Origin of the sequence: Shewanella sp. 10N.286.48.B5, from assembly GCF_002874355.2 — a bacterium.
Lineage (GTDB): Bacteria > Pseudomonadota > Gammaproteobacteria > Enterobacterales > Shewanellaceae > Shewanella.
Genome location: NZ_MCVG02000001.1, coordinates 57672 through 173014 on the forward strand (window position 1 = coordinate 57672; position 115343 = coordinate 173014).

At 41.9% G+C, this 115343-nt stretch carries 104 protein-coding genes, 2 tRNA genes and 1 riboswitch (1 of these 107 only partly in view); of the genes, 74 read left to right on the forward strand and 32 right to left on the reverse strand.

The features are described from left to right. Window positions 1–52: 52 nt before the first annotated feature. The 7 genes from BCU57_RS00270 to BCU57_RS00300 all read right to left on the reverse strand — a co-directional run bounded on the left by BCU57_RS00270 (window position 53) and on the right by BCU57_RS00300 (window position 4582). Window positions 53–397 (reverse strand): TM2 domain-containing protein, encoded by a 345-nt coding sequence (locus BCU57_RS00270; RefSeq protein ID WP_102440481.1) that lies wholly within the window; start codon window positions 395–397, stop codon window positions 53–55. 366 nt (window positions 398–763) lie between these two features. Beyond that, complete coding sequence (locus BCU57_RS00275) at window positions 764–1441, reverse strand: GNA1162 family protein (RefSeq protein ID WP_198589318.1); 678 nt, start codon at window positions 1439–1441, stop codon at window positions 764–766. A gap of 8 nt (window positions 1442–1449) precedes the next feature. After that, on the reverse strand, window positions 1450–1803 hold the full coding sequence (locus tag BCU57_RS00280) for a DUF4810 domain-containing protein (protein WP_102440483.1): 354 nt from the start codon (window positions 1801–1803) through the stop codon (window positions 1450–1452). A gap of 14 nt (window positions 1804–1817) precedes the next feature. Further along, complete coding sequence (locus tag BCU57_RS00285) at window positions 1818–2177, reverse strand: hypothetical protein (protein WP_133149399.1); 360 nt, start codon at window positions 2175–2177, stop codon at window positions 1818–1820. 12 nt (window positions 2178–2189) lie between these two features. Next, the gene (locus tag BCU57_RS00290) at window positions 2190–3122 is read right to left on the reverse strand and encodes a CsgG/HfaB family protein (RefSeq protein ID WP_102440485.1); all 933 of its coding nucleotides are present in this window, start codon (window positions 3120–3122) and stop codon (window positions 2190–2192) included. A gap of 947 nt (window positions 3123–4069) precedes the next feature. After that, the gene (locus BCU57_RS00295; protein ID WP_413211379.1) at window positions 4070–4249 is read right to left on the reverse strand and encodes a hypothetical protein; all 180 of its coding nucleotides are present in this window, start codon (window positions 4247–4249) and stop codon (window positions 4070–4072) included. 3 nt (window positions 4250–4252) lie between these two features. Then, a complete protein-coding gene (locus tag BCU57_RS00300; protein WP_102438692.1) occupies window positions 4253–4582 on the reverse strand; it encodes a hypothetical protein in 330 nt (109 codons plus the stop codon). Window positions 4583–5042: 460 nt separating this feature from the next. Between BCU57_RS00300 and BCU57_RS00305 the strand changes: the two genes are divergently transcribed. The 5 genes from BCU57_RS00305 (at window position 5043) to BCU57_RS00325 (ending at window position 10664) form a co-directional block, all read left to right on the forward strand. Continuing rightward, window positions 5043–5609, forward strand: coding sequence for a diguanylate cyclase (locus BCU57_RS00305; protein ID WP_102438690.1), 567 nt, complete (start codon window positions 5043–5045; stop codon window positions 5607–5609). A gap of 2 nt (window positions 5610–5611) precedes the next feature. Then, a complete protein-coding gene (locus BCU57_RS00310) occupies window positions 5612–6712 on the forward strand; it encodes a beta-ketoacyl-ACP synthase III (RefSeq protein ID WP_241903525.1) in 1101 nt (366 codons plus the stop codon). Window positions 6713–6715: 3 nt separating this feature from the next. Continuing rightward, a complete protein-coding gene (locus BCU57_RS00315) occupies window positions 6716–7399 on the forward strand; it encodes an iron-containing redox enzyme family protein (RefSeq protein WP_102438686.1) in 684 nt (227 codons plus the stop codon). Then, the gene (locus tag BCU57_RS00320; protein WP_102438684.1) at window positions 7392–8294 is read left to right on the forward strand and encodes a DUF6999 family protein; all 903 of its coding nucleotides are present in this window, start codon (window positions 7392–7394) and stop codon (window positions 8292–8294) included. The genes BCU57_RS00315 and BCU57_RS00320 overlap by 8 nt, the downstream gene beginning before the upstream one ends. Window positions 8295–9179: 885 nt before the next feature. Beyond that, on the forward strand, window positions 9180–10664 hold the full coding sequence (locus tag BCU57_RS00325; protein ID WP_102438682.1) for a P-loop NTPase fold protein: 1485 nt from the start codon (window positions 9180–9182) through the stop codon (window positions 10662–10664). A 443-nt stretch (window positions 10665–11107) separates the two neighbouring features. On the opposite strand, the gene metH is transcribed toward BCU57_RS00325, so the two are convergent. Then, entirely contained in the window at window positions 11108–14824 is a 3717-nt protein-coding gene (gene metH / locus BCU57_RS00330; RefSeq protein WP_102438680.1) for a methionine synthase, read from the reverse strand. 297 nt (window positions 14825–15121) lie between these two features. Here metH and BCU57_RS00335 point away from each other — a divergent pair, with 297 nt between their 5' ends. The 12 genes from BCU57_RS00335 to ybaK all read left to right on the forward strand — a co-directional run bounded on the left by BCU57_RS00335 (window position 15122) and on the right by ybaK (window position 25360). Next, window positions 15122–15823 carry a histidine phosphatase family protein gene (locus BCU57_RS00335; RefSeq protein WP_102438678.1) on the forward strand — a complete coding sequence of 234 codons (702 nt, stop codon included), beginning with the start codon at window positions 15122–15124 and terminating at the stop codon, window positions 15821–15823. A gap of 138 nt (window positions 15824–15961) precedes the next feature. Beyond that, window positions 15962–16134: riboswitch (cobalamin riboswitch) on the forward strand. A gap of 117 nt (window positions 16135–16251) precedes the next feature. Continuing rightward, a complete protein-coding gene (locus tag BCU57_RS00340) occupies window positions 16252–17139 on the forward strand; it encodes an ABC transporter ATP-binding protein (RefSeq protein ID WP_102438676.1) in 888 nt (295 codons plus the stop codon). Then, a complete protein-coding gene (locus tag BCU57_RS00345) occupies window positions 17136–18278 on the forward strand; it encodes an iron ABC transporter permease (protein ID WP_102438674.1) in 1143 nt (380 codons plus the stop codon). The genes BCU57_RS00340 and BCU57_RS00345 overlap by 4 nt, the downstream gene beginning before the upstream one ends. Before the next feature lie 24 nt (window positions 18279–18302). Then, on the forward strand, window positions 18303–19370 hold the full coding sequence (cobT, locus tag BCU57_RS00350; protein ID WP_102438672.1) for a nicotinate-nucleotide--dimethylbenzimidazole phosphoribosyltransferase: 1068 nt from the start codon (window positions 18303–18305) through the stop codon (window positions 19368–19370). 100 nt (window positions 19371–19470) lie between these two features. After that, window positions 19471–20319, forward strand: a complete 849-nt coding sequence (locus BCU57_RS00355) for an adenosylcobinamide-GDP ribazoletransferase (RefSeq protein WP_102438670.1) — start codon at window positions 19471–19473, stop codon at window positions 20317–20319. A gap of 53 nt (window positions 20320–20372) precedes the next feature. Next, entirely contained in the window at window positions 20373–20924 is a 552-nt protein-coding gene (cobU, locus tag BCU57_RS00360) for a bifunctional adenosylcobinamide kinase/adenosylcobinamide-phosphate guanylyltransferase (RefSeq protein WP_102438667.1), read from the forward strand. A 212-nt stretch (window positions 20925–21136) separates the two neighbouring features. Next, entirely contained in the window at window positions 21137–22657 is a 1521-nt protein-coding gene (locus BCU57_RS00365) for a cobyric acid synthase (RefSeq protein WP_102438700.1), read from the forward strand. After that, window positions 22654–23301 carry a cob(I)yrinic acid a,c-diamide adenosyltransferase gene (gene cobO, locus BCU57_RS00370; protein ID WP_102438666.1) on the forward strand — a complete coding sequence of 216 codons (648 nt, stop codon included), beginning with the start codon at window positions 22654–22656 and terminating at the stop codon, window positions 23299–23301. The genes BCU57_RS00365 and cobO overlap by 4 nt, the downstream gene beginning before the upstream one ends. A gap of 90 nt (window positions 23302–23391) precedes the next feature. Next, on the forward strand, window positions 23392–23631 hold the full coding sequence (locus BCU57_RS00375; protein ID WP_198589317.1) for a hypothetical protein: 240 nt from the start codon (window positions 23392–23394) through the stop codon (window positions 23629–23631). 63 nt (window positions 23632–23694) lie between these two features. Further along, window positions 23695–24420, forward strand: a complete 726-nt coding sequence (locus tag BCU57_RS00380) for a Type 1 glutamine amidotransferase-like domain-containing protein (protein ID WP_102438664.1) — start codon at window positions 23695–23697, stop codon at window positions 24418–24420. Between the two features lies 1 nt (window position 24421). Next, the gene (locus BCU57_RS00385; protein WP_102438662.1) at window positions 24422–24841 is read left to right on the forward strand and encodes a VOC family protein; all 420 of its coding nucleotides are present in this window, start codon (window positions 24422–24424) and stop codon (window positions 24839–24841) included. 48 nt (window positions 24842–24889) lie between these two features. Beyond that, window positions 24890–25360 carry a Cys-tRNA(Pro) deacylase gene (gene ybaK / locus BCU57_RS00390; RefSeq protein WP_102438660.1) on the forward strand — a complete coding sequence of 157 codons (471 nt, stop codon included), beginning with the start codon at window positions 24890–24892 and terminating at the stop codon, window positions 25358–25360. 252 nt (window positions 25361–25612) lie between these two features. On the opposite strand, the gene BCU57_RS00395 is transcribed toward ybaK, so the two are convergent. The 11 genes from BCU57_RS00395 to BCU57_RS00445 form a co-directional block, all read right to left on the reverse strand. Then, the gene (locus BCU57_RS00395; RefSeq protein ID WP_102438658.1) at window positions 25613–26635 is read right to left on the reverse strand and encodes a DUF4339 domain-containing protein; all 1023 of its coding nucleotides are present in this window, start codon (window positions 26633–26635) and stop codon (window positions 25613–25615) included. Between the two features lie 73 nt (window positions 26636–26708). Further along, entirely contained in the window at window positions 26709–27128 is a 420-nt protein-coding gene (locus tag BCU57_RS00400; RefSeq protein WP_102438656.1) for a DUF4339 domain-containing protein, read from the reverse strand. Window positions 27129–27402: 274 nt separating this feature from the next. Beyond that, on the reverse strand, window positions 27403–29166 hold the full coding sequence (locus BCU57_RS00405) for a pseudouridine synthase (RefSeq protein ID WP_102438654.1): 1764 nt from the start codon (window positions 29164–29166) through the stop codon (window positions 27403–27405). Window positions 29167–29191: 25 nt separating this feature from the next. Beyond that, complete coding sequence (gene bla, locus BCU57_RS00410) at window positions 29192–29959, reverse strand: subclass B1 metallo-beta-lactamase (RefSeq protein ID WP_102438651.1); 768 nt, start codon at window positions 29957–29959, stop codon at window positions 29192–29194. A 338-nt stretch (window positions 29960–30297) separates the two neighbouring features. After that, window positions 30298–30681: a VOC family protein gene (locus BCU57_RS00415; RefSeq protein WP_102438649.1), complete on the reverse strand. Its 384-nt coding sequence runs from the start codon at window positions 30679–30681 to the stop codon at window positions 30298–30300. 124 nt (window positions 30682–30805) lie between these two features. Beyond that, window positions 30806–32149, reverse strand: coding sequence for an ABC1 kinase family protein (locus tag BCU57_RS00420; protein WP_102438647.1), 1344 nt, complete (start codon window positions 32147–32149; stop codon window positions 30806–30808). Between the two features lie 140 nt (window positions 32150–32289). Continuing rightward, window positions 32290–33189: a cold adaptation protein AtcC gene (atcC, locus tag BCU57_RS00425; RefSeq protein ID WP_102438645.1), complete on the reverse strand. Its 900-nt coding sequence runs from the start codon at window positions 33187–33189 to the stop codon at window positions 32290–32292. A gap of 12 nt (window positions 33190–33201) precedes the next feature. Next, on the reverse strand, window positions 33202–33960 hold the full coding sequence (gene atcB / locus BCU57_RS00430) for a cold adaptation protein AtcB (protein WP_076541638.1): 759 nt from the start codon (window positions 33958–33960) through the stop codon (window positions 33202–33204). Next, a complete protein-coding gene (gene atcA, locus BCU57_RS00435; RefSeq protein WP_076541640.1) occupies window positions 33960–34493 on the reverse strand; it encodes a cold adaptation protein AtcA in 534 nt (177 codons plus the stop codon). The genes atcB and atcA overlap by 1 nt, the downstream gene beginning before the upstream one ends. A gap of 7 nt (window positions 34494–34500) precedes the next feature. Next, entirely contained in the window at window positions 34501–34785 is a 285-nt protein-coding gene (locus BCU57_RS00440; protein ID WP_076541642.1) for a J domain-containing protein, read from the reverse strand. Between the two features lie 376 nt (window positions 34786–35161). Continuing rightward, the gene (locus BCU57_RS00445; protein ID WP_102438643.1) at window positions 35162–35704 is read right to left on the reverse strand and encodes a hydrolase; all 543 of its coding nucleotides are present in this window, start codon (window positions 35702–35704) and stop codon (window positions 35162–35164) included. A gap of 153 nt (window positions 35705–35857) precedes the next feature. On the opposite strand from BCU57_RS00445, the gene BCU57_RS00450 reads away from it, so the two are divergent. From BCU57_RS00450 to BCU57_RS00465, 4 genes are all read left to right on the forward strand, one after another. Further along, window positions 35858–36895 carry a DUF2235 domain-containing protein gene (locus tag BCU57_RS00450; protein ID WP_102438640.1) on the forward strand — a complete coding sequence of 346 codons (1038 nt, stop codon included), beginning with the start codon at window positions 35858–35860 and terminating at the stop codon, window positions 36893–36895. Window positions 36896–36992: 97 nt separating this feature from the next. Continuing rightward, window positions 36993–37841, forward strand: coding sequence for a cobalamin-binding protein (locus BCU57_RS00455; RefSeq protein WP_102438638.1), 849 nt, complete (start codon window positions 36993–36995; stop codon window positions 37839–37841). Between the two features lie 869 nt (window positions 37842–38710). After that, on the forward strand, window positions 38711–40177 hold the full coding sequence (locus BCU57_RS00460; protein WP_413211442.1) for a sigma-54-dependent transcriptional regulator: 1467 nt from the start codon (window positions 38711–38713) through the stop codon (window positions 40175–40177). A 63-nt stretch (window positions 40178–40240) separates the two neighbouring features. Continuing rightward, window positions 40241–41569, forward strand: a complete 1329-nt coding sequence (locus BCU57_RS00465; RefSeq protein WP_102438636.1) for a sensor histidine kinase — start codon at window positions 40241–40243, stop codon at window positions 41567–41569. Between the two features lie 150 nt (window positions 41570–41719). Here the strand turns inward: BCU57_RS00465 and BCU57_RS00470 are convergent, their stop codons facing one another. Further along, on the reverse strand, window positions 41720–43153 hold the full coding sequence (locus tag BCU57_RS00470; protein WP_102438634.1) for a hypothetical protein: 1434 nt from the start codon (window positions 43151–43153) through the stop codon (window positions 41720–41722). A gap of 848 nt (window positions 43154–44001) precedes the next feature. Between BCU57_RS00470 and BCU57_RS00475 the strand changes: the two genes are divergently transcribed. The 9 genes from BCU57_RS00475 to BCU57_RS00515 all read left to right on the forward strand — a co-directional run bounded on the left by BCU57_RS00475 (window position 44002) and on the right by BCU57_RS00515 (window position 52181). Next, window positions 44002–44385, forward strand: coding sequence for an MAPEG family protein (locus tag BCU57_RS00475; RefSeq protein WP_102438632.1), 384 nt, complete (start codon window positions 44002–44004; stop codon window positions 44383–44385). Between the two features lie 140 nt (window positions 44386–44525). Beyond that, window positions 44526–46172, forward strand: coding sequence for a LytS/YhcK type 5TM receptor domain-containing protein (locus tag BCU57_RS00480; protein ID WP_198589937.1), 1647 nt, complete (start codon window positions 44526–44528; stop codon window positions 46170–46172). A gap of 18 nt (window positions 46173–46190) precedes the next feature. After that, window positions 46191–46961 carry a LytR/AlgR family response regulator transcription factor gene (locus BCU57_RS00485; RefSeq protein ID WP_102438631.1) on the forward strand — a complete coding sequence of 257 codons (771 nt, stop codon included), beginning with the start codon at window positions 46191–46193 and terminating at the stop codon, window positions 46959–46961. Window positions 46962–47235: 274 nt separating this feature from the next. Continuing rightward, window positions 47236–48441: an OFA family MFS transporter gene (locus BCU57_RS00490; RefSeq protein WP_102438629.1), complete on the forward strand. Its 1206-nt coding sequence runs from the start codon at window positions 47236–47238 to the stop codon at window positions 48439–48441. A gap of 240 nt (window positions 48442–48681) precedes the next feature. Continuing rightward, complete coding sequence (locus BCU57_RS00495) at window positions 48682–49068, forward strand: ribosome recycling factor family protein (RefSeq protein ID WP_102438627.1); 387 nt, start codon at window positions 48682–48684, stop codon at window positions 49066–49068. 1061 nt (window positions 49069–50129) lie between these two features. Continuing rightward, window positions 50130–50354 carry a hypothetical protein gene (locus BCU57_RS00500; protein ID WP_133149365.1) on the forward strand — a complete coding sequence of 75 codons (225 nt, stop codon included), beginning with the start codon at window positions 50130–50132 and terminating at the stop codon, window positions 50352–50354. Between the two features lie 129 nt (window positions 50355–50483). Then, window positions 50484–50840, forward strand: a complete 357-nt coding sequence (locus BCU57_RS00505; protein ID WP_133149364.1) for a hypothetical protein — start codon at window positions 50484–50486, stop codon at window positions 50838–50840. Window positions 50841–50913: 73 nt separating this feature from the next. After that, window positions 50914–51669 carry an adenylate/guanylate cyclase domain-containing protein gene (locus tag BCU57_RS00510; RefSeq protein ID WP_102437979.1) on the forward strand — a complete coding sequence of 252 codons (756 nt, stop codon included), beginning with the start codon at window positions 50914–50916 and terminating at the stop codon, window positions 51667–51669. After that, window positions 51666–52181: a Pycsar system effector family protein gene (locus tag BCU57_RS00515; RefSeq protein WP_241903505.1), complete on the forward strand. Its 516-nt coding sequence runs from the start codon at window positions 51666–51668 to the stop codon at window positions 52179–52181. The genes BCU57_RS00510 and BCU57_RS00515 overlap by 4 nt, the downstream gene beginning before the upstream one ends. Before the next feature lie 245 nt (window positions 52182–52426). Here BCU57_RS00515 and BCU57_RS00520 read toward each other — a convergent pair whose 3' ends face one another. From BCU57_RS00520 to BCU57_RS00530, 3 genes are all read right to left on the reverse strand, one after another. Continuing rightward, window positions 52427–52912, reverse strand: a complete 486-nt coding sequence (locus tag BCU57_RS00520) for a VOC family protein (RefSeq protein ID WP_102437976.1) — start codon at window positions 52910–52912, stop codon at window positions 52427–52429. 275 nt (window positions 52913–53187) lie between these two features. Beyond that, a complete protein-coding gene (locus BCU57_RS00525) occupies window positions 53188–53799 on the reverse strand; it encodes a TetR/AcrR family transcriptional regulator (protein ID WP_102437974.1) in 612 nt (203 codons plus the stop codon). Window positions 53800–54008: 209 nt separating this feature from the next. Next, window positions 54009–55433, reverse strand: a complete 1425-nt coding sequence (locus BCU57_RS00530) for a coniferyl aldehyde dehydrogenase (RefSeq protein ID WP_102437972.1) — start codon at window positions 55431–55433, stop codon at window positions 54009–54011. A 380-nt stretch (window positions 55434–55813) separates the two neighbouring features. Here BCU57_RS00530 and BCU57_RS00535 point away from each other — a divergent pair, with 380 nt between their 5' ends. Then, complete coding sequence (locus BCU57_RS00535; RefSeq protein ID WP_102437970.1) at window positions 55814–56245, forward strand: universal stress protein; 432 nt, start codon at window positions 55814–55816, stop codon at window positions 56243–56245. Window positions 56246–56348: 103 nt separating this feature from the next. Here BCU57_RS00535 and BCU57_RS00540 read toward each other — a convergent pair whose 3' ends face one another. Both BCU57_RS00540 and BCU57_RS00545 read right to left on the reverse strand, forming a co-directional pair. Beyond that, window positions 56349–58025 carry a PH domain-containing protein gene (locus BCU57_RS00540; RefSeq protein ID WP_102437969.1) on the reverse strand — a complete coding sequence of 559 codons (1677 nt, stop codon included), beginning with the start codon at window positions 58023–58025 and terminating at the stop codon, window positions 56349–56351. After that, a complete protein-coding gene (locus BCU57_RS00545; RefSeq protein WP_102437968.1) occupies window positions 58018–58770 on the reverse strand; it encodes a PH domain-containing protein in 753 nt (250 codons plus the stop codon). The genes BCU57_RS00540 and BCU57_RS00545 overlap by 8 nt, the downstream gene beginning before the upstream one ends. 160 nt (window positions 58771–58930) lie before the next feature. Between BCU57_RS00545 and BCU57_RS00550 the strand changes: the two genes are divergently transcribed. Then, window positions 58931–59287 carry a winged helix-turn-helix domain-containing protein gene (locus BCU57_RS00550; protein ID WP_102437967.1) on the forward strand — a complete coding sequence of 119 codons (357 nt, stop codon included), beginning with the start codon at window positions 58931–58933 and terminating at the stop codon, window positions 59285–59287. On the opposite strand, the gene BCU57_RS00555 is transcribed toward BCU57_RS00550, so the two are convergent. Next, window positions 59264–60955: a diguanylate cyclase gene (locus BCU57_RS00555; protein WP_198589923.1), complete on the reverse strand. Its 1692-nt coding sequence runs from the start codon at window positions 60953–60955 to the stop codon at window positions 59264–59266. The genes BCU57_RS00550 and BCU57_RS00555 overlap by 24 nt on opposite strands. 336 nt (window positions 60956–61291) lie before the next feature. Between BCU57_RS00555 and BCU57_RS00560 the strand changes: the two genes are divergently transcribed. From BCU57_RS00560 to bfr (BCU57_RS00625), 14 genes are all read left to right on the forward strand, one after another. After that, window positions 61292–61960, forward strand: a complete 669-nt coding sequence (locus tag BCU57_RS00560) for an alpha-ketoglutarate-dependent dioxygenase AlkB family protein (protein WP_241903504.1) — start codon at window positions 61292–61294, stop codon at window positions 61958–61960. Between the two features lie 148 nt (window positions 61961–62108). After that, the gene (locus BCU57_RS00565) at window positions 62109–62408 is read left to right on the forward strand and encodes a BolA family protein (RefSeq protein ID WP_102437964.1); all 300 of its coding nucleotides are present in this window, start codon (window positions 62109–62111) and stop codon (window positions 62406–62408) included. A 265-nt stretch (window positions 62409–62673) separates the two neighbouring features. Next, window positions 62674–63183 (forward strand): S-ribosylhomocysteine lyase, encoded by a 510-nt coding sequence (gene luxS, locus BCU57_RS00570; protein WP_102437963.1) that lies wholly within the window; start codon window positions 62674–62676, stop codon window positions 63181–63183. A gap of 196 nt (window positions 63184–63379) precedes the next feature. Further along, on the forward strand, window positions 63380–65455 hold the full coding sequence (locus BCU57_RS00575) for a TonB-dependent receptor (RefSeq protein WP_102437962.1): 2076 nt from the start codon (window positions 63380–63382) through the stop codon (window positions 65453–65455). Window positions 65456–65882: 427 nt separating this feature from the next. Then, on the forward strand, window positions 65883–67217 hold the full coding sequence (locus BCU57_RS00580; RefSeq protein WP_102437983.1) for a Na(+)-translocating NADH-quinone reductase subunit A: 1335 nt from the start codon (window positions 65883–65885) through the stop codon (window positions 67215–67217). Beyond that, a complete protein-coding gene (locus tag BCU57_RS00585; protein ID WP_102437961.1) occupies window positions 67217–68416 on the forward strand; it encodes an NADH:ubiquinone reductase (Na(+)-transporting) subunit B in 1200 nt (399 codons plus the stop codon). The genes BCU57_RS00580 and BCU57_RS00585 overlap by 1 nt, the downstream gene beginning before the upstream one ends. Further along, window positions 68406–69200 (forward strand): Na(+)-translocating NADH-quinone reductase subunit C, encoded by a 795-nt coding sequence (locus BCU57_RS00590; RefSeq protein WP_102437960.1) that lies wholly within the window; start codon window positions 68406–68408, stop codon window positions 69198–69200. Before BCU57_RS00585 ends, BCU57_RS00590 begins: the two co-directional genes overlap by 11 nt. Further along, window positions 69200–69832, forward strand: coding sequence for an NADH:ubiquinone reductase (Na(+)-transporting) subunit D (locus BCU57_RS00595; RefSeq protein WP_076542777.1), 633 nt, complete (start codon window positions 69200–69202; stop codon window positions 69830–69832). The genes BCU57_RS00590 and BCU57_RS00595 overlap by 1 nt, the downstream gene beginning before the upstream one ends. A 5-nt stretch (window positions 69833–69837) precedes the next feature. Continuing rightward, on the forward strand, window positions 69838–70446 hold the full coding sequence (nqrE, locus tag BCU57_RS00600) for an NADH:ubiquinone reductase (Na(+)-transporting) subunit E (protein ID WP_076542779.1): 609 nt from the start codon (window positions 69838–69840) through the stop codon (window positions 70444–70446). 44 nt (window positions 70447–70490) lie between these two features. After that, on the forward strand, window positions 70491–71738 hold the full coding sequence (gene nqrF / locus BCU57_RS00605) for an NADH:ubiquinone reductase (Na(+)-transporting) subunit F (protein ID WP_102437959.1): 1248 nt from the start codon (window positions 70491–70493) through the stop codon (window positions 71736–71738). Between the two features lie 201 nt (window positions 71739–71939). Next, entirely contained in the window at window positions 71940–72953 is a 1014-nt protein-coding gene (locus BCU57_RS00610; protein ID WP_102437957.1) for an FAD:protein FMN transferase, read from the forward strand. Between the two features lie 47 nt (window positions 72954–73000). Beyond that, window positions 73001–73222 carry a (Na+)-NQR maturation NqrM gene (nqrM, locus tag BCU57_RS00615; RefSeq protein WP_076542875.1) on the forward strand — a complete coding sequence of 74 codons (222 nt, stop codon included), beginning with the start codon at window positions 73001–73003 and terminating at the stop codon, window positions 73220–73222. Between the two features lie 324 nt (window positions 73223–73546). Beyond that, complete coding sequence (gene bfr / locus BCU57_RS00620; RefSeq protein ID WP_102437955.1) at window positions 73547–74017, forward strand: bacterioferritin; 471 nt, start codon at window positions 73547–73549, stop codon at window positions 74015–74017. Between the two features lie 12 nt (window positions 74018–74029). Further along, window positions 74030–74497 (forward strand): bacterioferritin, encoded by a 468-nt coding sequence (bfr, locus tag BCU57_RS00625; protein ID WP_102437953.1) that lies wholly within the window; start codon window positions 74030–74032, stop codon window positions 74495–74497. A 111-nt stretch (window positions 74498–74608) separates the two neighbouring features. Here the strand turns inward: bfr (BCU57_RS00625) and BCU57_RS00630 are convergent, their stop codons facing one another. Beyond that, window positions 74609–76519, reverse strand: a complete 1911-nt coding sequence (locus BCU57_RS00630) for a methyl-accepting chemotaxis protein (RefSeq protein ID WP_102437951.1) — start codon at window positions 76517–76519, stop codon at window positions 74609–74611. A 283-nt stretch (window positions 76520–76802) separates the two neighbouring features. On the opposite strand from BCU57_RS00630, the gene dinB reads away from it, so the two are divergent. Further along, window positions 76803–77879: a DNA polymerase IV gene (gene dinB, locus BCU57_RS00635; RefSeq protein WP_102437949.1), complete on the forward strand. Its 1077-nt coding sequence runs from the start codon at window positions 76803–76805 to the stop codon at window positions 77877–77879. 93 nt (window positions 77880–77972) lie between these two features. On the opposite strand, the gene BCU57_RS00640 is transcribed toward dinB, so the two are convergent. Further along, entirely contained in the window at window positions 77973–79433 is a 1461-nt protein-coding gene (locus BCU57_RS00640; RefSeq protein WP_102437947.1) for an aminoacyl-histidine dipeptidase, read from the reverse strand. Between the two features lie 247 nt (window positions 79434–79680). On the opposite strand from BCU57_RS00640, the gene BCU57_RS00645 reads away from it, so the two are divergent. From BCU57_RS00645 to BCU57_RS00660, 4 genes are all read left to right on the forward strand, one after another. Beyond that, window positions 79681–81222: a M17 family metallopeptidase gene (locus tag BCU57_RS00645; RefSeq protein WP_102437945.1), complete on the forward strand. Its 1542-nt coding sequence runs from the start codon at window positions 79681–79683 to the stop codon at window positions 81220–81222. 830 nt (window positions 81223–82052) lie between these two features. Further along, window positions 82053–83342, forward strand: a complete 1290-nt coding sequence (locus BCU57_RS00650; protein WP_076542805.1) for an NCS2 family permease — start codon at window positions 82053–82055, stop codon at window positions 83340–83342. A 244-nt stretch (window positions 83343–83586) separates the two neighbouring features. Then, on the forward strand, window positions 83587–84699 hold the full coding sequence (gene proB / locus BCU57_RS00655) for a glutamate 5-kinase (protein ID WP_102437941.1): 1113 nt from the start codon (window positions 83587–83589) through the stop codon (window positions 84697–84699). A gap of 16 nt (window positions 84700–84715) precedes the next feature. Beyond that, window positions 84716–85984 (forward strand): glutamate-5-semialdehyde dehydrogenase, encoded by a 1269-nt coding sequence (locus BCU57_RS00660; protein WP_102437939.1) that lies wholly within the window; start codon window positions 84716–84718, stop codon window positions 85982–85984. Between the two features lie 183 nt (window positions 85985–86167). Here BCU57_RS00660 and BCU57_RS00665 read toward each other — a convergent pair whose 3' ends face one another. Together BCU57_RS00665 and BCU57_RS00670 are read right to left on the reverse strand one after the other, a co-directional pair. Further along, window positions 86168–86503 carry a hypothetical protein gene (locus tag BCU57_RS00665; RefSeq protein WP_241901041.1) on the reverse strand — a complete coding sequence of 112 codons (336 nt, stop codon included), beginning with the start codon at window positions 86501–86503 and terminating at the stop codon, window positions 86168–86170. A gap of 140 nt (window positions 86504–86643) precedes the next feature. Further along, window positions 86644–87567, reverse strand: coding sequence for a DMT family transporter (locus BCU57_RS00670; RefSeq protein ID WP_102437935.1), 924 nt, complete (start codon window positions 87565–87567; stop codon window positions 86644–86646). A gap of 290 nt (window positions 87568–87857) precedes the next feature. Between BCU57_RS00670 and dnaK the strand changes: the two genes are divergently transcribed. The 9 genes from dnaK (at window position 87858) to greA (ending at window position 100277) form a co-directional block, all read left to right on the forward strand. Then, window positions 87858–89777, forward strand: coding sequence for a molecular chaperone DnaK (gene dnaK / locus BCU57_RS00675; protein ID WP_102437933.1), 1920 nt, complete (start codon window positions 87858–87860; stop codon window positions 89775–89777). Between the two features lie 88 nt (window positions 89778–89865). Further along, window positions 89866–90996, forward strand: coding sequence for a molecular chaperone DnaJ (dnaJ, locus tag BCU57_RS00680; RefSeq protein WP_102437931.1), 1131 nt, complete (start codon window positions 89866–89868; stop codon window positions 90994–90996). Window positions 90997–91178: 182 nt separating this feature from the next. Next, the gene (locus tag BCU57_RS00685; protein ID WP_102437929.1) at window positions 91179–92402 is read left to right on the forward strand and encodes a DEAD/DEAH box helicase; all 1224 of its coding nucleotides are present in this window, start codon (window positions 91179–91181) and stop codon (window positions 92400–92402) included. A gap of 150 nt (window positions 92403–92552) precedes the next feature. Beyond that, window positions 92553–93344 (forward strand): M48 family metallopeptidase, encoded by a 792-nt coding sequence (locus BCU57_RS00690; protein ID WP_102437927.1) that lies wholly within the window; start codon window positions 92553–92555, stop codon window positions 93342–93344. Window positions 93345–93451: 107 nt separating this feature from the next. Further along, window positions 93452–94066, forward strand: a complete 615-nt coding sequence (locus BCU57_RS00695; protein ID WP_102437925.1) for an FKBP-type peptidyl-prolyl cis-trans isomerase — start codon at window positions 93452–93454, stop codon at window positions 94064–94066. 51 nt (window positions 94067–94117) lie between these two features. Then, window positions 94118–94930, forward strand: a complete 813-nt coding sequence (gene dapB / locus BCU57_RS00700) for a 4-hydroxy-tetrahydrodipicolinate reductase (RefSeq protein ID WP_102437923.1) — start codon at window positions 94118–94120, stop codon at window positions 94928–94930. A 183-nt stretch (window positions 94931–95113) separates the two neighbouring features. Further along, the gene (carA, locus tag BCU57_RS00705; RefSeq protein ID WP_102437921.1) at window positions 95114–96271 is read left to right on the forward strand and encodes a glutamine-hydrolyzing carbamoyl-phosphate synthase small subunit; all 1158 of its coding nucleotides are present in this window, start codon (window positions 95114–95116) and stop codon (window positions 96269–96271) included. A gap of 27 nt (window positions 96272–96298) precedes the next feature. Next, window positions 96299–99523: a carbamoyl-phosphate synthase large subunit gene (carB, locus tag BCU57_RS00710; RefSeq protein ID WP_102437919.1), complete on the forward strand. Its 3225-nt coding sequence runs from the start codon at window positions 96299–96301 to the stop codon at window positions 99521–99523. A gap of 277 nt (window positions 99524–99800) precedes the next feature. Beyond that, window positions 99801–100277 (forward strand): transcription elongation factor GreA, encoded by a 477-nt coding sequence (gene greA / locus BCU57_RS00715; protein ID WP_076542843.1) that lies wholly within the window; start codon window positions 99801–99803, stop codon window positions 100275–100277. Between the two features lie 131 nt (window positions 100278–100408). On the opposite strand, the gene yhbY is transcribed toward greA, so the two are convergent. Next, entirely contained in the window at window positions 100409–100708 is a 300-nt protein-coding gene (gene yhbY / locus BCU57_RS00720; RefSeq protein WP_076542846.1) for a ribosome assembly RNA-binding protein YhbY, read from the reverse strand. A 90-nt stretch (window positions 100709–100798) separates the two neighbouring features. On the opposite strand from yhbY, the gene rlmE reads away from it, so the two are divergent. The 14 genes from rlmE to rpsO all read left to right on the forward strand — a co-directional run bounded on the left by rlmE (window position 100799) and on the right by rpsO (window position 114252). After that, on the forward strand, window positions 100799–101428 hold the full coding sequence (gene rlmE, locus BCU57_RS00725) for a 23S rRNA (uridine(2552)-2'-O)-methyltransferase RlmE (RefSeq protein WP_055023704.1): 630 nt from the start codon (window positions 100799–100801) through the stop codon (window positions 101426–101428). A 54-nt stretch (window positions 101429–101482) separates the two neighbouring features. Next, the gene (gene ftsH, locus BCU57_RS00730) at window positions 101483–103444 is read left to right on the forward strand and encodes an ATP-dependent zinc metalloprotease FtsH (RefSeq protein WP_241901040.1); all 1962 of its coding nucleotides are present in this window, start codon (window positions 101483–101485) and stop codon (window positions 103442–103444) included. 135 nt (window positions 103445–103579) lie between these two features. Next, complete coding sequence (gene folP / locus BCU57_RS00735; protein WP_102437915.1) at window positions 103580–104419, forward strand: dihydropteroate synthase; 840 nt, start codon at window positions 103580–103582, stop codon at window positions 104417–104419. Between the two features lie 79 nt (window positions 104420–104498). Next, window positions 104499–105842, forward strand: a complete 1344-nt coding sequence (gene glmM / locus BCU57_RS00740; protein WP_102437913.1) for a phosphoglucosamine mutase — start codon at window positions 104499–104501, stop codon at window positions 105840–105842. Between the two features lie 151 nt (window positions 105843–105993). Beyond that, window positions 105994–106776, forward strand: a complete 783-nt coding sequence (tpiA, locus tag BCU57_RS00745; protein WP_076542857.1) for a triose-phosphate isomerase — start codon at window positions 105994–105996, stop codon at window positions 106774–106776. Window positions 106777–106780: 4 nt separating this feature from the next. Next, window positions 106781–107104, forward strand: coding sequence for a preprotein translocase subunit SecG (gene secG / locus BCU57_RS00750; RefSeq protein WP_076542859.1), 324 nt, complete (start codon window positions 106781–106783; stop codon window positions 107102–107104). A gap of 124 nt (window positions 107105–107228) precedes the next feature. Beyond that, window positions 107229–107314, forward strand: a tRNA-Leu gene (locus tag BCU57_RS00755). A 150-nt stretch (window positions 107315–107464) separates the two neighbouring features. Next, window positions 107465–107541 (forward strand) — tRNA-Met (locus tag BCU57_RS00760). Between the two features lie 170 nt (window positions 107542–107711). Further along, window positions 107712–108167, forward strand: coding sequence for a ribosome maturation factor RimP (rimP, locus tag BCU57_RS00765; protein ID WP_076542862.1), 456 nt, complete (start codon window positions 107712–107714; stop codon window positions 108165–108167). Window positions 108168–108196: 29 nt separating this feature from the next. Further along, the gene (gene nusA, locus BCU57_RS00770) at window positions 108197–109696 is read left to right on the forward strand and encodes a transcription termination factor NusA (protein ID WP_076542863.1); all 1500 of its coding nucleotides are present in this window, start codon (window positions 108197–108199) and stop codon (window positions 109694–109696) included. A 25-nt stretch (window positions 109697–109721) separates the two neighbouring features. Next, window positions 109722–112376 (forward strand): translation initiation factor IF-2, encoded by a 2655-nt coding sequence (infB, locus tag BCU57_RS00775; RefSeq protein WP_413211380.1) that lies wholly within the window; start codon window positions 109722–109724, stop codon window positions 112374–112376. A gap of 59 nt (window positions 112377–112435) precedes the next feature. Beyond that, complete coding sequence (gene rbfA / locus BCU57_RS00780; RefSeq protein WP_102439559.1) at window positions 112436–112861, forward strand: 30S ribosome-binding factor RbfA; 426 nt, start codon at window positions 112436–112438, stop codon at window positions 112859–112861. Next, window positions 112861–113805, forward strand: coding sequence for a tRNA pseudouridine(55) synthase TruB (gene truB, locus BCU57_RS00785; protein WP_102439558.1), 945 nt, complete (start codon window positions 112861–112863; stop codon window positions 113803–113805). Before rbfA ends, truB begins: the two co-directional genes overlap by 1 nt. Window positions 113806–113982: 177 nt before the next feature. After that, entirely contained in the window at window positions 113983–114252 is a 270-nt protein-coding gene (gene rpsO / locus BCU57_RS00790) for a 30S ribosomal protein S15 (protein WP_076542867.1), read from the forward strand. Window positions 114253–114365: 113 nt separating this feature from the next. Here rpsO and BCU57_RS00795 read toward each other — a convergent pair whose 3' ends face one another. Then, a protein-coding gene (locus tag BCU57_RS00795; RefSeq protein ID WP_102439557.1) for a putative bifunctional diguanylate cyclase/phosphodiesterase crosses the window boundary here: on the reverse strand, window positions 114366–115343 show its 3' end. 1059 nt of this gene lie beyond the right edge of the window; the window shows 978 of its 2037 coding nt (coding positions 1060–2037); the start codon falls outside the window, past its right edge; it ends in the stop codon at window positions 114366–114368.

A 115343-nucleotide genomic window follows, 5' to 3' on the forward strand; every position in this document is an offset into this window, starting at 1 on the left:
TAGGGAGCAATATGCAACTCCCTACTCATTTAGGAGGATAAGCTAGTTTTAGTTAAGCGGAGTACTGACTCGCTTTACGTGAGTAACGCTGCTGAAAACTAAATGGACTCATTTTCAAGGTGCGAATCGCATCAACCCAGCCAGCTACCATAGGCACCAGTGTCCAGCTAAACACTAAGTACAAGCTACCCTTGAGATACTGACCTAAATAGAATTTATGCAAACCTAAGCCTCCAAACAGCACACTAAACCATATTGCAAGCTTCTGATTTTTGATGCGAACATCTGGGTCGACGCCACCGAGGGCATCTAAACCTAGCGCGGCATGACATTGTGGGCAAGTCACTTGGTTAAGGTCGATTTTTTGGCTGCACTGTGGGCAATTAATCTGTTGCATCGCAAACTCCAATGGTCAATATCGCTGATAAGGCATTATGGGTACAAGTGTGCGCTGAACAAAGGTGCATAGTTCACAAAACGAAAATAAAGCCAAAATCTAATAAGCTTTTAAGGTCTCTAGGCAAAGGCTAGCGGATTTACAAATGCTTTTTTGATAGGTGATTAACTTGAACACTTCACATCAGTCATCCTCAGTGTATTTTGAAAATAGCGAACAATCTAATCACTCTTCTAGCATTCAAGCAGGGTAGCTGGCTTTGGTTGGCATTTAAATATTAAAAAAGCGACCTTAGGGTCGCCTTTTGTTTTAGGGAACTATGTTTATTCTATATCGACCTATTGATTGGTCACTTTGTGGCTCTCGTTAGAATCTCTCTACTGGGGCTGTGGCGAGTTCTGGGATAACATTTTTTACTTTTCCATCTTTTAAGTAATTAGGGTGGTATTTACCTACAGGAAGAGTTGTTACGGCGTTGGCGTGAACCCGTCTTGCCACTGGTACGTAATCAGTTGCTGCTGTGGCGATTGCTGTAACGATGATGTCGGCAATTAAATTGCCTGAAGAGCCAGAAGTATCTAACACGAATGTGTTTTGGTACGACCATAAAACGTTATTTGTTTCTGCTGAAACTAGTACGTATTCCATACCAACAGTCACATTGCCAGCAATGACCATGTAATTGGTTTCCCATGTTTTCAGCTTAATAAATAGTACAGACTCAGCGCCAAACTTATCTTTGTAAGTAGAAAAAGGGATCCCTTGTAGTTGTGTGCCATCAATGATTCCTGCTTCCTTGAAAATATTGCTTACAATAGGTACAGGTAAAACATAATAGCCTTTATCGGCTAGAGGTTGGGCAACTGTTGCATTTAGAAAATCTGGTGCTTCAGCGGCTGTTGTTTCATTAATAACGGGCACGATTAACATTGTTTGACGATTCACATCAGAATACATTTCGGGAAATGCAGCCTCCTTAGTCGTCGTAGTCGCTGCACAACCAGTCATGAGAAAAACAAGAGTAATTGAAATTAATATGCGCATGTTCATTCCTATTTTTGATCTGTTATTAGACGTTCAATAAAGCCTTTGGATTCTGGGTACAATTCAGCTTCTTGGCGGTAATAATTGATACTGCTATCCTTGTCTCCTCGCTTAGCAGTAATGTAGCCTATTTCTGCATATATCCCTGGCGGTACCTTTAAGCCTTTTTTCTCTGACACATTAACAATGTCATTGAGTTCATTGAGATGGTTGGTGACACTTTGCTCTGAAGGCGCTTTAATGTATTCATAATAAGTTTCAGAATAGCTTCCCCAGTAGTAGCCACTTTCGGTTACCGAAGCACAGCCTGTAAACATGAATGTTATGGCAATAATGAATAAATATTTTGTTTTAGTTAGCATTTATTGATTTCCTTTTAAAATCTGATGGTTCGTACTTGACCATCTGCAAGGTAGATATCTTTAGAGTAAAGTATGGTTCCAGCTGAGTTCTTAATTAACAACTTATGTGAACCTTTATCTAATTTGATAATGAGGATTTGACGGTTTTCATCTTCAGCGTCAGCAGCACCTACAACACCCGTAGAATATGGGGTTAAATCACTGCCATTAATCATGTGATTATTGATGTTGGCTACCGTGATTGAATTGCCAACTAAAACATCTGCAATAATGACGACCTGCTGTTCATGCTCTAGGCCTGTTTGGCTTCGCTGGACGTTAGAACCACATGCCATTAGAAAAAAACTTAGGAAAATAAATATTAGTGTTCTCATGAAAGCCTCGAGTTATTTATCTGAAAGGTAATATTTTGATAGCTCATCAGTAATGCTACCTTCAACAATATCGACAAAAGAGATCTGTTCAAATTCATCGTTACCATAGGTTGATTGGACTGTTACCTTGCCGATTTTTTTCCCTGGTAAAGTAATCACACCACCGCTTTGAGGATTTTTGACTTGCTTTCCATTTTGGTAAATGACCAATTCCATTCCTGCTGTAAGCCCTTGAGCTTCACCACCAGAAATGATTAACGTGCCATCTTCATTTGATAAGAAAAATGATTTCCATGGTTTAGCCGTCATGTTTTCTACGAGGTTGCTTATCATTTGAGAAATGGCTTGTGACAATGCTTTGTCAGTCAAGCTTTGATCAAATGCAGCTGAAGTACCTGCACCAAGGGTTTTCTTCGTTTCTGTTGTCGCTTCGCCAGCGCCTTCAACAGAGCTTATAATTCTTCCTGTTACAACATCAACTAGGCGTACATTCACTTTGGTATATGCTTTTTGTAATTTTGATTGGGAGAATAAACCCGTAGTGCTTTCTGCTGAACGGCCAAATTCACTGACTGAACCAACGATTAAATAATCAACAGAAACACCGCTGTCGCTTATACCTTTTAATATGTTCTCCGAGTTGACCTCTTCATTATCAAGGCGCTCAAACATGATAAATTTATTTGTATCAGCAAGTCGTGCACTCAGAATATCAGCTGCTTGCTTACCTATTCGATTGTTTGAACTGTCAACTAGGAAACTGTTTGCTGCTTGGGTTTCATTGGAAAATCTTGCTATAGCAACTTTACGTTTTAAGAAGGTTTGTGTGGACTCTATTGAAGTATTTTTAGATGCAGAGGTTGCATCTAACCCTGTTGCAAATGTCGGTGCATGAAAGCAAAACAATGCCATGACCGAAAATGTGAAAATATTCCTTTTTTTCATTTTTTTCTCTTTTAATTTTAATATGTAAATAATGACCCAGAGAGCGATAATTGGGCTTACTATTGAATATTCAATGTTGAATTTTTTAGCATAAAATAGATCGTAATTTATTAATTTTAGCTATTAATTAATATGGTAATTGTAAAATTTATTTTTAAGGTATTTTTGTGAGCGGTGGACATATTTGTTGAGTTATCCCAACTGGGCCACCCTACCTTTGAAACCATTCGCCTACCGATTGCCAACATTGCTTTCAATTCTGAAACAATATCTTATTTAAAGTATTTTTTCCATAACTCAATAAATTCGTTAGGATCTTTCAGGCTCAGAGTGAAATTTTTCGTTGCTTAAAATAAACCTAAATCGAAGAGATAGAATATCAGGTGTAAGCGCGGCGGTGACCGTCCATGAGATGGCGAAGTTTCACTGTGTGAAACGCTCTGGGCGAGAGGTATGGATGTCGAACAGGCCGTTTAACATGATGGATGTTATTTGTTATGGCGGAGCTTTATTGGATGAACTTGCAGCGTATCACAGCTGTGCTTTCATGAAGTCCTACGGCAGGCAATTGATAACCATGAAGCTGCGATTTTAGAATAATAACCGATACCTAAAAGGCTAAACGTTAGGCATAAAAAGTGTGGCTGGTCAGTGCGGGTTGCCCAAGGTAAATAGTTAGTTATTCTGATTTTGTTTATGTCTTTCAGTGTCACCTTGAATTTATGAGCTCCGATTTAGACCTTTTAATTGAGCACAGTGCTAATGATTTTATAAACTGTGAAAGCTCAAGTTTATACAGGATGAATTAACAATTACAAGCAAGTCAACAAAGCGTATAAACCTACTATTAAGTGATTTTTTAGACAAAATGGTTGTTACATATTTACGAAATTATTATTAGATTTAGGCTGTCATCTGCTTTTAAACACTTTTATACATCAGTTAAGTTATGCTGTTTCTCCCGCCATCTCCAGTGAAACAAACTCTTTGGAAATAGCATTGATGCTTCTAAATTGGTACCACTGCAACCCGTATATCAACAACGAACACACAATAAAGCTGATAACGGGAAGCAGAAGCATTGTGGTTAATGGGTCTGCTAAATTAAGTAACATCATTAAATCCATTCATTAGTCCTCATTACTTACTAATGCTGTATCTGGCTCTGTTACTGATTCAGTCAACTCAAGAGAGGTACTTAGCTCAAATAGTTGCTCTGCGATTTTACTATGCAGATTCAAAGTAATTTCTTGTTTCGCAGTTTGTAGCATTTCTGTGGTTGCTTCAGTAAAACGTGTTTCTAATGCACTCACGACATCAGCACTACTCAATTCATTTGCTTGAGCGCCAATACTTGCTGTTGCAATAACGGCAATTAACGCTAATTTTTTAAATGTACGGTTAGTTTTTGTAGATGCTGAACGAGCTACTAAATTTGTATTTGAGGTTGAGTTAAACATGGTGTCTTCCTTTTCAATTATGGGGTACACCTAGGTTATTACAAGCTGCGTGCCAAGTTTTAAAATGGTCGTTTAAATGCCTGATTTAAATCGATTTCAAATGGTTTTAATCAAAAGAAAATCAAAAACAAATCAAAACATATTCAATTCGCACCTGTGTAATAAATAAACAATTAGTCATTTTAACCACCTAAGTAGTGAGTTTAGCTAACTCTTAATTGGCAAACCGCAAATACAAAAATAGCTTAAGAAGTGGTGATATTATTAGGGTAGGAAGTGACATCTGAAATATGTTGGATCAGAGTAAACTAAATCCAAACACGTAGCAGTCTCCAATACTTTTTAATAATGGGTGGCATGTTTAGTTCTTAACGCAGTGCTTGAAAAGTACTTACAATTCAGGCTATAAGTGTTAGTGTTTTGACCTTATTTACAATATTGACCAAAAGGAATTGGTGACATGGATACGTCACAGCTGCTTGTTAACTTTTTGCTTTTCATGCTATTGCCAATATGGGGGATAGCAGGCTTGGCAGATTGGTTTTGCCACCGCGCGACAAAAATTGAACTTACCTCAGGCGTAAAAGAAAGCTTCATGCATTCACTCATGGGGATCCAAATCGGCATTCCGCTAATACTGTGTCTTATGTATTACGTCAATGTACTCATCTTAATTATTAGCTTGTTCACTTGGATCTTACATGAGGTGGTTGCTCATGCCGATGTTAGGTATGCCTCGCCTAAGCGAGAAATCTCTATTTGGGAGATGCATGCCCATAACTATCTTGGCACACTGCCTATGTATATGTTAATCACTATTATTATTATCAACTGGCCGCAATTCCTTAATTTAATTAGTTTAAATTGGCAAGGGAATATGGACCTTGTACCTGTGGCAACACCCCATGGTGGCAGTGCTTACTTAGTCAGCTATTTGAGTTTTATGGCCGTAGTGTGTGTATTTCCGTATATAGAAGAAAATATTCGTTGTATTCGTGTGGCAATGCGAAAGAGGGCTGTAAGTTGAGTGTGTATATTAATAGTACCGGGCATTATCTTCCCGGCCCCGCCATCGATAATGATGAAATAGAAAACATCCTTGGCTTAGTTAATGGCAAAAAGAGTCGACTAAAGCGCAAAATTTTACAATCAAATGGCATCAAAACTCGTCACTATGCCATTAACCAGCAACAACAAACGCAAATATCAAATAGTGAGATGGCTGCTCATGCAGGTCAAAACTGTTTAGATGCCAGTTTCATTTCGCCTAATCAAGTAGAAATGCTCAGTGTGGCCACAAGCCAAGGTGATTTAGTATTACCTGGCTTTGGCAGCATGGTGCAGGCTGAGTTAGATATCTCTAATGTAGAATTGCAAACCAGCCATGGAATTTGCTCAAGCAGTATGATGGCGCTTAAATCAGCTTTCACCAATATTAAAGCGCAAGAGTCTACCAATGCGTTAGTGATTGCCAGTGAACTTGCCTCTCGGCTATTTAAGCACACCCGGTATGAGCAAGTGAAAGGTGATGTAATTGATTTTAATGCCGAGTTTCTGCGTTGGATGTTATCCGATGGTGCAGGGGCGTTACTACTAGAAAATCAGCCACGTAAGACGGGTAAAAGTTTACGTATTGATTGGATAAAAAGCTTTTCTCACGCCGATGTATATCCGGTTTGCATGTCTGTTGGTACGGCAAAAGGTAGCGATAAAAGCTGGCAAGACTTTGCAACTTACAGCGAGGCAGAACAAGCAGGAGCCTTGTTATTACGTCAAGATGTCCGCTTGCTTGATAATATTGTGTCAGTCGGTGTCAATGGGTTTTTGAAGCTAATTCAGGATGAAATGTTTAGCGTTGATAAGATCGATCATGTGTTATGTCATTTTTCTTCCGCTTATTTCAAAAGCAAAATAGTCGATATGCTTGGTGTTGCTGGGGTGTCGATTCCTGAAGAAAAGTGGTACACCAATTTGTATGAGCGAGGTAATACTGGCTGCGCTTCAATTTTCATTATGCTCGATGAATTCTTAGCAACGCATTCTTTAGCCGCTGGCGAAACGTTATTTTGTATGGTGCCAGAAAGTGGCCGATTTAATTGTGCTTATATGCACTTAACTGTGGTGGAGTAATCAATGTCAGAGCAAATATTAACACCTACAGGCCAAGCATGTTTGCAATCGTTACTTAAAATCTGGTTCGATTTTGACTTAGCTTTGTCTAAAGTGCCCATTGTGAAACGATTAGAACAAGGTCGGTTAAGTCATCAAGATTACCAAAAGCTGCTGCTTAATTTGCGCCAACAGGTGATTGAGGGATCGCGTTGGATCACTCGCTGTGCATCAAGCTTTAATCGTGATTACTCCGATGTGCGCTCAATTGTGATTGCTCACGCTAAAGATGAACATAAAGATTTTATGCTACTTGAAAGCGATTATGTTGCCACTGGTGGTGAAGCAGAAGTGATACAAAATGCCAGTAAAAATATCGGTTCTGAAGCATTACATGGCTTCCTTATGTACCGTGCCAGTCAAGAAAACCCAATAGATCTCATTGGTGCTATGTGGATCATTGAAGGGCTTGGAAACAAAATGGCGAATAAGTGGGCTGAGCTAGTTGAAGAGCAGCTTGAAGTACCAAGCTCAGCAACTTGTTTTATGCGTTATCACGGTGAAAACGATGAACATCACCTTGAAGAACTGTATAAATTAGTGGATCGGGTCGCAACTGATGATGTCGCCATTAAAGCCATTGAACGCACGGCAAAAGTGGTTGCCAGACTGTATATGCTGCAGTTAGAGGAGGTTGATAATGGCTAGTCAAAGTGCATTTATTCGCGCAATTTCAAGGGATAATTCATTACCCATAGAACAGGCAGCACTAGATCTTTGGATTAAAGATTTACAAAACCCGTTCCGTTGGACCTTAAGGCCTGTGTTGCAGCTGTTTTTTGCTATGCTTTTGCATCTAACATGGTTCTTAAAGCGTTTGCCTTTGCCTCAGTTTAGTAGTCATTCTTTTTTACAAAAAATGATCTGCTGGTTTTGCAAACATCTGGTTTCTCCAGAAGCTAATTTATTAATTTTAAGACACTTTTCAACAGAGTCGAATGTACTTAACTTTTTGGCTGAAAACTCAGTTGTTGAGCAATTAGATGTTGATAACTCTCAGGTAGCAAGTTCTCGGTTAGATAGCGGCTCGAAAGCGAGTTCTACAAATAGTCTATTTGTCGATTTATACCCCAAATGTGTCGATGATATGCTGCGCGATACATTTGTGATGCATGACCAAGAATTATTCGAGGCTTTTTATCGACTTGGAAATGCAAAGAATGCACAGCCAAAAGAGCACGCCAAGCTGAATTGGGAGCATTGGCAAACTATAAACATGGATGAGTTTGATTTGCCGCGAAAACGTACTCAAGTGATTGATTTTGAAACAGCCCATGCGTTGTTTATGTGCTTATTTTGCTTTTTGCTTAAGCGTGATGAATATAGAGACGCTATTAATGGCTTTAACCTCGACCAGTCAATTGCTATTCGCATTGGCCGCATTATTGATAAGCCTGAGATCGTTGAAATGGCCTACAACAAATACCCACATTACTTAGTTGGCCCTTGGAATCTAAGCCAGCGTTTTTTAATGCATGGTTTTTTTACTGAGTATTTATATGCAGAACTAGAGCAGCTAAGAAAAACAACTGAACTTCAGTAGCATGAAGCTAAACGATTTTAGGCTGCTATTTTTATCAGTCCTACCTCATATCAGTCCTGTCTTATACTGGTCATATTGTTCATCAGTAAAGTGATGAACAATAGGGCTAAAACGAAAGCTAGTGCAGGGGGGGGCACAGGGCTAACGTACCTTAGTTTTGTGTAATTAGAATTCAATAGAACATCAAGTTTCACAGAGTGGTTATGGTGTCAGCCATGCTAAAAATGTTGGCGAACTTAGCTGCTTGGGGTGGGGCCATGTAATTGTTTTTTGGGAAATGGGTTTTATGATTAGGTTTATTACTATTCTTTTATGGCCTTGCGGCCAAGGTAAGTCGTGGCGCTTCGCCTCATACTTTGTAAAGAGTGCGGCCAAAAAGGGGGTGGGAACTGCGACACCCTCTTACTCTCTGTAAACATTGGCCCCGCAGCCCCGACGAAGTTGTTATCCTTAGTGTATTTTGAAAATAGCTAACGCTTTTGGTGGGGCAACCATGCCTCGCCAAATGTGGCCTTACGGCCAAAGTAAGTCGTGGCGCTTCGCCCACACCAGACCAAAAGGGGAAAAGCGCTTGTTCCCCTTTTGGATAACCCCCAGCGCCCCGACGAAGTGTTATTCCTTATGCTATTTAAGTGAATTGACTACCGCCTCAGATTCGCCATCCATGGCTCAACTGAGGCTATCTCGGCATCCATGCCGAGCTCACGTCAATTCACTTAACGCACTCGGACACTTCCAACGGGGAATCTCCAGCGTCTGACTTCATTTGAATTGATGGGATTTAGATTTAGTTTTCACTTCTCTAACTCATTACGCAAAAACTATGACACTATGTCTTACTCTATTATAGTGTGACTAAGTGCTTAATTTATTGTGGAAATACAGATGGGAAACGAAATTAATTTTAAGTGGAATGAACCTGTTATAGATCAAAACTCTGCAAAGGGGTCTGTTGAACTTTTTCCAACTGACACTTTAAATAGAGGCCGATATGCTAAGTTTCTACATGATTACCTAGTCGATAACTCTTCTCAGAAAGGTTATGTTTTAAATCTCAACGCTCAATGGGGAGCTGGGAAAACATACTTCATCAATCGTTGGATGCACAGTATCAAAGGTACTCACCCTGTTGTCTATATTGATGCATGGAAGCAGGACTATTCTGATGACCCTATGCTGACAGTCGTTTCATCTATTATTGATGAGCTTGAGAAACTCCTGCCTGATGGCAACAAAGAAGCTATCGAATTAACAACTAAAGCGGCTCGATATTTTAAGGCTGCAGCACCAATCTTAATGAAAGGTTTGATCAAAAAAGCTACAGGTATGAATGTTGATGATGTTGAGCCAGATGCTAAGCAAAAACCTGATACTGACTTATATAATCTAAGTGCTGATATAGGAGCTAAATTATCTAAATGTTTAGTTGATGATCACAATGAAAAATTGAAGACAGTTGACAACTTACGTCAAAATATTAAATCTTTAATTCGAGCTATTGACCCACAAAAAAACTTACAACTACCTGCTTTTATATTTATCGATGAATTAGATCGTTGCCGCCCAAGCTACGCTGTAGAGATGTTGGAAGTTATTAAGCACTTCTTTGAGTTGGAAAATATAGTCTTTGTTGTGGCGACAGATACAGAGCAGCTTCAACATGCAGTTAAGGCTGTTTACGGTGAAGGGTTTGACGCTCAAACATATTTAGGGCGATTTTTTCGTCGTCGTTACTCATTAAGTGAAAGTTCACGGTATGAGTTTGTTAAGCATACGATTGGTGAAAACTATGAAGTTAAAAGTAATTGGCAGAGATATACCCCAGTAATTCGGGAACAGGGCAACCTTTGTAATTTAGTATCTATAGTTGCAAGTCGCTTTAATTTATCACTGAGGGAAACGGAACAACTCGCCGATAAGTTTTTAGCTGTGCTTAGTAGTGAACCGAAAAGAATGAATCCCTACTTACTTTTAATATTGTTTGCTCTTAGAGATAAGTACTACGAAGTGTACGAATGTTGGACGACATATGTCGATTCTTCTAAATTACATACTAAGGTAAGTGAAGCTAATCTAGAGCGAATTAGTTTTCCTTTCCACAGTGATAATTCAAGCATTTTTGTAGCTATTGATGGGGGGGGCACATTCAGTTTAAAGTTAGTCGAGTTGCTAAATATTATGAGCCAGTATTCTTCTCTTGGTAATAGCGGAGAAAGAGATGCCATAGAGAGGGATCTGCAGAGTAATCAAAGCTATAGTGTAGATGACCAATCATTGAGAAATAAATTACATTTACAGTTTATTCGATTGGAAGCTACGAAAAAGAACTATATAGAGTGGGTTGAGTACGCAGTTGCGTTTGATGAATAATCAAAATACTTGTTTAGTCAGTAGTTGTTGGTTCAGAGTAAACTAAGCCAAACACCGCCGCAGTCTTCAATAACCCCCATTCCAAGTTGCTGAAATACGCAGATGAAAATGCCGTGTAGCCATCAGGATGATGGCTAAGGCTCAGGGGGACATGGTCGCGCTTTAGCATCCATTCTACTGCGACATGAGTAAATCCATTTACTTCAGATACCCATCTGAGCCGTTAGGTCTTATTTTAAACATGAGGATTGGAGTATGAAGCTTATTCGCTTTGAAAGAATAACTTGGTTGGGGCGGCAGGGGTGATCCAAGAGGGGGATTGCTGTTGATCCCCATCTTGGCCAGTGCAGGGTGGAACCCTGCGATCTTCATCCAAACGTAGTTTGGAAACCTAAAAGAGTAACCAGTGATTACTCAACATCACTCTCTATTCAGGGTCACTCTTACTCAGGATCATAGTCCAACACTGGTGCCAACCACTTCTCCGCTTCTGCCAAACTCATGCCTTTACGCTTGGCATAATCCTCAACTTGATCGCGGCCAATATTGGTCACGCCAAAGTAACGTGATTTAGGGTGAGCAAAGTACCAGCCTGATACCGCAGCGGTTGGGAACATGGCATAACTTTCAGTGATATTAAGGTCGATAGTTTCATCGGGCTTAAGTAAATCCCACAACAAGCCTTTTTCAGTATGATCAGGACATGCTGGGTAACCAGGTGCTGGGCGAATACCTTTGTACTTTTCACGAATAAGGGCTTCGTTATCCAATACTTCATCTGCAGCGTAACCCCAAAACTCTTTTCGTACTCGTTCATGCATACGCTCTGCAAAGGCTTCAGCTAAACGGTCGGCTAGGCACTTAAGCATAATGGCGTTGTAGTCATCATGGTTGGCTTCAAAACGTGCCACATGTTCATCAATGCCGTGGCCTGCGGTAACAGCAAAGCCGCCCATGTAGTCGGCGACGCCTGAGTCTTTTGGCGCTACAAAATCAGCTAGGCAGAAGTTGTCATTGCCCACACGTTCAAGCTGCATCCGCAAGTGATGGGTGGTCATTTCAACCGTGGTGCGTGTTTCATCTGTGTATAGCTCAATGTCGTCATGGTTGACGGTATTGGCAGGGAATAAGCCAATGACCGCTTTGGCAGTAAGCCATTTTTCACTGATGATGGTTGCAAGCATGGCTTTACCATCGGCATAGAGCTTACGGGCTTCTTCACCGACAATTTTATCATCTAAAATTTCAGGGAAGTGACCATGCAGCTCCCAGCTTCTGAAAAACGGCGTCCAATCGATGCGATCCACTAGATCTTCTAGTGGGTAATCATCAAATACTTGGCGGCCCAATTTGTTCGGTTTAAATGGGGTGTAGTTATCCCAATCGTGTTTACAGCGGTTTTCACGGGCAGCGTCAATTGACACTATGGTTTTGCGTTTGGTTTGTGATAACCGCTTTTCACGCATGATGTCGTATTCAGCATAGGTTGCATCAATGGTGGGCTGGCGAGTGTCGTTATTTACCAGTTTTGACACCATAGGCACTGCGCGCGAGGCATCGGCAATGTAAATTGCACCATGTGGATAATGTGGGGCAATTTTTACTGCGGTATGAATTTTCGAGCAGGTTGCACCACCAATAATCGCCGGAATGGTTAACCCTTCTCGGTGGAAGGTTTTGACGTTATGTACCATTTCATCAAGGCTTGGGGTAATAAGCCCTGACATACCAATAATATCAATATTGTGCTCTTTTACGGCTTCGAGGATTTTTTCAACTGACACCATGACGCCTAGGTCGAACACTTCAAAGCCGTTACAGGCTAGCACCACGCCGACAATGTTTTTACCGATATCGTGCACGTCACCTTTTACGGTAACCATTAAAATTTTACCGTTTGATTGACCTTCAACTTTTTCCGCTTCAATGTATGGGTTTAAATAAGCCACGGCTTTTTTCATTACCCTAGCCGATTTAACGACTTGCGGCAGAAACATTTTGCCTGAGCCAAATAAGTCACCGACCACATTCATCCCATCCATTAATGGCCCTTCAATCACATCAAGTGGGCGGGTGGCAGCGGCGCGCGCTTCTTCGGTGTCTTGGTCGATAAACTCAGTAATGCCTTTCACTAAGGCGTGGGATAAGCGCTCATTAACGGGCAGACTACGCCAAGCTAAGTCTTCCTTTTTAGCCACTTGTTTGCCGTCACCACGAAAACGCTCAGCAACATCTAGTAGTTGCTCAGTATTGCTTGAGTCGGCAACGGGGCAAGGTAAATTCAGTACCACATTTTCGACTTTTTCTTTTAAGTCTTTGTCGATGTCATCAAATATGGCTAACTGACCTGCGTTAACGATACCCATGTCCATGCCCGCTTGAATCGCGTGGTATAAAAACACCGCATGAATGGCTTCGCGGACTGGGTTGTTACCACGAAACGAGAACGAGACGTTTGACACACCGCCAGAAATCATTGCATGGGGTAGAGTGGCTTTAATGTCTTTAATGGACTCAATAAAATCGACGGCGTAGTTATCGTGCTCGTCAATGCCGGTGGCAATGGCAAATATATTCGGGTCGAAAATGATGTCTTCTGGGGCAAAGCCAACCACATCAACCAGTATGCGATAGGCGCGGGTACAGATTTCGGTTTTACGGGCGCGGGTATCGGCTTGGCCATCTTCATCAAATGCCATCACAATAGCGGCTGCGCCATAGCGTTTCACTAAGGTGGCTTGCTGAATAAAGGCTTGTTCACCTTCTTTCATCGAAATGGAGTTAACAATCGACTTGCCTTGAACGCATTTAAGGCCAGCTTCAATCACGTCCCATTTTGATGAGTCGATCATGATAGGCACCCGAGAAATATCAGGCTCTGAGGCGATTAAGTTCAAGAACTTTTTCATCGACTCTGCGCCATCAAGCATACCTTCATCCATGTTGACATCGATGATTTGTGCGCCGTTTTCAACTTGCTCGCGCACGACATCTAGGGCTTCTTCAAACTTTTCTTCTTTGATTAAGCGCAGGAACTTGGCTGAACCTGTGACGTTGGCGCGCTCGCCGACGTTAACAAATAATGAGTTGCCATCAATGGTTAATGGCTCAAGCCCTGATAAGCGACAGGCAACGGGAATATCAGGTATGACACGTGGCTCATGGCTGATAACGGCATCGCGAATAACGCTAATGTGCGCGGGTGTACTACCACAACAGCCACCCACAATATTGAGCATGCCTTCCCGTGCCCAATCACTGATCACTTCGGCCATTTCTTCTGGGGTTTCATCGTAACCACCAAACTCATTAGGTAAGCCAGCGTTAGGGTGGGCAGAAACATAACATTCTGCAATCCGTGATAACTCTTCAACGTAGGGACGCAACTCTTTTGGGCCAAGGGCGCAGTTAAGGCCAATGGATAATGGTTTGATATGGCGCAGTGAGTTGTAAAAGCCTTCGGTGGTTTGCCCTGTTAGGGTACGACCTGAAGCATCAGTAATGGTGCCTGAAATCATTACAGGTAGCCGATCACCAATTTGATCAAACACTAATTCGATGGCAAATAATGCGGCTTTGGCGTTGAGGGTATCAAAGATGGTTTCGACCATGATGATATCTGCGCCGCCATCAATTAATGCACGGGTTGATTCAACATAGGCTTCGACTAATTGATCAAAAGTGATATTACGAAAACTGGGGTCGTTTACATCTGGGCTGATAGAGCAAGTGCGGTTGGTTGGCCCAAGCACCCCTGCAACATAGCGTTTAATACCCGTTTGCGCAGTAACGTCATCAGCGGCTTCACGGGCAACTTTGGCGCCTTCAAGGTTAATTTCTGCTGACAACGACTGCATGTCGTAATCGGCCATAGCAATCGTGGTGGCATTAAAGGTATTGGTTTCAATAATGTCAGCACCCGCTAACAGGTATTCAGTGTGGATATCTTTAATGATTTGGCGTTGGCTTAGCACCAACATGTCGTTGTTGCCTTTTACGTCACAGTGCCAGTCTTTAAAACGCTCACCACGATAGTCGGCTTCTTCCAGTTTGTAGTCTTGAATCATTGTGCCCATGGCACCATCGAGGATAACTATGCGCTGTTTTAGCGTATTTGTAAGTTGTTCAAGTACCTGACTGTAGGAAGTCGACTTCGCCATAACGTATTACCTTAATTGCTTTTATGCTAATCACTTAATCGAGCGTTAAATAACACGCTAACTTAAGTAGTTAGTGGATTGTGTTAACGGTTTTAGATGAAATAAGCATACCTTTATTTATGCTTTTATAGGGCAGAATAATGCGAAATCCCCTGTAATAAAATTCATCTTAAAATATTTTGTTTGGACATTTAAACGTATAGACGTCCATAATACGTTTAAATAGATTGTAAGAGCAAGCCCATTGCTCACACTAAAAACATAAGCCAATTGAAACGGCCGATGGAGTCTCCTTAGATGAAGCAAGCTAAGATAATATTGTTACGCCATGGCCAATGTGAGGGCGACAGTATTTTGCGGGGTAAAACCGATGTGGCGCTAACTGATTTGGGGCTAACGAACATGCACCAGAGTGCGGCTAAGCTAGGGCTATTAGGTTGTTTGCCATCACTGCAGCTATACAGTTCGCCTTTGGTGCGCTGCCATGCGTTTGCCGCTGAATTAGCGCAGCAGTTAAACCAAGTGAGTGCTGATTTAGCTTTACAGGTTGAGATAATGTCTCAATTACAGGAAATTGATTTTGGCTTGTGGGACGGAAAAAGCTTTGCAGAGCTTTATCAGCATAGCGCTAAAGCGTTAGATGCCTATTGGGATAACCCTTGGGAGCATGGCGCGCCCCAAGCTGAGCCCATGGCTGAATTTGAACAAAGGGTGGCGCAGGCTTTTGCGCAAATAACCTTGCAAGCTTACAACTTGGCTGAAGCTCATACTGCTGAGGCTAATAGTGCTAAGGCAACAGCATCAGCCACTGCTCTGGTAGTGACTCACGGTGGAGTTATCCGTCATATTATCGCTTTGGTGTTAGGGCTTGAGCGCTGTAAAGGGCTATATGGACAACTGAATATAGATTATGCCGCGACGGTAACCATTGATGTGTTTTGGCCTGAAGCTGATGATAAATCGACTAAAGCCGTCTATCGTTTAAACTGGAATAATTAGTTTTAGCCTAAAATTAGCAGAAAAAACTAACTTCACTTAGGCAGATATACCGTACAATATAAGCCGCATTTATTAAGTGCAATAAAATTTCAAATTAAGTCAATTTAGCTGCAGTTGAGTGCTTGTGTGAAATGCTTTAAGCAACACCAGTATCAAGCGGTTCGCTAAATGAGTAGGGAATCGAGAACTAGCCTAAATGCTGTTTAGCTCGAACTGTACCCGCAACTGTAAAATAGCATCTCATCACTTGTAAGATAAGTGATTAATGAATGCCATTAAGTCAGATACCTAGCTTAGTTTTTCTTGCTGAATTAGCAGCACCTAACAACAACTTGAGCGGGTAACTCAGGCGGAGTTTGTATCGTGATCAGTATTAAAACCCCAGATGTGGCTAAACATGCCTCTTGGATAACCGCAGGGGTAGTATCTTGACTACTGCGGCATTAACAGTTGATCAGCTAAGCTGGTCAGTTGCAGACAATGAGATCCTTTCTCAAGTCAGTTTTGCCTTGCAACGTGGTGAAATGCTAGGGCTTATTGGCCCTAATGGTGCGGGTAAATCCAGCTTACTGCGCTGCTTGTATCGCTATATCACCCCTGATGCTGGCAAAATCAGCTTATTTGGCGACAATATTAATGGTTTTTCTCATAAACAATTGGCCACTAAGGTTGCCGTTGTGCAGCAAGAGTCACCCCATTATTTTGATATGACCACCCATCAACTGGTTTCTATGGGCTTAACGCCCCATAAAGGCCTTTTTGAAACCAATACCCAAGCAGATGCAGATGATATTGCCAAGGCGCTGGCTAAAGTGGGTCTTGAGCACAAAGCCTTGCAGCAATATGAGCAGTTATCTGGCGGTGAAAAACAGCGGGCATTAATTGCACGGGCTATCGTGCAAAAGCCGCAGTTATTGATCCTTGATGAGCCGACTAATCATTTAGATATTCGCTATCAAATCCAAATTCTTGAGTTGGTTAGGCAACTTGGCATTAGCGTGATTGCCTCTATTCACGATCTTAATTTAGCCAGCGCAATGTGCGATAGATTGCTGTTACTTGATCAAGGAAAGTGCATCGCTCAAGGTTTACCTGATGAAGTATTAACAGAAACCATTTTGGGGAACGTGTTTGATGTTTGCTGCCAAATATCAAGTCACCCACAGCACGGTAAACCGTTAATTACCTACTTTTATGGTTATCAAAGTCATTATGACAATGCTAATCAAAACACTTGTCAAAGCTCGCAGCAAAACGCATATCCAAGCTCTGAACAAAAACATGGCCAATCAAACCACGGGCAGGGCGATAAATGACAGCCATTGATGCCACACAATCAGTGAAGCTAGCAAAGCAGATGAGTTTAAGTTTTAAGCATAAGCTACTGCTGTTTGTTACTGCCATAGTGACCTTAGTTACTCCAATCGCCGCGGCAAGTTTCGGCGCTGCTAATATCAGTTTTGAACAAGTCGTTAGCTTGTTTGCTAATCTGGCATTAGGTACAGGTGAAACAGATTCACTAACGCAGCGGATTGTGTTTGAGCTGCGTTTTCCAAGAATTATTTTAGCCTTTGTGGCAGGCGCAGGTTTGGCGCTTGCGGGCAGTGTATTGCAAACGGTGACACGTAACCCGTTGGCGGATCCCTATTTATTTGGTATTAGCTCTGGGGCGTCATTTGGGGCGGTATTAGTGCTGAGCTTTTTTGGCAGCCAAGGCTTAGTGCTGCAATGGTTAGCAGAGTCTTCTGGTCATCTTGCCAATGCCATTTTACGTTCAGGCTTATTCAGTAATGATGCCTGGTGGTCTTGGTCATCCATTAGTTTACCAATTGGCGCTTTTATTGGTTCGAGTTTATCTGTGCTGTTGGTATTAGGTTTATCTGGTTTTGGTCGTGCTAGCCAAGTTGAGCGGATGCTATTGTCTGGGGTGGCCACCTCTTTCATGTTCGGCGCGCTAACCAGTTTGGTACTGTATTTTTCAAGCCCTCAAGCGGCGGCTTCAGTATTATTTTGGAGTTTGGGCAGCTTTGCTAAAGCTAGCTGGGCAGGCCTGGTTATCCCATCTGTGGTGGTAGTTTGCAGCATATTAATTATTTTAGCTTTTAAGCGTCAGGTATTAGCCATTCAAGCGGGGGATGAAACGGCGCACTCCTTAGGGGTTAACGTCGCCAAAATTCGCTTAGCTATGCTTATTTTGTGTTCATTAATCACCGCCACGCTGGTGGCAAGTTGCGGCGGCATTGGCTTTGTTGGCTTGATGATCCCTCATACCGTGCGGCTGCTCTATCCTGGGCAACAACCTATTATGATGACGACATTAGTCGGCGGCATATTTATGGTATGGATTGATGTATTAGCCCGTTGTTTATTAGGCAACCAAGAGTTGCCGGTAGGTATTATCACTGCCGCAATTGGTAGTGTATTTTTTCTTTTTGTATTACGTCATCGTCGATGAGATTGCAGTTTTGGAGAGTAAGGGATGTTTGCGGTAGATCCAGTTAGTCATAAATTTGATGATCAAATACAGCATAAAATTAATCAGAAAACTAAGCCGCTAGGGGCGCTAGGGTTACTCGAAACGCTAGCAATGCAGATTGCGCAAGTGCAACTAACGCCACAAGCTAATATGAAACCAAAGTACAATATTAGGCATAAGTTGAGTATTAATAAGCCTGCTATGTTGGTGTTTGCTGGCGATCATGGTATTGCTGCTCATGGGGTATCGATTGCCCCCAGTGAAGTTACTCAACAAATGGTGGCTAACTTTGCCAATGGCGGCGCTGCGATTAATGTCTTTTGCCGTCAAATGGGTTTAAACCTTGAAGTGATTGATTGCGGCATGTTGCAGCCAGTTGATGACCCTCGTATTACTCAGCATCGTTTAGGCAATGGCACTCAAGCAATTCATCAAAAAGCGGCCATGAGTTTATTAGCGGTTAAAGATGGCTTTAGCTATGCAAGTGAAGTGGTGCAACGTCACTATGATTCAGGTTGTAACCTGATTGCGCTTGGTGAAATGGGCATTGGCAATACCTCGTCAGCTGCGGCGATTATGGCCGCATTATTAGGCTTAGATATTAAAGAGTGTGTCGGCCGAGGTACGGGGATTGATGATAGAGCCTTTGCTCTTAAAACCGAGTTATTGGGTGTAGCGCTTAACCTGCATAGAAGTAAATTTACCGATCCGGTTAATGTACTTGCCTGTGTTGGCGGCTTTGAAATTGTGCAAATGACAGGCGCTATTTTAGCGGCCGCTGAGAAAAAGATGCTGGTGGTTATTGATGGCTTTATTGCAACTGCAGCGGCATTAGCCGCAGTTAAATTACACCCTGATGTAAAAGATTACTTAATTTTTGCTCACCAATCAGATGAGCAAGGCCATATTAAAATGCTAGCCGCAATGGATGCTAAACCATTATTGCAATTAGGGTTTAGACTAGGTGAAGGTACAGGCGCTGCGCTATCACTGCCAATCATTGAAGCGGCGGTGAACTTCTACAATGATATGGCTAGTTTTGAAAATGCCGGCGTAAAGTCAGTGGTGTAATTGCGCTGCGAATCGAGAAGTAAATCGAGAAGTAAATAACGCAGTAAATATTAACGCTGTGATAGCCAATTAGCTGTGATAGGCAATTAAAGGAAACGTCATGGAGCAACAGTCGTCATCTGAGGGGGCAAAAAATCAGTCTGATGAAACTGATCATCAAGCGCCTAAAAGTGGAAGTACACTAAAAAAACAACTGAATTTATTGCTTATTGCGTTAAGTTTCTTCACTCGAATCCCTGTGCCAGCTTGGGTTGAGTTTGACAGTGAAAAGCTTAATCAAGCTAGCCGTTATTTTGGCGTAATAGGGTTATTTGTTGGCAGCATAAGCGCAGCGGTGTTTTGGGTGAGTCAGTTTGTGTTGCCTAATGGGGTTGCGGTGATCTTGGCGATGATAACCGGCGTATTAGTCACAGGAGGCTTTCATGAAGATGGCCTTGCTGATACCGCTGATGGTTTTGGTGGTGGCTGGAAAGTTGCTGACAAGCTGCGCATCATGAAAGATTCAAGAATAGGCACTTATGGCACCTTAGCCTTAGTGCTTTGCCTATTATTAAAGTGGCAATTGTTAGTCGAAATTGCCCTTTATAGCCCGATTAATGCGGTCGTCGCCATTGTTGTTGCCCATGGTTTAAGCCGCGTGTTAGCAGGGAGCATTATCTTTTCAGGCCAATATGTTACTGAAGATGATGGCAGCAAATCAAAACCTCTGGCGCAGCATCAGCACATCAATGATTTATTGATTTTATGCTTAAGTGGCTTTGTGGTACTAGCCTGTTTAAACGGCGTAGTCGCCTTTGGGTTGTTATTGCTATTAGTGTTATTACGACAAGCCTTGATATGGGGCGGTAATCGTCAAATTGGCGGCTATACCGGTGACACGTTAGGCGCTGCACAACAGATTGCTGAACTACTGTGTTATGGCGCAATTTTAGTCATAGGGCTAAATTAAATTTTTGAAGTAAAAATTTTAGCTTAGATGAATGTTAATAAAGGAAAAACTGCATGATCCATCTGGTGCTTGGTGGTGCCCGTTCAGGTAAAAGCCGTTATGGTGAATCCCTTGCTGAGCCTTTCGCTTTGCAAGGGCATCGTTGCGTCTATATCGCCACCGCCACCGCACTTGATGATGAGATGAAGCAGCGAATTTTACGTCACCAACAAGATAGAGATAACTCAAATATTGATTGGCAGCTGGTTGAAACGCCGCTAGCCATTGCCCATACCTTAGTTAAATATGACTCCCCGAATACGGTATTGTTTGTCGATTGCCTCACGCTGTATTTAACTAATCATCTTGTGGCCAGTGAAGAGACCCACCGTGATGGTGTTGATGAATTATGGCAACAGCAAAAGCAGGCGTTATTGGCATGTTTACCCACTCTTGAAGCGCAGGTGATATTAATCAGCAATGAAGTGGGCTCAGGCATTGTGCCACTTGGAGAATTAAGCCGTCGTTTTGCTGATGAAGCCGGTTGGTTAAACCAAGCTATTGCTAAAATCGCTGACAAGGTCACCTTAGTGGTTGCAGGCTTACCCGTTGAGCTTAAACGCTAAACCTATGGCTAAGCTATATTCTTACAACAGCGATTGTATAAGCATGGTTAACACTGCCAATACCTCATTCACTTTCTCTAATGTCACGCCATAGCAGCTTAAATGACAGATAAAAATCAACCATGATGCAAATTAAAAACCAAACTAAAACTAGCACAAGCAATACGGGCAGTTCTGGCCATAGCTATCAAGCTGGAGCGGCTAAAACCTTAATGGTGCAAGGCACCACATCAGATGCGGGTAAAAGCACCCTAGTTGCGGGTCTTTGTCGGGTATTTGCTCGCCAAGGTACTAAGGTGGCGCCATTTAAACCACAAAATATGGCATTAAATAGCGCAGTTACCGCAGATGGCGGCGAAATTGGCCGCGCCCAAGCATTGCAAGCCGTGGCGTGTAAGCTTGCGCTGCATACGGATTTTAATCCAGTATTATTAAAGCCAAGTAGTGATACTGGCTCCCAAGTGATTATTCACGGTAAAGCCTTGACCACATTAGAGGCAAAAGCTTTTTTTGGCCCGGAAAGCCGTAACTATAAAACCCTCGCTATGGATGCGGTATTACAGTCTTTTGAGCGCTTGACCCAGCAATATCAGCTGGTGGTAGTTGAAGGGGCAGGTAGCCCTGCAGAAATCAATTTGCGCGAAGGGGATATCGCCAATATGGGCTTTGCTGAAGCGGTCGATTGCCCTGTCATTATTATTGCTGATATTGATAAAGGCGGCGTATTTGCCCACCTTGTGGGCACCTTGGCACTGCTCAGTGGATCTGAGCAACAAAGAGTTAAAGGCTTTGTGATTAATCGCTTTCGTGGCGATATTAGCCTATTACAATCTGGCATCGACTGGCTGGAAAGCTACACCCAAAAACCGGTATTTGGGGTTTTGCCTTACTTACATGATTTACATTTAGATGCTGAAGATGCGCTGATTGACTCCCATGGGAAAGTCACAGGTTCGGAAAAGGACTTAGCCATTATCAATCATAAGCTCAAAGTGCTGGTGTTAGTTTTTCCAAGGATCAGTAATCATACCGACTTTGACCCTTTACGCTTGAACCCTTACATTGAGTTTCATTATCTTAGCCTGCAAACCCAATCCAGTAATCCAGATTTCCCCAAAGTGGATTTAATCATATTACCAGGCAGTAAAAATGTCAGAGCAGATTTAGAATTTATGCGTCAACAAGGCTGGGATCTTGAGGTTAATAAGCACTTACGTTATGGCGGTAAAGTCATAGGCATTTGTGGTGGTTATCAAATGTTAGGCCAATATATTCATGACCCCGATGCCATTGAAGATGTGGCAGGTAGCAGTAAAGGCTTAAGCTTACTGCCCATTGAAACCACACTGACGGCAGATAAAACCCTATGTAAAGTAAGTGGTCACTTAGCGCTTAATGTAGCTAAAGCAAGCATTGAAGGTTATGAAATTCACTGCGGGGTGACTCAAAAGCTAACTTCTGCAGATTTGCTAGCGCCTATCAGTCTCACATCACAGCAGAGTGATACGCAGTACGCAGAAGGCCTACTCAGTGATGATAACCAAATTTTGGCAACCTATGTTCATGGTTTATTTGATAGCCCAGATGCCTGTGAGCTTATATTGCAGTGGGCAGGGCTTGCTCAAGCCAAAAGCATTGATATAAACCAAATACGTGAACAACAATTAGAACGATTAGCAGATGTGCTTGAAGCGCATTTAGATATGGATAAATTAACAGGAAGTCTCTCATGAGTGATAACGAAAACCAGAACGAAAACCAGAGCCAAATTAGTAATATCGATGCCACTAAAGCCCAGCGTCATAAGGCGCGTCAGCAAAAAGTAAAACAAGGGGTTGATGCAAAAATCGCTGCCGCCCAAGATGAAAAAGGCATTTTGCTAGTGCTTACTGGTAACGGTAAAGGTAAATCGACTTCAGGTTTTGGCTCTGTTGCTCGCGCCGTCGGCCATGGACACAAAGCCGCAGTGGTGCAATTTATCAAAGGCACTTGGGCCTGTGGCGAGCGCAATCTGTTAGAAGGCGCAGGGGTTGAGTTTCATGTCATGGGCACAGGCTTTACCTGGGAAACCCAAGATAAAGAAAAAGACACTCAAGCGGCGATGGAAGCCTGGCTTGAAGCTGAAAAACTCTTACAAGATGAGTCAGTTAATTTAGTGCTATTAGATGAGTTAACTTATATGGTGAGCTATCACTACATAGAGGTTGAGCGGGTACTGAATGCGTTAAAAAATCGCCCAGCCATGCAACATGTTATCATTACCGGCCGTGCCTGCCATCGTGAAATCATTGAACTTGCCGATACAGTGTCCGAAGTTCAACCGATAAAACACGCTTTTAATGATGGCATTAAAGCGCAGCTAGGGTTTGATTATTAATCAAATTTATTTGTTGCTTTACCCTTGGTAACATTATGCAAGCCAAAGTGCTTAATACAACAGAATTTTAATAATTTAAAAAGAGAGATAATGATGAAAACAATGACCTGTAAACAGCTTGGTGGCGCTTGTGATGAAGTATTTCGCGCAGAGACATTCGAGCAAATGGTCGCGCAAAGTAAAATGCACGCTATGGCGATGTTTCAGCAGCAAGATGCCCCACACATGTTAGTGATGTCGCAAATGGCGCATTTGATGCAAGATCCTGCAGCGATGCAGCAGTTTATGGACGAGAAAAGACAGCAGTTTGATGCTTTAGCAGACGACTAAGCAGTCTAGCTATTCGGCAAAATGTGACATAAATGCAAAACAGTAAACGGAGTTACAAGATCAATGAAATTAGCATTATTAAGTGATGCAACATCAATAGCATCCCAGCAAGCGATAGCAGCTATGGTGGCGACATTGTCGATTGCTGAAAAGCAAGCTGGCGTAGTTTATATAGCATCTGAGCCAGATGCTCAGCGAAGCTATTTTGCGCCAGTAGCTGCCATGTTTAAGGGCCTTGGCTTTGACAAGGTTAACTATATTGATCTTGAAGATGGCTATACCACCGAGTCGGAACGTATTTTACGCCAAGCAGGGCTAATATATTTATCCGGTGGCGATACTTATCGTTTCCTATACTGGTTAAAGCAGCGTGGGCTAGATAAGTTACTCTATCAACTGGCACTGGGTGATATAAGTCAAGATAGCCCGGAAATTGATCGCCTTAGAATTGATCGTCCTGTAAAACACAGTGCAGGAACTAGTACTGCGATTATTGGGATCAGTGCTGGGGCGATGATAATGACGCCATCAATTGATACAGCGCCTTTATGTGGTGATAGTAATCAAGTGGGATTAATTGATACCAGCGCTTTAGCCTTAGTGCCATTTTTATTTGTGCCGCACCTATCGGCCACAGAGATTAATGACGCACAAACGCAATCACTGTTTAAGTCGCTGCCATTAGCTAAACAGCAAGAATTGCTGTGTTGTTCAGATGATGATGCAATTGTGCTAGTCGATAAGCAATTGACTGAGTTTGGTGCACCAACGTGGATTAATCGGAGTTAATATGTCTGTTTCTAATGAGCCAAAACTCAGTCAAACTGGCCCTAAACTGACTCGGGTTGACCATATTCATATTTATGTCAGGGATAGGGCAAAGGCATTCGCTTGGTATCAACAAGTGCTGGGTTTTAGGCTGGTCGAAGCGTTAGCCTTTTGGAGTCAAGGCGACGGCCCGCTAACTATCGAGCATGGTGATATTCATTTAGCGCTTTTTGAAAGTATTAAGCCTAAATTTACCACAGTCGCTTTTGGGGTGGATGCTAATAATTACCAGATGTGGAAACAAAAACTTGCTGAGAATAAGATAAAATATACTGAAAGCGATCATGAAATTACCTGGTCAATTTACTTTGCAGATCCCGATGGCAATCCTTTTGAAATTACCAGTTTTGAATATCAACAAATCACAGATACTAACAGCTAAAAGATCACAGCATTAGGTGGTCTTATTTACGGATTTATTACAGACATTATGACCCCAGCGATTAACACCCTCAAAAAACATAAAACTCCTCACACTATCTATGAATATGAGCATGATAGTAATGCCCAGTCCTATGGTGATGAAGCGGTAGAAAAACTTGGCGTGTCAGCGAGCCAAGTGTTTAAGACTTTAGTGGTTACAATAGACAGCAAGGAATTGGCCGTTGCGGTTGTGCCCATAACATCAATGTTGAGCCTTAAATTACTTGCTAAAGCTCTTGGTGGTAAAAAAGCGGTCATGGCGGATAAAGGGCTAGCGGAAAAAACCACCGGTTATGTATTTGGTGGAGTGAGCCCATTAGGACAAAAACGGCGTTTAAAAACCGTGATAAATAGCTCTGCCAAGGAGCTTAATACCATGTACGTGAGCGCGGGTCGCAGGGGCTTAGAAATCTCATTGGCGCCAGCAGATTTGCAAACGCTAACTCAAGCAACCTTTGCCAACATATGCAGTGAGTAATATCCAAGCGACATTTACAAGGTGATTGCAGCAGTGAGCGGACATTTTTGTATTCGATTACAGTGGTAATCATTGCAAATGTTCAACTCGGAAAGTTGAGTCGCTGAATACTGCAGTGAGTCACCTCTGTTACGACTATTCCAACGAACTCGATTCAATAAAAAACGGCCTATTTAATAAATAGGCCGTTTTGATATTCAATTCGGTGCAACTATCAGCAGTTAAGTATCATTACCTCAGTAGCTGTAAATGTTAAGAAGCAATGTAATGTGTACGTCTTCTACGACGTCTCATTCTGGCTTCTTTTTCATCTTCAGTTTCTACAACTTCTTCTTTTTTATCAGTAGCTTTCTTATCATTGCTGTTAGCATTCGTTGATTTCACCAGCTGATCTGCATCATCCGGCGTTTCTGACTTTTTTGGCGGTGTCTTAGGATCCCCCTTGAAGACAGATTTGAAGATATTACTCACGCCAGATAGACCTGCCGCTTTTTCTTCAGCTTGAGATTGAGTATCTTCAGCGATGTCTTCAGAGAATTCTATTTTATCAATTTTTGCTTTAGCTTTTTTAGGTGCTACGGCAACAGGATCTAACGATTTCTTCGCTGTCAGTTCTGAGTTGTTGACGTCTTCTACTGCTGACATCATGCTTTCAGCAAGTGCTTTTTGAATTTGATCACTGATTGCAGAGACATTATCAACAGATAAAGCTGCCGAACTTACTGCAGCATCTTTAGCTACAGGAGCTGCGGTAACGGCTTTAGTATCGGTGCCGCTTTCAGCAAGCCGTTTGTTGACTCGTTGATTAAATTCAGTAACAGCTTCATTAACTTCAGTTTTAGCAATTGATAACGCACTAACTAATTCGTCAAATGAGTTTTGTAGCGAATTATATTTGTTTTCAAAAGGACTAATATTATTTTTAACTTCATCATTTAGATTATTCGTTAATTTTTTATAATTAGTAATTTCTTGCTCAAACTCAAGCAGGTAGGCCTTGGTAGAAATAACGCTTTCTTCCATGCTAAGTATTTTTGCTTGTAATGCTTTATCTTTAGCTGCAAATTCGGCGATTAATGCTTGAGGTATTTCAGCTGGTGGTGTCACTGCTGGAACAAAGGCGGCAAATTCGGGAATGCTGCTTGCAGGTTTCCATTGAGTGAATGATGGGTGCCATCCATAACAGTTACCATCACTGAGTAAAAATTCTTTTGCTTCAACTTCTGTAAATGGCCCAGTTATTTTGCCATTTTTGGAAAAAAACCATTTTTTCATAATCGTATTCTTAATGTTTTAGTTATAAACAAATGTTATATGCAAATCAGAGTAATAAGGTTTCTTTACTCAATCAGTTAACACCAGCAAGAGTCTTCTGTAATGCAGCATATTGCTCATTAACGCTTTTTAACGTTGCTTCTACTTTATCGTTTAAATCTTTGGTGGTTTGTTTAAAGCGATTGGTGTCGCGATCAATATCTGCCATTGAACTACTGATAGTTTGAATCGTATTATCTATTCGGCCTAGCGCAGCATTTAGCTCACGCTCTTTAGCTGTGAAATGCTCTATCAGTTGTTGCGGGATTTCCGCCGGTGCAGGTGGTGGAGAGCCAATAACATCGAACTCTTCTATATCACTTACAGGAACCCACTGCGCATAAGAAGGATGCCAAGCATAAACATTTGGATTTGACGCAATAAACTTATTTGATTCTGCCAGCCTTAATGGTCCGCTGATCTCACCATTATTTGAGAAATACCACTCTTTCATAGTCCACTTTTTTCCTTAAATAGTGCAGTAAGCCAAAGTTTTATTAATTTAATCAACAGCTTGTAGGAAGGCTAAAATTTATAACGTAGAAAACGTTAGCTTATTGGGTTGTTATCAATTAAATCGCATATCGTACGAACTTATTACACTAACTGATATTGATTAACATTTCCACTTGGAAATGGGGATTTTTAAGAGTTTTTATCAGTGCCAAATAGACAGAAAATTGACACTAATTCATTCAGTTGTTTAAAACTATTGTTTTATATTGTGATTATTCGAAGTCAGCATTAACTTCAAAGGTTATTCTGTGATTTGTATTAGGGTGAATAATCGACAGCAATTGAGCATGTAAATGCAGTCTTTGTGCATTTTTTCCATATAAATCATCGCCTAAAATTGGCATGTTCAAGCCTTTGGCGTGGGCGCAATGGACTCTTAATTGATGAGTTCTGCCTGTCTTGGGGAATAAGTGAATTAAGCAAGAGTTGTTTAATTCCTGTACTTTGTGCCAATGGGTTTGTGCATTTTTTCCGTGTGAATAACAGACAAGTTGCTTTGGTCTATCGTCTAAATCTACTCTTAATGGCAGTGTAATATCGCCGCGATCAAGCTGTGGGACCCCATCGATCTTAGCGATATAACGCTTGGTGACAGTACGACTGATAAATTGCTGCACTAAATGCTTATTGGCTTCTTTAGACAGCGCAATAACCATTAATCCTGAGGTCGACATATCTAGGCGATGTACTATGAGTGGCCCAGTGGCGTGGGGAAAAGCTTGCTTCATTCTGCTATATACTGAGTCGGTGATATTTTTACCAGGCACAGATAAAAACTCCGCTGGTTTATTCACGATCACAATATGATCGTCTTGGTAAACGATGGGAAGCTCGACCCCTTCAGCAGGGTTGCTAAGTAGTGGATTTTCATCAACCTGTAGGCCTTTAAGCATATGTCCTAAAATTGGGCGGCATTTTCCATGGCATGCAGGGTAATAGTTTTTATGCTGTTTAATTTCAGATTTGGGCGACATGCCCCACCAAAACTCAGCCATAGTGATAGGAGTGAAATTATGTTTAAAGGCATATTGTAGCAGTTTAGGCGCGGCGCACTCACCAGCTCCAGCAGGTGGTAAATGATTGGGCGCATCATTAAAAATCTTATTAAGATCACTACTCTCACCTAGGGCATTTAAAAACTGATAGTGGCTAAATAACTTATGCTGTAGCCCATTAGATAGCTGCTTTCTTTGTTGTTTAATAGCACTAATAGCTTGTTCTAATTCAGCTAATGGCTCAGCAACCAGTTTAGTTTGCCGCTCCCAATGCTCTTTAAGCTCTGCTAAGCAATATTTATCATTAACGCTTTGTCTGCTCATTTCAATTGATAAGGTTTTAAAGTCAGTTTCATTGAGACTTTGCGCTTGAGCTCGCTGAGCTTTGCGATACTTTCTGTTTTCGATCATTTGCGATCGCTGCGCCGCGATGGCATTTTCAGCTTGCTGCTGCGTTAACGCTAGTTTAGTGGTCAACTGCTGTAATAATGGATCGTTTTCTAACTCAACCAGCTGGGCATTGAGTTGATTGATTTCGATATTTTCTTGTTTGAAAAAACTATCTTTACTGAGCATATCAAATACTGGCGGCACGAATTGTGGCCATAGGTTTTTATCAGCTAATTTACCTGAAAAAGCAGCTAAAAAACCCAGTTGTCCCTGAGTATTTTTGACCACTAATACCCCAAACATTTTACCTATGGCAGGAAGGTGTTTTGATGCTTCTCTTCTAAGCAATGCTTCAGTTGGTGCTGACTGATCATGTTCTTTATCGGTAATGCCAAAATTATGCAGCCAATCTGTTTGCTGTTGTAAATGCTCTTGTAGCTGCTCGGCGGCGATAATCGCTAATGGGTGTGGCTGATAATAAAAGGGGAAAGTAAATTTTTCCGGCAATGTATATCCATCTACATTGGTGTTAAATGGCACAAAGCAGTGCTGGTTTGTAGTGGAATGGGTTGCGTTATTATCAGTTGGCATCTTCTACAGCTTCTTTTTCAATAAATTACTTTAAATGGTTACTAATCAGCTCTTGGGTGTGCTTGAGTAGTTCTAATCCGCCATTGTTGCCATGACCTGGTACCACAATGATTGCATCATTATAACGGCTTTTGGCTTTATCTAGGGTATTTGGCCACTCAGAAAGTGACGCTTGTGCAATATAGCCCATAGTTTTGCTAGCTTGACTTTTTATTAGGCATCCGCCGAATAGTAATTTCGACTCAGGCAGCCACACCACGAGGTTATCTTCTGTATGGCCTGCACCGAGATATTTTACTTCAATCTGCTTGTGGGCTAATTGCAACTTGTCGCCTGTAAAAGCCTGTTTTGCTAAAGGCTTATTATTGGCTTTTAAGTATGAATTGGTTAATTCAGAGGCGTTAGTATCAACCCCTATGGTATTTAAGTAGCCAATTCCGGCTGCGCGATCATCATGGGAATGAGTTGAAATACTCGCCCGTAGCGTAAAGCCTTGTTGCTTAATCCATCGCACCAGTTGAATGGTATCTTTTTCTGTCCATGGGGTATCAATCAAGTAGGCCTCTGAGCCATCGATAACCACTAAGCCATTAGCTGATACAAAGCCGTAATCTTGAGTTTGGAAGTAAGAGGTAAACTGAAATACATTGTCGATTAACGGCTTGACTGATAATTGGCCTTTTGTTGGTTCAAGCTGATTAGTGGCGCTTTTAAACTGTTCTTGGCTAGCGTGGGTGCTGGGCACTAACAGTAAAATATAAGCGAGGAATAATGCAATGGCCAATTTCATCATGCAGTCTCTGTCCAAGTGGTTACAGGCTAGAGTTTACCCTATTGCTATTAAGATGGTGCAGTCTATTAAGATAGTGTAGCCGCTTACTATTGTGGCTAATTTTACACAGGTAGCGCTTGAGGTTGATAGGCTTCAGTATGAGGGCCTTTGTTGAGCGGCATTATGAGCTATTTTGAGTGAGAGACGCTATTTGAGTTGCTGATGTCAGCCTTGGACAATTTAACAATCACATAGCGAGTATCAAGGCTATGTGATTGTTGGACTTTAAGTCATTTTTCAGTGTTTATCGTGCGGTAGAAATAACTTCAGTCGTTACTATTTTGTATTTACGACTGCGATTATTTTGGAAGTCGATGCAGTACACAAATTTTATTGCCATCAGGGTCGCGTAAATAGGCAAGGTACAAATTCATCGCAGGGTTTGAACGTACTCCAGGCGGTTCTTCACAAGGTGTGCCGCCATGAGCGGCGCCGACTTCATGCCATTTATCGCCCTGAGCAGCATCTTTAACACTAAAACCGATAGTGGTGCCGTTGCCGTGGGTTGCAGGTTCGCCATCGATGGGTTTAGTGATGGCAAAAATACCGCTTTCAGTGAAGTAAAAACAACGACCTTTATCATCGATGACCCCAGGTTCGTAACCTAAAACGGCGAAGGTGGCATCGTAAAATGCTTTTGATTTTTGTATATCGTTACTGCCGATCATGATGTGGCTGAACATGTCACTCTCCTTGTTGAATTATAAGGCGTTTATAAATTTTTTAATAAACGTCACTTTCTTATATGGGACTGTTTTATTATTAAACAAGCCTTTTGGCAATAAACGTCAGCGTTAAGTGCGAATGCTAGATGTTGTTTTGATGGCTTAAATACAGCTGCCTGACATCAATTTTTGCTTTTATGCGAGAGGCAAGTAAGTAGATACCGGCTAACTTGCGATGGATAAAAATCGCATCGGTTGGCGGTGTGTGCCATTCATCTTGTTTGGTGCTCATGGCCTTGGCTGAGTCGGTAATGCGTTTAGCGAGATTACTATTGGCAAAATCATATTCCCCTTCACATCGTAATGGCTCACAGGCTTGATGGAAAATATCGACAATGACTTGTTGCTGCTCTGGGGTAATGTGTTTTTGAAAAAAACCAATTTGCGCTGCAGCCTGGGTCATGAGTGCACTATCACTGGTCATAGCGCCTTGCATTAACATGTTATAGCCGCTGGATAAATCATCAGAAATGCTGCGGGTAGCACCAAAATCTAACAGCACAATTTTGTCAGGATCTGCTTGGTACATAAAGTTGGCAAAGTTGGGATCTGTTTGTACCAACTTAAAGGTAAACAGCTCATCTAAAAAAAGACTGAGTAACCTGGTGGCGACCTTATCGCGAATGCTTTGCGCCATATTGAGCACAGATTCTATTGGCACGCCTTCGATAAACTGCATCACTAAAATACTGTCGGTGCTAAGCTGCGAATAAACTCTTGGTACCACAAAGTGTGGCGTATCAGCGACCCAAGTGTAGTATTGCTGCAGTAAATTAGCTTCGTAGTGATAATCAGCTTCGTGGTGTAATTGTGCTTTAGCTTCAGTGAGTAACTTATCAAATTGCACATGGTCGGGCACTAACTGCGCCATTTTTAGCAGGCTCGCGACATTATCAATATCGCTGTCGATACTGTCTTTAATACCGGGATATTGAATTTTAACTGCTAGTTTTTCACCACTGTCTAGATAGGCTAAATGTACCTGACCAATAGAGGCGGCTGCAAAAGGGCGTAATTCAAATTGGGCAAAAGGAGCTAACCAATCTTGTCCCCATTGTTGTTTGAGGATCGCAACCAGTTGTTTATGGGGCATGGCTTTAGCATCATCGCGGAGTTTCGCTAAGATGTCACTGATTTCTGGAGGCAGTAAATCACCACTATCCATAGAGATCATCTGACCCACTTTCATGGCCGCGCCACGAAGTTGAGCGAGCTTTTCAGCCACTTGAGTCATATTCTTGGGAGTAAGTACCAACTGTTGCAACTGAGGTGATTGACCTTTACTGAGCTGTTTGGCGCCTTCAAACAGTACGTTGCCAGCAACCCTTGATGCTAATGAGCCCATTTTACCTAAACGAGATAAACGACTACTGGGGATCTTGGCTACACTGCTCGCGCTATTTCTGTCAGTAACATCTCTATTCATGGGCAACTCCGGTACTTGCTCGCGTTATACTGAGTTAGATAATACGTTGGAAATTTATATTCAGATCAGAAGTTTAAAGCATAAAAAAAGGGTAATGTTATTACCCTTTAATATTGCGCTATTTAGTGTCTTTGGTGTCACTAAAACTCAAAGGTGTCTTGCCAACCGAGTAACACACTTTGTAGGCCATGTTTTTGCTCGTAACGCTCAAGCTTTTCAGGACTGGCATCACCAAGGGCAAGTTCTCGGTATTTCTTGGCAAACTTAAGCGTTCGCAATAACTCTTGGTAAAAATGTTTACCTAAGTCTTGGCGAATGGCCTCTGCTAATGAATCTGGTAACAGTTTCAACGCGCGGTCGGTATGAATTTGAATCACTTCAACACTAAACCACTTATCGTCTAACGCAATTTTACGCAGGCGCTTTTTCATGTCTTCACGTACACGAGCATCATCAAACATCATGCGATAAAGCACGGCTTCAGCCAGCACGCTTTCAAGCCCAAGACTAAATAATGGATCGAGTTCAGTTTTAGCGTAAAAGGTTTCAAGCAATACTTTCGTGGCTTCTTGACTTCTGTGGTCAGTAAGCGCTTTTTGATAATCTTGCCAACCTAGCCACTCATCTGTATCTGGCGGGGTCGAGATTTTTTCCATGAGTATTGGATTGATATCACCATAGAGTGATTTTTCACTGCCATGCATATGCTTACTCACAGTGGTCAACATGCTCCAGCCTTTTTGAAAGCATTTCATTATGCCATCAGGGGTTTTCAGCAAGTTGATTGAGCCAACGGGTTCGTGACCGGTTAGTGCAATAAGCCCTAGGCTAACCACGCCAATGACATCATGGGCTGCTTGCTCCAGCAAATGCATTTTGTGCTTGTTATAAAACTTATCAGCAAGTTTAAGACTCATTAAAATCGCTTTCGATTTTATTTGGGTGACATGCTCATCGGTTAATAGTGCTTCACGGCGGCCATACTCAAGTACCCGACTAAAGTATGGGCCTTGATTGTTATCACGTAATGCTAACTGCATTAACTGGTTTCCTTAATCAAGAAAAGTAAACATATCATCGACTTCAGCGTACTCATCAGCCACTTGGTTTTTATCTTTTGCTTGTAACACCAGCTCATTAACGAATTTACCGATGATTTGTTCCCAACCAGAACTTTCATTACGCAGCAGATTTTTAATCGACTTGGCCACTTCAGGCGCAATTTGTTGAATTAATGCCAATAGGCTGCGGGGATCATCCATCGCTAGGCTATGGGCTTCTTCATCTGCTTGCCAGTTGCTATAACCCACTGTTTCACCATCATCTTCGTCATCATATGAGTCAAAAATAGTGTTGTGGTCTTGCTCGGCTGATGGCGCCAAAATCAACTCAATAAACGGAATTGATAAATAAAACAGCCCAGCAGGATCTTCTGCAATACACTCTAAAATGGCGGCTTGTTTTTCTTCAGTGCCCTGAATACGAATAAGGTAGGTTAAAAACTCAAAGGTATGATGCATTAATTCATCAACATTGGTTTTAATTTGCTCTTCCCAATACAAAGGTTGCTGACACACTATGTCGCGGATTTGCTCTGGGGTCATCAGCTCAGACATGATCGACGGACAAGAAATATCATGATGACTGTTGATTTGAGTTAAGGTAACGATATCCATATGCTCAATGACATCAACAAGCTGCTCATCATTCATTGTGTTAGCAATGATTTCGAAGCGCTTACTGGCTTGTTGTGGCTCAACATCAGCGAGATCTTTAATCTCAGCAGCAGTGATTTCAATAAGATTGTTCATTAACGCTCCTCTTCATCATATTGGTCGTAATAGCCTTCTTCATCTTCGCTTTGGCTGTCGTCATCATTATTATATGGGTCATAACCATCGTCGCTATTGCCACCTTCAGATGAAGCAAAAGACTTACTTGGTGCAACCACGTTATCTTGAGTATTAAGCAGATAAACCACGGCGCAGCTTTCAATTAACAGTTCTTCAGAATATTTACGTACTGCAAGGACTAATGGCACATCGGCATTGTTGAACTGCACCGTGACTTTAAACTCGTCCCATGTTGGCAATACCGCATTATCAATCCAGCCTGCCCATTTCATTTTGGCTTCGTCAGAAAAACGAATGCGATTAAATAAGGCAACCGGTAAATACTCGGGTACCGCAGCTAGCATCGACGGATCGGCTAATAAAATCTCTTTCATTGAGTTGGTGAATTTTGCTAATGCATCAGGGGTATCGGGGTCGTTGTACGATTCGATATTGTCATAGGCATTATTTTTTAACTCATTGATGCGTGAGATATTAAGTGTTTGGCTCATGGGTTTCTCAAGAATAAAATTGGTCCCACAGCTCGGTCATTGCCGCTGTAGGATTGGTCACGATGACATTATTAAAATCTTTAATAAATGCAGTTCTTAATTTTTTATCAGATAAAACATCATAGGCATTTTTAACCCTTTGTAGCTGCTCTGCAGCTTGATGCTTTTCTTCTTCAGATGCGTTAAGCAGTTTATCGGGGTGCAGCTTATTTGATAAACGTTTATAGGCTTTTTTTATTTCGTCTTCTTTGGCACTGGCTTTAACACCGAGGACGGTGAAGTGGTTAATCATATTTTTACCTGTGGCGAATGAACTTGGATAGCGAGTGCTAATCCATTAAATTATGATTATTTGGTTGCAAATAATAACAGAAATACTGTGTTTCCCATAAAACTATCAGTAAGTTTAGCTTAATACAAAATACACAGGTTAGATTTACAGCAATTTATTGACAATCTTGGGAGGATAAATCGAGAAACTAAGTTTGCATGCAGCAGTGTTTAGCGCAAGAAATGCGATTATTTAAGCCCAAATCATGCCCAATGATAAAGGTTACATGGGATTAAATATGACATCTAAAAAGCCATTTGCTTGGTATTCAAAGCGCCGTAATAGCGCTTATTTGCTAAGCGCTAACAATCATCCATAAGGCTTTAATTTAGAATTGCTATTTGATCAACTTAAGTAATGATTTAAAGCGCTCGCCTGTCGCTTGATGTTGCAATTCAAATAAACAAGATTCAGTGTTAGTGAGTTTAGCGCCTAGGGCTTGCATCATTTCAATGCCTAAGGCTCTATTGGCCTCAATGCGCGATGACACCGCATCGGCAACTAAATGCACATGGTAGCGATTAGCCAACAAATCCTGACAGGTTTGATAAACACATACATGGGTTTCAATGCCCGCGAGAATAATCTGATTGCGATTTAAGCGCGTTAACTGCTGCTGAAACTCCTGGCACTGCCATGCGCTAAAGTGAGATTTAGCAATCACTTGGGTAGTTTTAGATAAATGCTCGCTCAATTGCGCTGAGGTCGGACCTAATTTATCGGGCAGTTGTTCTAGCCATAAAGTTGGAATATCAAATAATTGCGCCCCTTGGATCAAGATAGCGAGCTGATGATGCAGCGCCGAAGATTGCTGCATTACCTGTGCAAGTTTACCTTGCACATCCACAATCACCAGTACAGATTGATCCGCAGTTAACATAAAAACTCCTTTGTTTATGGCTCAATAACTGAGTTAGAGTAAACCCTGTTAGGGCGGGCTGACTATAGTCTAAAGGTCGAAGCTTTATCTGCTAGCAAGGATTGATACTATTTTATTACTTAGCACTTATTGCTGTAATTCAAGGAAGATATAATGAAAAAACGTATTGTTATTTGTGCCGATGGCACTTGGAACCGCCCAGAGAAAGACCTTAAAAAAGACTTTCCCACCAATGTGCTACGTATTGCCAGAGGCATTAAGCCCATTGCCGATGATGGAGTGGCGCAACAGGTGTTTTACGATTGGGGCGTCGGCTCATATTATGACTCAGTATCTGGTGGCATAACCGGCAGTGGTGTTCAAAAGAACATTATGGATTGTTATCGCTATATCGTGCAAAACTACCACGAAGGCGATGAAATATATCTGTTTGGTTTTAGCCGCGGCGCTTATACCGTGCGCAGTTTATGCGGCTTAATTAATAACTGCGGCATTCTAAAGCGCCCCGATGCCAATCAAATTCAAGCGGCGTTTGAGCACTATAAATCCAAATCAAAACCTTATAAGCCTGATGGCGCAAAATCCATCGCTTTTCGTGAGCAATACAGTTACCCATCAAGGCAGGTCAAATTTGTTGGGGTGTGGGATACCGTCGGCGCCATGGGAATTCCATTCTCATTTTTAGGCTTATTTGAAGATAAAGATGAGTTTTACGACACTAAGCTTGGGCGTAATGTTAGCGTAGCGCGCCATGCTTTGGCCATTGATGAAGTGCGTGACGACTTTAGACCCACCATTTGGCAGCCTCGCAGCAACATGAATATTCAACAAGTGTGGTTTGCAGGGGTGCACAGTAATATAGGCGGCAGTTATAAGCCTGATGATGATCAGAGCTGTTTATCGGATATCGCGCTTAAATGGATGATGCAACAAGCCAGTGAATTTGACTTAGCATTTGAGACCCATTTGCATGACAGTTTGCGCCCTAATCCTATGGCGACCAAGCATAAGTCTAAAAAGCATGTGTATCGTATTCGTGGTGAATATCATCGCCCGCTAACTGACTGCGAGAAACCTATTTGGATACATCAATCAGTGAAACAAAGATGGGATGCTGACATGAAATATAGACCTAAAAACTTACAAGCTTACATCGATACTCACGGTTGGCCTGATACACTCATTGAGTAGCTCATTGACTGAGTTGTTTGAAGTAATAGTCGGTTGCAGATAGAGTCTGGGATAGCATTGACCCAATAACCCCAGTGTAATTTTTCAAAGGAAAAGCATGTTGTCACGAATTTCCATCAGTATCTTTTTTATCATCACCACTGTGGTAAGTCCTTTTTTAGACGCTAAGACAAAAGAAGCCGAACCCGCTAAACGTATCATAGCGCTTTCGCCCCACGCGGTTGAAATGCTCTATGCCATCGGTGCTGGCGAGTCTATTGTTGCCACTACTGATCATACTGATTTTCCAGAGGCAGCAAAGTCTATTCCCAGTATCGGTGGTTACTACGGTATTCAAATTGAGCGAGTGTTAGAGCTAAACCCTGACTTAATCGTGGTGTGGAATAGCGGCAATAAAATGGACGATATCACCCAGCTAACTCAGCTAGGCTTTAAGGTGTTTAATAGCGATCCTAAAAGCCTTGATGATGTAGCCAATGAATTAGAACAATTGGGTGAGCTTACGGGTAATCAAGATAAAGCGGCTAAAGTCGCAGCAAACTATCGTCAGCAGCTAACGGATATCCGCGCTGAAAATCAATTAAAGTCGCCAGTAAAAGTGTTTTACCAGTTGTGGTCAACGCCGTTAATGACAGTATCTAAAGGCAGTTGGATAGAGCATATTATCGAAGCTTGTCATGGTGAAAATGTTTTTATCGATGCAGCCAGTGAATACCCGCAAGTAAGCGTTGAGAATGTATTGCTCACCATGGCAGAAGTGATTTTACAAAGCCAAGATGAGGGCAACGTTATTGGTGTTGATTGGTCACAGTGGCCAGAATTACCCGCAGTTAAAAATCAGCATATCTATCAACTCAATGCTGATGTACTGCATCGCGCCTCCCCACGGGCTATTTTAGGTGTTGAAGCCTTGTGTGGTGCATTGGATAAAGTGCGTCAGCCCTAAAGCGGCTTGAATTAAGCAGTTCAATATAGATTGCCCAAAAGTGTCCGCGCGGACACTTTTTTTGTTTTCGGACACTTCTCATTTTAATGCGGACACTTTACAGGGGGGGCGCGGACACTTTCGATTGTTGGTCGTATAATTAAAATATCTTAAGTATCTAATTAATATCATTATTTAATTTATGGCACAGCCTGTGCTATATCCAATGCAATATGATTGATAAATGCAGCATTGAGCGCATTCTAGGATTAATGATGATTAAAGATACCAGCAGACAAGATAAGGTTATTCAGCCAAAGCTAACCAATAAGCTAAAAATGCCATTAGTGATTGGTACCCTTGGCTTGTTGATGAGTGCGTTGGTGTGGGCAAGCTTAGGACATGACAATAATATTCGCTCAATTGATGCAACTGACTTAAGGCTAGCAACACTGACTCGCGGCACTTTGGTTCTTGATATTGCCACCACCGGGAAAATCGTAGCTGCTAATGCACCTGTTTTATATAGCACTGAACAAGGTGTGGTGACTATGCTGAGCCAACCTGGCGATATCGTTGAACTTGGTCAAGTGGTTGCTCAAATAGAAAGCCCTAAGTTACAAAATTCTTATGAGCAGCAGCAATCATTGTATGGGGCAATGGAAAGTAATTTAGAACGGGCCAAGTTAGATGCTCGCCGAGAACAACTCAGAGTTAGCCAAGTGTTAGACATGGCCAAAGTGGACTTAGAGGCGGCAGATCGTGAAAGTCGCCGCGGCGATCAACTGATTGAAAGCCGTTTGATTAGTCGAATCGATTTTGAAAAGGGTAAGGATGATCTGCATAAAGCAAAATTGCTGCATCAACATGCCATTGCCGAAGTTGACTTAATGGGCGATACCTTAGCATTTGAGCTTAAAAATCGTGCCGAAGAAGTGTCTAGACAATTAGTCGTTGATGATAATCATGCCATTTGTAGCGCTCTGACATTAATGTTGGATATTCATGGCTATAAATCATTAAGCTGCGAAACCCCAGAGCAAGCTTTACAGATTGTGGCAGAGCAAGATATCAGCTTGGTTATTCAGGATATGAACTTCACCCAGGACACCACCTCTGGTGAAGAAGGCCGCCAGTTGTTTTATACCTTACGGGAACAACAACCCAATATACCTATCATCTTAATGACCGCCTGGACTCAGCTAGAAACCGCGGTTGAGCTGGTTAAAGCTGGGGCTGCTGATTACATGGGTAAACCTTGGGATGATGCCAAGTTGCTCAATAGCATCAGCAACTTACTGTCGATTTATCACCTATCAAAACAGAATAATCAATTGTCTCGGGTTGATTCTGAACGCATGAGCGCCATCAAAGACGCTGATTTATGCGGTATGGTGTTTGGCAGCGGCGCCATGCAACGTTGCATTGACTTAGCACTGCAAGTGGCGCGCTCTGATGTGTCGGTGATGATCACCGGGCCCAATGGCGCAGGTAAAGATAAAATAGCTGACATTATTCAAGCCAATTCATTGTTAAAAGATAAGCCGTTTATCAAAGTGAACATTGGCGCCTTACCAATGGAGTTATTAGAAGCAGAGCTGTTTGGCGCCGAAGCAGGGGCTTTTACTGGCGCTAATAAAGTACGCATTGGCCGCTTTGAGGCCGCTGATGGTGGTACCTTATTTTTAGATGAAATTGGTAACTTGCCTTTATCTGGGCAAGTGAAGTTATTGCGGGTTTTACAAACGGGTGAGTTTGAGCGCTTAGGCAGTCATCAAACCCGTAAAGTCAATGTACGTGTCGTTAGTGCCACCAATGCCGACTTAGGCCAAGACATTGCCAATGGTCAGTTTAGAGAAGATTTATTTTATCGCTTAAATGTTATTGAACTAGCGTTAGCGCCGCTTAATCAGCGCATTGATGACATATTACCCTTAGCGAGTTTCTTTGTCGGGGAGACATTTAGTTTTGATAAACAGGCGCAGCAAGCGCTGTTAAATCATCCTTGGTCGGGCAATGTACGTGAGCTTGAAAATGTCTGTAAAAGGGCGGTATTACTGGCTAAATCATCACAACTAAGCTGTGCTGATTTAGGGTTGTCAATGTTGCAAACGCTGACAGAGCAGAATGCACTAACAAAGACTTCATCGCACAACGTACCTCTTACTAAAGAGTTTCCTACTCAAGACCACACAGTTACGTCGACAAACACCACTGTAGAGCCTGATAAGCAACAAATTGAACAAGCGTTAGTGGCGCACAGTGGGGTTATTTCCAGAGTCGCTAAAGCACTGGGGTTAAGCCGCCAAGCACTGTATCGGCGGATGGAAAAGTATGGCTTGTCAGTGAATAAGTAATTTTGCTCAGCAACGTGGTTATGGAAAACCAGTATGAAAATCAACTTAGAGAACAAACCTTAAATGAGCCTACGGAACAAACTGGTACTGTCAAATTTAGTCTGCACCTTAGTGTCGTTGTTGCTGGCTTACGGTCTGTGGCAATGGCTTGGGGATGAGTCAGTATGGGTCGCGGTGGTTGTGAGCTTGGGCCTGTGTTTTCTCATCAGTATGTACCTGACTCGTCAACTGGGCGAAAGCTTACAAGCATTAGAAGTCGGCTTACTCAACTTTAAAGATAATGAATTTAGTGTGTCATTACCTGAATATGCTGAGCCGCAACTGAATGAACTGGCTGGTTTATACAATCAAGCCTCGGCCAAGCTGCGAAAAGAGCGGCAGTTTATTTATCAGCGTGAATTAATGCTCGATAAAGTGATACAAAACTCGCCTAACATCATGTTGCTGGTGGATGATAATCAGCGAATTATTTATGCTAACGATGCTGCCAGACACTTATTTAATCAGGGGATTAGAATTGAAGGCATGTTGCTTTCAGAGCTGATTGCAGTGTTACCAAGCGCGTTAAAGCAGGCATTAGAGAGTGAACATGAAGGCTTGTTTTCCATTGATGCCAATGGCGAAGGGTTAAGTGACGATAGCGCGGGTGAAATCGAAACATGGCATATCTCCCGTGGGCAATTTAATCAAAATAATCAACGTCACCATTTAATTTTACTTAAACAATTAACCAAAGAACTTAATCGCCAAGAAGTAGCGGTGTGGAAAAAAGTCATCCGCATTATCAGTCATGAGTTGAATAACTCTGTGGCGCCTATTGCTTCAATGGTCAATTCTGGCAGAGTACTCACTAAAGATTTTGATAACGAAAGATTAGCGCTGATATTCGATACCATCGAAAATCGTACCGCCCATTTAAGCCAGTTTATTTCCCATTATGCCCAATTTGCTAAATTACCCTTACCGAAAAAGGCGCCAGTTAATTGGGATAATTTAATCGAGCAGCTAGCCCAGCAGTATCGGTTCAGTTTAACTTCAGCATTGCCGCAACAAACCATTGCCTTAGACTGTGTGCAATTAGAGCAAGTGTTAATCAATCTGCTTAAAAATGCCCAAGAATCTGGGGCTGATAAAGATGGGGTCACGGTGGCGTTTCTAGAGGTCAGTCATCCGCTAGTTGGGGTGGTGATCACCATTGAAGATAACGGTTTAGGTATGTCTAGCGAGGTGTTATCTCAAGCCTTATTACCGTTTTATTCAACTAAACAATCGGGCACAGGCATTGGTTTGCCCTTATGCCACGAAATAGTTGAAGCTCATGGTGGCCATATCACCATGCAAAATCGTAAAGAGAAAGGCTTAAGCGTTAAATTGTGGCTGCCAAATGAGTAGTCGTACTTAGTTAATAACGGTAAGAATAAAGAAAGCCCAATAGATAGTCTCTATTGGGCTTTTTTGAAGTGTTAATCATAGTATTAATAACAATATCACTGTTTAAGCGAGTGATGATTGTTATTGATAAGTGCTACGTATAAGAGCTGTTTATAAATACTCAACTTCCAATGAAATCAACATCGCATCATCATCTTCAGAGGTGAACTCGGCTTTTAATACAAAGTCATCACTTTCGACATTAATGATCTCATACCATGCACTGGCTTGATCGCTAAAGTGTGCCAACATAGCTTCACGGGTGGCTGGGATATTAATGGATTTTAAATAAGCCATAAACTGCTCATCAGACTCAATAGGGTAGTTAATACTCTCAGAGAGTTTTACTTTTTGAATGACATTATTGTAATGCTTAACCTGCACATTTTTTGACAGTAAACTCCAAACGCCGTTGTTTGAAAATTGAATAACATTAGGCACAAAACGGTTAACTAGCGCATCGAGCGTGCTGGGTTGATTGTTCTCAGTAGGTAAAAGTACTTCAGTTAACTTTTGGCTATTGAGCTCCGAAAATAATATCTCATCATTATCACGGCTGTATTTTCTTGATTTAAAGGTGAAACCTGTGAGCAGTAATTCAGGCTCATCGCTGGTGATAGAAGAAAACTCATCAAACTCTAACGTCAGTAAGTTTTTATGATTGGAGACGATATATTCTTCAGTACTGGTTTGCTTTAAATAATCAAGCTTATTGCGCACTTGCAGTACTTCATCACGGTATCCGGCTTTATCATCAATCAGCCAGTTATTATCAAACCTTTCGTTGTAGCTAATTAAATTTTTGCCATTGTAGTTAAGTAATGAGCGATCTTTATAGGATATTTGCTGAATTTTATTGTTGTCGATAATAAACCACAGCTCGCGGCCATATAGCCATGCTTGGGATTGATCTTTTAGGGTAAATAAAGCGCTGGCAGGACCTAGTAATTCAATCAGACGTTGGATTGAATCATCAATGCTAACCCCGTAGGCGCTAGATAGAGTCACATTAGTTGAAGGAAAGCTTGCTTCTCTTGCAAGGCTAGATAATTCTTTTTCTGACAGTATTGTAATCGCAGGGCTAATTTGTGACTGCGCTAAAGTGACTTGTGGCGCAGTGGTCGTTTTGGGTTTAGCTGTAATGCGATTGGTCGTTGCTGCTGTTGAAACCTTAGTGGCTGGCGCCGGTTTTTTAAAGCTAATGGGTTTACGACTAAGTTGATTATAAGCAGTTTTCACCGAAGATAACCGGTCATCTTCGTCGCAAAAATCAATTAAGTCAGCAGTGATAATAATTTTATTGGCTTCAATTAAATTAGTAATAATGACGGCATCGACCCGCTTTTGTTTGGCTTTTTTCTGGATCAGGCGAAAGCTGGTTTCTATTAATTTATCATTTGAGCTATTTTTAAGGGTATTTTCCACATAGATGCCATCGATCACTGTTGGCGTGCACACAGGCAGATGATCGAGTATCGGTGGTAACGATTTAGCTGAAACTTGTAAACTGACAAAGAGTAAAATGAGAACCAGTAATCTGTTCATAATTTAGCGCTTCCTTGTGGGTGTTTTTATTATTATCCATCACGAAATAAACGTCATTACATACACGATGGTTAAAAGTAACTAATCAATTAGCCTTCTTTTTCATGAGGTTATTTTTGTCACTCCAATTCATTATCAGCTGGAGCACAAGCTCTAACTTAACAATTCATTAACAAAGGTGTCAAAAGATTTTTAGGAATAAGTAGTTAAAAAATGTGCATAAAAACAACTGTTGTTGTTTAATAATGATACAGCTAGGGTGGCGAGTATTAGAGTCGTAATCTGCCAATGGTTTATCTATTTATTAGCAATGACTGACAAACCCTGAACGCGTGAAGGGTTGCGATCGTGACAGTGGCACAAATTGCAGTGAACAGAGCACTCAGCTAAAGCTTTGATCTAAAGCTTTGATCTAAAGCTTTGAGCTAAAGCTTTGATCTAAAGCTTTGAGCTAAAGAATTTAGCTAAAGTATAACTTATCGATATTGTGCATAAAATGGTTAGATTTATGCTGTCAGTAGGCTGGGGTTCATTGCTGGAGGATTACCTTTAGTAACCTCAATCAGGGCGCTGTATCAGTTGCATTGGTGAAGCTGTTACTAGGCTGTTATGACTGACAGCTAATTTAACCAAGGTGTGTTTCTGATTTTAAAGGCTTAATAATGAATCACTTTGTTTAAAATAAATTCTGATGACTGTGCATAAGTTAGTAGTAACGGTTTTACAGGGTGGAATGGTCCATGGGTAATCAATTATTTATAAAACATTAGCTGAATAAAACATTGGGCTTAAAAAGTAATTAATGATTTACTAGTAATTAATGACCTTAACTTACTCGGGCAGCTTTTATGCAAACGTTACTGATTTGTCTGTTTATCACAATCTTATTACCCTATTTAGCCAAGGGGCCAGTTGCTGTGGCAATGGCAAAACTCGGCGGTTATGACAATGCACATCCGCGGGCACAGCAAGCAAAGTTAACCGGTTTTGGCGCAAGAGCACTAGCAGGGCATCAAAACGCCTTTGAATCTTTGATCGTTTTTGGTTTATGCAGTTTAACCGCGATCGCAACTGATAATGTTAATGCTACTGTTTCGACGTTAGCTATGGTGCATGTGGTTGCTAGAGTGAGCTATCACTTGCTGTACTTAAAGGGCTTATCAACTATGCGCTCACTGGCTTGGTTTGTGGCAATTTTCTGTTCATTTGGCATTTTTTGGCAAGCTTTTTAAGCTTGGAAAATTTTAAACTTCTTTAATCGATATAAACCTTTCTACAATTTACCTTTAAGGTCAAATACTGGCATTGTAAAAATTTCATCATATAATTCTTATACCTATTGCTATCAATTGGGTTTATTAGAGGCGCTGCTATGTATACCGAGCAATTAATGATGTTAATCGCCGTATTTGAACGGGCAGCCTTAATGCTGATGCTGCTGTTTTTGCTCACTCGCACCCGCAGCTTTCAAAAAATCATCACCAAACCAAATCGAAAACCGATTGAGATGGCGATGATGTCGCTGTTATTTACTTTATTTGCGGTTATGAGCACCTACACCGGCATTGAGGTCGATGGCTCCTTGGTTAATGTGCGTATTATTGCAGTGTTATCTGGCGGTATCCTTTTTGGCCCTTGGGTGGGGATCCCAGCAGGTATCATCTCAGGGCTGCATCGTTACTTAATTGATCTTGATGGCGCGACTTCAACCGCCTGTTTAATATCGAGTATTTTTGCAGGCTTTCTGGCAAGTTGGATACATGTCGGTGTCGATAAAAAACACTATACCTGGTATGGCATTTTAGCGGGGGTTATCTGCGAGGTGCTGACCATGGTGCTGATTGTGGTGTTTTCAGATGATTATGAGCAGGCAATGGTGATTGTGCGTCACATTGGTTTGCCGATGATATTGGGCACTGTGTCCATCGGGCTGATTATCAAGTTAGTGCAAGATATTGACGATGAAAAAGATTGGATTGCTGCGCAGCAGGCAAAATTGGCCTTAGATATTGCCAATAAAACCTTACCTTATTTTCGTCAAAATGATCGTCAGTCGTTAATTGCGGTTTGCCAGATCATCCGCCTTGATACGCAAGCGGATGTGGTGGCGATAACTGATACCACCTCAGTACTGGCTTATGTGGGTATAGGTCAAGAAAACTACCTAGAGCCCCACAATAAAATTAACGAGATGACCGAGCAAGCCGTTGCCACAGGCAAACAAATTATTAGCAATAACCTTGATGCCCATGACTTTCATTCATTGTTAATCATTCCATTAATGGAGAACAATGTCGTTACTGGTACCTTAAAAATATTTTACCGTGAGCCTTATCAAATTAAGTCTTCACTGCGGGAAATGGCGGTGGGATTATCGCAGCTGATTTCTACCCAAATGGAAGTGTCGCGCATCGAACAGTTAAAAACCATGGCCTCAAAAGCAGAGTTTTCGGCGCTGCAAAGTAAAATTAATCCGCATTTTTTATTTAACGCCCTCAATGCTATCTCTACGTTAATACGTATTCGGCCTCAGCAAGCTCGAGAATTGATCGCCAAACTAGCGGATTTTTTGCGCTTTAATTTAGATCACACTGATGAGCTGATAGATATCCAAGAAGAGCTGCAACAGGTGCGGGATTATGCCGCGATTGAGCAGGCGAGATTTGGGCCTAAATTAACCGTCAGCTTTGATATTGATGATGTACACACTTGTGTGCCAAGCTTACTGATACAGCCGCTGGTGGAAAATGCCATTTTACATGGCATTCAGCCTGCGTCTTATCCTGGTGAGGTGCTGATTACGGTTAAAAAGCAGCAAGATGATCGGGTGAAAATTACCATTCGTGATACTGGGGTAGGCATCGATCCGGCTTTGATTGATAAGTTGCACCAAGGAACCATAGACAGCACGAGCATCGGCTTGATGAATGTACACCAAAGGTTAAAGCTACTCTATGGTGCTGGCTTAGAGATTACTGCATTGACAAAAGGCACTGAGATGTCTTTTTTCATTCATTAGAAGACTATAGGGGGAGCTATGTTAAAAGCCTTGATTGTAGAAGATGAATACCTAGCACGAGAAGAGCTGATTTATTTGATCGCAACCCATAGTCAGATTGAAGTGGTAGCGACCTTCGATGATGGTCTTGAAGCTTTTAAATACCTGCAAAGCAATAAAGTGGATGTGATATTTCTTGATATTAATATTCCATCCATTGACGGTATGTTATTGGCGAGAAACATTCATCAATTTTCTGAAAAGCCGCATATCGTGTTTGTGACTGCCTATAAAGAGCACGCCGCAGATGCCTTTGAGTTAGAAGCATTTGATTATTTGCTCAAGCCTTTTAATGAGCAGCGGGCTATTGGGGTGTTGCAAAAACTTGAGCAAGCTCAAAAACACCTACCAGCGGCAGATATCAATGTCGAGTCTTTGCCAGTGAATACCGACAAGCCCAAGCCTAAGGCCAGCAGCCTTAATCAGACTATTAATTTAACCCAAAATAACCGCATTGTGGTCAGCTATATTAATGATATTTATTATGCGGTTGCCAACGAAAAAATCACTGAGGTATATACTCGCGAAGGGGTGTTTCATGTGCCTTATACCATTACTGATTTGATGGAACGTTTACCGAGCGAATCGTTTTTTCGCTGCCATCGATCCTATTGCATTAATATCGATAAAATTCGTGAGATCATCCCTTGGACCAATAGCACCTATCTGTTAAAACTGCGCGATATTGACGGTGAAGTGCTGGTGAGTCGCAGTAACATAAAAACCTTTCGAGCACTGATGAACTTATAACCGCTGCTGTCATTGGCTAGCTAACGAACTATTCAACACCGCCTACCCATAAAGACGACTCAAAAAACGATACAACCACCCTTGCTACTGCAGATAAGCTCACTCAGCATTTAACCCCCATAAATGCATTTCATGCCGATATATTGCATTTGATGCCGCTATTTTACAGCTCATGTTTTAGTTAATTCAGACTCTTGTCTTCCTCTCAAAAAGCCGTATTTTGACCACCATATTGTTAAATTAATCATTAATTATTGCTGTGGAGAGTGACACTATGTCAGCACAAATATCAAACCGAGCGCGTATTATGACGCTTATTGGTACCATTTTGGCGCAGTTCGCCTTGGGTTCGGTATACACATGGAGCTTATTCAATGCCCCGTTAGCTGAGAAACTGTCGCTTCCAGTGAGTAATGTGGCGTTTACTTTCGGTATTTTAAGTTTATCACTAGCCGTGGCTTCGTCAGTGTCAGGCAAGTTACAAGAGCGCTTTGGGGTTCGTAATGTCACCATTGGTGCTGGGCTATTAATCGGCGCGAGCTTATTTCTTACTGCGCATGCAGATAGCCTATTAATGCTATATGTATGTGGCGGCCTGTTAGTGGGTTTTGCTGATGGTACCGGTTACCTAATGAGCCTATCTAACTGCGTTAAATTATTCCCTGAACGTAAAGGTTTAGTGTCTGCTTGTGCTATTGGTGCTTATGGCCTTGGCAGTTTAGGCTTTAAATACATCAACATGTATATGCTGACCCATTCAGGTTTGGCGATGACATTTGATACATGGGCTGTGATTGCCATGGTGCTAGTCATTGCGGGTGGATTAATGATGAAAGATGCCCCCCTTCAAGAAGTCTCAACCGCAGAAAACAGCGTTGCAAACAGAGACTTTACACTGGCGCAAGCAATGAAATCATCACAGTTTTGGGTACTAGCATTAATCTTTTTAACCATCTGTATGAGTGGCTTATACGTGATTGGTGTGGCAAAAGACATTGGCGAAGGTTATGTACATTTAAGTATGGCAACAGCAGCATCTGCAGTGGCAGTGATTGCGGTGGCTAACCTTTCAGGTCGTTTAGTTCTTGGTGTGTTATCTGACAAAATGGATCGCATGAAAGTCATCAGCATTGCGCTTATTGTATGTTTAGCGGGTGTCGGTTCACTGTTATTTGTTCACTTAAATGCGTGGAGCTTTTACTTAGCCGTTGCCTGTATCGCCTTTAGTTTTGGTGGCACCATTACTGTGTTCCCATCGCTAGTGAGTGACTTCTTTGGCCTTAACAACTTAACCAAAATTTATGGCTTTATTTATCTTGGCTTTGGTATCGGCAGCATCATTGGCTCTATTGTCGCTTCGTTATTTGGTGGCTTTGTTCCGACTTTCTACTTAATGCTAGGACTTATCGTATTATCAACCGTCATCTCTTTCATGGTGAAGTTACCAGAAAACAAGCCTTCTTTAGCCATGGCTAGCTAGTTTTAATTACGCTATTGGGCCAAGAGGTCTGAATATTGCGTTAAGCTTTTTTCGTTCCAACCTCCTTTTCGCCGCAGCAATGCGGCGTTTTTTTATCTGAACTTAAACAGGTCAGCTTAAGTCTTTGAAAAAGTAGTGCACTTTAACTCGCCAAGCTGCTTTCTCATGTTTAGATTGGTGTTATTGGGGTATGATTCATTATTAATCAAAGGCCCTCAATGAGTATTAACCAATCCTCCTATGAATGAAGATATCACCATTGCACTGCCTTCGCTTATTCATCGCATCGGTGGCAGCGCCGCCAAGCAGGCTAAAGATATGGCTACGCAATATGGTTGTGAGCTTAAGCGAGTGCGTCGTTCTCGCAATTGGCAACTCGTGGGAGATGCCATTAATATTCAGTCTTTTGCCGCACAGTTATCAGGGCAAACTAATAATGAGTTTGCCTACCTGATTAAAAAGCTAAACATCGCACTGCTTGAACATAGTGACAAGTTAGAACCATTAGCCGTAAAACTGGTGCGCCTGCTCACTGAACGCCCGAGTACCACCTTAGCTGAGTTGATACAAAGCACCGGCTGCACAGAGGCTGAAGCCAGAGTGGCTCGTTTTGAGGCTGACTCTTAGTGATGATGCTTTAAGGTGTTATAAGCAGGGCAATGTTGCTGTTTAGATGAAGTATTACAATTTGAATTGGCTTCCATGCCAAGCTCACGAGTTCTCGGAATAAAGAGTCTCGATGACCTCAATTCAAATTGAGTCTTTTAGACTTTTAATGTTATAGATTTCTAACGTTAGCTCTTTTATTGCCACGAATGCAGTCAAATCGAAGAGATAATAACCCCTGTGTAGATGCAGCAGCGAGCTTCTGACTGCCAAGGATGGCGGGAACAGTCATTATTTGTCGGGAACAAATATGACCAAAACAGGCATTTGTTGTGGCAAAGTTTATGGGCCTTTTGACTTATATAAAGAGTGCAGCGTCTCGCAGTTGTATCTGCACATAAGGTCGCTGTTTCACATCTAACTCATAGGGATATGGGTTAGATGTCATTATGATGTAGGGAACATCATTGACTATGTGATCGCGACATTCGTATATTCTATATAGCACCTGCGGCAGGCAATAGATTAAACTGAAGTAATGGACTACTGAAAAAGAGCCAATATAAACGAAGTATAAAGTTGGTGGCTGTAACGCATTTATGCCCCGATATGTGTTTGAAATGGATATCTCTCGAGGTTTAGTCATTTGTATTTACCCTCAATAATCTAATATCACCTTCAATAGAGTGGCCAAATTCGCTATACCACTACACTTTTTCTAATCGATTATGACCGCCTTACTTGTCGTCCAAATGACTGGTTACCTATACAGGTATAACTGATTTTCTTCAAATTGAGATAATTCTGACGCCAAAGGATGCGTAAAATGAGCTTTTTACGCATCGATAATTTTGTAACATTCTAGAAAACCCATACATATCAGTCTACTGCGAAATTTTTTAAAGTGTTGTATAGACCTCGTAAACAAAGATGCATTCTTTTTCCGGCAGTATTTTGAGCATTATTTACGTATTCGCGAAAATATTCGATTTACAACAATAACTTAGCGATGGTATCTTTGAAGTTTGAATTGAGCAGCCTGGAACATTATTGTGCTGCTATTGAATAAGCTGTTATATGCAATGGAAGCTATGAAGAAACGATATCTAAATTTCGATGATTTAGAGCAATTTGATCAAGAATTTTTTATTAATGATTCTTGGTGTAATTACTGCGATGAAGCTGATCTAGGAATCATCGAGCCTAAGATTTATATTTTAGATGAAAAGCAATACCTTGAAGGTAATTGTAAAGTTTGTGGTAAAAAACAAACTACTGAAATTGTCGTCACATATTTAAATGATTAAGCTTTAAGGTGATGGAATTGCATATAACAAGCGCCTTAACTCCGACAATGTTAAGTTGTCATGGTTTTGGCAAACAACGCAAAAAGCCATGCCAACACATTGCGTGTTAGGCGGGCGTTATGAGTAATTATGGATTTAACTTCTGTTCTAGTATTAACAACTTATTTTTCATGCTTTGTACCTCCATCGTATGTCTTACTTAAGAGAGTTGGAGTAACTGCACAGCTACTGCGCCGTGCAATAATGTTTGGATTTACTTTAGCTTTTTTACAGGTGCTATTGCCTTTAGGCTTATTATTTGTAAGTTATGATTATGGTCCTTATTTAGGTATACCCTTTAGCTTAATATTTTCATACCTTTATGTAAGGCATGTTGTTCGGCTAAAATGGTTTCAAAACGTTCTGGTTATATTGTTATTACCAGTTATAGCAGGTTTAATATCAACACCATTTATGTATGCATTTTATTTTATACAACACTCATAACAAGGCAAAGCAAAAAGGACGCGCTAAAGCGCGCCTTTGTTTGCGGCGTTAGAAGTTAAAGGAGTAGCAGGCATTGGAGACGAAGTATAAATATTACAATTATGAAGATAGTTTTGATCGACTAGATGAAATATTAGATGAATCAGATACATCATTTCCAGAAGTAGATGAAATACCTGCTAGAGATAAATTAACTTATAAAAATGGCTTTTATGTAAATTGCTCAGCGTTTTTTGTAGATATAAGAGATTCTTCAGAATTACCAAACAAACATAAAAGACCTACTCTCGCTAAAATATACAGAAGCTATATTTCAGAAGTAGTGGCAATAATGAATGGGAACACAGACTGCTCAGAAATTAGAATTGAGGGAGATTGCGTCAGTGGAATTTATAACACGCCAAAGCAATATCAAATCGATAGTATGTTTTCCGACGCAGCAAAAATTAACTCACTAATAAAAGTTCTAAATCATAAATTTCAAAAAAGAAATATTACTGAAATTGAAGTAGGTATTGGCATGGATTATGGGCGAGCACTTATGATCAAGTCGGGATATAAAGGTAGTGGCCTTAATGAAGTTGTATGGATGGGGGATGTTGTAAATAGTGCATCCAACCTATGTTCCAATGCCAATAAAGGTTGGGACAATAAAGTTATTTTTGCATCAAATGTTATCTATTCAAACCTAAATGATCACAATAAAGATCTACTTTCTAAAAATTATAATCATGACTGTTACCATGGTAACGTCATAAATAATGATATGGAAAAATGGTATGACGAAAACTGTAAAACTCAATCATCTACATCTGGTGGTCTTTGGTGATTGATACATTAAAAGATACGCTTTCAAAGGTTAATGAGTGGATAAAGTTTGCAGAGGCAAAAAATGCTGCAAATGTCGCTTTTTGCTCTGCGGGTATTTTTGCAGTCGCTAGAATGAGCTTAGGTGCAGAATCATTGAATAAATTTCTCTTAATTTATTTAGTTGTGGTTCTTATACTATTGGTTATCTCCTCCGCTTTATCATTACTTTCATTTATACCGCAGCTAAAAACTCCATGGGTACATATTGGTAATAGAGATAAAGATGATAATTTGTTGTACTTTGGCCATGCTTGCAAATATTCAGCTAGTACATACTTAGATAAACTTCATTCAGGCAAAGCACAAAAATCTGAAAACTATGATCTTGAGTTACTTTATTCAGGGCAGATAGTTATAAACTCGCGTGTAGCATTGGTAAAATTCAAACAATTTGATTTAGCAATTCTATTTACTCTTACAGCGATACTTTCTCCTATAGGAGCACTATTGGTTTATAAACTAAGAAAGTAACTTCTAACAGATAAGGATAGGCCGCGCGTAGCCGCGTCCTTATCTGTAGTGGCCAATTGAAATTGGCCACAGGTTTAGAGCTTATCCATACTTTGGGTAATCTGAAATGCCATGATTACCCAAAGTCCTAACACGAAAATGTCCAAAAGTGATTTAGGCGCTTAAATAATACTTGCCTACAAACTTCTCTAATACAAAAAAAAGCAGCTAACCACGGTTAGCTGCTTTTTAAAATTCTTTAATTCTTATGTGTATTCAGAAGAATAAGTTTCTGAATAAGTATGAGAATACAGTTCAAATAGGTTTCCAAATGGGTCTTCTAGATAGACCATTTTGTAAGGCTTATTATCATCTTCTGGATGATAGCGCATGATGTCCATTCTGACTTTACCGCCGAATTTTTCAACTCGCTCGATAACGCCTTCAAAGTCATCTGTTTCTAACGAGTAATGGAAGATACCGATTTTAGTGAAGTCGACATGATGTCTTTCTTCGCGGTCTTTCATTTCAAATAACTCAAAGCCGATGCCATCAGAAGTGACGAGGTGGGCGATGTTAAAACCTTTAAAACCATCACCAAATACCGCAATACACATTCTACCAATGGCAGTTTGTTTTTCTTCGATGACTGCTGAATTGCCCATGACAATTTCAAGACCTAATGCTTGGGTATAAAACTCGACGGCTTTATCCATGTCACCAACCATAATACCTACATGACTCATTTTCATAATAATCTCGCCTTATACGTTAATTGCTAAGTTGTTGCTTGTTCGTTTTGATGGAAGAAGTATAGGGCGAAGTAATGATTTAATAAAATTATCAAACTTTATAAAGATAATAATATTTTGTTATTAAATGTATAGTTGGATCTAGTGCATGCTTGGGTCAATTGTATGGTTGGAGCCGAAAGAGATTTGCTGAAGCGGTTCGTGGTTAAGGCTTAGCACCTTTCGCCAGTCATCAGCTAACTGGCTTTAAAGGAGGTTTTGAATATAAAAGTAGATTACTGAGCTTTCATTGAGCGCCAAAATAATTCAAAGCTTGCTTGGCGCTGACTTGGGTCGTTGCCCCATTGTGGGTTGTCAGTAAAATAGCGAATAGCGGCAAGGTATTGGCCGTGACAGTTTTCAAGCATTAGCGCAACAGGAAAATCAGCAATAATCTTTTGTTGCTGGCCTTTACTAATAAGCTGAACAACAAAATGCAAAATACCGTTCATGGCTTGATCGCGGATTGCGGCATCAATGTCGTTGGACATAGAAAATTGTAAAAAGAAACGCTGCTTAATCGGGTGTTTTAAGGCCCAATCAATCGCTTGTTGCCAAAGGTGTTCAGCATCAGTTTTTAAGTCTTCACCAGCATTGTCAAAGGTGGATAATGCTTGAGTAATGTCATCAGCAAACTCTTGTTTAATTGAAACAAATAAATGATTGAGCAAATCATCTTTACTGGGAAAGTGATGAAACAATGTCCCGGTGGCAACTGCGGCATTTTTGGCGATTGATGCGGTTGATGTGCCATGAAACCCTTGCTCAACAAATAGCTGTAAAGCGCTATCGAGTATCGCTTGTTTCTTGTCTACTTTAGGTTTTTTGTTGGCTACAGTTTGGGTCATATGCTGTTCGTATTTTCAATGAGCTATTTATTAATGAGTTATTAAGGGACGGTTTATGAATGAGCAATCTATCCATAAGCTGTCTATTAATGAGCTATTAATTACAAAGCGGTTAATAAAAAGGCCGATTATCAATCGGGATTTTGAGCGTGCGAGTTTAGCACCAAGGCGATAATCGCACACTCAATTATTGGCACTTATCCAACGCGTTAGCGCAGGAAAAACTTCATCAACAAGGCTTGGATTTTAGTGCCATAAGGCGGGTGCACAAATAAACCTGAATTGAACTTGCCGCTTTTTAACACCGTTTTCGCATGGCTAAAAGTCAAAAAGCCTTCTTTACCGTGATAATGGCCCATACCTGATGGGCCAATGCCGCCAAACGGGGCGTCATCGGCTGCCACATGGAAGATAGTTTCGTTAATACATACGCCGCCAGAGTGAGTTTGTTGGATAATATTTTGCTGGGTTTGACTGTTAAAACTCATGATATAAAGCGCTAATGGGCGTTCATTGTTATTGATATATTCAATGGCTTCATCAAGGTCTTTATACCCGATTATCGGCAGTAATGGCCCGAAGATTTCTTGTTGCATAATGGCCATATCTGCACTGACATTGGTCACTAGCTGTGTTGGTAATTTACGTATTTCGCTATCAATGTTGAACTCAGTCGCTGGGTGAATGGTCGCGCCTTTTTGTTTGGCGTCATCAAGTACCGCGAGTAAGCGACTGTATTGGCGCTGGTTAATCACATTGCCATAGTCTTCATTACTGGCAAAATCTGGGTACATGTTATTAAAACGAGTTTTGTAGGCACTGATTAGCGCATCGATTTTGTCTTCTGGACATAAAATATAATCGGGTGCGACGCAGATTTGGCCTGCATTTAAACACTTACCGTAAATAAGGCGCTCAACAGCAGTATCGATATCAATATCAGGCGCTACAATGACTGGTGACTTACCGCCTAGCTCAAGAGTCACTGGGGTGAGGTTATCAGCAGCTGCGCGCATGACATGGCGGCCCACTGTTGTAGAACCTGTAAATAATAGGTGGTCAAAGGGTAGGGCTGAGAATTGCGCGGCAACATCGGCTTCGCCTTCCACTACGGCCACTTCATCTTGGCTAAATATCTCTGCTAATAAGCTAATTAATACTTGGTTGGTGGCTGGGGTAAATTCTGACATTTTAAGCATGGCGCGATTACCTGCTGCAATGGCGGTAATTAACGGGCCAACAGCCAGCATGACTGGGAAATTCCACGGCACGATTATGCCAACAACGCCAAGGGGTTGGTAATGCACTGTGACCGAAGAAGGGGACAGTAATAACCCGGCATGGCGTTTATTGGGTTTCATCCATGATTTTAGATGTTTCAGACTGTAGTTGATGTTATTCACACAAGGCATGATGTCTGAAATCATGGTGTCATTGGCTGAGCGATGGCCATAATCTGTGGCTAATGCACTAACAAATTGCTCACTATAACTGAGCAACCCGGCTTTGAGTTTATTGAGTTTATCAACTCTGGATTGGTAACTAGGCGCAGGCATTGACTGATAGGCTTGGCGTTGCTGCTGAAGTAATTGTTGTAATGGACTTTGCTGAACATTGTTAGCGGCCATATTCATAAAGCGCTCCTAGAGTGATATTGATACTGACATCATTTCAATAAATTAAAAAACCGACTGATTAGTCGGTTTAGTATGTGCTGAGTTAGGTCTAATTGCAAGCCTTTGGATTCTTGAGCTGGGTCAAGGTGGTTTTTTACTATTTGCACTACACTTTAATTAGGAGGATATTTAAGTAGTTTGTATCTGAAACTATCATGTTAACGATGGTTATTTTTTATAACTATGGTCATGATTACAGTGATGATGCTTATGGAAAAGTGACTGAAATTGTTCATACTTTTAGTTTACTTTATACCGCTAGCTATATTTACTTAAATAAGTGGGATAAGTTTGTTTAATGCTAAAGCTCACTTATTTTATCTACAGGAGGAACTCACATGCGTTCACGTTCAATATTATGGCCAACAGATTTTTCTGAAACGGCATCCCATGCGCTGCGATATGCCATTGAAATGGCCAATTTATATGAAGTGGGTATTCGTATTTTACATGTGGTTTCTCAGCCCCTTGGTGACGAGAACTACATGATTTTGGCTATTACTCCTGAGGAACTCGCTAAAAGCATGGAAGAGGCTGCAGCCACCAAAATGCAAAATTTACTTGCTGATTTAAATACTGACTTGAAGGTCGAAACCGTAATTAGGCGTGGTGATGCCATTGAAGAAATTGTCGATGAGGCCAACAAAGGCGACATTGGTATGGTGGTGATTGCCAGCCATGGACGCAGTGGTCTAGCGCATTTTCTGCACAGTAATGTTGCTGAAGAGGTGGCTAATCAGGCCAGTTGTCCTGTGCTAGTAGTTAAGTAGCGCTAGTTAACAAGTGCTAACTAGCGCTAACTCGCATTGGTTGATCATTTAGTGCCCGCTATTAGTTATTCTTCATTAGCCAATATGCCATTAAGATAAGCGTTTATATCCAATTACGGTAATCTTGCTTAATGGTTTGCATGGCTTTTTCGGCAATGAATAAGGCGTCTTTTTCAGCGATATAGGGCAGAGTTAAGCTGCCGCTAGCTAGGCCAATTTCGATATAGGCATGACCGCTGCGTTGTTGCCCTTTTGTTTGGGTGATAGATACGTGCTGTATTTTTTCATAAGGGATCCGTTTCCAATGATGGCCAAATAAGCCGCTATGTTGCCATAACACTTCATCTTCAATCACATAGCCCCACTGCTTGTACCGCAAAAATGTTAGTCCCATAACCGCAGTAGCAATCAATAAAGCCACTTCAGAGATCGGATTTAAGCCGGTAAAGATTAAAATTAATAGCGCTGGAATGTACATTAACAAGCCGCGTCTTAAAAACCATGCCAAAGCAATAGCTTGGTATCGCGCTGGGATATTAGTTGTCCCGCCTGCTAATTGCGGTATTTGCGCCAATATTGCAGCAATCTCTGCAGTTTTAACGCTGGGCAGTAACATATGCTCAGTAGTTTTTTGCTCAACCTCTTGGCCTTTAACCTGCTTAAAATACAGTGTCCATAAGCCTAATAATTTAGCTAAAAATGGCTGACTAAAGTGCACTAGCTGCACTCGGCGAATAGCTAATGCGTCTTGCTGGTGGGAGATCACCCCGCCGCTGCGCTGCAGGGTTTGTTGCTGTTTATCTAATGTATATGGATGATATTTAAGTACTGCCGCCACAATAGAAATTATCGAAAACAGGCAATACACCAACAACAATGTCAGCATAATGGCAATGGCTTGTAGAGCAATACTTGGGCCGCTATAGCTGACAACAGCGCTCCAAAATTGTTGAATAATAGGAAGCTCTACTATCTGCTCCCATTTAATTTGTCCCATTATGGGCCCAGCTATCACTGCAAACCAAATCAAATTATTCTGATAAAAACCAAATTGAATTAGCTGCTTTAAATTACGCACCACAATCGTGTTGTGGGTTTTATTGCTAGGTGTGTTAACACTATCGGCAGTGTTTTTAGTGCTGATTTCATCGATAGCGTCATTAGTTGCAAGCTGCTGGGGAGCGAGTTGCAGTAATTGCTGTTTAAGCTTACTGGCTTGGGCTGCATCTAGCGCCGATAAATGCGCTTCGTCATCTTTTGAGCCTGCAGTTTCAACGATTAAGGTGCCGAGCTTAAATGGCTTGAAATAAAACGGCTGGCTGTAACGAATATTTTGAATTTTGTTGAGTGGGATTTCATCTTTACGGGTAAAAAACAGCCCACGTTTAATATTGAGTTGTTGCCCTGAAAGCTTAAAGCGGTAGGTTCGCCATTGAACAAATGAAAATATAGTCAGTAAAAGTATTGCTACAACAAAGCCGAGTAGACCCATTTGTAAATCAAAACCACTCTGCCAACCGGCATACACCACAGGAATGATGGCGTAACCATTAGATAAAATGGCTTTTGCGCTGCCAAAAATAAAGCTTAGCATTGACCAAGGAGACAGCGATTGCCATTGGGTTAAGGCATTGACATTTTTGTCAGCTGTAGTGGATTTTGAGCTTGACGTTGAAGTCGCTTTTTTTGCTTGTGATGAAGGATTCTCAGAGGTTTGCAGTGAAGAATGCGCTACTGAAATCTTGTTATCTTTTTGAGGCTCATTTGGCTGGTTACTCATCAGCGGCCTCTTTTGTTAGCGGCTTTTCAGTGTTTATTGCAGGGCTTATATTTGAGCTTGTATCTGAACTTATATCAGAGCCTATATTAGAGCTTATGTCGGAGCCTAAATTAGAGCTTATATTAGAGCTTGTATCTGAGCTTATGCCAGAGCCTATATTAGAGCTTATGTCAGAGCTTATATCTGAGGAGAGCGGTTGTTGATGATAAGAGGCTTTATTCAGTAAGTGCTGCCTTAACTTTTCTGCCAAGGTAAAGCTCAGTCCCGGGAGGAAAATCTCTGCCGCGCCACTGCCAGCACTGAAGCACTTTATGGTGGCTAAGTTGAAGCGCCTTTGCAATGGGTTTTGCGACAAACTCACGTGCTGCAAGCGGCTATAAGGTAAAGCTGTGGTCTTTATCCACCATAAGCCTTGGCGTATTAATATTTCATGTTCAAGTACGCCGTAGCGCAACTTTTTAGCCGCCAAAAAGCGGATCAATGTCAGCACGACTCCGGCAATCAATACTCCACTAATGATGAGGTATTCATTACGCCCTAAGGCTTGGTTTAATGTCATGACGACAACTAACGCGGCTAATATTAACAGTAACAGCCCAATGCTTTGGCTGAATATTTGCTTCGGGTAGTTTTTATCTACCTTGGTTAATGTCACTTCTGTATAGCTCTGCCACTTTGCCTCAGCTATGAGCAGTTTTTCTGAGGTGCTAGCTACTGTCACATCTGATTCTGGTGTGGCCGACATATATAAATCCTTTTGCTAAGTTAGTCGCAACTGTTTGCTAAAAGCTTGTTTACTAAAAGCTTGATTGGTAGAGATTGATGAATAATAAGTGTCGATTAGTCTTTCTTAACCACTCATAATCCATTACTTTAAGCTTATATAGTATATGGGATTGAGTAATATGGAAAAAGTAACTGCTGCAGCGGCTAATAATGGATTTTTAGTGCGACCTGTCTCTAAAGCGCAAAAAGCGTTTTTACGTAAAATCTATCTGGCGGGACTCATTGAGCAGCAACAGCATAATTTGTTGTCATTACAAAAGCAGACCCAAATGCCAAGACGCACCTTGCAAGACAACATAGCAGCTTTCACTGACATAGGCATTGATGTGCAATTTGTACAGCAGGGGCAAAGACACAATGCGGGTTTTTATCAGCTGCTGGATTGGGGGCCGATTAATGGAGCTTGGGTAAACAGTCATTTTGATAAAATTACATTAGCACTTGAGCTATCTTTAACTGGCGACGCTATGGGTTAATACCTGTTCACTATTACATATTCTGTTTCTGCCGGCTCGTTTAGCTTGATATAGGTGTTTATCGGCTTGTTCAATTAAGGCTGGTAATTGATAGATCTCAGCATTACTGGTCACTATGCCAATACTGGCTGTAACCTGCACTTTAACGTGTTGGTGCTGCAAATTGAGTTTGGCAATATTTTCACAAATCCGCATTGCTAAACTATCGGCCTCTTTTGCAGCCGTTTGCGGTAAAAAAACAATAAACTCTTCGCCACCCCAGCGCGCCACAATATCATTTTTTCGTAGGGTATCTCTAATGATAGATGCGACTTTAACCAAGACTAAATCACCAAAAATATGCCCATATTTATCATTAATATCTTTAAACTTATCGATATCAATCATTACGATAGAAGGGGTATTACTCGGCGATTCCATAGTGCCATTGGCTTGATTAAATTGCGGCTCCACTAATTGGTAAAAAGCGCGGCGATTATTAAGCAGGGTTAACGGATCCATTTGAGCCATCTTTTCTGCGATCAGTTTTTCATTTTCGATTCGTCTAAATCGCTCAGTTAATGCTAATGCCAGTAAAAGTACATCAATACCTACCCCTATTTCAGCAGCGCGATAAGTAAAGTCATTAAATGGAATATATGACCACACCGCAAGCGCGGTTATGGCAATACCTATCATTGATGATATTGAAGCCAGTAAAAATAACCGTGCGGAAATATTGCCGAAATTTAATGACAGCACCCCTAATACAATCATCAAGCCACTGAATAACAGCATCAAATCAAAAGCAAAAATCAACCCTAATACTCGGTCTTGCAGTATCACTGCCAACAGCATCAATATTGGAAAAAGTACGCATAAGCTTTTTAAGATCTTATGTAATAGCGGCAGTTGATATCGCAGACGTAAAAAGTGGCACGCGAATACAATGCCACTGGAGCAGAAGGTGACCATAAGGATTGGCACAGCCCATTGTTGCCAATAAGGCGAATTTGGCCAAAGCCATAACGAACCATGACCGCTATATGCCATATTTAATATTAGAAAGTTAAGCAGGTATAGGCAGTAGTAAAAGTAGCTTCTCAGACGTAAGCCTAAAAATAAAATAAAGTTATAAATCAGCAGCGCAATAATCGCGCCGTATAAAAAACCGTAACTATAGGAGTTAAATATACTGTTTTGAGCGCTTTGGCTTTCATCAAATAAATATACCGGAATGACCATGGCATCTAAGGTTTGAAGCCTAATTAATACCGTGGTTATACCTGGTGGATAGCTATATTGAAAATTATAGCTGGGTTGAAAAGTCGGTTGTTTATAAAATAGCGATAGATCACCTTGGTGCTCAAAATGAGCAATTCTATCTGAGCTTAGCCAATAAGCACTGACTTCATCGAGCCAGTAATTATCAAAGTGGATGATGCGGTTTATCTGAGTTTGAGTTGGATTATTAATGGATAGACTAATCCATACAGGGTTAGAGCCGATGCCGTAGTTGCTAATTTCCTCGCTGCCTGACTGGAAGTGGCCATTACGGAATAATTGATAAGCTTGTGATGCGTTAATACGATCTGTTTCGGTGTAATACCCTATAGATTGGCCTATTGGCGCGGTGTAAGTCTCTGTTAAGTTGAGCTTTTCAGCATGGGCATTGCTGATGTTGAACATGGCAATGCTTAAGCAGAACATAATGCTTAGATTGACAAGCAGATCCAATATCCATTTCATAAGTGCAATAAACTACCTTTATCTTTTATAGACTAACAGTGCTAAAACCGCCGATAAGATAGTGGCGGCGCTGCTGCAATGACGGTGTTGGGATAAACATTAAGGCGGTTCACCTAGCTTAATAAAACAGCTTACGTTGTAATTTTAGGCTCTCATAAAGTTTAGTGAGTTAATGTTAGAAAAGTGTAAAATAATGTATTGATATACTAAAGGATTAGTCACAAAGTGTCGGTTGTCAACGTTAGCCTCTCTTTAAGAGGCAAAAGGAGGGCGGGGGTGAAACAAATCGAGTTTAAATTATCTGATCAGCACAGCAGTGACAATCAAAATAGCCCCAGCGCTAAATCCAAGAGCCATGGCGCGCCAATAACTGCGCCAATAACGTATATAAAGGGCTTTTTATCACGCGGGGAGCAGCAACAGTTGCTAGCCGATGCCGATAGCTACCCCTTTGAAAAACCGATAATTACGCTTTTTGGTAAACAGCATCCTATCCCTCGCGCTCAAGTATGGTTTGCTGATCCTGGTTGTGAATATCAATATTCTTCTTTATTAATTTCACCGCAGCCTTGGCCACACTTATTAGCAGATTTAAGGCAGCGGCTGCGGGATGAACTGCAGTTTAATTGCAACGGGGTATTGGTTAATCGTTATCAAAACGGTTTAGATTCTATGGGCTGGCATAGTGATGATGAGCCTGAAATAGTAGCCAATAGCGCAATTGTGTCAGTCAGTATTGGCGCCAGTCGAACTTTTGCCTTACGGCATAAAAGCCTCAATATAAAACAAAACGTTGAGCTTGAAAGCGGTGATTTACTCATTATGCATCAAGGGATGCAATCACAGTGGCAGCATGCAGTACCAAAGCGTTTAAAGGTTAAGAACTGTCGGTTAAATCTAACCTTTAGGCAGTTAATTGTCGGCTATCATCAATTGAAGGGATAATTCATCAGCGTAATCTTTAACTTACTAGGTTAGCTTGCATTGTTAACTAAAATTGCCACTTAAATCAGATTGCCGACTGGCTAGTTTGATTTATGGGGAGTTAAGCAGTAGTCTTCAAACTTTAAAATGTAGTTATAAAGAGTTTGTTATGTCAGTTGAACAAATCATTAGCGATAAACTGAACCAGTCTTTTAGTCCGATACATTTAGATGTGCTTAATGAAAGCAATCGCCACCATGTGCCGCCTAACTCAGAAACACACTTCAAAGTGGTGGTGGTGAGTGAGCAGTTTGAAGCGCAGCGATTAATTGCCCGCCACCGAGCAATAAATGCTGTGTTAGCGGATGAGTTAGCCAACGGCGTGCATGCACTTTCCATTAATGCATATACTCAGGCTGAGTGGCAAGCATTAGATGCAGTGCCTAAAACGCCAAATTGTAAAGGTTAATCCATAAGGCCATTTATGGTCATTGTAGATTAAGGCAAACTAGCCAAATTAGCTTAAAAATCAAAACCTCGTCTTTAGATGAGGTTTTTTGCTTTTTAGTCTTTAGTGTTTTAATAAAAGTAATAAGTATCGGTCATCAGTTTGTCACACAGACAGGTTATTACATGAAGATAACTCCGGTTTATCCCATGTTTACATCGCTGTCTGGTTTCAATTTTGATGCTATGATGCCAAACATCTTTTACTTAGCCTTAAGGAATGAGTCATGCCTTTACTTGATAGTTTCACTGTTGATCATACACGAATGGAAGCTCCTGCTGTGCGTGTCGCAAAGCATATGAGTACACCTAAAGGTGACACCATTACGGTATTTGACTTGCGTTTTTGTACGCCAAATAAAGATATTTTAAGTGAACGTGGTATTCATACCCTTGAGCACTTATTTGCCGGTTTTATGCGTGATCATTTGAATGGTGACTCGGTAGAAATTATTGATATATCGCCAATGGGTTGTCGCACCGGTTTTTACATGAGCTTAATTGGTCAGCCGACAGAGCGGGTTGTTGCCGATGCGTGGCTTGCAGCAATGGGTGATGTACTTAAAGTGGTTGAACAAAGTGAGATCCCTGAATTAAATGAGTATCAGTGTGGCACTTATGACATGCACTCACTTGATCAAGCCCAAGATATTGCTCGTGCAATCATTGCCGCTGGTGTAAGTGTCAATCGTAATGATGACCTTAAATTGAGTGACGACATTTTAGGTACGCTATAGGCTAGCTGTTAATCCTAGGTTTTAGTTTGACACCAAAGCGGCTTCGGCCGCTTTGTTTTTTTTGTGGTTAATTTTATTAAAATACTGTTTTTATTTGCATGAAAACGTTATTGTTAAAAGTTAGTAATAGGATGTTATTTATAATAATAAAGGCGTAGCGGATTGCGATGCCGATGATGTATTTTGGGAGTTAACCATGTCTAAAGGCCAATTCAGCTTGTCTGTAATTGCTTCTGCTGTGCTGTTTGTGTGTCATTCTTCAAGTTTTGCTGCAAGCTCTGTGACGGCATCCTTGGATGAATCAAATAATACTGTTGTACTCGACCAGCCTCAGACAGCTCCATTTCATTATCGCAGCAGTACAATACCCCTAGCATTGTCAGGAATGACAATCATGCCTGCTGCCATGGGGCAAACCACTGACATCAGTCATCGCGGCGCGGTCAATGGCATTGCGATTTCTCAAGATAGAGTATCCTTTTCACCGTCTCCTTATTCAGCGCCTCATTTAGTGTTACAACCGAATTTAGCCTTACAAACCCAAGTGACTACAGCCAGCATGACTGGAGTGACAAAAGGCGGTAAAGGGGCTTTTGGTAGTGTGGATTACACCACGGCGCAGATCAGCCCAACAAAATTAGATGCTCAGGCTAACATCGAAATTAATGATAATGGTGGTGGCCGCGTGGGCGCCATTGCCAGTGGCTTAAATAAAGAATACGGCATGCTGTTTGCGGTGGATTACCAAAATACCGCCGAAGAAACAGGTTTTGTGACCAACCTTGATAGCGACCACAGCCAAACCGATATCATGTTCAAAATTAATGCTGATAGTCTTGCTGGCGCTAGAAACCCACAAACGACAGAGTTTATGTACCAATACACTAACTCAGAAAATGATCACTCCAATATCGGTTTAACCAGCCAAGATTGGCAGGCTAAACCGGGTAGGGCGTATTCGGCTACCGAAAATGATAACCGTGAAGGCCAGCGCCATAAGTATCAAGTGAGCCATATTGTTAATCTTAGTGATGGCTCGGTGGTGATGTCCGATTTTTATTACCAATCCTATGATGAGCAAATCTCGCAATTAAACTCGTTATCTGGCGTGTTTATTGGTACAACAGAATTATCAGCGATTTCAGCTTTTGATAAAGCCCCGACTACAGGCGGTTTGGCTTTAGGCTCTATGCTTGAAGATAATCAATATTCGGGCTATGGCTTGCAAACGGAAGGTGTAAGTCAATATGGCGCTCATCAAGTGACCTATGGTGCGCTGTTTCATTCAGATAAAGCCAAAATGCGTTTTGGCCAGCAAGATTGGACCTGGAGCCAAGATAGAAGTCTTGCGAGCACCAATATTGATAATGCGCTGCTAGCTTATATCGACGATGTTAACGTACTCATTACCAGCGCTGACGCCAAACTCAACTATGGCGCTTTGTCGATAAACTTAGGCTTGAGCTTTGAAAGTGTCAGTACTACTCGCGAAATTGACGTTGAAGCCTATGGCATAGAGGCGGCTGATTTTTCTGATGATGGCTGGATCCCGGCAATCGAAATTGCCTATACCACAGGTGCTTGGAAAGCGGCTGTTTCAGCTAAGCAAGCTTGGACAGTTGCATCAGCGGGCAATGCATTGCAACAAGCGCAGGAGTCGCTGCAGTATCAATTAGCACTTGGCTATAGCAATGATGCACTAAATGTTGGTTTAAATGCTTACGTACAAGACTTTGATAATCAACATGTGACTTGTATGTGGAGTATGGCGTGTGATTATTCACAGCGTTATGTACAAGACAATTTTAACGATACGTCCGTTAACGGCATCGACTTGTCGGTCGATTACACTGTCGGCTTTGATAGCTTTTCAATCCCTCTTTCTGCTCAATACCAATACAGCCAAGCTGAGTTTGGAGACTCTGGTTTTAACGACTTAATCGGTCTTTATGTAAAAGGCGAACAACTTCCTTGGGTACCTGAGCAACAATTAGCTTTAAATGCGGGCTTAATAATGGGTCAATTTAGTGTCATCGCCCAAGCTTTATATCAATCAGAAATGGGTTATGCCACTGCCATTAATGGCGGTGAACAAATTGATACACAATGGAAGCTAGACTTAGCAGCTAACTATCATATTTCTAATGTGCACGAAGTTTATTTGCGTATAGAAAACTTACTTGACGAGGATTTAGTCAGTCAACAGTCTAATTTAGGCATTACTTCTCAAGGCGAGATGCTGAGTTACCTTGGATATCAGGCCAGATTTTAACTGTCTCACCTCTTCTTCCTCTTGTAGGTGCTTGTTTTAATTCTGCTTTAGTATGGGCTATTTTAGCTCGTACTAAAGCGAATTTTGTTAACAAATCCGTAAATCACTTCTTATATTATTTCTTTTAAAATTAATGTTATAGTGCCTGTGTTACTGAAATATTGCATTCAATGACGTTAAATCAGACTGTTCCACACCCTATTTGAGTGAATTGTTTAAAAATGAACAATCTAAAAATTCAATCACTGGTTTTTTTCGTGGCGATAGCGCACATTTTGGGGTAAAATGCGCGCGACCAGCGTGATTGCGATCGCATTTCCGTGATAAATCTGCGCTAGCTCAACACTGAAGTGTTTGTTAACACTTTGTTTTCTTTTGGGTAGGAACGCGGCGCATTGTCTTTCCTTCAAACGTAGTGCTTGTGGATATGATTACAATAAAGAAAGGATTGGAACTACCTCTAGCAGGTGGCCCTGAGCAAGTTATCCATAATGGCCCAGCCATTAAGAACGTAGCGACTTTGGGTGAAGAGTATATTGGCTTACGTCCAACGATGAAAATCAAGGTTGGCGAAAAAGTCTTGAAAGGTCAGGTGATTTTTGAAGATAAAAAGAACCTTGGCGTTAAATATACTGCTTTAGCTAGTGGTACTGTATTAGAAATTAACCGGGGTGCGAAACGTGTACTTCAGTCAGTGGTTATTGGCGTTGAAGGTGATGATAAAGTCAGCTTTACTCAATATAGTGCTGATGAACTTAACACGTTAGATGCTAACGTTGTCAGAGAAAACTTGATTGAATCAGGTCTTTGGACAGCTTTACGAACTCGCCCTTTCAGTAAAGTACCTGCTGTTGATTCAGTCGCTGCTGGTATTTTCGTCACCGCAATTGATACTCAACCACTTGCTGCAGATCCTGCTGTAGTGATTGCTGAGCATAAAGATGATTTTGCTAACGGCTTGACGCTACTAGCGAAATTAACAGAAGGCAAACTTTTCCTTGCTAAAGCGCCTGGTGCTGATATCCCTTCTGGCAATGCTCAAGTTGAAGAGTTTGCAGGTATACATCCTGCTGGCCTAGTGGGCACTCACATTCATCATCTTCTTCCTGCTTCTGCAACACGTACGGTTTGGCATATTGGCTACCAAGACGTGATTGCTGTTGGTCAATTATTCACTCAAGGTGAACTTAACACTCAACGTGTTATTGCGATTACTGGCCCTGAAGCTAAAAACCCACGTTTAGTTCGTACAGTATTAGGTGCTAGCACTGTTGAATTAACTGCTGGAGAAATTGAAACTGACAATGTTCGAGTTATCTCAGGTTCAGTATTAAGCGGGCGCCAAGCGGCGGGTCCTCATGGCTATTTAGGTCGCTATCATCAACAACTTAGCTTGTTGAAAGAAGGCAATGAAAAAGAATTATTTGGTTGGGCTATGCCTGGTGCTGATAAGTTCTCTATCACTCGCGCATTCTTAGGTCACTTAAACCGTACAGGTCTGTTCAATATGACCACAACTACGGGTGGTTCAGATCGTGCCATGGTGCCAATTGGTAACTATGAACGTGTTGTTCCATTAGATATCTTACCGACAATGTTACTTCGCGATCTTGTTTCTGGTGATTATGACGGTGCTGCTGCACTGGGCGCACTAGAGCTAGATGAAGAAGATTTGGCATTGTGTACCTTCGTATGTCCAGGCAAGTATGACTATGCATCATATCTGCGTGATTGTTTAGATACGATCGAGAGGGAAGGCTAATGAGCTTGAAAGATTTTATCGAGCGTATTGAACCGCAATTTGAAAAAGGCGGCAAGTACGAGAAGTGGTACGCCCTTTATGAAGCGGCTGCTACTGTGTTTTACACTCCAGGTAAAGTAAACAAAGGCACCACGCACGTGCGTGACAGCCTTGATCTAAAACGTATGATGATTACGGTTTGGGCCTGTACTTTCCCGGCAATGTTCTTTGGTATGTACAACGTTGGCTTGCAAGCTCAAGATGCGCTGATGGCTGGCTTTGCAACTCCTGATGTATGGCAAGTCAGCCTATTCAGCCTATTTGGTACTGAATTAACCGCAAGTTCAGGTGTGCCTGCACTGATGTGGTATGGCGCTTGTTGGTTCCTACCTATTTATGCGGTGACTTTTGCCGTTGGTGGTTTCTGGGAAGTCTTATTCGCGTCTGTACGTGGCCATGAAGTTAACGAAGGTTTCTTTGTAACTTCCATTCTATTTGCGCTGACCTTACCAGCAACTATTCCATTATGGATGGTTGCACTGGGTATTACCTTTGGTGTTGTGGTTGCAAAAGAAGTGTTTGGCGGCACAGGTCGTAACTTCTTAAACCCAGCGTTAGCGGGTCGTGCATTCTTATTCTTTGCGTATCCGTTAAGCATGTCAGGTGACACAACATGGGTTGTGGCTGACGGTTTCTCTGGTGCTACGGCATTGAGCCAAGCTGCACAGGGCACGTTTGAATATACTAGCGCTAACTGGTGGGATGCCTTCTTAGGTTTCATTCCAGGTTCCGTGGGTGAAGTCTCTACCTTTGCTATTTTGCTAGGTGGTGCAGTTATCGTTTATACCCGTATCGCCTCATGGCGTATTATTTCAGGTGTGATGTTGGGCATGATTGCAGTTTCTTACCTACTTAACTTTATCGGTAGCGACACTAATGCAATGTTTGCAACACCTTGGTATTGGCATCTTGTTTTAGGTGGATTTGCCTTCGGTATGATGTTTATGGCGACGGACCCAGTTTCTGCGTCTTTCACTAACAATGCTAAATGGGCTTACGGTATCTTAATTGGTGCAATGGCAGTGTTTATTCGCGTCATTAACCCAGCGTTCCCTGAAGGAATGATGTTAGCCATCCTGTTTGCTAACTTATTTGCACCGTTATTTGACCATTTCGTGGTTCAAGCAAATGTGAAGCGGAGGATTGCTCGTGGCCAGTAATAAAGAATCAATCGGCAAAACATTATTTGTTGTAATCGGCCTGTGTTTTATCTGCTCAATGTTGGTATCAACTGCAGCAGTATTACTTAAGCCAATTCAGCAAGAGAATAAATTGCTAGATAAGCAAAAGTACATTCTTGAAGCGGCAGGTTTAGTGGATACTAAAGCTGGCAAAGTTGAGAAAGACGTTATTATTGCAAAGTATGGTAAGTACGTTGAAGCTCGTCTTGTTGATTTAAAAACCGGTGAGTTTGTTGAAGGTGATGCTGATACTTTTGATGTTGAAAAAGCGGCACGTACACCTGCAACGTCTTTTAAGCCTGAAAATGACATTGCCTCTGTTAAGCGCGTTGCAAATCAAGGTGTTGTTTATCTAGTTAAAGATGACAACAATGAACTACAAACCGTGATTATTCCTGTTAAAGGCTACGGTTTATGGTCAACCATGTTTGCATTCTTAGCGGTTGAAGCGGATATGAATACCATTCGCAGCTTAGTGTATTACGACTTCACTGGTTCTGGTGAAACACCGGGCCTAGGTGGTGAAGTTCAAAACCCTCAGTGGATTGCTAAGTGGGAAGGTAAAAAACTTTATGACGACAATGGCGACTTAGCTATTCAAGTCACTAAGATCCCGACAATTGCATCTTCAGTTCACGGTGTTGATGCCTTATCTGGTGCGACGTTGACCAGTAACGGTGTTCAGTACTCGCTAACGTTTTGGTTAGGTGAAGAAGGTTTTGCACGCTTTATCGAAAAAGCACGCAATGGAGGACTAGGCTAATGGCTGACGTTAAAGAACTTAAACAGGTTCTGACTGGACCTATCATTAATAACAACCCAATTGCTCTGCAAATTCTGGGTGTATGTAGTGCACTGGCTGTTACCGCTAAAATGGAAACGGCTATTGTTATGACATTAGCATTGACTGCGGTGACCGCGTGTTCGAACTTATTTATTTCGTTACTACGTAATCATATTCCAAGCAGCGTTCGTATTATTGTGCAAATGACAATTATTGCTTCATTAGTAATTGTTGTAGACCAAGTATTGCAAGCTTACGCCTATGACGTAGCGAAGCAATTATCAGTATTTGTTGGCTTGATTATCACCAACTGTATTGTAATGGGTCGCGCAGAAGCATACGCAATGAAAACGCCGCCTCTGATGAGCTTTATGGACGGTATTGGTAATGGCTTAGGCTATGGCGCCATCCTATTATCAGTTGGTTTCTTCCGTGAACTACTCGGTAATGGTTCATTGTTCGGCGTTGAAATCCTCAGCAAAATCTCTGACGGTGGTTGGTATCAGCCTAATGGCTTGTTACTTCTTCCTCCAAGTGCGTTCTTCTTGATCGGTATGCTGATCTGGATTATCCGTACTTATAAGCCAGAGCAAGTAGAAGCAAAAGGGTAGGCGCAATGGAACATTATATTAGTCTGTTAATTCGTTCGATTTTCATTGAGAACATGGCGTTAGCCTTCTTCCTCGGTATGTGTACTTTCTTGGCGGTATCAAAGAAAGTCACCACTGCTATGGGTCTAGGTGTTGCGGTAATTGTGGTACTGGCAATTTCAGTGCCTGTTAACCAAATCATCTATCAAGGTTTACTGGCTCCTGGCGCATTAGCTTGGGCCGGTGTACCTGATGCAGATTTGAGCTTCTTGAAGTTCATTACCTTTATTGGTGTTATTGCTGCATTAGTACAGATTCTGGAAATGGCATTAGATAAGTACTTTCCACCTTTGTACAACGCATTAGGTATTTTCTTACCATTGATCACGGTTAACTGTGCAATTTTTGGTGCGGTTTCATTCATGGTTGAGCGTGATTATAACCTTGGCGAGAGCTTGGTATTCGGTATCGGCTCAGGTGTTGGTTGGGCATTAGCAATTGTATTGCTTGCCGGTCTACGTGAGAAAATGAAGTATTCTGATGTGCCTAAAGGGCTACGTGGTTTAGGTATTACCTTTATCACTTCTGGCTTAATGGCGCTAGGTTTCATGTCGTTCTCAGGTGTGTCTCTTTAAGACACCCGTACGACGTATTAATTTGAACCTTAAAGGATAAGTTAATGGATATTCTTAAAGCTACTCCGATAGATGTTTATCTAGGTGTGAGTATGTTTACCGCGATTGTACTGGTTTTAGTATTAGTGATTTTATTTGCTAAATCTAAACTAGTAGCCAGTGGTGATATCACTATCTCAATTAATGATGATAGCGAAAAAGCAATTAAAACCGGTGCTGGTAGCAAGCTGCTCGGCGCACTAGCTAACAATGGTATTTTCGTTTCAAGTGCTTGTGGTGGCGGTGGCTCATGTGGTCAGTGTCGGGTAAACATTAAGTCTGGTGGTGGTGATATTCTGCCTACTGAACTTGATCACATAAGCAAAGGTGAAGCACGTCAAGGTTGTCGTTTAGCCTGTCAGGTTAACGTTAAAACTGACATGGAAATCGAACTTGATGAAGAGATTTTCGGCATCAAAAAATGGGAATGTGAAGTTATCTCTAACGATAACAAAGCGACGTTCATTAAAGAGCTTAAGCTGCAAATCCCTGATGGTGAGTCTGTGCCGTTCCGCGCGGGTGGCTATATTCAAATTGAAGCCCCAGCTCACCACGTTAAATATGCTGACTTTGATGTACCAGCGCAATACCGTGGCGACTGGGAACACTTTGGTTTCTTCAACTTAGAATCTAAGGTTGATGAAGAAACTATTCGTGCATACTCAATGGCTAACTACCCAGAAGAGTTTGGCATCATCATGTTGAACGTGCGTATCGCTACGCCGCCGCCAAGAAACTTAACTTTACCTTGCGGTAAGATGTCATCGTTTATTTGGAGCCTCAAAGAAGGTGACAAAGTAACGATTTCTGGTCCATTTGGTGAGTTCTTTGCTAAAGATACCGATGCTGAAATGGTGTTTGTCGGTGGTGGTGCAGGTATGGCGCCAATGCGTTCACATATCTTTGACCAACTTAAGCGTTTACAGTCTAAACGTAAGATGAGTTTTTGGTATGGTGCTCGTTCTAAGCGTGAAATGTTCTACGTAGAAGATTTCGATGGCTTAGCGGCTGAGAATGAAAACTTTAAGTGGCATGTTGCGTTATCTGATCCGCAAGCGGAAGATAACTGGGATGGCTACACAGGCTTTATTCATAACGTATTGTACGAAAACTACTTACGTGACCATGACGCACCAGAAGATTGTGAGTTCTACATGTGTGGACCTCCAATGATGAATGCTGCGGTAATTGGTATGCTTAAAGACTTAGGCGTTGAAGATGAAAACATCTTACTCGATGACTTTGGTGGTTAGTGACTAACTGCTAACCCTTTGCAAAAGACATTGAACGTCATAAATTGCAGCTAGCTGACACGGTGGTCACCATTGTTAAGCTAGCTGCAATTTTTATTTTAGGGACTTTGTAGTTTAGTCGTTGTTGCTTTAGCCACTGTTGCTTTAGCTAAGAATGATTTAAACATTAACCATATAAAAATTGAGAATTTGAACATTTACATGATAAAAATTTCGATGAAGACGCTGGCAGTATTTTTTGGTTTGTTGATTTTAGTCGGCTGTGGAACTGAAGATAAGATAGTGTCACTGTCAGGCAATACCATGGGGACCACTTATCATATAAAAGTGGTACGTAATGAGCGCCTGCCAACCACTCAACTACTACAAGCTGAAATTGATATCGCTCTTGAGTTAGTTAATGATCAAATGTCCACTTACAGACCGAAGTCAGAACTATCACGTTTTAACCAGCTAGGTGTTAATCAACGCCTGAAAGTTTCAGCGGATACAGCCAAGGTTTTAAATGAAGGCTTACGCCTTTACGACACGACTCAAGGCGCGCTGGATATTACCTTAGGGCCATTAGTTAACCTATGGGGCTTTGGTCCTGATAAGCGCCCAACAGCGATCCCAAGCGCTGAAACGATTGCCGAGATGAAAGCTAAATCGGATATTCATGGTTTTAGTGTCAAAGATTTAACTGTCACCAAGTTAAGCCCTGATCTCTACATTGATTTATCTTCCCTTGCTAAAGGCTATGGTGTCGATAAAATTGCTGCACTACTCAATAAATACCAAGTAGAGGGATACTTAGTGGAAATTGGTGGTGAGATTAGCGTTAAAGGTGTTAAAAATGACGGCAGCCCATGGCGTGTTGCAGTTGAGAAACCTTCGAGCCAAGGGGCGGCTATTCAACAGGTGATAGAGCCTGGTAATATGGCGCTAGCGACATCTGGCGATTACAGAATTTATTATGAAGAAAACGGCGAGCGCTTTTCGCATTTAATTGACCCTAGAAGCGGTTATCCAATAAAGCATAAGTTAGCGTCAGTAACCGTTTTGCACCCTAGTAGTATGACTGCAGACGCTTATGCAACTGCAATGATGGTATTAGGTACGGAAGAGTCTTTAGCGTTAGCTGAGCGTGAGAAACTGCCAGTTATGCTGATTGAAAAAGACGACGATAATTATGACGTATTTTATAGTGAGTCGTTTGCACCTTACATTCGTTAATGGCATTTAAAGATTTATTTGATGACCAATTTAGCTTGGAGAATATGATGAGTACTTTTATCGCAGCATTTGTGGTGTTGTTATTATTTTTTTTATTAATGTCCGTGGGCTATATCGTGAAGCGCAAGGCGGTTGAAGGCAGTTGTGGTGGTTTAGGTGTTTTGGGTATTGAGAAAGCTTGTGATTGTGATGACCCATGCGATAAACGCAAACGCCGCATGGCTGAAGCTGAAAGAGAAGCAAAACTGAATCAAAACCGGATTATCTAGTGCGCCAGCATTAACTTTAAGCCCACTTTCAAGTGGGCTTTTTTACGACTGTTACAAAATTTACAAAACTAATTACAGCTAACATTTACCCTTACTAGTGTGATTATTGTCACTATTAAAAACCAGCAGAATTAGCTAGAGATGTGATTCTATTAAGAAATATTCAAACGTGAAAATGCTGAAGCGAGATAAGAACCTAAGTTATAATGATAATAGTTATCAATGACTAAGTTTATGATAATAAAGGGGAATTGTTTTTTGAAGTCACATGTACTATGCTGGTCGAAATTGATCCAGATCAATCTAGCATTTAAGGACTAAATCATGAAAGGCCATCCAAAAGTAATTAGTCAGCTTAATCGTGTACTGACATGTGAGCTCACTGCCATTAATCAATATTTTCTTCACGCGCGTATGTTCAAGCATTGGGGACTCGAAAACCTCAATGAGAAAGAATATAAAAAATCTATTCAAGATATGAAACATGCAGACAAGTTAATTGAGCGGGTATTGTTTTTGGAAGGTTTACCTAACCTTCAACAATTACACAAGTTACGCATTGGTGAGCATTGCGAAGAAATGTTTGATTGTGATCAGCAAGCGGTAGTCGAGCAGTTGGTCGTTTTACGAGAGGCGATTAAGCTTTGTGAAACAGAGCGCGATTACGTTACTCGTGATTTATTAGAAGATTTACTTGAAGATGAAGAAGAGCATCTAGACTGGATTGAAACCCAAAAAGAGCTGATTAACCAAACCGGTATTCAGAACTATCTTCAATCACAAATTAAAGATTAATAGGACATTATCATGAAAGGTAATCCAGAAGTTATTGCAGCTTTAAATGCATTATTAACCGGTGAGTTGTCAGCGATGGATCAATACTTTGTACATGCACACATGTACGAAGATTGGGGATTTGATGAGCTTTATACGCGCATCTTACATGAGTCAGATGACGAAAAAGCCCATGCTGCTAAGTTAGTTCAGCGCATTCTTTTCTTGGAAGGCACGCCAGATGTTGCAAGTCGTGAAGCATTAAACATCGGTAAAGACGTAGAAGAGATGCTTAAAAATGACTTGAGCTACGAATATCAAGTTGCTGATCATTTACGTGAAGTCATCGCTTTATGCGAAGTAAAAGGCGACTTCCAAACCCGTGAAATCTTAGAAGTACTACTTGATGATACTGAATCTGATCACATGTATTGGTTAGAAAAACAAATTCGATTAATTGATCGCGTTGGTTTACAAAATTATCTGCAAACCAAAATGTAATCATTGAGTTTGCTTCAAAACAAAATGTAATCATTGAGTTTGCTACAAAACAAAAGCCTAACTGAGTTAGGCTTTTTTTATGGGATTTTTAAGCGTTATAAATTGGTAACGCTATAGTTTGAACTGATTAATCATATTGGTTAGCTCCACATTGATTGTGGCAATATTATCCGTTTCATTTCGCTGCATAATGCCTTCATCATTTAAGGTTTCAACCATATCGTGAATTTGGTGCATGCTTCGATTAATTTCCTGAATAACAATATTTTGCTCATTTGCTGAAGTGGATATCTGGCTATTGAGGGCATTGATTTGAGCAACAATAGTACTCATGGTTTGTAAATTATCAGAAGTATTACTGACCTCAGTAACCGTGTCTGAGCAGGCTCGTTCAGTACTGCCAATGGCCGCCACCACCGCAGTGGCTTCAGCTTTTAATTTTGCCAGCGCGATTTCAATTTCACTGGTACTTGTTTGGGTGCGACTGGCAAGGGCGCGCACTTCATCTGCAACCACAGCAAAACCACGCCCTTGCTCTCCGGCCCTTGCAGCTTCAATCGAGGCATTAAGCGCTAACAGGTTGGTTTGCTCTGCAATACTCCCAATCACATCAACAATGCTTTGAATACTGCTGGTTTCATTATTCATGTGCTCGACATTACCAGCAGTTTGATGGATTTCAGCAGCTAAACCTTGGATACCCACTTGGGTTAAGTTAATGGTCTTCAGTGATTGCTCGCCAGTAATATTAGCCTCATTAGTATGCTTGGCTGCGGTTTCGGTATTCTCAACCACAGTGACAGCGGTATTTGATAGCTCTTCAATGGCGGTCACAATTTGGGTTGTTTCATTGGTATGGGCTGTCAAAATTTGTTCGCTGTTTTGGCTATAGTGCTGCAGCTTATCAATACCGGTAGATAATTTAATTGTCGATTTATTGATGGCTAACAACATGGTTTGTAGTTGTGAAATAAAGGCGTTAATTCCGAGGGAAATTTTTCCGATATCGTCATCATTTTTGACTTCCAAACGACGGGTTAAATCACCATTACCTTGAGATAAGCCAGTGACTAAGTCACGTAGTTCATTAATCGGTTGATAGAGCTTATTCAGTAGTATTAATAACGCCACAACAGATAAGCCAAGTACCAATAATATGATGCCGCTGAGTTTTAATGTGGCATTAACAAGCGGTGCGAAAGCTGTTGCTTCATCGAGGGTGACAATCACATACCATTGGTTGTTATCAATTAAAGGGATTTTTTGACTAGCAATAATCGTGCTAACGTCATTTATATCACTGAGCGCCCATGAGCTATCCTGACCGAGAATACTTTGATAGATCTCGCTTAGTTGGCTATTGCTGCTGATATTGTCTTTTTGATTAGTTAAGGCTGAATTAGAGGCTAACACTAAGCCATTTTTATCAATAATAAAGCCAGTGGCACCTTCAATATCTGCTAATGCTTGTAGTTGCAGTTGCAAGTAGTCAAAACGTAAATCCGCCATGATGATCCCGCCATCAATTGGGTGCATAACCCCGACCATAGGTATACCGTCTGTACGGGTAAAAAACACTTCGCTGAGGGACAAGGTATTTTTTTGTTTGCCGTTTTGGTACCAAGGACGAGTGCGGGGATCATATTTATCGACTACACCGACGCCGTCAGGAAAAGACTCTGAAGCAATAGAAGCAAAGGATTGGCCATCATCAAACCCCATAATGACTTTAGAGATGCCACCTAATTTCGCTGTGTATTGAGTCATGGCGACATGGCCGGCATCCACATTGTTATGACGGTATAGACTCGCGAGTTCAGTTACCGCGGAAGTGGTGCGATTAAATGAGTTTTCTATTTCACTGACTTTGGTTTTTATTTGGTGGTGGATGTCGGTTGTCAGCTTGTCTGTTATTTGTTGTTTTAATAATTGGTGAGTGACCAGCCCGCTAATGATCAAGGCGAAAGCTAATAGAATTGTTATCGCAAATAGTAAACTCGCTTTAAAGCCAAACTTGTTCATAACTCACCTAATTGTATTATTATTTTTTGTTTGATTGTACCTGCTTATAAATTAAAATATACCCTAAGATCATAAAAAAGTTAGTGATTTGTATCATGCAATGTTGATTTTGTTTTTGTGTCGTCTGATGTTTAGTGTTCTTGCTGTTATTTATTTGTATTGCAAATTAGCGCTATTTTGTAATTTGAAGCTTTCAACGCGACTGGTGATAAAGGTTTAATTTGAACACTGTTTTTATATACAGTATCATGATGTCATTCAGTGACTTCTTTATGAAAACGCCATGCGTAAAATTATCCACATTGATATGGATTGCTATTATGCCGCAGTTGAAATGCGTGATTTTCCACAATTGCGTGGTAAACCTATTGCTGTAGGTGGGCGCAGCGATCGCCGTGGTGTTATCAGTACCTGTAGTTATGAGGCGCGTAAATATGGCGTTCGTTCTGCTATGTCGAGTTATCAGGCATTAAAACTCTGCCCAGATTTGATATTGGTGCCAGGCAGGATGGAGGTTTACAAAGCGGTTTCGCTGCAAATCCGTGAAATATTCCATCGTTATACAGAATTAGTTGAGCCGTTATCATTGGACGAGGCGTATCTTGATGTTACTGATTGTGATGCATGTAAAGGTAGCGCCACCTTAATTGCTGAGCAGATCAGAGCTGAAATCTTTACGGTAACCGGGCTTACTGCTTCCGCGGGAGTCGCACCGATTAAGTTTTTAGCTAAAATAGCTTCTGACTTAAATAAGCCTAATGGTCAATATGTGATCACGCCTGCTGAGATCCCTTCGTTTATAAAATCATTATCCTTAAGTAAAATCCCTGGGGTGGGAAAAGTAACCTCGGCTAAGCTTGCAGCGCTCGGGCTTGAAACCTGTGAAGACGTGCAGCGCTACCCGAGTGACAAGCTCATCAGCGGTTTTGGTAAATTTGGCCGCGTGTTAATTGAGCGCACTCAAGGTATCGATACACGTCAAATAAGCCCAAATCGTATCAGAAAGTCGGTTGGGGTTGAGACCACCTTAGCCCAAGATATTTTTACTATAGAGCAATGCAGCAATGTCATGCCGCAGTTAATCCAAGAGCTTATTAGCCGGGTGCATCGCAGTGCTAAAGACCGGCAAATTCATAAACAGGTAGTAAAACTTAAATTTAACGATTTCAAGCAAACTACCATTGAGCATCGCAGTGATGAAATGTCGCTTAACTTATTCCAGACATTGTTAACTCAAGCACTAGAGCGGGCCAATGGCCGAGGTATAAGATTAATCGGTGTCAGTGTTGGTTTAGCTGATAATAGCCAGCCAGAAGTGGTTACAGATGATAATAGCGAGCAATTAGATTTGCAGTTCTAGTGATTATCGCTAGGAACAAAAAGGCTGCCTTTTCTTATATCAAGAATAGAGCAGCCTTTTTATTAAGCGCGTAATTTAATAGCGAGTTAAAGCTCAGCCTTTTGCTGGAATACGCTCTAGTACCGCAAGCAGTAGTTCCCAATATTGGCCAACAGTGGTGATGTTCACCATTTCGTCAGGGCTATGTGGGAAACGAATGGTTGGGCCAATAGAGACCATATCCATGGTTGGGTATGGTTCTTTAAATAGTCCACATTCAAGACCGGCATGGATAACCATAATCGTCGGGTCTTTCTTATAAATATCATTATACGTTTCACGGACAATGGCCATCACTGGTGAGCTATTATCAGGCTTCCAACCAGGGTAAGCGCCTGATAGATCAATGCTAGCACCTGAAAGGTTTGCTAATGCCGTTAATTGCGTTTCAATTTGCACTCGGCCTGAGTCAATCAATGAGCGGATAAGACATAGCACTTCAACAGATTCGTTGTCAGTGTTAATCACTCCGACGTTAAGCGATGTTTCAGTCACACCTTCAACTTCATCGCTCATACGCATTACGCCGTTAGGGCAGGCGTGCAGTAAATCGATTAAGGTATTTTGCGCATCTTCACTCATGACTTTTGCTGGAGCGTCAATGGTTGCAAGTGTTAGCAACATGTCAGGGTCAGCAATTGCCAGCTCTTCACGAACAATCGCTTGATATTGAGCAATGGCTTGCTCAAGCTTGGCTTTATTTTCGCTTGGCAGCATAAAGTTGATGCTAGCTTCACGGGGGATAGCATTACGTAAAGAGCCGCCAGTGAAGTTAACTAATTCAATTTGTAAATCATCACCATAACTAAATAAGAAACGGGCTAATAATTTATTGGCATTGCCGCGACCTAAATGAATGTTGACGCCTGAATGGCCGCCCTTTAAACCTGAAAGGGTTAAGCTAAAGCTGGCATTGCTTTGCTCAGGTGCTTGCCATGACATAGGAACGCTTAGCTGTGCATCAACACCGCCAGCGCAACCCATGTAGATTTCGCCTTCTTGCTCTGAGTCAGTATTAATTAAAATATCAGCATCAAGGTAACCTGCTTCAAGGCCGAAAGCGCCAGTCATGCCCGCTTCTTCATCAATGGTAAGCAGCACTTCTAATGGACCATGTTTAATGTCGTCAGCGCCAAGAATTGCTAACGCTGAAGCCATACCAATACCGTTATCAGCACCTAAGGTGGTGCCCTTGGCTTTTAGCCATTCGCCATCTACATAGGCTTCAATAGGATCTTTTTCAAAATCATGCACTTTATCGGCATTTTTTTGTGGAACCATATCAATGTGGGCTTGTAATACCACAGTCTTGCGTTCTTCCATTCCAGCATACGCTGGCTTTTTAATGATCAAGTTACCGACTTTATCTTCGACGACAGGCAAACCTTTCGATTTAGCCCATTGCTGGATATGTTCACTAAGTGCTTGTTCAAACTTGGATGGATGCGGAATCGCACAAATTTGTTCAAACCATTGCCATAATGGCTGGGGATATAATTGATTAATGGCGGTCACGAAGACTCCCTAAATGCTATGAATGTGGGAATAGATGCGCTGAAGTTTACCATATTGTCGTTACTAAGTAGTGACCTAGAGCAAGTAGAGAGGCTGGGTTAAATTAATTTTTGTAAATATATTTTAACTCTATCGTAAAGCTAAGCTTAAATACTTTAACCACCATTGGTCGTTATGATTTGTGATTCAGCACCTGAAATTACTGATTAGCAAGCAATAATAACAATCTATTTAAAAAGGATGCCCCATGTTTCAAGTCAATATCGTTGATGTAGCAAATGATCAAGCCATTTTTGAAGGCCATGGCTGGGACGCCGTAGTGGTAGTCGCCACCGATTTAGCCGCCATTGCCCAAGATGAAATAAAAATACTCGCCAAGCATGCGAAACAAATCGATCAGCGCATTGGTCAGTCGGCAACATTGTTACTGGCGCCCGGACTTGCGGGTGGCAGACTGATTGTCGCCCCAGTTGTTAATGCCACTAATGAATACAGTGATGTGAGTGTGTTTGCCAAAGCAGCTAGAGAAGGCATTGTTATTGCTAAGGCTGCGGGAGCAAAACAACCGCTGTTGGTGGTAGAAACCAGCCAAGATAAGCGCTATCAATTTGCTAAACAGGTTGCTGCACTTGCCTGTGGTCAGGAACTATGGCAATCACTGGAGCTGCGAGAAGCCACAGCAATTACCCCAGCATTTAGCGCCATTGGTTTGCTTGGCAGCGACAATTGCAGTGGCCTGCTCAATGCTGTCGAAGCCGGTAAGATTTTGGCAAGGGATCTATGCGGCACTGAGCCAGAAAGAATGGCGGCGCCAGCATTTGCTGATTATTGCGTTGAGGCGCTAAAAGACAGTGGTTTAGCAATCAGAGTCATTGAAGAACGTGAAGAGTTAGAGCGCGATTACCCGCTGCTTTGCGCAGTAGGGAGAGCCTCATTTAATGTGCCTCGGCATCAACCTCGCGTGGTTAAACTGGAATATGTGGCAGAGGGCGCCATTGATCGCACCTACTTGTTTGCTGGTAAAGGAGTTATTTACGATACTGGCGGCGCAGATATTAAAGTCGCCGGTGGCATGGCGGGTATGAGCCGAGATAAAGGCGGCGCTGCAGCGGTGGCAGGCTTAATGAAAACCTTATCTATCTTAAAGCCCAAAGGCATTAGAGTGATAGCAGAGTTAGGTTTGGTGCGAAACAGTATTGGCAGCGATGCCTTTGTTCCTGATGAAATCATTACCAGTCATGGCGGTGTTAGAGTGCGTATTGGTAATACTGATGCCGAAGGGCGCTTAGTGCTGGCAGACTTATTATCTCACTTAAGACTTCAGGCAATGACAGCAATTAAGCCGCAACTATTTTCTGTGGCAACCTTAACCGGCCATGTGGTGCGCTGTTATGGCGGCTATACCGCACTAGTCGAGAACAAAGTGGCACAACAAGCTGGTATGGGTCACACCCTAGCTGGCATTGCTGAGCAATGGGGCGAACCATTTGAGTTATCTAGCTTGCGTCATGATGATTTTGCCAAGGTACATAATATCTCTGGCCAAGGGGAGTTATTGTCATCTAATAACGGCCCTTCTGCCATTACTGCCAGAGGCCATCAATATCCCGCAGCATTTTTAATTAATGCTTCAGGCTTGGGCCAACATGGCACAGGCTCTGCCATGCCATTGCCTTTTGCGCATCTTGATATTGCCGGTAGTGCCACAGAAGGCCATAGTTTGTATGGGAAACCCACAGCCTCGCCTTTGGTAACTTTATTACAAAGCGTTTTGGGCGGCAATGTGTAGTTTGTTTTTTGCTCAACCACTATATATTGTGCTATTTAGTGGTTGATTGTTTACTAATGAGAACTCTAAATTCTTAATTTGTCATACAAGTGTGCTTTTATTTCATTTTTTGATTGAAATATAAAATAATTAAATAAATACTTGTAATAAAATTACACTTTGGTATTATTCCTCTCGTTGGACAGCGACGGTGCTTTCCAATTCTAGTTAATCCAGGATGGATATAGTCTCCAAGGAATCGAGTGATGAGTTGTCTCAATGGATTGAGAAAAGTTTGTTCCAAGGAACCGAGCCAAGCAAGACTAGGTTTTCGCAACTTTATTTGGAGTATGATTATGTCTTCTACAGACAGCTATACTATTTATGGACAAGGCACTTGGTTAAATCCAGCTGTTCTGTCTTTTGGCATTTATGCCATGACGTTTAAGGGCTAACCCTCCTTATTCATTGATTTACCGTATCAACCCTTTTTTCTGTCGCCTTTGGGCGGTTTTAGACAACAAGTAAATTGGTTCTCTATTGCCAATTTACTTTTTAAGTTTTATCACTTAATTGTGATGCAGTTTTCCTCTCCCCATACGGAAAACTTTTAACTTGTCTGCCTACTCTTTTGAGTAGGCATTTTTTTTGCCTGAAATTTATCAACCACTGGCTTTTCATTGAGTTAAATTGTCTTTCATACGAATATAAGTGTTTAGTTATCTAACATGGCTATAAACCTTATAAGTACCTATAATCCGAACGAATTAATTCACCTCTGATTTTGACTGTAATTAGCCAGTAGCGGCTATAGCAGCCAATTACACCCCCTTTTCAAGGAACAAGGCTTCATGTTAGAGAAACTGTTTAAACTCAAAGATAATCAAACGAATTTAAAACAAGAAGTTGTCGCGGGTCTCACTACCTTTCTCACCATGGCTTACATTATTTTTGTTAACCCTATGATGTTAGCTGATGCCGGCATGGATCATGGTGCAGTGTTTGTGGCCACTTGTTTAGCCGCGGCAGTGGGCTGTTTAGTGATGGGCTTAGTGGCCAATTACCCCATCGCATTAGCGCCGGGTATGGGGCTTAATGCTTTCTTCACTTATACCGTTGTCGGCGAAATGGGCTATAGCTGGGAAACTGCACTTGGCGCAGTATTTATGTCTGGTATTTGTTTCTTAATTTTATCTTTGGTGAAAATTAGAGAATGGATAGTTAACAGTATTCCAATGAGTCTGCGATTAGGTATTGCCGCGGGTATCGGTTTGTTCTTGGCCTTTATTGGCCTTAAAAGCGCCGGTATTGTGGTGGCAAGTCCGGCAACATTAGTCACTATGGGGGATATCACTTCATTCTCAGCTGTGATGGCTGCGGTGGGGTTTTTCTTGATCATTGCTATGGTACAGCGTGGCTACAAAGCGGCGGTGATATTAAGTATTTTCATTGTCACAGCCATTGCATTGTTAGCTGGTGAAGTGAGTTATAACGGCGTTATGTCGATGCCACCATCGATAGCACCGACATTCATGAAAATGGATTTATCCGCAGTGCTTGAAATCAGTATGATTTCAGTGATATTTGCCTTCTTGTTTGTGGATTTATTTGATACCTCAGGCACCTTGGTTGCAGTCGCGCAGCGTGGCGGATTTTTAGATGAACAAGGGCGTTTACCAAGAGTGAAACGCGCCTTAAGTGCAGACAGCTTAGCCACCATCGCAGGGGCGACGTTAGGAACATCAACGACCACTAGTTATATTGAAAGCACGGCAGGCGTTAGCGCCGGTGGCCGTACTGGCTTAACCGCTGTTGTCGTCGGTTTGTTGTTTATTGCTGCATTATTTTTTGCCCCACTTGCCGGCATGGTACCCGCTTATGCTACCAGTGGCGCCTTGTTTTATGTGGCGATTTTGATGATGTCTGGCTTAGTCAATGTTGAGTGGGAAGACTTAACAGAAGCGGCGCCTGTGGTCATTGTGTGTTTATTGATGCCATTAACCTTTTCAATTGCTAATGCCATAGGGTTTGGTTTTATCTCTTATGCGGTGATTAAACTACTTACTGGCCGTTTTAAAGAGTTAAATCTTGGTATCTTGTTTATTGCGGCACTATTTTTAGCTAAGTTTATTTGGGGTTAACCTTGGCTTTGCTCGCCATAACACCTGCTGAGTAAGCTCATGTGTGGGTTATCAAGCTGTAATTAAGCAGCAATGATAAATTAGTGATTTTTGTTAAGGGTTATGCAATGCATAGCCCTTTTTTATGCTGTATAACAAATAAATATAGTATTTGTTTACTCAATTATGGGCTTTACTATGAATTATTCGCTGAATTAGGTATAAAAATATTTCAGTCAATATTTTTGAGTTTGAAAAGGCAGTCATGACTTACAAGCGGGTCGTCGTAAAATTAGGTACCAGTGTCTTAACTTCGGGCAGTAACAAGCTCGATAAAGCACATATGGTGGAACTGGCCAGACAAATGTCTGTGCTTGTGCGTTCAGGTATTGAAGTTGTATTGTGCACATCTGGCGCAATAGCGGCTGGTCGCGAACATCTGCAATACCCCGTATTGCCCGATACTATGCCCAATAAACAATTATTAGCCGCCGTGGGTCAAAGTCAGCTTATTTTAGCTTGGTCAGAACTGTTCAGTATTTATGGTTTGCACGTGGGACAGTTATTGTTAACCCGCGCCGACTTACATGATCGTGAACGCTATCTAAATGCTCGAGATACACTCAATGCATTGTTAGATAATAATATTATTCCGATTATTAATGAAAATGATGCCGTTGCCACCAATGAAATTAAAGTGGGCGACAATGACAATTTATCAGCTAGGGCCGCATTATTATGTGATGCTGACTTATTAGTGTTATTGACTGATCAAATCGGCTTATTTGATGCCGATCCACGCAATAACCCCGATGCCAAGTTAATTACTTCAGTGGTCAATATTGATGATAACTTACGCTTGTTGGCGGGTGGCGCTGTTTCAGGTTTAGGCACTGGCGGCATGGCGACTAAGTTAGAAGCGGCCGATGTGGCTAGGCGAGCAGGTGTTGAAGTGGTCATTGCTTCAGGTCATTTGCCTAATGTGATTTCACAAGTAGTCAGTAAAGAATCGGTCGGCACTCATTTTAGTGTCACTAAAAATCCCCTTGAAAGCCGAAAACAATGGATTTTAGCTGGCCCTGCAACAGAAGGGCGGCTGATATTAGATGATGGCGCCTGTAAAGCGGTCGTTGAAAATGGTCGCAGCTTATTGCCTAAAGGGATTGTCAGCGTAGAAGGGCAATTTGAACGTGGCGCAACTGTGTTGATTGTCGATAAATCAGGTCACGTGCTTGCTAAAGGCATGAGCCGTTATTGTGCTAAAGCATTAACGATAATTGCAGGAAAGCACTCCAACGAGATTGAAACATTACTTGGCTATGATTACGGCGTAGCAGCAATACATCGTAATGACATGGTGGTACTAGATAGTGAATAAATTAAAGGACGAAAACATGTCACAGCAGCAATATTTAACCACGCTAGGTAAGCAAGCAAAAGCAGCAAGCTTTGCCCTTGCTAATTTATCGAGCCAAAACAAAAACGCTTTGCTTCGTTGTATTAGCGAGCAACTAACGCTAAATACCGAAGCGATTTTAGCGGCGAACGACCAAGACGTGCAGGCAGCAAAAGCCAATGGTTTAACCGATGCGATGATCGATAGATTATTGCTAGATAGCGAGCGATTAGCTGGCATTATTGCTGATATTGAAAATGTGATTAATCTTGCCGATCCTGTGGGCAGTGAATCAGCTAGCCAGTTATTAGATAACGGTTTACGTTTAACTCAACGCAAAGTGCCACTGGGAGTTGTTGGGGTGATTTACGAAGCACGCCCTAACGTCACTGTTGATATTGCCGTACTAGCACTAAAAACCGGTAATGCAGTGATCCTTCGTGGCGGTAAAGAAACCTTAACCTCAAATAAAGTTTTAAGTGAGGTGATCCGCACAGCGCTGACATTACAAGGTTTACCTGAAGATGCTGTGCAGCTGATTAACTCTACCGATCGCGACTTAGTGACTGGCTTACTGCGCCTTGACCAATATGTGGATATGATTATTCCTCGCGGCGGCCAAACCTTACAACGCCTTTGCGCTGAAAAAGCCACTATTCCGGTGATTTTAGGCGGCATTGGTATTTGTCATTTATACCTTGATAAATCAGCGGATTTATCTCGCAGTGCTGAGGTGATCATTAATGCAAAAGTGCAGCGTCCAACAGTGTGTAATGCCTTAGATACCTTACTGGTTCACGAAGCTGTTGCGGCTGAGTTTTTAGCAGATTTGTTTACGCAGATGTCGGCATTAGGCGTGAGTTTTTATACTTGTGAAAAAACGCAGCAGTTATTTGCAGCAAGTCAGTTTGATATTCATCCTGCAACGGATGAAACCTTCAGTACTGAGTGGTTGTCATTAACACTTGGGGTTAAGATTGTGACTGATATTGACCAAGCAATTACCCATATTCGTCAACACTCTAGCGGTCACTCTGAAGCGATTTTATCTGACGATATTAATGCGACCTGCCACTTTATGAATCAAGTAGACTCAGCAGCGGTATATGTCAATGCCAGCACCCGTTTTACGGATGGCTCGCAATTTGGTTTAGGGGCTGAAGTGGCGGTCAGTACCCAAAAGCTACATGCTCGCGGACCAATGGCTCTTGATGCACTAACGACTTATAAGTGGTTGGCAACTGGTGATTATACTTCTCGCAGCTAAAATAAACTAACCCAAGCCAGATTTGAAGCTGACGATGCTGTGAGTGACAAACTGACTTGATTTGCGCTTAAAACTTAAAAAGCACCTCGGTGCTTTTTTTGTTTTTTTGAGCACTGAAATAGCAGCAGCTTTGAAATGTGCCGCTAGAGGTTATTGTCGCCAGAGGTTATTGCCGTTATAGGATTATTGCAGGTATAGCCCATGGCTGGAAATCGCAGGAGTAGATAAACGTATATAAGTGGTGTAACACCAAATCAAAAAGCTGCTCAGCGTCATAAATATGCTTACAAGCCTAGCTGCTTGAACATACTCCATGATAAGCGGGAAGTACTTTTCTTGTATGCTATTAGTGAAGTAGACCGCAGGAAAAACAAAAATACATATATACATGGCGGGGTATTGGGTTGAGATATCACCGTTGAGATATTCATAAAGCATAATAGCCGCGGTAAGCATTAAGCTATAGCTGCGAATTTTATTTTCAGTGGTGTCACTTAAATTCCATCTCGGCATTCCCATTGCCAATCTCCTCCTTGAAGCATCCTTTGTATCTTGTACACCGTATTAACTGCACACCTTATTAATAGCAACTAACTGCCATGTTGACAATAAAGTTTAAATTTTAATCGTTTAAATATCGTAAAATGCTTTAACCACTGCTACTTATTATGCTTATGGCTGATCTTTAAACTGGATTTTCTCAACAGCTGTGGGATTACCTTTTGCAATATTAACCCCGTTAAAATAAAGCATAGACCAATATAGGTACTGCTGGCGATTTGCTCTTTTAAGATTAGCGCGATAAACCCAACAGACAGCACAGGGGTTAAAAATACAAGCGTGGTGATGTTAGAGGTTTTCTCGGTGCTTTTAAGTGCCATAAGCCATAAAACAAAGGTGATACCCATTTCAAATAGCCCCACATACACTCCAGCAGTTAGCGCTTGCCAACTAAAGTCGCTTATGGGTTGATGGATTAGCATGGCAATAGTCACTAAAGGTAAACCAATTAAAAAGCTAAGTAATAAGCTTACAGTGGCATCGCCGTCATCCTTGGTATTGGTTACCCAATATAAGCACCAAATCACCGTACTGCTTAATACAAAAGCAATCCCTTTAGGGCTATCAAAGTTAAATGCAGTGATATTGCCGCCGGTTGCGATAATGTAAACGCCGCTATAGGCAATCAGCGCGGCAATGACATCAACCTTTGTGAGCTTATGACCCAGCAAAGGGACAGCTAAAATGGGCAATAAAATCGCCCAAGTGTAATTAAGGGATAAGGCTTGTTGAGCTGGAAGCAAATCGTAAGCTTCAAACAGCACAAAGTAATAAAGAAACGGATTCAGAATACCGCTAAGCAAATAAAATCCTGGGCGACGTTTAAATTGTCGCAGCATTAATGTGTGCTTTCTTTGCCATAGGATAATCACACTCAATGCAATAATAGAGGTGAGCACTGCAACAAATACCAATTGTAAGGGTGTATAAAAACTTAGCGCGACTTTAAATGCAGTCGCGACTGTCGACCAAAGTAAAACGGCAACTAAACCATAGGCATAGGCAAGAGAAGTGTTTGACAAAATCATTCCTAATAATAGTAATTATGCATAATATCCAAGGGGTGGATTAGCAAAGCAAGCAAGTATGGACAGATTGTATGCAATATACAAAATGAGGTCACGGCATATTTACTTAAGATATTTTTAATAATTTTTTTTATCAGCCCTTGTATTTTAGTTAGCTGTCCCAATATATGCAGTAAGGCTGATATGAGAGGCAAAAATTAGGACTTGAAAAATCAATTCCTGACCCCATATCAACAAACATAATCAAATTAGTTACATTAAAATTTTATATTTCGGAGATCCTCATGGGCAAAATTATTGGTATTGACTTAGGCACAACTAACTCTTGTGTGGCTGTCCTTGATGGCGGTACTGCTCGCGTAATCGAGAATGCTGAAGGCGAACGTACAACAGCATCTATCATCGCATATACCGATGACGAAACATTAGTAGGCTCACCTGCTAAGCGTCAAGCAGTTACAAACCCAACAAATACTTTTTTCGCGATTAAGCGTTTAATCGGTCGTCGTTTTAAAGATGACGAAGTTCAACGTGATGTTGACATCATGCCTTTCAAAATCATTGGTACTGACAATGGTGACGCATGGGTTGAAGCTCACGGCAAGAAAATGGCACCACCACAAGTATCTGCTGAAATCTTGAAAAAGATGAAGAAAACAGCTGAAGATTTCTTGGGTGAAGAAGTAACAGAAGCGGTTATTACTGTTCCTGCATACTTTAATGATTCACAACGTCAAGCAACTAAAGATGCTGGTCGTATTGCTGGTCTTGATGTTAAACGTATCATCAACGAGCCAACTGCTGCTGCACTAGCTTACGGTATCGACAAAAAACAAGGCGACAACGTTGTTGCAGTATACGATTTAGGTGGTGGTACTTTTGATATCTCTATCATTGAAATTGATAGCAACGATGGTGACCAAACTTTCGAAGTACTTGCTACTAACGGTGATACTCATTTAGGTGGTGAAGATTTCGATAACCGCCTAATTAACTACTTAGCTGACGAGTTCAAAAAAGAGCAAGGTCTAGACTTACGTAACGACCCGCTAGCAATGCAACGTGTTAAAGAAGCTGCAGAAAAAGCGAAAATTGAACTTTCAAGCACAACACAAACTGAAGTTAACTTGCCTTACATCACTGCTGATGCAACAGGTCCTAAGCATTTAGTGGTTAAAATCACTCGTGCTAAGTTAGAGTCTTTAGTTGACGACTTAATCCAACGTTCTTTAGAGCCATTAAAAGTTGCGCTAGCTGATGCAGACTTATCTGTTTCAGACATCAACGAAGTGATTTTAGTTGGTGGTCAAACTCGTATGCCTAAAGTACAGGCTGCAGTAACTGACTTCTTCGGTAAAGAGCCACGTAAAGACGTTAACCCAGATGAAGCCGTAGCCGTAGGCGCAGCAATTCAAGCTGGTGTACTTTCTGGCGACGTGAAAGACGTATTGCTACTTGACGTTACACCACTATCATTTGGTATCGAAACCATGGGTAGCGTAATGACTAAGCTTATCGAGAAGAACACCACTATCCCGACTAAAGCGAGTCAAACGTTCTCAACTGCTGAAGATAACCAAAGTGCAGTAACAATTCACGTACTTCAAGGTGAGCGTAAGCAAGCTAGCTACAACAAATCTCTAGGTCAATTCAACCTAGAAGGTATTGAACCAGCGCCACGTGGCATGCCACAAGTTGAAGTATCTTTCGACATCGATGCTGATGGTATCTTAAACGTATCAGCAACTGATAAGAAAACCGGTAAAGCGCAAAACATCACTATTAAAGCTAACTCAGGTCTAAGTGACGAAGAAGTAGAGCAAATGGTTCGTGATGCAGAAGCTCACGCTGATGAAGATGCTAAATTCGAAGAGCTAGTGACTGCACGTAACCAAGCTGATGGCATGGTTCACGCAACTAAGAAGCAAATCGAAGAAGCGGGTGAAGCATTACCAGCTGAAGAAAAAGAGAAAATTGAAGCAGCAATGGCTGACGTTGATACCGCAACTAAAGGTAACGACAAAGAAGCAATTGATAAAGCGACTCAAGCATTAATGGAAGCGTCTGCTAAGTTAATGGAAATCGCTCAAGCGAAAGCACAAGCGCAACAAGGTGAAGCTCCAGCACAAGATGCGCAAGAAGCTAAGCCTGAAGATGACGTTGTTGATGCTGAGTTTGAAGAAGTAAAAGACGACAAAAAGTAAGCTAAATTAGTTAGTTAACTTTCAGGCGGGCGTTGGGAGAAATCTCTAACGCCCGTTCGTACAATACCTGCTTGAGAAAACTGAGATTATGTCAAAGCGAGATTATTACGAAGTTCTAAGTGTCGGTCGCGATGCCAGTGAACGAGAAATCAAAAAAGCCTATAAGCGTCTAGCGATGAAATATCATCCTGACCGTAACCCAGGCGACAAAGAAGCTGAAGTTAACTTTAAAGAAGCTAAAGAAGCTTATGAAATTTTAACTGACGCGAATAAGAAAGCGGCTTATGACCAATTTGGTCATGCAGGCGTTGATCCTAATCGTGGCGGCGGTCAAGGTGGCGGCGGTGATTTCGGTGATATCTTTGGTGACGTGTTTGGCGATATCTTTGGCGGCGGTCGTCGTGGCGGTGGACAACGTCAAGCGGCTCGCGGTAGTGACTTACGTTACAACTTAGACTTATCACTTGAAGAAGCGGTTCGTGGCCTTACTAAAGAGTTACGTATTCCTACCTTAGCATCGTGTGATAGCTGTGATGGCAGCGGCGCTAAGAAAGGCTCGTCAGCAACCACTTGTGGTACCTGTCATGGTCAAGGCCAAGTACAAATGCGTCAAGGCTTCTTTGCTGTTCAGCAGGCGTGTCCGACTTGTCATGGCCGCGGCAAGATCATTAAAGATCCTTGTAAGAAGTGTCATGGCGAAGGCCGTGTTGAAAAGAGCAAAACCTTATCAGTTAAAATACCAGCTGGTGTTGATACTGGCGATCGTGTTCGCTTAACCGGTGAAGGTGAAGCGGGTGAGTTTGGCGCGCCTCCGGGTGACTTATATGTACAGGTGAGCGTTCGTGAACATAATATTTTTGTTCGTGATGGTAATAACCTCTACTGCGAAGTGCCAATTTCATTCAGCAAAGCTGCATTAGGTGGCGAGATTGAAGTGCCAACACTTGATGGTAAAGTGAATTTGAAAATACCTGCAGAAAGCCAAACTGGCCGTATGTTCCGCTTGCGCGGTAAAGGTGTTAAATCGGTTCGCAGCCACGCCGTTGGTGACTTACTTTGTAAAGTCGTCATGGAAACACCAGTTAAACTTAACGAAAAGCAAAAAGAGCTACTTCGTGAGTTTGAAGCGACCTTAACCGGTGAGTCAAAGAAGCACAGCCCTAAAGCTGAAGGGTTCTTTGATGGCGTAAAAAAGTTTTTTCACGATTTAAATAGCTAAATTTATTTATTAAATTTAGCTATTAGCGAGTCGATTAAAAGGTTAATTACTGCAAAGTAATTAGCCTTTTTTATTGGCAAGTTTTTAAAGCACTTTGCAGGCTATTAAACAAACACAGCTTAAGACAATGACGTCAGTGTACGGTAGACTGCATCTCATTGCTTCTTTGGATCACTATTTCGATGTCTTTTTTACAGTTAAACCTCAATCCAAGCCTTATCTCAGCTTTACCTAAGCAATTAACAGCGGCCACTAAAATTCAAGCGCTGGCCATTCCTGCTGTGTTATCAGGTAAAGATGTATTGGCTTTAGCACAAACAGGGAGCGGTAAAACTTACGCCTTTGGTTTGCCTATGCTGCAAGCTATTGATCTAGATAAAGCTGACCCTGTTCAAGCGCTAGTAATTGCGCCGACTCGTGAGCTGGCTAATCAGGTTTATCAAACGCTTAATCAGGTTGCGAAGCCTTTAGGCATAAAGGTGCAGCTTTTATGTGGCGGCATTGATGTTGAAGCCCAAGTCGCTGATTTGAAGAGACCGCCGCAGATTATCATCGCCACCCCATCAAGGTTAGTGCAGTTTATAAAGCTGGAACATGTGTCTTTATCAGCGCTGAAGTTGTTAGTACTTGATGAAGCAGACCGGTTATTAGATATGGGCTTTTGGGCAGACATTAAAACCATAGTGCAGCAAACGCCGGTAAATAAGCAGACACTATTATTTTCAGCCACCATAGATGACACAGTAGCTAAACAAGTTAGTGTGATTTTGAAACATGATCTGATCCGTATTGAAGCTGATAAAGCCAATTCAGTGGTAGATCACATTGAAGAGCAGCTTTATTTGGTCAATAAAGGCAGTAAAGCACAAGCACTGATTGCGCTAATAAAGCAGCATCAATGGCAGCAAGTGTTGGTGTTTAGCAATACTAAAGATAGCGCAGATGCACTAACCAAAAAGCTGGTAAAAGCTGGAGTTAATGCGGCAGCATTGCATGGCGATAAAGAGCAAGCGATACGCACTAAAACCTTAAAGGACTTCAAATCAAAGGCGTTAACCGTATTAGTGGCAACTGATGTGTTAGCCCGCGGTATAGACATTGATGCATTACCTGTGATTATTAATGTGGATTTACCCGCAAGCGCAGCAGTGTATGTGCACCGCATTGGCCGCACGGCAAGGGCGGGTGCTAATGGTTTGGCGCTATCGTTAGTGTGTCATGGTGAATCTGATGCACTACAAGCTATCAGAACCTTAACTGAGCGCGCGCTGCCAACTCTCGCCTTAGCAGATTTCCCGGTGACGGATAAACCGAGTTCGGGTAACAGTCAACGGCCAAAAAAAGATAAGCAAGCAAATCGCCGCAGTCAGAAAAAGCGCAGTATTAAGGACTTTAAAGGTAAATAAACACCAAGGTAAGCTGCTGTTTTTAGTGATTGCTGAGCTAAAAATGACTTACAATAGCGCGCAATAGGTTCATTTGTAATCAATCTATTGAGTACTAAATTTATGATGAACTATTGCCAACGCTCACAAAATAATAAAAGGATAATTATTATGAAAGCCGTTTTTTGGGGGCTATTTGCCACCATTATTATCTCAGGTTGCGCAACCCACAAATCCCCAACTGGCCGCAGCCAAATGCTGTTATTTGATGAGTCTCAAATGTCGCAAATGGGGGCGCAATCATTCGATGCGATGAAAAAAACGGAAAAAATCAGTACCGATAAACAGCAAACCGCCTATGTGAACTGTGTTGCCAATCGCATTACTGCAATATTACCTGATCAAAGCTTAAACTGGGAAGTTGTGTTATTTGATTCAGATCAGATAAATGCTTTTGCACTGCCCGGTGGACATATTGGCGTGTACACAGGATTACTTAAGGTGGCGAGCGATCAAGACCAGTTAGCGACAGTAATAGGTCATGAAGTAGCCCATGTGCTAGCAAGGCATGGTAATGAGCAAGTTTCGCGTTCACAAATGACCAATGCAGGTATGCAAATGGCTGATATAGCCCTAGGTGCTGGCGGCGTGGCCAATAAAGATCTTTATATGGCGGGCTTAGGCTTAGGTGCGCAAGTCGGTATTTTATTACCCTTTGGCCGCGATCAAGAAAGTGAATCCGATGAGCTTGGTTTAGAGTTAATGGCTAAAGCGGGTTTTAATCCTGCTAAAAGCGTTACGCTTTGGCAAAATATGGCCAAAGCCGGTGGTGAACGAGGCCCTGAGCTATTTTCAACCCATCCATCTCATTCGACACGTATTGCCGATTTAAAAGCCCTTCAAGCTAAAGTGACACCAGTGTATCAAGCAGCTCTAAAGAAGACGCTTGCCAAGTGTCATTAAGGCTACTGAAAAATAGTCATAATCGAGGTAGATTAGCACCCATCAGCAACGAAAGTGTGGTAAACTGCCCCGCAAATTTTAACCGATGAATTAAGAGTAAATACGATATGTCAGAGTTCAACACAATGGAACAGCAAGCAAGTTACGGTGTAGGTCGTCAAATGGGTGAGCAATTAGCTGCTAACCCTTTCGAAGGCATCGATATCCCTGCTGTACAAGCTGGTCTAGCTGATGCATTCGCTGGTAAAGAAAGTGCTGTAGCTATGGAAGACTTACAAGTTGCTTTCACTGAAATCAGCCGTCGTTTACAAGCTGTTCAAGAAGAAGCTGCTGCTGCAGCATCTGCTGAAGGTGAAACATTCCTAGCTGAAAATGCTAAGCGTGAAGACATTATTGTTACTGAGTCAGGACTTCAATACGAAGTTATCACTCAAGGTGAAGGCGAAAAGCCAACGCTTGAATCAACTATTCGTGCACATTACCACGGTACTTTCATCAACGGTGAAGTATTCGATAGCTCTGTAGCTCGTGGCGAGCCTGCTGAATTCCCAGTTTCTGGTGTTATCGCTGGTTGGACTGAAGCATTACAACTAATGCCTGTTGGCACTAAGCTTAAACTATTCGTTCCACAACACTTAGCTTATGGCGAACGTGGTGCTGGCGCTTCTATCCCGCCATTCTCGGCGTTGGTATTTGAAGTCGAATTATTAGCAATCGTTTAATGAAAAGCGCCTAAGTTTACTTAGGCGTTTTTGTATCACTGGGAGAAGTAAATGACTGCAAAAGTAAGAGTCGCTGTTGTTGGTGCCAGTGGCCGTATGGGTCGCACACTGATTGAAGCTGCAAAGCAACATGAGGTCATATATTTGGGTGCTGCTATTGAGCGTACAGGTTCAACACTGATTGGTGTTGATGCTGGTGAGCTTGCTGGTGTTGGTACTATGGATGTCGCGATTACAGATTCATTAGATATTGCATCAGAACATTTTGATGTATTAATTGATTTTACCTCTCCAGAGTCGTCGTTAGTTCACCTTGATTGGTGCGCTAAAAACCATAAGGCGATTGTGATTGGTACTACTGGGTTCAATCATGCTCAAAAAGAGTTGATTGGTGCTTATGCTGAGCAAACACCGGTTGTGTTTGCACCGAATATGTCAGTAGGCGTTAACTTAACGCTGAAACTATTAGAGTTAACGGCAAAAGTAATGGGTGATTACACCGATATCGAAATCACCGAAGGCCATCATCGCTTTAAGAAAGACGCCCCTTCAGGGACGGCATTAAAGATGGGCGAAGTTATCGCTGAAACTTTAGGTCGTGATCTTGAAGAGTGCGCTGTATATGGTCGTGAAGGTATGACAGGCGAACGTGATAGAAATACCATTGGTTTTTCTACTATTCGTGCCGGTGATATTGTTGGCGACCATACGGTGATGTTTGCCGATATTGGTGAGCGAGTTGAAATAACGCATAAAGCCACCAGTCGCATGACCTTTGCAAATGGCGCAATGCGCGCCGCCTATTGGCTGTCCGATCAAGATGCTGGTCTTTATGACATGCAGCAAGTATTGGGACTCAATTAATATTTAAAGAAAACCACCGTTGGTGGTTTTTTTTTGGGAAAATATTGTTCCCAAAAAAACATAAATCAAGCATAGACGCTTATACATAATTCATATAGAATCGCCGGAATTTGCCAAATTTTCGTAATTTTGTAAATCTGTAGAAATTAAAAATAAATAATTTCAGTGGTTTGACTCTTATTTTTGGAGGTCACGTTGACACAGTCTGCCTTACTTGTACTCGAAGATGGAACCGTATTCTCTGGCACAGCAATTGGTGCCGATGGACTAACTGTTGGTGAAGTTGTATTTAATACTTCAATGACAGGTTATCAAGAGATTTTAACGGATCCGTCATATTCTCGCCAGATTGTCACTTTGACTTACCCGCACATTGGTAACACCGGAACAAACGATGAAGATACCGAATCTGATTCAGTTCATGCCTGTGGTCTAATCATCCGAGATCTCCCTCTATTAGCTAGCAACTTCCGTAATCAACAATCCTTAAGCGATTATTTAAAAGCGAATAATGTTGTTGGTATCGCTGATATCGATACCCGTAAATTAACTCGTATTTTACGTGAAAAGGGTGCCCAAGCCGGTTGTATTATGGTCGGCGATATCGATGAAGCTAAAGCATTAGCAGCAGCCAAAGCATTCCCTGGTTTGAAAGGCATGGATTTGGCTAAAGAAGTGACCACAGAGTCGACCTACCAATGGCGCAAAGGCACTTGGCGCTTAGTGGGTGGTTTACCGGACGAAACTCCAGCGTCAGAGCTTAAGTTTAAAATTGTTGCTTTTGATTATGGTATCAAGCGCAATATTTTACGCATGCTAGTTGACCGCGGTTGTGATGTTACTGTTGTCCCTGCACAAACACCGGCAGCTGAAGTATTAGCAATGAATCCTGATGGGATTTTCCTATCAAATGGCCCTGGCGACCCAGAGCCATGTGATTATGCGATTACGGCTATCCAAGAAATTTTAAAAACTGAAATCCCAGTATTTGGTATTTGTCTTGGTCACCAATTACTTGCATTAGCATCTGGGGCAAAAACTTTGAAAATGAAGTTTGGTCATCATGGTGCTAACCACCCGGTAAGTAATATTGAAAAAGGTAATGTGATGATCACCAGCCAAAACCACGGTTTTGCTGCTGATGAAGCGACGTTGCCTGCAAACATCAAAGTGACTCACAAATCGTTATTTGATGGGTCTTTGCAAGGTATTCACCTTACTGATAAACCAGCGTTTAGTTTCCAAGGTCACCCAGAAGCAAGCCCTGGACCGACCGATGCGTCACCACTGTTTGATCACTTTATTGAGTTGATTGAACAATATCGTCAAAACGCTAAATAGTTAGGTCATTCGGAGAATAGATAAGCAATGCCAAAACGTACTGATATTAAAAGTATTCTGATCCTAGGCGCTGGCCCAATTGTGATTGGTCAAGCCTGTGAATTTGACTATTCTGGCGCACAAGCGTGTAAAGCGCTGCGTGAAGAAGGTTATCGAGTTATCTTAGTTAACTCTAACCCTGCAACCATTATGACAGATCCAGAAATGGCTGATGCGACATACATCGAGCCAATTCACTGGGAAGTTGTGCGTAACATTATCGCTAAAGAAAAACCTGATGCGATTTTGCCAACTATGGGTGGCCAAACCGCACTTAACTGTGCACTGCAGCTAGAAGCTGAAGGTGTACTAGAAGAGTTTAACGTTGAAATGATTGGCGCGACAGCTGACGCAATTGATAAAGCTGAAGACCGTAGTCGTTTTGATACAGCAATGAAGTCAATTGGACTTGACTGTCCTCGTGCTGGTATTGCCCATACAATGGAAGAAGCTTACGGTGTTTTAGACCAAGTTGGCTTTCCGTGTATTATTCGTCCATCTTTCACCATGGGTGGCAGTGGCGGTGGTATTGCGTATAACAAAGAAGAGTTTGAAGACATTTGTTCTCAAGGCCTTGAGTTATCGCCAACTAGCGAGCTGCTAATCGATGAGTCACTAATCGGTTGGAAAGAGTACGAAATGGAAGTGGTTCGTGACCGCAATGATAACTGCATCATTGTGTGTGCCATTGAAAACTTCGATGCCATGGGCGTGCATACCGGTGATTCAATCACTGTTGCACCAGCGCAAACACTGACCGATAAAGAATACCAATTAATGCGTAACGCTTCTTTAGCGGTACTGCGTGAAATTGGTGTTGAAACCGGTGGTTCAAACGTTCAGTTTGGTATTTGTCCAAACACTGGCCGTATGGTCATTATTGAAATGAACCCGCGTGTTTCTCGCTCTTCTGCGTTAGCTTCTAAAGCAACCGGTTTCCCGATTGCTAAAATCGCCGCGAAATTAGCGGTAGGTTTCACCTTAGACGAGCTAATGAATGATATTACTGGTGGTCGCACCCCAGCATCATTCGAGCCTGCAATTGATTACGTTGTGACTAAAGTGCCGCGCTTTAACTTTGAAAAATTTGCTGGCGCTAATGACCGTTTGACGACGCAAATGAAGTCAGTGGGTGAAGTCATGGCCATTGGCCGTACTTTCCAAGAGTCATTACAAAAAGCATTACGTGGACTTGAAGTTAACCGTAACGGTTTTGACCCGATTGTTGACCTTGCATCGCCTGAAGCAATGCAAACAATTCGTCATGAGTTAAAAGAGCCTGGTTGTGACCGTATTTGGTACATTGCTGATGCCTTCCGCGCTGGTCTAAGTCGTGATGATATCTTCAAGCTAACTAATGTTGATCATTGGTTCTTAGTCCAAATTGAAGATCTTATCGCCCAAGAAGCTAAAGTGGCTGAAGTGGGGATGTCAGGTCTTAACGAAGCCTTCTTACTGCAACTTAAGCGTAAAGGTTTCTCTGATGCTCGTTTAGCACACATCTTAGGTGTCAGTGATAGCGAAGTGCGTAAAATTCGTGACCGCTTTGATATGCACCCAGTGTATAAGCGTGTCGATACCTGTGCGGCAGAATTTGCCACAGACACTGCTTACATGTACTCAACTTACGAAGAAGAATGTGAAGCCGCGCCATCAACCCGTGAAAAAATCATGATTCTTGGTGGCGGCCCTAACCGTATTGGTCAAGGTATTGAGTTTGATTACTGCTGTGTTCATGCGGCATTAGCATTGCGTGAAGACGGTTACGAGACCATTATGGTTAACTGTAACCCTGAGACAGTTTCGACCGATTATGACACCTCAGATCGCTTGTACTTTGAGCCAGTGACCTTTGAAGATGTGCTTGAAATCGTTCGTATTGAGAACCCAAAAGGCGTTATCGTACAGTACGGTGGTCAAACACCGCTAAAACTGGCACGTGAACTAGAAGCGGCAGGTGTACCGATTATTGGTACAAGCCCCGATGCCATTGACCGCGCTGAAGACCGTGAGCGTTTCCAGCAAGCGATTCAACGTCTTGAAATGAAGCAACCTGAAAACGATACCGTAACAACGGTTGAAGGTGCGGTACTTTCTGCTGCCCGTATCGGTTACCCGTTAGTGGTTCGTCCATCTTATGTATTAGGTGGACGCGCAATGGAAATCGTTTATGACGAGCAAGACTTACGTCGCTACTTCAATGAAGCAGTAAGCGTATCTAACTCATCACCAGTATTGCTTGACCGTTTCCTCGATAATGCCATTGAAATCGATATCGATGCAGTTTGTGACGGCGAAATCGTGGTTGTGGGTTCTATCATGGAGCACATTGAACAAGCGGGGGTTCACTCAGGTGACTCAGGTTGTTCGTTGCCGCCATACAGCTTAAGCGAAGATGTTCAAAACCGTATGCGTGAGCAAGTGGCTAAATTAGCCATGGAGCTGGGCGTAATTGGTTTGATGAACGTTCAGTTTGCGGTTAAAGATGACGAAATCTACATGATTGAAGTCAATCCACGTGCTGCGCGTACAGTGCCATTTGTCTCTAAAGCAACCGGTATCCCGCTAGCGAAGATTGCTGCACGTGTAATGGCTGGTCAAAGCTTAGCATCGCAGAACTTCACTAAAGAAGTGATCCCACCATACTTCTCAGTAAAAGAAGTGGTATTGCCGTTTAACAAGTTCCCAGGTGTTGACCCAATGCTTGGCCCTGAAATGCGCTCTACAGGTGAAGTAATGGGTGTGGGTGAAACCTTTGCTGAAGCTTATGCTAAAGCCCAGCTTGGTGCCACAGCTGAAGTACCTAAGTCTGGCCGTGCATTAATTTCTGTGCGTAACAGTGATAAAGCGCGTGTGGCTGAACTTGCAGCTGAACTGATTGAGCTAGGTTATCAAATTGATGCAACTCATGGCACTGCAGTTATTCTAGGTGAAGCAGGTATTAATCCGCGCCTAGTTAACAAGGTACATGAAGGCCGTCCACATATTCTCGACCGTATTAAAAATGGTGAATACACTTACATCATTAATACCACTGAGGGGCGTCAAGCGATTGAAGATTCTCGTCAAATTCGTCGTGGTGCACTGCGTTATAAAGTGAACTACACCACAACATTGAATGCTGCATTTGCTACCTGTATGGCGCATTCAGCAGATGACCGTAATAACGTCAATTCAGTACAAGAATTGCATGAACGAATCGCTAAAAGTTAATAATATTTAATTTAACGTCGATTCGGTTAAAAAGGCTGCAGTCATGCAGCCTTTTTTATTACTATTTTTTGACACTCACTAGTAACTACTCGCAAGCTTATGTAAGCTTAGCTATCATCATTTGCTAGCCCTTCAGCGCGCGAGACTGTTTTGTTGCCACATGTCGCTATAAGTGAATGTGAGCATGACGACTCGACGTTTAATAATATAGATTTTACTGTGTTGATATGCGTGTCGACACGGGGTGCTTTTGTTTTTAAAGGAGACATAAGACATTATGAATACCGTCCCTATGACGATCATCGGAGCTGAACAGCTGCGTAAAGAATTAGATGAATTAAAATTTGTGCGTCGTCCAAGCATTACTGAAGCTATTGCTTCTGCACGTGAATTAGGCGACTTGAAAGAAAATGCTGAATATCATGCTGCCCGTGAAGAACAAGGTATTTGTGAAGCACGTATTCGTGATATTGAAGGCAAGTTATCAAATGCACAAATCATTGATGTGACATCAATGCCAAACAATGGCCGAGTGATTTTTGGCACAACAGTGACCATTGTCAATGTTGATACCGATGCAGAGTCAACTTACCGTATCGTCGGTGATGATGAAGCAAACATTAAAGAAAATCTTATTTCAGTGAATTCACCGATAGCGCGGGGATTAATTGGTAAGAACCTTGATGATGAAGTTGCCATTACCACACCTGGTGGCACCGCAGAATATGAAATTATCGCTGTAGAATACGTTTAATAAGTTACGACTTAAGACTGGTTTGCTATAGCGATAAAAAAACCACTGCATGGCAGTGGTTTTTTTAGGTCATATTCAATACCAGTTAATCAACAATCGACTAATATTAAGTAACCAGATGTTTGACGAAATTATTTTGCTTTTGGAACGGCAATTTTCATTTCAGCAGACTGACGGAAAATAACTAAGGTGTGACCGATAAGCTGTACTTTGGTAGATTGAGTTTCGCGAATAATCGCGTCAACTACAGCATTTTTAAGCTCTCTATCAGAAGAGCCTACTTTCACTTTAATTAGTTCATGATGAGTGAGTGCACTATCAATTTCAGCCAGTACACCTTCGGTCAAACCATTAGCACCAAGCAGCACTACAGGCTTTAAATTATGCGCCAGGCCTTTTAAATGCTGTTTTTGTTTGGTTGTTAAGTTCATTTGTACCAACTTTTTAAATGTTACTGTTGAAAAACGGCTATTCTACCCTTATATAAGCATGATGTAACTCCAAATCGTTACGGAATTTAAATGGCAACGAAGAAACGCTCGGCAAGTTCAAGCCGATGGATGCAAGAACATTTTGATGATCACTATGTAAAACTGTCTCAAAAGCGAGGTTTACGCTCTCGAGCTGCATTCAAGTTGGAAGAAATCCAACAAAAAGACAAATTAATTAAACCTGGTATGACAGTAGTAGACTTAGGCGCAGCGCCTGGCGGTTGGTCTCAAATTGCAGTTAAACTAGTGGGAGAAAAAGGTAAATTAGTCGCATGTGATATTTTACCTATGGACCCCATCGTGGGCGTCGACTTTTTACAGGGCGATTTCCGTGAAGAAAAAGTACTTGATGCTTTACTTGACCGCGTTGGTGAAGATAAAGTTGATGTAGTACTATCAGATATGGCGCCTAATATGAGTGGTTCAGATGGTGTGGATCAACCAAGGGCAATGTATTTAGTAGAATTAGCATTAGATATGTGCCATCAAGTTTTGGCATCTAATGGTAGTTTTGCAGTCAAAGTTTTTCAGGGGGAAGGCTTTGACGAATATATGAAAGCAGTGCGACAAGCTTTTACAACAGTGAAAACACGCAAACCAGATTCATCACGACCACGTTCACGTGAAGTTTATATAGTGGCGACTGGTTACAAGTTATAGTAGTCTAACGATTAATTATCGTGGGTCTTCAAGAGGTCTAACAATTTGAGTGACATGGCAAAAAATTTAATTCTCTGGGTTGTCATCGCCGTCGTGTTGATGTCAGTGTTTCAGGGCTATTCCCCCTCTTCTTCGTCAACGCAGAAGATGGATTATTCCGTATTCTTAGATAGTGTCCGAAACGGCAATATCAATTCGGTAGAAATTAAAAGTGATCAACGTACCATTGAAGGAGTAAGACGCTCTGGAGAGAAGTTCACTACAATCATGCCAATGTATGACCAAGATTTAATCAATGATCTTGATCGTAAAGGGATTTCAATGAAGGGGCAAGAAGCTGAAGAGTCAGGCTTCCTAACCCAAATCTTTATCTCTTGGTTCCCGATGCTGTTATTAATTGGTGTGTGGATATTCTTCATGCGCCAAATGCAAGGCGGTGGCGGTAAAGGCGCGATGTCATTTGGTAAGAGTAAAGCCAAATTGATGAGCGAAGACCAAATTAAAACTACTTTTGGTGATGTTGCAGGTTGTGACGAAGCAAAAGAAGACGTAAAAGAATTGGTTGATTACCTAAAAGAGCCAACCCGTTTCCAAAAGCTTGGTGGCCGCATTCCTACCGGTGTTCTTTTAGTTGGCCCACCGGGTACGGGTAAAACCTTACTTGCAAAAGCCATTGCTGGTGAAGCTAAAGTTCCGTTTTTCACTATTTCTGGTTCTGACTTTGTTGAAATGTTTGTCGGTGTCGGTGCATCACGTGTACGTGACATGTTTGAGCAAGCTAAAAAGTCTGCACCATGTATCATCTTTATCGATGAAATTGATGCTGTAGGTCGCCAACGTGGCGCTGGTGTTGGTGGCGGTCACGATGAGCGTGAGCAAACCTTGAACCAAATGCTGGTTGAAATGGATGGTTTTGAAGGTAACGAAGGTATTATTGTTATTGCTGCGACCAACAGACCAGATGTGTTGGATGCTGCATTGCTACGTCCAGGTCGTTTTGACCGTCAAGTGGTTGTTGGCTTACCGGATGTTCGTGGTCGTGAACAAATTTTAAAAGTTCATATGCGTAAAGTACCGTTAGCAGATGGTGTCAAAGCCAGCGTTATTGCTCGTGGTACCCCAGGGTTCTCAGGTGCTGATTTAGCAAACTTGGTGAATGAAGCTGCGCTATTTGCTGCTCGGGGTAATCGCCGCGTAGTGAGCATGGAAGAGTTTGAAAGTGCTAAAGACAAAATCATGATGGGTGCTGAGCGCCGCACTATGGTGATGTCTGAAGATGAAAAAGAAATGACCGCATACCATGAAGCAGGTCATGCGATTGTTGGTTGTTTGGTGCCTGAGCATGATCCTGTGCATAAGGTTACTATTATTCCACGCGGCCGTGCATTAGGTGTGACTTTCTTCTTACCTGAAGCTGATGCAATTAGTCAAAGTCGCCGTAAACTTGAAAGCCAAATTTCAGTTGCCTACGGCGGACGTTTAGCGGAAGAGATGATCTACGGTACAGAGCGCGTATCGACAGGTGCTTCACAAGACATTAAATATGCAACGTCAATTGCACGTAACATGGTGACCCAGTGGGGCTTCTCTGAAAAATTAGGCCCGGTACTTTATGCTGAAGATGAAAACGAAGTATTCCTAGGACGCAGTATGGGTAAAACCCAACATATGTCCGACGATACCGCCCGTATCATCGATGCCGAAGTAAAACACTTAATTGATTCAAATTACGATCGTGCGCATACTTACTTAAATGACAACATGGATATCCTCCATGCCATGAAAGATGCGTTAATGAAATTTGAAACCATCGATGCCGATCAAATTGATGATTTAATGAATCGTCGCGAAGTTCGTCAGCCAGCCGATTGGGATGCTGATGACTCAATTGATGATAAAGATAAAGGCACGCCTGCAAACACGACAGAGACTAAAGCTGACTCTGAAGCTGCAGACGCAGATAAAGCAGATGATAAATCAGAATCGACACCAGATACTGATGCGCCTGCTAAATAACGCTGAGTTAAATTAACGTAAAAAACCCCGAAAGGGGTTTTTTTATATTTATTGCTTTGTGAACAAAAGTATTTTAATTCAGCTAATAGAGTTAAATATTATCTAACTCATTAAATTGAGTATAAGTGAGGTTGTGTGTTTGAACTTAAATCGGGAGATAAAACCCTCTCGCTAGCCAGTCCGATTGTTATGGCTATCATTAATGTAACCCCAGATTCTTTTTCTGATGGCGGTCAACATGCCACGTTTGAAAGTGCTTGTCAGCAAGTTGATAAAGTCATCAGTCAAGGGGCTAAAATAGTTGATATTGGCGGCGAGTCAACCAGACCAGGTGCTACAGCTGTTACTTTAGAAGAAGAGCTCGCTAGAGTTATTCCTGTCATCGAATATACTGCCCAAAACCATGATGTGTGGATTTCAATCGATACCAGTAAGCCGCAAGTCATGGAAAAAGCAGTTGCTGCAGGCGCCCATATTATTAATGATGTTCGTGCGCTACAAGAGCCCGGCGCGCTGGCAATGGCAACTATGCTCGATGTGCCCGTATGTTTAATGCATATGCAAGGGCAACCAAAAGATATGCAAGACTCACCAGAATACGACGATGTTATCCAACAAGTTAATGACTTTTTGTCGCTAAGGGTAGATTATTGTTTAGCAGCAGGTATGTCTCGAGAAAATATCATTTTAGATCCAGGCTTTGGCTTTGGTAAAACTCTTGAGCATAATTATCAGCTGTTAGCCAAGTTACCGGAACTACATAGTTTGCATTTTCCCGTGCTGGTAGGTTTATCAAGAAAAAGCATGATCGGGGATTTATTACAGCGTGATATTAATAATCGCTTAGCGGGTAGTCTTGCTGGGGCGATGATTGCGGCGCAGCAAGGGGCGCAAATTATACGGGTACATGATGTTGAAGAAACCGTGGATGCACTCACTGTGATGTCAGCGACAATGGCAAGTTTACATAACTAACCTTTTCAGTCATTTTAAACATGCATTTTTTGCCTAGGTTACGTTATCAAGTGGTATGAATTCACTTTGAGAGGTACACATGCAGCAAAGACAATTTTTTGGAACTGATGGTATTAGGGGCAAGGTCGGCGCGGGTAAAATGACCCCCGAGCTTGCTCTTAAGCTTGGCTGGGCAGCGGGAAGGGTGCTTTCACGCAGTGGCACCAAGAAAGTGATTATCGGTAAAGACACACGGATTTCGGGTTACCTGTTTGAATCCGTACTGGAAGCCGGCTTATCTGCCGCTGGCTTAAATGTATTATTGGTTGGGCCTATGCCGACGCCAGCTATTGCTTATTTACCCCGAACTTTTAGGGCCGAAGCTGGCATTGTTATTAGTGCCTCCCATAATCCCTATTACGATAATGGTATTAAGTTTTTTTCAGCTGACGGCAGTAAGTTAGATGATGCGCTTGAATTAGAAATAGAGCATGAACTTACCAAAGACTTAGTTTGTGTTGAGTCTCATTTATTGGGCAAAGCGGCAAGAATTGATGATGCAGCAGGGCGCTACATTGAATATTGTAAAGGTCATTTCCCTGCTGAGCTGACTTTAGCTGGGCTTAAAATTGTGGTTGATTGCGCTCACGGCGCAACATATCACATTGCTCCTAGTGTTTTTAAAGAGCTTGGCGCAGAAGTGATCACCATTGGTGATAAACCTAATGGATTAAATATTAATGACAATGTTGGCGCGACATCCATGGCGTCAATATGCGAGCAAGTGCTGCTAGAACAGGCTGATGTCGGCATTGCCTTAGATGGCGATGGTGATAGGATCATGATGGTGGATCACCAAGGTAATGTGATTGATGGCGATCAAATTCTTTATGTGCTTGCCGCTAATGCACTTAATAATGGCACTTTGAAGGGCGGGGTTGTTGGCACCTTGATGTCAAATTTAGGCTTGGAGTTGGCATTTAAGAGATTGAATATCCCCTTTATGCGCTCAAAAGTAGGTGACCGTTATGTCATGGCGTTGATGCGTCAACACCACTGGCGTATTGGCGGCGAAAGCTCTGGACATATACTCGATTTAGATCACGGCACGACAGGGGACGGTATCGTGGCGGGAATTTTAGTGTTAGCGGCAATGCAGCAGCAACAATTATCGTTAGCACAGTTGGTTAAACCGCTAAAAATGTTGCCTCAAGTATTAATTAATGTCACTTTTAATAGTGAGACTGATCCATTATCAACGTCAGCGGTCATCACTACCCTGCAGCATGTAGAGCAGCTATTAGGTAAAACCGGTCGAGTTTTACTTAGAAAATCCGGCACTGAGCCCTTAATAAGGGTGATGGTTGAAGGTGAAGATGTGGCATTGGTCACATCTTTTGCACAACAGATTGCTGATGCAGTGCAACGCGTTAGTAAATCCTAAATGTTATATATTAATTGTTTATTTATTAATACTTAATCGTACCGAGTAAAAAAACAACACTCTGACACGTTATAGTAATTATTCCTAACTTAGGTATTGTAACTTGTTTGGTGGTTCGTTATTATTCACGCCGCTTTGAAAGGAGACAGTAATGGCACTCAGACGTCCTATGGTAGCTGGCAACTGGAAAATGAATGGCAGTTCGGCTTTAGCCCAAGAGTTATTCAGCAAGTTCGCTACAAAGCTCCAAAATGATTCTGCTGAAGTAGTTTTGTGTCCACCTTCAATTTACCTTGAAAGTGTAAGACAACTACTTGAAGCAAATAAGCAAACCTTAGATGGCGCGCTTGTAAGAATGGGCGCACAAAACCTTAGTCAGCATGACTTTGGAGCCTACACTGGTGAAGTTTCCGGTAAAATGCTAAAAGATTCAGGATGTCGATATGTGATTATCGGCCATTCCGAACGCCGTCGTATGTATGGCGAAACAAGTAATATCGTTGCAGAGAAATTTGCTGCAGCACAGAAACATGGTTTAACGCCGATTCTTTGTGTTGGTGAATCTGGTCCAGCTCGTGAAGCAAGACGTACTTTTGAAGTGATTGCCGAAGAGTTAGACATTGTGATTGAAAAGAATGGCACCATGGCTTTTGATAATGCCATTATTGCTTACGAGCCTTTATGGGCTGTAGGTACTGGTAAGAGTGCAACTCCAGAGCAGGCACAAGAAGTCCATGCGTTTATTCGTCAAAGACTTTCTGAAGTGTCGCCGTTCATCGGAGAAAATATTCGTATTTTGTACGGTGGTAGTGTTACGCCTTCAAATGCAGCCGATATTTTTGCACAGCCAGATGTTGATGGTGGACTGATTGGCGGTGCTAGCTTAAACTCTAGCGAGTTTTTAAGTTTATGTTCCATAGCGATGAGCGCTTAATATTATGTATGAAGTTTTAATTGTAGTTTACTTGGTTGTTGCGATCGGTCTTGTTGGCCTAATCCTTCTTCAGCAAGGTAAAGGTGCTGATATGGGGTCTTCTTTTGGTGCTGGTGCATCAGGAACTCTATTTGGCTCAGGCGGTTCAGGTAATTTCCTGACACGTAGCACAGCTGTGCTAGCGATTGGTTTTTTCACTTTAAGCCTAGTATTAGGTAACTTAAGTGCTAACCATTCAAAGCAAGATGATGCATGGAATGATTTAGGTTCTGCAGTAGAGCAAGTTGAACAAGCTCCTACTCAAACTGAAACAAAGATTCCAGACTAAACAACAAATTGAGGCAACATAGTTTGTTGCTTCGATTAAGTTTTGTCTCTATTAGCTAAGTTAAGTTTCCCTCTCTCAAACTTAACCTCAAATTAGCTAATAGAAAATAGTAACAGTTACATATGCGGATGTGGCGGAATTGGTAGACGCGCCATCTTGAGGGGGTGGTGAGCTATGCTCGTGTGGGTTCAAGTCCCACCATCCGCACCAAATTTGATTAATCAAAGTTAATTGGATTAATCAAAGTTAATTGGATTAATCAAAGTTAATTGGATTAATCAAAGTTAATTGGATTAATCAAAGTTAATTGGATTAATCATTGCAAGAGAAGACGTAAGTTAATATAATTGCGCAAGTTGACGCGGGGTGGAGCAGTTTGGTAGCTCGTCGGGCTCATAACCCGAAGGTCGTCGGTTCAAATCCGGCCCCCGCAACCAGCTTATTGTTGATTGATTTTACGAAATTGCGTAAAACATTCTTCAATTAAAAGGTTCTATATTAAGACCTCGTCATTACGGGGTTTTTTGTTATATGGAGCTTGGTAACTCCGTGATTATACCGACTTTTTTGGGGCTTATGCCCTTTTTTTCGTTTTTGGGGGTCATTTTTGGCAACATTAGAAACTAAACTGACAGAAATGCTGACAGTACCTGTTGAGGCTATTGGTTTTCAACTTTGGGGTATTGAGTTTGTCCATGCTGGGCGTCATTCAATATTACGTGTATTTATTGATGGTGAAAGTGGTGTCAATATCGAAGATTGTGCCGAAGCCAGCCGTCAAGTTAGTGCTGTTCTAGATGTTGAAGACCCAATCTCGACAGAATACACATTAGAAGTTTCTTCGCCTGGGGTTGATAGACCTTTATTTACTGCAGCGCAATACGCTGCATATATTGGCGAAGATGCAAAAGTACAATTGACGATGCCAGTAGCGGGTAGTCGTAATTTAAAAGGTGTCATCACGGCAATCGAAGGGCAAATGCTAACGATAAACGTAGATGGTGAAGATTTGATAGTGGCTTTAGATAATGTACGCAAAGGCAACATTATTGCGAAGTTTTGATAGTTTCAAGGTGAACGAGGCAAGACATAATGAATAAAGAGATTCTGCTAGTCGCAGAGGCGGTATCAAATGAAAAAGCCGTCCCGCGTGAAAAAATATTCGAAGCGCTAGAAATTGCTCTAGCCACTGCAACTAAGAAAAAGTATGAAGGCGAAATTGAAGTTCGCGTTGCTATCGACCGTAAAACTGGCCACTACGACACTTTCCGTCGTTGGATGGTTGTCGATGATCAAGGTGAAGCTTTAGAAAACCCTTACAGCGAAATCACACTTGAAGCTGCGCGATATGAAAATCCAGAAATTCAACCTGGTGAGTTCATCGAAGATGAAATCGATTCAGTTGTGTTTGACCGTATTACGACGCAAACCGCGAAGCAAGTTATCGTACAAAAAGTACGTGAAGCTGAACGCGCTCAAATCGTTGAACAGTTCATTGAACGTGAAGGCGAGATTGTTACTGGTGTCGTTAAGAAAAGCACCCGTGAAAGCGTTGTTGTTGATCTAGGTAATAATGCTGATGGTGTTATTTACAAAGAAGACATCATTAGCCGTGAATCATTCCGTCCTGGTGACCGTGTACGTGCTTTACTTTATGCAGTTCGCCCAGAAGCTCGCGGTGCGCAGTTATTTTTAACGCGTAGCAAGCCTGAAATGATCATTGAGTTATTCAGAGTAGAAGTACCTGAAATCTTAGATGAAGTGATTGAAATCATGGGTGCAGCACGTGACCCAGGCGCTCGCGCTAAAATCGCCGTGAAAACCAATGACAAACGTATCGATCCTATCGGTGCTTGTGTTGGTATGCGTGGCGCACGTGTTCAAGCTGTTTCAAATGAGTTAAGTGGCGAGCGTGTTGATATCGTTATGTGGGATGACAATCCAGCACAATACGTTATTAACGCAATGGCACCTGCTGATGTTGCTTCAATTATTGTTGATGAAGACAACCACTCAATGGACATTGCTGTTGAAGCAGACAGCCTAGCACAAGCGATTGGTCGTAATGGTCAAAACGTACGTTTAGCGACTCAGTTAACAGGCTGGGAATTAAACGTAATGACTGTTGAAGACCTTAACAAGAAGCATCAGGCTGAAAGCGCTAAAATCGTTAACTTATTTGTTGAAACACTTGAAGTTGACGAAGATTTTGCAACAGTACTTGCAGAAGAAGGCTTTACGTCTTTAGAAGAAATTGTTTACGTACCTGAAACAGAATTATTAGACATTGATGGTTTTGACGAAGACATCGTAACTGCGCTACGCGAACGTGCAAAAGCAGCGATTTCAACTAGAGCATTAGCGTCAGAAGAAGCACTTGATGGTGCTGAACCGGCTGCAGATTTATTAGCGTTAGATGGTTTAGAAAAGCATTTAGCATATGTTCTTGCAAGTAAGGGTGTAATTACCTTAGAAGACTTAGCGGAACAAGGCATTGACGATTTAATTGATATTGAAGAATTGACAGAAGAAAAAGCAGGTGAGCTCATCATGGCTGCCCGTAATATCTGTTGGTTTGGCGAAGAAGCATAAGTCGATCAACAGGGGGATTTAATTGATGGCAGATACAAGTATAGATAAATTGGCCGCGGAAGTGGGCAAAAATGTAGACAGACTGATTGAACAGTTTGCCGACGCAGGGATCAAGAAAACCAAAGCTGATTCAGTTTCAGAAGCTGAAAAGCAAACATTGCTTGATCACTTGAAAAAGCAACACGGTGGCGATCAAGCGCCGCAAAAAATGACATTACAACGCAAAACCGTTTCAACACTCAGTGTTAATGCCGGTGGCGGGCAATCTAAAGACGTTAAAGTTGAAGTACGTAAAAAACGTACTTTTGTTAAACGTGACGATAGCGATGCAGCGAAAGAAGCTGAACTAGCAGCGCAAAAGCAGCAAGAAGCAGAAGCTGCGGCGAAAGCTGCTGCAGAAGCTAAGGCTAAAGCGGACGCAGAAGCTAAGGCTAAAGCGGACGCAGAAGCGAAAGCGAAAAAAGATGCAGAAGCTAAAGCGAAGAAAGAAGCTGAAGCGGCTAAAGCCAAAGCAGCTAAAGCTGAAGATCCTGAGTCTGCTGCTGCGCAAGTAGAAGCTGATCGCCTTAAAGCGGTTCAAGAAGCGACATTAAAGAAAAAGCAAGAAGAAGAAGCGGCATTAGCTGCTGAAACTGCTCGCAAGTTAGCTGAAGAAAACTCAAAGCGTTGGGCTGAAGAAGAGCGTCAACGTATTGAAGCTGAAAAGAACGGTGATCACCATGTGACTACCTCTAAAGCGGCGCGTGCTGCTGAAGATACTTCAGATGCTAACGATGAAAAACGTGGCCGTCGTGCACGTAACAAGAATGCTAACAAGAAACGTGGTGGCAAAGGCGGTCGTGATAACCGTAGCAATGCTGCACGTAACAAGAGCACTGCTCCTGAATCTATGGCACATGGTTTCAACAAACCTGTTGCTGTGGTTAAAGGCGAAGTACGTATCGGTGAAACAGTATCTGTTGCTGAACTTGCTCAACGTATGTCTCTTAAAGCCACTGAAATCATCAAGCAGATGATGAAAATGGGCTCTATGGTTACCATTAACCAAATCTTAGACCAAGAAACAGCACAAATGGTTGCTGAAGAAATGGGTCATAAGGTTATTCTTCTTCGTGAAAACGAATTAGAGCATCAAGTACTTGGTGATCGTGATGAAGAAAATGTGGTACTAGAGACTCGTGCTCCAGTCGTTACCATCATGGGTCACGTTGACCACGGTAAGACTTCATTACTTGATTACATTCGTCGTGCCAAAGTTGCTGACGGTGAAGCCGGTGGTATTACCCAGCATATTGGTGCATACCATGTAGAAACTGAAAATGGCATGATCACTTTCTTAGATACTCCTGGTCACGCGGCGTTTACGTCAATGCGTGCTCGTGGTGCTAAAGCAACTGATATTGTTATTTTGGTTGTGGCTGCAGACGATGGTGCTATGCCGCAAACTATCGAAGCGATTCAACATGCTAAAGCTGGTAACGTGCCGTTAATCGTTGCAGTGAACAAAATGGATAAGCCAGAAGCTGACCCAGAGCGTGTTAAGAGTGAATTAGCTCAACACGGTGTTATGTCTGAAGATTGGGGCGGCGAACACATGTTCGTAAACGTTTCGGCTAAAGCGGGTACCGGTATTGACGAATTACTTGAAGGCATTTTACTTCAGTCTGAAGTATTAGAGCTTAAAGCTGACCGTTCAGGTATGGCTGCTGGTGTTGTTATTGAATCTAAATTGGATAAAGGTCGTGGCCCAGTTGCTACTGTACTTGTTCAAGAAGGTACTTTACGCCAAGGCGATATCGTTCTATGTGGTCTTGAGTACGGTAAAATCCGTGCAATGAAAGACGAGAACGGTAAAGCAATTACTGAAGCTGGTCCATCAATCCCTGTAGAGATCTTAGGTCTTTCAGGTGTACCTTCAGCTGGTGATGAAGCAACAGTTGTTCGTGATGAGCGTAAAGCACGTGAAGTTGCACTTTATCGTCAAGGTAAATTCCGTGATGTTAAACTAGCACGTCAGCAAAAATCTAAGCTTGAAAACATGTTCGCGAACATGACCGAAGGCGAAGTGCAAGAACTTAACATCGTTCTTAAAGCAGACGTTCAAGGCTCACTTGAAGCAATTTGTGAATCATTAGCTAAACTGTCTACTGATGAAGTTAAAGTTAATATCATCGCTCGTGGCGTTGGTGCATTAACTGAAACTGATGCTACGCTAGCTGCAGCTTCAAATGCCATCATGGTTGGTTTCAACGTGCGTGCTGATGCACAAGCGCGTAAGACTATCGATTCTGAAAGTGTTGATTTACGCTACTACAGCGTTATCTACGACTTGATTGATGAAGTTAAAGCGGCGATGACGGGCATGCTTGCTCCTGAATTCAAGCAACAAATCATTGGTCTGGCAGAAGTTCGTGATGTATTTAAGTCGCCTAAGATTGGTGCAATTGCCGGTTGTATGGTTACCGAAGGTACCATCAAGCGTAGCGCTCCTATCCGTGTACTACGTGACAACGTGGTTATCTACGAAGGTGAGCTAGAATCATTACGACGCTTTAAAGATGACGTTGCTGATGTTCGTAACGGCATGGAATGTGGTATCGGTGTGAAGAACTACAATGACGTCCGAGTGGGCGATCAGATTGAAGTCTTCGAGACGGTCGAAGTGGCCCGAACGCTGTAACACAGAAAGGGCGGCGTAAGCCGCCTTTTTTATTTATATAAGGCTATGGTAACAATATTATGGCAAAAGAATTTAGTCGTACTCGTCGAATCGCGCAGCAGCTGCAACAAGAGCTTGCTATGGTGTTACAGCGCGATATGAAAGACCCTCGCATCGGTTTTGTTACAGTAAACGATGTTGATGTGTCACGAGATTTAAGCTACGCAAAAGTATTTGTGACCTTCTTTGAAGAAGATCGTGAATTAGTCGATCAAAAAGTCGAAGCACTTGCTGCAGCAGCTCCTTACATCAGAACACTAATTGCTGGCCGCATGAAGCTACGTGTTATGCCTGAACTACGTTTTGTCTATGACAGTTCATTAGTTGAAGGTATGCGTATGTCTAACTTAGTAAGCCAAGTGATTACGAGTGATAAGGCAAAGCAAGAAAAGTTTGGTTCTGAAGAATCAACTGACGCTGAAGAAAATACAGAAGGAAAAGACTAATGGCTCGTCGTCGCAAAGGGCGTTTTATTGATGGCATAGTGCTATTAGATAAAGGAACTGGCATCAGTTCTAACCATGCTTTGCAACGTGTCAAACGTCTCTACCAAGCTAACAAAGCCGGCCATACTGGCGCTTTGGATCCATTGGCAACCGGGATGCTACCTATTTGTTTAGGTGAAGCAACCAAGTTTTCTCAACATTTACTTGATGCTGATAAGCGTTATTTAGTGACGGCCAAGTTAGGTGAAAGAACTGATACCAGTGATTCTGACGGTGAAGTTGTGCAGATAAGACCTGTCAATTTTACCCAAGAAAAGCTTGAAGTGTCACTTGAACACTTTCGTGGTAAAACCATGCAAGTTCCTTCTATGTATTCGGCATTAAAGTATCAAGGTCAGCCTTTATACAAATATGCACGTGAAGGCATTGAAGTCCCCCGTGAAGCCCGACCAATTAATGTGTTTGAGTTGCTAAACGTCGGCTTAGAAGGTGATGAGTTAACCTTAGACATTCATTGTTCTAAAGGTACTTATATTCGCACCATCGTTGATGATTTAGGGGAAATGCTAGGCTGTGGGGCTCATGTCATTATGCTTAGACGTACTCAAGTTGCTGACTATCCATATGAAAAAATGGTGACCTTAGAGCAATTGATGGCGATGGTAGATGAGGCTGAAAAGTCTGAAATACCTTCAAGTAATGTATTAGACCCATTACTATTACCAATGGATACCGCGGTCGCGAACTTTGCTGAAGTAAATTTACCTGAGACCAGTGCTCAGTATATTTTACAAGGCCAACCTGTTCAGGCTGAAGGTGTGCTAGATGATCAACTTCTACGGATCACTTTAGGTGAGTCAAGAAAGTTTATTGGCATTGGCTTTAAAAATGATGATGGCTTACTCGCACCCAAAAGATTAGTGGTTGACCACAGTCAAGAGTAGTGGCTCTAACTTGTTAGTTTAATCTATATCAATCTGTATATTTTACTGTGGCAAGATTGCCGCAGTCGGATATGCAGATTTTTTATTGCGGTAAGCTGCGCTTTCGGTTAATATATCGCGCCCTCAGGCTGAGTTAGTGATCGGCTTGAGATAATTTAATTTTTTCTGGAGATATTTATGTCACTAAGTAATGAACAAAAAGCTAAAATCGTAGCTGAATTCGCACGTTGTGAAAACGACACTGGTTCAACTGAAGTACAAGTAGCTTTATTGACTGCACAGATTAACCATCTACAAGGTCATTTCAAAGAGCACATCCATGATCACCATTCACGTCGTGGTCTACTACGTATGGTTAGCGCACGTCGTAAGCTTACTGCTTACCTTAAGCGTACTGACGTAGCTCGTTATACTGCTCTAATCCAGAAGTTAGGTTTACGTCGTTAATAACGACGTTTAATTTGCTTATTGCTTGCGGTAAGTAGATCAAACCGTAAAAAAGGAGGCTATGCCTCCTTTTTTATTGGCTAAAATAAATGTAGTTTAACTAGCATTCTTGTTTACGCCTGCTCTACCTTTACCTGCTGCTCACCAAAATAGCGCGCTTCAAACTCGTCTTGTGGTAAAGGTTTACTAAATAGAAACCCCTGACCAACTTGGCAATGATGTTGTTGTAGCCATGCCAGCTGCGCTTGGTTTTCAATCCCTTCTGCAACAATATCCAGATTTAGCTGTTGCCCTAGCATTAGAATAGTGGAGGCGATGGCGCCATCATGGGGTAAGTCAGAGACAAAGCAGCGGTCGATTTTCATTGTGGTAATAGGCAAACGGCGTAAATAAGACAAAGATGAATAGCCGGTACCAAAATCATCCACGGCAATACCAAAACCGGCACTTTTAAGTTGTTCGAGTTTAGCGATGGCTTGAGTGATATCATTCATCAGTGATGTTTCGGTTATTTCGATTTCCAATAACTCGGGGCGAATTTGATAACGTAGCGCCAATTGTTTGATATCGGATACCAAGCTTGCATCAGCAAACTGCTGTGAAGCGACATTTACCGCAATGGGAATGACGCGATTGTATTTTTTCTCCCACTCACGGAGCAGCTTACAACTTTGTTCAATAACCCATCTGCCGATGGGAATGATAATGCCAGTTTCTTCAGCGATAGGAATAAACGCCATGGGTGGCACAAGTTTGCCGTCTTTTTGCCAGCGGATTAAGGCTTCACAGCCGACAATTTCATTAGTTTTAAGATCTAATTTGGGCTGAAAATAAACCCTAAATTCATTTCGCTTAAGCGCATTGTGTAAAGAGGCCTCGGTTTTTAATCTAAGTGCGGCATGTTCAGTCATTTGCTGCTTGAAAAAGGCCCACTGGTTTGAACCCGCAGCTTTAGCGCTATACATGGCAATATCGGCGTGCCGGATAAGATCCTCAGCGCCTTGGCCATCTTCAGGGTATATCGCAATACCAATCGAGGCCGCAGGGTGAATCGTATGCTCATTCAGCTGTATTGGCATATTGAGTTGCTT

Excerpts from the sequence above, each read along its gene's own strand:
- BCU57_RS00415 (WP_102438649.1), bottom strand. The coding sequence starts at position 30,681 with ATGTTCAGCCACATCATGATCGGCAGTAACGATATACAAAAATCAAAA.
- rbfA (WP_102439559.1), top strand. The coding sequence starts at position 112,436 with ATGGCAAAAGAATTTAGTCGTACTCGTCGAATCGCGCAGCAGCTGCAA.
- BCU57_RS00320 (WP_102438684.1), top strand. The coding sequence starts at position 7,392 with ATGGCTAGTCAAAGTGCATTTATTCGCGCAATTTCAAGGGATAATTCA.
- atcA (WP_076541640.1), bottom strand. The coding sequence starts at position 34,493 with ATGAGCCAAACACTTAATATCTCACGCATCAATGAGTTAAAAAATAAT.
- BCU57_RS00575 (WP_102437962.1), top strand. The coding sequence starts at position 63,380 with ATGTCTAAAGGCCAATTCAGCTTGTCTGTAATTGCTTCTGCTGTGCTG.
- BCU57_RS00550 (WP_102437967.1), top strand. The coding sequence starts at position 58,931 with ATGGAAAAAGTAACTGCTGCAGCGGCTAATAATGGATTTTTAGTGCGA.
- BCU57_RS00470 (WP_102438634.1), bottom strand. The coding sequence starts at position 43,153 with ATGAACAGATTACTGGTTCTCATTTTACTCTTTGTCAGTTTACAAGTT.
- atcB (WP_076541638.1), bottom strand. The coding sequence starts at position 33,960 with ATGAACAATCTTATTGAAATCACTGCTGCTGAGATTAAAGATCTCGCT.
- BCU57_RS00395 (WP_102438658.1), bottom strand. The coding sequence starts at position 26,635 with ATGAAAAAATGGTTTTTTTCCAAAAATGGCAAAATAACTGGGCCATTT.
- BCU57_RS00520 (WP_102437976.1), bottom strand. The coding sequence starts at position 52,912 with ATGAAAATGAGTCATGTAGGTATTATGGTTGGTGACATGGATAAAGCC.
- BCU57_RS00495 (WP_102438627.1), top strand. The coding sequence starts at position 48,682 with ATGAATGAAGATATCACCATTGCACTGCCTTCGCTTATTCATCGCATC.
- nusA (WP_076542863.1), top strand. The coding sequence starts at position 108,197 with ATGAATAAAGAGATTCTGCTAGTCGCAGAGGCGGTATCAAATGAAAAA.
- BCU57_RS00295 (WP_413211379.1), bottom strand. The coding sequence starts at position 4,249 with ATGGATTTAATGATGTTACTTAATTTAGCAGACCCATTAACCACAATG.
- BCU57_RS00665 (WP_241901041.1), bottom strand. The coding sequence starts at position 86,503 with ATGGGAATGCCGAGATGGAATTTAAGTGACACCACTGAAAATAAAATT.
- BCU57_RS00275 (WP_198589318.1), bottom strand. The coding sequence starts at position 1,441 with ATGCGCATATTAATTTCAATTACTCTTGTTTTTCTCATGACTGGTTGT.
- BCU57_RS00290 (WP_102440485.1), bottom strand. The coding sequence starts at position 3,122 with ATGAAAAAAAGGAATATTTTCACATTTTCGGTCATGGCATTGTTTTGC.
- BCU57_RS00690 (WP_102437927.1), top strand. The coding sequence starts at position 92,553 with ATGAAAGCCGTTTTTTGGGGGCTATTTGCCACCATTATTATCTCAGGT.
- BCU57_RS00585 (WP_102437961.1), top strand. The coding sequence starts at position 67,217 with ATGAGCTTGAAAGATTTTATCGAGCGTATTGAACCGCAATTTGAAAAA.
- BCU57_RS00475 (WP_102438632.1), top strand. The coding sequence starts at position 44,002 with ATGCAAACGTTACTGATTTGTCTGTTTATCACAATCTTATTACCCTAT.
- BCU57_RS00505 (WP_133149364.1), top strand. The coding sequence starts at position 50,484 with ATGGATTTAACTTCTGTTCTAGTATTAACAACTTATTTTTCATGCTTT.
- nqrE (WP_076542779.1), top strand. The coding sequence starts at position 69,838 with ATGGAACATTATATTAGTCTGTTAATTCGTTCGATTTTCATTGAGAAC.
- tpiA (WP_076542857.1), top strand. The coding sequence starts at position 105,994 with ATGGCACTCAGACGTCCTATGGTAGCTGGCAACTGGAAAATGAATGGC.
- BCU57_RS00305 (WP_102438690.1), top strand. The coding sequence starts at position 5,043 with ATGGATACGTCACAGCTGCTTGTTAACTTTTTGCTTTTCATGCTATTG.
- metH (WP_102438680.1), bottom strand. The coding sequence starts at position 14,824 with ATGGCGAAGTCGACTTCCTACAGTCAGGTACTTGAACAACTTACAAAT.
- BCU57_RS00270 (WP_102440481.1), bottom strand. The coding sequence starts at position 397 with ATGCAACAGATTAATTGCCCACAGTGCAGCCAAAAAATCGACCTTAAC.
- BCU57_RS00420 (WP_102438647.1), bottom strand. The coding sequence starts at position 32,149 with ATGAATAGAGATGTTACTGACAGAAATAGCGCGAGCAGTGTAGCCAAG.
- BCU57_RS00490 (WP_102438629.1), top strand. The coding sequence starts at position 47,236 with ATGTCAGCACAAATATCAAACCGAGCGCGTATTATGACGCTTATTGGT.
- truB (WP_102439558.1), top strand. The coding sequence starts at position 112,861 with ATGGCTCGTCGTCGCAAAGGGCGTTTTATTGATGGCATAGTGCTATTA.
- BCU57_RS00455 (WP_102438638.1), top strand. The coding sequence starts at position 36,993 with ATGTTGTCACGAATTTCCATCAGTATCTTTTTTATCATCACCACTGTG.
- BCU57_RS00285 (WP_133149399.1), bottom strand. The coding sequence starts at position 2,177 with ATGAGAACACTAATATTTATTTTCCTAAGTTTTTTTCTAATGGCATGT.
- BCU57_RS00465 (WP_102438636.1), top strand. The coding sequence starts at position 40,241 with ATGAGCCTACGGAACAAACTGGTACTGTCAAATTTAGTCTGCACCTTA.
- rlmE (WP_055023704.1), top strand. The coding sequence starts at position 100,799 with ATGGCAACGAAGAAACGCTCGGCAAGTTCAAGCCGATGGATGCAAGAA.
- BCU57_RS00405 (WP_102438654.1), bottom strand. The coding sequence starts at position 29,166 with ATGCCAACTGATAATAACGCAACCCATTCCACTACAAACCAGCACTGC.
- carB (WP_102437919.1), top strand. The coding sequence starts at position 96,299 with ATGCCAAAACGTACTGATATTAAAAGTATTCTGATCCTAGGCGCTGGC.
- BCU57_RS00630 (WP_102437951.1), bottom strand. The coding sequence starts at position 76,519 with ATGAACAAGTTTGGCTTTAAAGCGAGTTTACTATTTGCGATAACAATT.
- BCU57_RS00345 (WP_102438674.1), top strand. The coding sequence starts at position 17,136 with ATGACAGCCATTGATGCCACACAATCAGTGAAGCTAGCAAAGCAGATG.
- luxS (WP_102437963.1), top strand. The coding sequence starts at position 62,674 with ATGCCTTTACTTGATAGTTTCACTGTTGATCATACACGAATGGAAGCT.
- BCU57_RS00525 (WP_102437974.1), bottom strand. The coding sequence starts at position 53,799 with ATGACCCAAACTGTAGCCAACAAAAAACCTAAAGTAGACAAGAAACAA.
- BCU57_RS00545 (WP_102437968.1), bottom strand. The coding sequence starts at position 58,770 with ATGTCGGCCACACCAGAATCAGATGTGACAGTAGCTAGCACCTCAGAA.
- nqrM (WP_076542875.1), top strand. The coding sequence starts at position 73,001 with ATGAGTACTTTTATCGCAGCATTTGTGGTGTTGTTATTATTTTTTTTA.
- cobO (WP_102438666.1), top strand. The coding sequence starts at position 22,654 with ATGAGTGATAACGAAAACCAGAACGAAAACCAGAGCCAAATTAGTAAT.
- nqrF (WP_102437959.1), top strand. The coding sequence starts at position 70,491 with ATGGATATTCTTAAAGCTACTCCGATAGATGTTTATCTAGGTGTGAGT.
- BCU57_RS00660 (WP_102437939.1), top strand. The coding sequence starts at position 84,716 with ATGTCACAGCAGCAATATTTAACCACGCTAGGTAAGCAAGCAAAAGCA.
- dnaJ (WP_102437931.1), top strand. The coding sequence starts at position 89,866 with ATGTCAAAGCGAGATTATTACGAAGTTCTAAGTGTCGGTCGCGATGCC.
- yhbY (WP_076542846.1), bottom strand. The coding sequence starts at position 100,708 with ATGAACTTAACAACCAAACAAAAACAGCATTTAAAAGGCCTGGCGCAT.
- BCU57_RS00555 (WP_198589923.1), bottom strand. The coding sequence starts at position 60,955 with ATGTTCAACATCAGCAATGCCCATGCTGAAAAGCTCAACTTAACAGAG.
- bfr (WP_102437955.1), top strand. The coding sequence starts at position 73,547 with ATGAAAGGCCATCCAAAAGTAATTAGTCAGCTTAATCGTGTACTGACA.
- BCU57_RS00440 (WP_076541642.1), bottom strand. The coding sequence starts at position 34,785 with ATGATTAACCACTTCACCGTCCTCGGTGTTAAAGCCAGTGCCAAAGAA.
- proB (WP_102437941.1), top strand. The coding sequence starts at position 83,587 with ATGACTTACAAGCGGGTCGTCGTAAAATTAGGTACCAGTGTCTTAACT.
- BCU57_RS00280 (WP_102440483.1), bottom strand. The coding sequence starts at position 1,803 with ATGCTAACTAAAACAAAATATTTATTCATTATTGCCATAACATTCATG.
- BCU57_RS00365 (WP_102438700.1), top strand. The coding sequence starts at position 21,137 with ATGGTGCAAGGCACCACATCAGATGCGGGTAAAAGCACCCTAGTTGCG.
- infB (WP_413211380.1), top strand. The coding sequence starts at position 109,722 with ATGGCAGATACAAGTATAGATAAATTGGCCGCGGAAGTGGGCAAAAAT.
- BCU57_RS00335 (WP_102438678.1), top strand. The coding sequence starts at position 15,122 with ATGAAGCAAGCTAAGATAATATTGTTACGCCATGGCCAATGTGAGGGC.
- BCU57_RS00580 (WP_102437983.1), top strand. The coding sequence starts at position 65,883 with ATGATTACAATAAAGAAAGGATTGGAACTACCTCTAGCAGGTGGCCCT.
- BCU57_RS00485 (WP_102438631.1), top strand. The coding sequence starts at position 46,191 with ATGTTAAAAGCCTTGATTGTAGAAGATGAATACCTAGCACGAGAAGAG.
- BCU57_RS00645 (WP_102437945.1), top strand. The coding sequence starts at position 79,681 with ATGTTTCAAGTCAATATCGTTGATGTAGCAAATGATCAAGCCATTTTT.
- BCU57_RS00565 (WP_102437964.1), top strand. The coding sequence starts at position 62,109 with ATGTCAGTTGAACAAATCATTAGCGATAAACTGAACCAGTCTTTTAGT.
- atcC (WP_102438645.1), bottom strand. The coding sequence starts at position 33,189 with ATGCAGTTAGCATTACGTGATAACAATCAAGGCCCATACTTTAGTCGG.
- BCU57_RS00315 (WP_102438686.1), top strand. The coding sequence starts at position 6,716 with ATGTCAGAGCAAATATTAACACCTACAGGCCAAGCATGTTTGCAATCG.
- dinB (WP_102437949.1), top strand. The coding sequence starts at position 76,803 with ATGCGTAAAATTATCCACATTGATATGGATTGCTATTATGCCGCAGTT.
- rpsO (WP_076542867.1), top strand. The coding sequence starts at position 113,983 with ATGTCACTAAGTAATGAACAAAAAGCTAAAATCGTAGCTGAATTCGCA.
- BCU57_RS00650 (WP_076542805.1), top strand. The coding sequence starts at position 82,053 with ATGTTAGAGAAACTGTTTAAACTCAAAGATAATCAAACGAATTTAAAA.
- cobU (WP_102438667.1), top strand. The coding sequence starts at position 20,373 with ATGATCCATCTGGTGCTTGGTGGTGCCCGTTCAGGTAAAAGCCGTTAT.
- BCU57_RS00480 (WP_198589937.1), top strand. The coding sequence starts at position 44,526 with ATGTATACCGAGCAATTAATGATGTTAATCGCCGTATTTGAACGGGCA.
- BCU57_RS00535 (WP_102437970.1), top strand. The coding sequence starts at position 55,814 with ATGCGTTCACGTTCAATATTATGGCCAACAGATTTTTCTGAAACGGCA.
- bla (WP_102438651.1), bottom strand. The coding sequence starts at position 29,959 with ATGATGAAATTGGCCATTGCATTATTCCTCGCTTATATTTTACTGTTA.
- BCU57_RS00695 (WP_102437925.1), top strand. The coding sequence starts at position 93,452 with ATGTCAGAGTTCAACACAATGGAACAGCAAGCAAGTTACGGTGTAGGT.
- BCU57_RS00500 (WP_133149365.1), top strand. The coding sequence starts at position 50,130 with ATGGAAGCTATGAAGAAACGATATCTAAATTTCGATGATTTAGAGCAA.
- BCU57_RS00540 (WP_102437969.1), bottom strand. The coding sequence starts at position 58,025 with ATGAGTAACCAGCCAAATGAGCCTCAAAAAGATAACAAGATTTCAGTA.
- BCU57_RS00530 (WP_102437972.1), bottom strand. The coding sequence starts at position 55,433 with ATGAATATGGCCGCTAACAATGTTCAGCAAAGTCCATTACAACAATTA.
- BCU57_RS00595 (WP_076542777.1), top strand. The coding sequence starts at position 69,200 with ATGGCTGACGTTAAAGAACTTAAACAGGTTCTGACTGGACCTATCATT.
- BCU57_RS00355 (WP_102438670.1), top strand. The coding sequence starts at position 19,471 with ATGGAGCAACAGTCGTCATCTGAGGGGGCAAAAAATCAGTCTGATGAA.
- BCU57_RS00400 (WP_102438656.1), bottom strand. The coding sequence starts at position 27,128 with ATGAAAGAGTGGTATTTCTCAAATAATGGTGAGATCAGCGGACCATTA.
- BCU57_RS00445 (WP_102438643.1), bottom strand. The coding sequence starts at position 35,704 with ATGTTAACTGCGGATCAATCTGTACTGGTGATTGTGGATGTGCAAGGT.
- bfr (WP_102437953.1), top strand. The coding sequence starts at position 74,030 with ATGAAAGGTAATCCAGAAGTTATTGCAGCTTTAAATGCATTATTAACC.
- secG (WP_076542859.1), top strand. The coding sequence starts at position 106,781 with ATGTATGAAGTTTTAATTGTAGTTTACTTGGTTGTTGCGATCGGTCTT.
- dnaK (WP_102437933.1), top strand. The coding sequence starts at position 87,858 with ATGGGCAAAATTATTGGTATTGACTTAGGCACAACTAACTCTTGTGTG.
- BCU57_RS00375 (WP_198589317.1), top strand. The coding sequence starts at position 23,392 with ATGATGAAAACAATGACCTGTAAACAGCTTGGTGGCGCTTGTGATGAA.
- cobT (WP_102438672.1), top strand. The coding sequence starts at position 18,303 with ATGTTTGCGGTAGATCCAGTTAGTCATAAATTTGATGATCAAATACAG.
- BCU57_RS00685 (WP_102437929.1), top strand. The coding sequence starts at position 91,179 with ATGTCTTTTTTACAGTTAAACCTCAATCCAAGCCTTATCTCAGCTTTA.
- ybaK (WP_102438660.1), top strand. The coding sequence starts at position 24,890 with ATGACCCCAGCGATTAACACCCTCAAAAAACATAAAACTCCTCACACT.
- greA (WP_076542843.1), top strand. The coding sequence starts at position 99,801 with ATGAATACCGTCCCTATGACGATCATCGGAGCTGAACAGCTGCGTAAA.
- BCU57_RS00610 (WP_102437957.1), top strand. The coding sequence starts at position 71,940 with ATGATAAAAATTTCGATGAAGACGCTGGCAGTATTTTTTGGTTTGTTG.
- BCU57_RS00380 (WP_102438664.1), top strand. The coding sequence starts at position 23,695 with ATGAAATTAGCATTATTAAGTGATGCAACATCAATAGCATCCCAGCAA.
- BCU57_RS00300 (WP_102438692.1), bottom strand. The coding sequence starts at position 4,582 with ATGTTTAACTCAACCTCAAATACAAATTTAGTAGCTCGTTCAGCATCT.
- glmM (WP_102437913.1), top strand. The coding sequence starts at position 104,499 with ATGCAGCAAAGACAATTTTTTGGAACTGATGGTATTAGGGGCAAGGTC.
- BCU57_RS00460 (WP_413211442.1), top strand. The coding sequence starts at position 38,711 with ATGGGCGATACCTTAGCATTTGAGCTTAAAAATCGTGCCGAAGAAGTG.
- BCU57_RS00325 (WP_102438682.1), top strand. The coding sequence starts at position 9,180 with ATGGGAAACGAAATTAATTTTAAGTGGAATGAACCTGTTATAGATCAA.
- BCU57_RS00385 (WP_102438662.1), top strand. The coding sequence starts at position 24,422 with ATGTCTGTTTCTAATGAGCCAAAACTCAGTCAAACTGGCCCTAAACTG.
- ftsH (WP_241901040.1), top strand. The coding sequence starts at position 101,483 with ATGGCAAAAAATTTAATTCTCTGGGTTGTCATCGCCGTCGTGTTGATG.
- BCU57_RS00450 (WP_102438640.1), top strand. The coding sequence starts at position 35,858 with ATGAAAAAACGTATTGTTATTTGTGCCGATGGCACTTGGAACCGCCCA.
- dapB (WP_102437923.1), top strand. The coding sequence starts at position 94,118 with ATGACTGCAAAAGTAAGAGTCGCTGTTGTTGGTGCCAGTGGCCGTATG.